Below are 81,156 nucleotides of genomic sequence, written 5' to 3'. Positions count from 1 at the left end.
ACCCCCGGGATATTTGTGGCAAGATAAAGGCAGGACGTTAAGGAATTGCTAACCATGTTCTGGCAGACTTGTCTCACGGTACAGGGAGGGATCCCGATGACCGTGCAAGGTAAAAGCGCCGCGTCTTCCCCGTGCAAACGGCCCAAGGCGCGGCGCCCCTGCACTTCTGATCTGGCATTTATCTTGCCGATAAATATCCCCGCCGGAGGCTCCCGCAGTTTCAGCCCGCGCGCCGGGAGGGCATCATGACAGCGTTGATGATCCAGGGCGCGGGCTCGAATGTCGGCAAGTCGATGCTGGTCGCCGGGCTGTGCCGGGCGGCGCGGCGGCGGGGGCTGTCTGTGGCGCCGTTCAAGCCGCAGAACATGTCGAACAATGCCGCCGTCACCGCGGATGGCGGCGAGATCGGCCGGGCGCAGGCGCTGCAGGCGCTGGCTTGCGGGCTGGATCCGGTGACCGACATGAACCCGATCCTTTTGAAGCCCGAAAGCGACGTGGGCGCGCAGGTCGTGGTGCAGGGGCGTCGGCTCACCACCACCCGGGCGCGCGATTACGCGGCGCTGAAGCCGCAGCTGATGGGCGCGGTTCTGGAAAGCTTCCGGCGCCTGAAAGCCGCGCATGATCTGGTGATCGTCGAAGGCGCGGGCAGCCCGGCCGAGGTCAATCTGCGCGCGGGCGACATTGCCAACATGGGCTTTGCGCGCGCCGCCGATGTGCCGGTGGTGCTGGTGGGCGACATCGACCGCGGCGGCGTCATCGCGCAGATCGTCGGCACCCAGGCGGTTTTGGACCCCGCCGATGCCGAAATGATTTCCGGTTTTCTGATCAACAAGTTCCGCGGCGATGTCACGCTTTTCGACGACGGCTACCGGCTGATCGAGGCCCGCACCGGCTGGCGCGGCTTCGGCACGCTGCCGTGGTTTCCCCTGGCCCACAGGCTGCCCGCCGAAGATGCGCTCGACATCGCCTCGGGTCCTGCGACTTCGGGAACGGTCATTGCCTGTCTGACCCTCTCGCGCATCGCGAATTTCGACGATCTCGATCCGCTTGCGGCCGAGCCCGGGGTGCGGATGGTGATGGTGCAGCCCGGCCAGCCGATCCCGGCCGAGGCGCGGCTGGTGATCCTGCCCGGCTCGAAATCCACCCGCGGCGATCTGGCCTTCCTGCGCGATCAGGGCTGGGACATCGACCTGATGGCCCATGTCCGGCGCGGCGGCCATGTGCTGGGCATCTGCGGCGGCTATCAGATGCTGGGCCGGACCGTGGCCGATCCCGAGGGGATCGAGGGGCCCGCGGGCACCACCCCCGGGCTTGGGCTGCTGGACGTCGCGACCGTGATGACCCCCGACAAGCGGCTGACCCGGACCCGGGCCACCCATGCGGGGACCGGGCTGGCGGTCGAGGGCTATGAAATCCACATCGGCCGCACCGATGGGCCCGATCGCGCCCGGCCCTTTGCGCTGATCGACGGCCAGCCCGAGGGGGCGATCTCGGCTTCGGGCCGGGTCACCGGCAGCTATCTGCACGGGCTTTTCGGCGCCGATGATTTCCGCGCGGCATTTCTGCAGGGCCTTGGCGTTCAGGCCTCGGGGCGAAGCCATGCGGGCGGCGTCGAGGCGACGCTTGAGACGCTCGCCGATCACGTCGAGGCGCATCTCGACGTGACCGGGCTTTTGCGGCTCGCGCGTTAGCGCAGTTCCCATTCGGTCGGCAGGTTTTCCTGCCAGCCGGCGCGGTGCAGAAGCGGCGTGTCATCGGTGAATTCGGGCGTGCCGATGCACAGCCAGGCGACGAAGTCCCAGTCGGGTGGCGCGTCCAGAAGCCGTTCGACCGCTTTCGGATCGAGCACCGAAACCATTCCCAGCCCCAGGTTTTCCGCCCGCGCCGCCAGCCACAGCGTATGGATCGCCATCGCCGTCGATTGCTGCAGCGTCACCGGCATCGAGGCGCGGCCAAGCCCATGCCCCGCGGCCGGATCGCGATGGGTGAAGACAGCGAGCTGCAACGGCGCCTGATCGATGCCTTGCAGTTTCAGCTTCGCATAGGCCTCGGCCTGTTCGCCATCATAGCCCTGCCCCGCGGCATCGCGCGCGGCGTTGAAATTCGCCAGCACCTCGGCCCGCAGCGCCGGGCTGTCGACCCGGATCACCCGCCAGGGCCGCGCATTGCCAACCGAGGGCGCCATGTCCATCACCGCGCGCAGCCGCGCGATCACCGTCTCGTCGATCGGGTCGGGGCGGAAGTGACGCACGTCGCGGCGCCAGCGCAAAACCTCGGTCAGCGCGTCGCGGTGGGGTTGCTCAAAGTTCATCCGTCAGTGCCTTTTCCAGTCGGGTCCATTCGATCTCGCCGCCCGGCAGGCCCAGGCGCAGCCACTGCGGCGCATAGGGGAACACACGGCTCCAGATCCGGGCGCGGGCAAGGTGGTCTTGCGCCGCAGCCGCGTCGGGCGTGGCATAGGTGCGAAACAGCGCCGTGCCGCCCACAAGGTTCCAGCCCCGCCGCGCCGCCAGCGCATCCAGCCGCATCGTTTCCGCCCCCAGCCGCAGCGCCGTCGCCATCGCCCAGTTCCGGTCGAGAAGCGCGCGGCGGCCGATCTCCAGCGCCGGACCCGAGACCGGCCAGGGCCCCGCCATCTCGGACAGCGCCGCCACCGTCGCCGCATCGGCGAAGACGAAGCCCAGCCGCAGCCCGGCCAGCCCGTAGAACTTGCCAAACGAGCGCAGCACCAGCATGCGGCGGCTGGCCTTGGCGGTGACCGAGGCCTCGGGCGAGGCATCGGCGAAGCTTTCATCCACCACAAGCCGCCCGACCTGCAGCGAGAGCGCGCGCAGCGCCGCCGCCGGATGGCGCTGACCATCGGGGTTGTTCGGGTTCACCACCACCGCCAGATCGGCGCCCGCCAGCCCGCCCAGCGTGGACACTTCCTCGACCTGCCAGCCTGCCGCCAGAAGCGCCGCCGCATGTTCGTTGTAGGTCGGGCCCAGCACCCGCGCCCGGCCCGGCGCCCAAAGCCGCGGAATGAGCTGGATCGCCTGCTGCGCCCCGGCCAGCGCCACCCCGGGCGCCGGGGTGCCGAAAGCCGCCGCCGCCGCCGCAAGCAGCGCGGCCTTGGCCGTGGCGGTCGGCAGATCGGTCCAGACCTGCGCGGGCAGATCGGGCACGGGCCAGGGCTGGCGGTTGATGCCGGTGGACAGATCGATCCAGTCCTCGCCGCCATATTGCGCCTTGGCCGCGTCGCTGTTTCCACCATGATCGCGCATCACGAGACACTCCACAAAACGGCCCCAAGGCCGATGACCAGCGTCATCCCTGCCATCGCGCGGCGGTAAAGCGCAAGCCCGCGGGCCAGGTCTTCGGGCCGCGGATCGGGGGCGGTGCCGTTCAGCCACGGTTCCCTCGCCACCCGGTCGGCATAGATGCGCGGCCCGGACAAGCGGATGTTCAGCGCGCCCGCCATGGCCGCTTCGGGCCAGCCCGCATTGGGCGAGCGGTGCGACCGGGCATCGCGCGCCATCACCGCCAGCGCCCGGCCCCGGCAGGAGGAGGCGAGCCCGAAGAAGAGCCCCGTCAGCCGCGCCGGGATCAGGTTCACCAGATCATCGATGCGCGCCGAGGCCCAGCCGAATTCCTCATAGCGTTCCGTGCGGTGGCCGATCATCGAATCGAGCGTGTTGATCGCCTTGTAGCCGGCAATCCCGGGCAGGCCCGCGACGCAGCCCCAGAACAGGGGCGCGACGATGCCGTCCGAGCTGTTCTCGGCCAGGCTTTCAAGCGCGGCACGGGCGACGCCCGGTTGATCAAGCTGGCTCGGATCGCGCCCGACGATCATCGACACGGCCTGCCGCGCGCCGGGCAGATCGCCCGCAAGCAGCGGTTTCGCCACCGCCGCGACGTGATCATGCATCGAGCGAAGCGCCACGAAGGGCCAGGCCAGCACGCCGCCGATCAGCACCCCCGGCCAGCCCGAAGGCAGCCAAAGCTGGACCGCCAGTGCGATGACCACCGTGGTGCCGATCACCGCCAAAGCGACCAGAACGCCGCGCAGACGGCGCAACCGGCCCTTGAAATTCCAGCCCTTTTCCAGCCGCGCAATCAGCGCGCCGATCCAGGTCACCGGATGGCCGATGCGCCTGTAAAGCCAATCCGGCCAGCCAAGCGCCAGATCGATGGCAATCGCCACCGCCATCATCGCGGCAAAATTCATCGCCCGCCCCCCCTGATCCGCACCAAACCGCGCCAGCCCGCCGCGCGCAAAGCCGCCCCTGCCCCCGCGGGCACCGTGCCGGGCGCAAAGATCAGCCCGCGCGCCGCCCCGGTATGCGCCCGCAGCCAGCCAAGCGCGCCCAGATCCGCCGCAAGCTGCGGCGCAGTCTCCTCAAACGGGCCGCGCAGCGCGCTGCAGCGGGCGGCGCTTTCGGTGGCGATTGCGGCAAAATCGGCCAGCGTCGCCGCCCCCCGCCAGCGCGCCACAAGGTCGGTGACATCGGGAAAGGCGCTGTCCGTGGCCTCGGTCCGGGCGGGATCGCCGCTGAAACCGCCCAGAATCTCATGGCGCGGCAGGGCGGGCAGCGCCGCAAGCGCCCGCCCCTGCCGCGAGGCCCAGAGCATCCGTTCGGGCGCGGCAAACATCAGCGGATCGGAGGCCCCCTCGGCCGCCACACAGGCCCGCGCCAGGATCTCGGGCGCACCGTTCCACCCGGCCAGCCGCGCCAGCGCCACCAGCGAGGCGGTGGAGACCCCGGTGCCAAGCCCCGGCGCCACCACCGGGCGCAGCACGATCCGCCCGCGCAGGGACAGCCCGAGCAGGTCCAGAAACCGCCGCGCCCGCGCAGGCGTCAGCCCCGCGCCCCGCAGCGACAGCCCCGGGCCGGGCCGGTAGCACAGATCCAGCCCAAGCGCGGGCGCGGGCAAGGTCACCAGAACCACCGGGCCATCGGCGCCCAGCCGCCCCTGCAACCACTCGCCGAAATGGCCGGGAATGTGCAGGGCGGCTCTCATCCGAAGACCCGGTTCACGCCCGCGATCGACCAAAGCCCGCCCGGCACCGCAACGAGCCGCGTCACCGACAGCGGCGCCACCTGAAAGGCCAGCCCCGCAGGGACCGATCCCAGCGCCAGCGACAGCGCCGCCCGCACGACCCCCGCATGGGCGACGACGGCGATCCGCCCGCCCTGCCCCGCCAGCTCGCGCAGCACCGGCGCGACGCGGGCGCATTGCTCGGCGTAACTCTCGCCGCCGGGCGGGCGATGCGTGGCCACCTCGGCCAAAGGCATCAGCCCGATGTCGGGAAGCTCTGCGAAGGGGCGGTTTTCCCAGGCGCCGAAATCCTGCTCCCAGAGCCGCGGATCCAGCCGCGGCTCGACCCCGGGCCAAAGCGCCGCCGCCGTCTGCTGACACCGCGCCGCGGGCGAGCAAACGACGCTCGCCATCCCCACCGCCGCCCGGAGCGCCGCAAGCGCCGCCTCGTCCGGCAGATCGCAAGGCACATCGCGCCGCCCCGCCAGCCGCCCTTCGTGGCGCGCGGGCGCATGGCGGATCAGCCAAAGCTCGGTCGTGACATCCGCCTGCCCAGTTGCCTGCATCCTTGCATTTCTCCTTTCGGTCCGCCGCCGTTTCTGCTTTTTTCCGCCGCAAGGAACAAGAGGCAACGCGGCATGGCTTTCACCCTTCTCGTCACCGGCGGCGCCCGTTCGGGCAAAAGCACCTATGCCGAGACCCGCACCCTCGCGCTGGGCCAGCCCGCGCATTACATCGCCACCTCGGAAATCTGGGATGACGAAATGGCCGAACGGATCGCGGCGCATCGGGCGCGGCGCGGCCCGGAATGGGTGACGCGGGCGGAACCTCTCGATCTTGTGACGGCGCTGCGGGAAACCGACGATGCGCCGCGGCTGGTCGATTGCCTGACGCTGTGGCTGACCAACCTGATGCTGGGCGAGCATGACTGGGAGGCTGCGGCAAAGCGGCTTCTTGCGGTTCTGCCCGAACTGACGGCACCCGTCGTCTTTGTCACCAACGAGGTGGGTCTGGGCATCGTGCCCGACAACCGTCTCGCCCGTGCGTTCCGCGACAATGCGGGCCATCTCAACCAATGGGTCGCTGCGGCGGCGGACGAAGTCGTCTTCACCGTCGCGGGCCTGCCAATGAAGGTGAAATAGGTATGCTGCAGCTCCACTCCTTTGCCGAGATTTCCACCCTGGCCGACCGGCTGCCCATGGCGGACGAAGCCGCCCGCGCCGCGGCGCTTGAGCGGCAGAACAGCCTGACGAAGCCGGTGGGCTCGCTTGGCCGTCTGGAGGAGCTGGCGCTGCATTGGGCGGCCTGGCGGGCGACGGCGCGGCCCACGATCGCCAAGGCACAGGCGCTTTGCTTTGCGGGCAACCATGGCGTCTGCGCGCAGGGCGTGAACGTCTTCCCGCAGGAAGTCACGCATCTGATGGTGAAGAATTTCGAGATGGGCGGGGCGGCGATCAACCAGCTGTGCCGCGCGGCGGGGGCGGATCTGCAGGTGATCTCGCTCGATCTCGACCGGCCGACGCAGGACTTCACGCAAGGCCCGGCGATGACCGAGGCGGAGACGGTGGCGGCGCTGAATGTGGGCGCGGGCGCGGTGGACCCGACGGCCGATGCGCTGATCATCGGCGAGATGGGGATCGGCAATTCGACCATCGCGGCGGCGCTGGCGGCGGCGATTTACGGCGGCACGGCCAAGGATTTCGTTGGCCCGGGCACCGGGTCCGATGCGGCCGGGATCGCGCGCAAGATCGCCGCGATCGACAAGGGTCTGGCGCTGCATGGCGGCCTTGGCGGCATGGAGACGCTGGCGGCCCTTGGCGGGCGCGAGATCGCCGCGATGTGCGGCGCGGTTCTGGGCGCGCGGGCGGCGCGGATCCCGGTGATCCTGGATGGGTTCATCTCGACCGCTGCGGTCTCGACGCTGTTCAAGGTCGATCCGCGGCTTCTGGATCACTGCGTCGTCGGCCATACCTCGGCCGAGCCCGGGCATCAGAAGGTGCTGACCACGATGGGCAAGCGCGCGCTTTTGCAGATGGAGATGCGGCTGGGCGAAGGCACCGGCGCGGCGCTGGCGCTGGGTGTCGTGCGCGCGGCGCTCGAATGCCACAACGGCATGGTGACCTATGCCGAAGCGGGCATCAGCGCCTGATGGAGCGGGGCTGGTTCAGGGCGCGGCTTTCCGAGGCGCATCTGGCGGTGCTGTTGCTCACCCGCCTGCCGATGCCGCGTCTGGCCGATCCGGTGCCGACGCTGGCGCAATCGGTCTGGGCCTATCCCTTGGCCGGGCTGGTGGTAGGGGCGATCTCCGCCCTTGCCCTGGCCGGCACGCTGGCGCTTGGCCTGCCGCCCGTCTTGGCGGCGGGGCTGGCGGTGACGCTGCAGGTGGTGATCACCGGCGCCTTGCATGAAGACGGGCTTGCCGATGTCGCCGACGGGTTCTGGGGCGGGCGCGAGGTGACGCGGCGGCTGGAGATCATGCGCGACAGCCGCATCGGGTCCTATGGCGTCGCGGCGCTGGTGCTGTCGCTGGGCCTGCGCTGGCAGGGGGTGGCGGCGCTGGCCGCCGCTTCGCCCGCGCTGGCGATGGCGGGGCTGATCGGGCTGGCGATCCTGTCGCGGGCGGCTTGCGGGGTGCTGATGGCGGCGCTGCCCGCGGCCCGGCCCGATGGCATGGGCCGCTATGCCTCGGGCGCGGCATGGAAACGGGTGATCGCGGGCGGGGCGGTGGCGATGGGTGCCGCCTTCGGGCTTGGCCTGCCCGTCGTGCCGCTGCTGATCGTGCAGGGCGCGCTGGTGCTGGGTCTGGCGCAGGTGGCGCGGGCCAAGATCGGCGGGCAGACCGGCGATGTTCTGGGCACGGCGCAGCAACTGGCCGAGATCGGCGGCTGGCTGGTGCTGGCGGCGGCCTTCGCCTGAGGCTCAGGCGACGCGCCGTCCGGACAGCGCCGCCGGGTCGAGCAGATGCAGGCCCCGCCGCAGCGCCAGCGGCCGCGCCGTCGGGCCATAGACCGTCAGCGGATCGGCCACCCCCAGAACCACCCCGGCCAGCCAGGGCAGCGCCTGCGCGATCGACAGCCGCGCCGCAGGCCCCAGCGCCGCCAGCGCCATCGGCCCGGGATAAAGCGTCTCGCAGGGCAGCCCGTTCGCGGTGACGATGCCGTGACGCTGCAGCAGGATGTGGTGATAGCTGACGCGGCGCTTGCCGCGCGCGATGCGAAAGCGCGGGTCGTTCAGCTCGGCCAGATGCCGCGCCCGCACCAGACGCTCGCCCTGATCGGTCAGCGCCAGCACCGCATGTTGCGGCGACACCAGCAGCGCCCCGTGCCGCCCAAGCGCGTTTTCGCGGATCAGCACCGGCAGCAACCGCGGCTCGGCCCGCAGATCGGCCGCCGTCAGCGACCGCCCCCCGGACCAGAGCACCGGCACCGCGCCGTGATCGCGGCTGAGCACCAGATCGCCCGGGCGCAGCGTCTCGACCGGAACCGCTCCGCGCGGCGTCTCGATCAGGGTTCCGGCGGTGAAACAGGGCACCCCCATCGCATGCAGCATCGGCCGGCTGATCTGGTTGAACAGGGTTCCGACAAGGGTGATCGTCGGCCCGCCGGTCACCGTCGGAAAGGTGATCACCGCATTGCCATTGGCATCGGTGCCGATCACCGCATCGTCCCAGTTCACCGGGTTGCCCTGATCGTCGATCAGCCCCGAGACGTCGATCTGGTCGCGGGTCTTGTCGCCCACCATCGTGAAGTCGAAATCGGTGATGGTGTCGGCGCCGCTTTGCCCGTCCAGCACGAACGTGTCGGCGCCCGCGCCGCCGGACAGCGTGTCCGCCCCGAGCCCGCCCAGCAGCGTATCGTTGCCCGCATCGCCGAAAAGCGTGTCGTCGCCGCTGCCGCCCAGCACGGAATCGTTGTCGTCGCCGCCGTAAAGGATGTCGTTGCCGCCGCGCCCGTCGAGCGTGTCGTTGCCGCCGCCACCGTAAAAGATGTTCGTGTAAACATCGGAACCGCTGTAGATGGCGTCGTCAAAGCCGACCAGACTGTCGCCATAGGCCGAGCCGATCAGCCCGTCGACGCCGGTCAGACTGTCGCCCGCCGCATCGCCGCCCGCCGTCGTCCAGCGCGACAGATCGATCGTCACCGCGCCGGAACTGGCGGAATAATCGGCATAATCCATGCCGCTGCCGCCGTTCAGACTGTCCGCCCCGGCGCCGCCCGCCAAAGTGTCGTTGCCCGCGCCGCCGTCCAGCGTGTCATTGCCGGTGCCGCCCAGGATCAGGTCGTTGCCGTCATTGCCCGACAGCACGTCATTGCCCGCGCCGCCATCGATCGTGTCGTTGCCCGCATTGGCGCTGACCGTGTCATTGCCCGCCCCGGCGCGGATCGAGTCGTTGCCCGCCCCCCCCACCAGAGAGGAGGCCGCCGAGGAGGCATAGCCCGTGCCGGCCAGGCCGCTGTAGCTTTGCCCCGTCGCAGTGGCCGAGGCGGTGCCGGTGACGGTCATCACCACGCCCGGCGTCAGCGCCGAAGTCGAGACATAGCCGACCAGCGTGTTGCCGACATAGACATCGTAGATCCGCGCCGTCGTGCCCGCGGTGGTGGTGAAGCTGGTGGCGGTGCCCAGCCGCACTGCGCCCGAGGCCAGCACCGCGCCGCTGGCCGTCGTCACCACCGCCGTCTGGTTCGCGTCAAGCTGCGCCGTCGCCGATCCGCTGAAAGAGCTGTCATTGTCGGTGACGGTGATCGTCACCGCCTGCGTCGCCGATTCGTAGCCGGGATCCAGCGAGAAGGAACTGGTGCCGCTCGTGGTGATGGAGGCGGCGCTGTAGCCGCTGATCGTGTAAGTCGCCATTGCTCTGCCCGTGTGCAGGTCTGCGCCTGCCTTGCCTGTTGCGGGGCTTCTCCCCCTCGCTGCCGCCCACGGCCCGCAGGCCGCGCGTCTTTGAGGTTAACAGGAACGCAAGAAATATGGCGAAAGTGGGGCAAAGGCGGACAACGCCTTAGACAGGCGGGAAAATTCGCACAAGCCCTGGCCAGGCGGGATCAGAGCGGCAGCGGACGGCTCATCACGACGGCGGTGATCGGGCAGACCGAACTGGCCTGTTTCGTCGCCAGAACCGGCGGCGGCACCTCGTAGCGGGCGCGGGCGCGGAAGCCGCGATGCGAAAAGAACGGCGCGGCATGTTTGGTGAACAGCCAGGCCTCGCGCGCGCCGGCGGCCGTGACCTTGTCGAGCAGCGCCGCCAGAATCGCCGAGCCGATGCCGCGCCCGCGCGCCGTCTCGGGCACGACCATCGAGCGGATCAGCGCCTGACCGCCCGGCAGCTCATAGCCGCCAAAGCCGCAGATCGCCCCGGAAGCATCTGAAAAGACAAAGAACTCTCGACCGGGGTCGGCCAGATCTTCGGTCGGAAGATGGGCTGCGGCCAGCGCCTCGGCCAAGCCCGGATCGGACCCGGCAATCGGTGTGGCAGTCAGTTCGGGCAGGACCATGACCTCGGGCATCGGGCGGCTCCTGTGGCAAGGGAACGGAAAGACATCCTGCGCAGGTCGCGACGGCGGGCGATCACAGGCATCACGCGGTCGCGGTCCGGCAAGACACCGGGCAGAGTATGACGATTGTGCGACCGCGGCGCGAAAGGGTCAAGCGGGCAAAATATCAACCCTCGGTTGCCGTCAATGCAAGACCGTCGACGACCGCGGTAAAGGCGTCGCCCTGCGCCTGTCGGGCCTGCGGACAGATCGCGGCGACGGCCTGCCCGACCAGCCCCATCAGGCTGGAGCCGCCGACAAGGATCGCGGTTTCGACCGCCGCGGGGGCGATGCCCGCCAGACGGCAGGTCTCGCTCAGCGCGGCCTCCAGCTCGGTGCGCGCCCGCGAAAGCGCGGCCGCCATCGAGACGGCGTCGATCTCGGCGTAAAGGCCGCGCTCGATCTTGCCCAGACGGATCATCGCACCGGGCTTGCCCGCATTCGCCTCGATCTTGCCGCGCTCGACCGCAAAGGCGAGATCATGGCCGAGCTCGTCCTCGATCACCCGTGCCAGACGCGCGATCGGCTGCGGCGCGACGGCGAATTTCGCCAGATGCGCCACGGATTTGCGGGTGTCTTGCGTGTAAAGGAAGGGGATCTTCGCCCAGGTCGCCAGATCGACGAAGATCTCGTTCGGCATCGGCAGCAGACCGGGGCCGAATTCGCGCTTCAGCTGCCCGCCCTGCCCCAGCAGCGGCATGACGTGATCCAGCGCGATGGCGCGGTCGAAATCGGTGCCGCCCAGCCGGATGCCATGGCTGGCGATGATCTCGACCCGGGCCCCGCTGACCCGAAACAGCGAGAAATCCGAGGTGCCGCCGCCGATATCGACGATCAGACCCAATGTCGTGCCGGTCAGATCGGCCGAGGCGCGGGCGGCGGCCTCGGGCTCGGGGCAAAAGCCGATCTCGGCAAAGCCCGCCGCCGAGAGGCAGCCGGTCAGATCGGCCAGCGCCCGGGCATCGCGGCCGGGATCGGCGTGGAAATGCACCGGACGGCCGGACAGGACGCGGGAAAAGCGCAGGCCGGTCTGCGCCTCGGCCCGGGTCTTCGTTTCCGCAAGGAAGGCGGTGACGACCTCGGCCAGGGTGCGGCGGCGCCCGCCGATCGGGCGGGGTTCATGAAACAGCGGCGTGCCCAGAACGCTTTTGAGCGCCCGCATGAACCGCCCCTCCTCGCCCGCGACCAGCGCCGAGACGGCGGCAGCGCCGATCCGCATCGGTCCCGGCTCGGCCGGGAAGAAGACCGCGGTGGGCAGGGTGTCGGCGGTGCCATCGAGCGTCAGGCGGCGCACCCGGCCGTCCAGCACAAGGGCGGCGGCGGAATTCGACGTGCCGAAGTCGATCGCAAGCGCAAGGTCGGTCATCGCGGGCCCCTCAAGCAAAGAGAGGCCCGCTACAGGGTTTCGGCGGCTCTGGCAAGGGGGCGCGCGCGGCCCGGATCAGATCAGGAAATCCCCCGCCGACAGCGCGCCCAGCGTGACATTGTCGAGGGTGATGACAAGCCCGTCGATCTGGATCACCACGGCGCGGCCCGATTGCGTCATGTGCCCCGCAAGATCGGCGAAACTGTCGAGCCCCGCCACCCCGCGCAGGTCGATGTCGTCGGCGCCGATGCGGAAATCGGTGATCCGGTCGGCGCCATCACCGGTCGCGAAGATGAAGACATCGTTGCCCAGCCCCCCGGTCAGCAGGTCGTTGCCCGCTCCCGCCGTCAGCCGGTCGTTGCCGGTGCCCGCGCTCAGGCTGTCATTGCCCGCCTCCCCCAGCAGCAGGTCGTTCCCGGCCCCGGCGGTGATCCGGTCATTGCCCGCCCCGGCCGAGATCGTGTCGGCATTCGTGCTGCTGTCGCCGCTGCCGGTGAAGCTGTCGTCGCCCGCGCCAAGGTTGACCAGATCATTGCCGCCGGTGTCGGTCACGGCGTCGATCCCGGCGCCGCCCTGCAGCGTGTCATTGCCAAGCCCGCCCGCCAGACGCGATCCCGCATCCGAGGCGGTCAGCCTGTCGTTGCCCGCGCCGCCGTCCAGCGTGTCAAGGCCGCCAAGACTGGTCAGCACCTCGTTGCCCAGCCCGCCGATGACCGCATCTGCCCCCGCATCGGCCGTGTCGGTGAAGATGTCGTCGCCCGCGCCCAGATCGATGCGGTCGGAATCGGCGCCGCCGGTCACGTTGTCATTGCCGTCGCCCGCCGTGATCGTGTCCATCCCGGCGCCGCCAAGGATCGTGTCCGCGCCACCATTGCCCGCCAGCCGGTCGTTGCCCGCGCCGCCGTCCAGACTGTCATTGCCCGCCCCGGCGTCGATCATGTCATTGCCCTCGCCGCCCTGCACGGTATCGGCATTGCCGGCGCCGTCGCCGCTGGCGGTGTAGCTGTCATTGCCCGCGCCAAGATTGACCAGATCATCGCCGCCGCTGTCGGCGGTGCTGTCGGCCCCCGCGCCCCCCGAGAGCGTGTCATCGCCCAGTCCGCCCTGCAGCGCGCTGCCCGCCGCCGAGGCGGTCAGGCTGTCGTTGCCCGCGCCGCCGTCCAGACTGTCGCGCCCGCCCAGGCTGGTCAGCACCTCGTTGCCAAACCCGCCCAGAACCGTGTCGGCCCCCGCGTCGGTGGTGTCGGTGAAAAGATCGTCGCCCGCCCCCAGATCGATGCGGTCTGCATCCGCCCCGCCGGTCACGTTGTCATTGCCCGCCCCCGCGGTGATCGTGTCCCGCCCGGCCCCGCCCAGGATCGTGTCGGCGCCCGCGCCGGTCTCGATCCGGTCGTTGCCGTCCCCGCCCGAGACGCTGTCGCCCCCGGTCGCGCTGTCGTCGATGCCGATGTAGCTGTCGTTGCCCGCGCCCAGCGTCACGACATCGGCGCCGCCGCTGTCGCTGACCCGGTCGGCGCCGATCCCGCCTTGCAGCGTGTCATCGCCAAGCCCGCCCGAAAGCAGGCAGGCCGCGGGCCCCGCCTGCAGAAAGTCGTCACCCGCCTCGCCGTAAAGCGAGTCGCCGCCGCCCTGGCTGGTCAGCACATCCGCGCCCGCGCCGCCCCAGACCAGATCGGAGCCGCCATCGGCTCCATCGACGAAAACATCGTCGCCGTCCTGCATCAGGATCGTGTCATTGCCCGCGCCGCCGGTGATGCTGTCGTTGCCTGCCCCGCCGGTGAGGCTGTCATTGTTCGCGCCGCCGTCGATCGTGTCGGCGCCCTGCCCGCCCGCCAGCGTGTCGCGGCCGGTCGTGCCCAGAAGCACCAGCCCGCCGCCGCCACCACCGCCACCGCCGCCACCCGAGCCGCTGCCGCCCGCAAACAGGAAATGCGTCGGATCAAGCATCGAGATCACGAGCCCCGAAAGCAGGATCGTGCCCTCGGCGGTGGCGATCCGCACGCCCGCCGCGGTGTCGGTCATCAGCGCCAGAAGCGCGCTCCAGTCGGCGATCGCGGCGATGGCGGTCAGATCGACGTAATCGATGCTGGCGACCAGATCGCCGATCGTATCGGTGCCAAAGCCGGTGCCGAAGGCGAAGATGTCCGCCCCCGCACCGCCGGTCAGCAGATCGTTGCCGCCCTCGCCCGAAAGCCGGTCGTCGCCCGCCTCGCCCGCCAGCGTGTCATCGCCCAGCCCGCCCGCCACCGTGTCATTGCCCGCCCCCGCGGCAAGCCGGTTGGCGGCGGTGTTGCCGGTGATCCGGTCCGCCCCGGCGCCGCTGCGGACATGTTCGATCACCGTGCCGGAATAGATCACCATGTTGCCGCGCTGCCCGAACAGATCCGAGATCGCCCCGGGCGTCAGATCGATCCGCGCCGCCTCGGCTCGGGCGGAAAAATCAAGCGTGTCGATGCCGTCGCTGTCGATCAGGGTGAAGGCGACATCGGCGCGGTGGTTGGTCGTGCCCAGATAATCCAGCCCGTCGCCCGCGGTCGAGCCGCTGCCATAGGTGGTGTTGCCGCCATGCACCGCGGCGGCGGTGCCGTAAAGCGCCCGCATCGCCGCGATGTCAAAGGCCATCGGGGTCAGCAGATAGGCGTGGCTTGCGCCGGTGTTCGGGTTCTCGGTCTGGGCGAAATAGGACATCACCGAGGTCTGCCAGCTGTCATTGGCATAAAGCGCATCGCTGGCGAAGCGGGCGGAGCCGTTGTAATTGCCGGTATGGCCCAGCCCGAGCGCGTGGCCGATCTCGTGGACATAGGTCTGATAGCTGTAGCTGCCCAGCGTGCCGCCGTAAGTGCTGAACCAGGATGACGCCACATTGACCGTCGCCGAGACCATGTTGGTGCCGGTGCCGCTCATCGAGCAATAGGCGCCGGCGGCGCTGTTCTGAAAGCCGATCTGGCCGCCGCTGGCAACCCGGACAAAGGTGATCCCCGCCGCCGAGGACCAGCTGTCCAGCGCGGTCTCGATCAGCGCGCGCTCGGCGGTGCTGACCGAGGCGGTGAAGGAATAGGTCAGCGTGCGGGACGCATCAAGCGCCCAGCCATAGGTGTAGCCGCCGAAATAGCCGCGGATGAGCTGCTGGACCGCCTGGTCCTCGGTGAAGATCGGTAGGGGCATCCGGGCACTCCTGATCGGGCGCGTGCGGCACGCGGCACAGCCGGACCGGCGGAGCGGTCGGCGAAACGACGACGGGAAAGGGGCAAACGCCTTCGGCGCACGGGGGAAGAAAGGGCCTTCATGGCCGCCGGAGGATCCGCTTCCCAAACCCGAACCTACCCGGTCGCGGGGCGATGCGACAACCCGCCCCCCCCTCGATTGCAGGTCAAGTTCTGCTGCGTGGTGAACAATCCCTTACCGCGGCCGCGCGCGGACCCGGCTTTGTTCATCGCTGCGGCGATGCGGTGGCAGGCGCGCGGCGAGGCCGCGGCGGGGCGGCGGCGGAACCGTGCCCGGTGCGCAAGCGGCGGTTTTGCGGCGGCGCGGCGCGGGAGGCCGAATCGCCGCAGGCTGCCGCGATCAGCCCCTGCCCTTGCGGATCGGATCGGCGAGCAGGCGCAGGCCGTTGAGCACCACCAGCACGGTGCCGCCCTCGTGGCCGATCACCGCGATCGGCAAGGGCAGGTTCCAAAACAGCCCCGAAACCACCAGAACCGCCATCGCCCCCATCGCGAAGACAAGGTTCTGCCGGATGATCCGCGCCGTGCGCCGCGCCAGACGATGCGCCTCGGAGAGCCGCGCGATGTCGTCGGCCAGAAGCGCCACATCGGCCGCCTGCAGCGCCACCTCGGAGCCCGCAACCCCCATCGCGATCCCCACATCCGCCCGCGCCAGCGCCGCCGCGTCGTTCACCCCGTCGCCGACGAAAGCGACCCGGCCCCGCGCCGCCAGTTCGGCGACGATCGTCACCTTGTCCTCGGGGCGCAGATCGGCGTGGATTTCATCCGCGCCGATGCCAAGCTCGGCGCCGATCCGCTCCGCCACCGCGCGCCGGTCGCCGGTCAGCATCGCGATCTGCCCGACCCCGCCCGCCCGCAAGGCCGCAAGCCCCGCCGCAGTGCTGTCGCGCGGGCGGTCCTCGCAGGTCACCCCGCCGAGGATCCTCGCGCCCCGCCCCAAAAGCACCAGCGTCCGCGGCGCGGTTTCCAAAACCGCAGGCAGCGCCAGCGTCTCGGCCGCCCGCGCCCCCATCCGGGCCGCCAGCCGCGCATTGCCCGCCCAGATCACCCCCTCGTCATCGACCGCCACCATGCCCTCGCCCGGCACGGCCTTGGCCTCGCGCACCGGCAGCGGAACGATGCCGCGGGCGGCGACGTGCTGGCGGATCGCCGTGGCAATCGGATGTTCGGAATGCGCCTCGATCCCGGCCAGACGGGCCAGGAACGTCGCCGCGTCGCCCTCGCAGTGGATATCGACGATCTCCTGCTTGCCGGTGGTCAGCGTGCCGGTCTTGTCAAAGGCGAAGGTCTCGACCTTGGCGAGCGTCTCCAAGGCCGCGCCGCCCTTGAACAGGACCCCGCCCCGCGCCGCCACCGACAGCGCCGAGAGGATCGCGGCGGGCACGGAAATCACGATGGCGCAGGGACTTGCCGCCACCAGCAGCGTCGCCGCCTTGTAAAGCGCCGCGTTCCAGCCATGCCCGATCGCCCAGAACGCCGCAAAGGCCGAGACCGCGGCCAGCAGCACCGCCACGGTGTAGCGCTGCCCGAACCAGGCCGAGAACCGCTCCGAGGGCGAGCGCGCCGCCTGCGCCTCGGTCACCAGCGCGATCATCCGCGCCACGGTGCTTTCGCCCAGCTCGCGGCGCACCTCGATCTCGAGGACGCCATGCAGGTTCACCGTGGCCTCAAAGACCTGCGCCCCCGGGGCCTTGTGGACGGGGACGGATTCGCCGGTGATCGTGCTTTCGTCGATCGCCCCCTCGCCCGCGACGATGACGCCATCGACCGGCACCCGCGCGCCGGGGCGCAAGATCACCACATCGCCCGGCACCAGGGTTTCGACCGCCACCTCGACCGTGTCCGCGCCCTGCCGTTTCAGCGCGCGGTCGGGGCGCAGCTCCATCAGCGCCTCGATGGTGCGGCGGGCGCGGCCCATCGCCCGGTGTTCGAGCGTGGTCGAAAGGCTGAACAAGCTCAGCAGCACCGCCCCTTCCAGCGCCGCCCCCACCGCCGCGGCGGCCAGCGCCGCGACCACCATCAGAAGATCGATGTCGAGCTGGCGCTCCTCGATCAGCGCGCCAAGGGCCCGATGCGCCGCAGGCACGCCGCCAAAGCCGAAGACGGAAACAAGCGCGGCCGTTTCCAACCAGCCGCCGCCAAAACCGGGCGCAAGCCAATGCGCAAGCGCCGCCACGGTCATGCCCAGAAGGGTCAACCCGGTCAGGACCAGCCGTTGCGTCTCTTCGTTCATCCCGTTCATCCCGATCATCCCGTCCTGCCGATGTCCCTTGGCCGCAACGGGCCGGGGCTGCTCCCTCTTAGCGCGATCGGCCCGGCCGCGGCCAGAGCCGAGACAAGCGCAAAGCGCCGCAATCGTGCCGCGCCCACGCCCCCGAAATCGCGGCGAAATCTCTGTCGCGGAAAGAAGCTGTTAATCAAGCTGGCGTAGCTTGCCCGCATGACCCACGCGCTTTCGCCCCGCCAACAGGAAGACATCGCCCTCGGCTCGCCGCAGATGACGGCGTTGCGGGGCCTGTTCCTGATCTGTCTGCACCACGGCGTCACCCTGCCGGTGACCGAGATCCCCAGCCTCGAAGAGGGCAGCATCGCCCCGAAGATCGAGACGACCTTTCAGCGCGCGGGCTTCCGCACCCGCCAGATCACCGGCGGCAGCTGGCGCAGCGCCAAGGGGCTCGGCTCGGCCTATCCGGCGCTGTGCGAGGGCAAGGACGGCCGCTGGTTCATCCTCGCCCATACCGTCGATCTGCCCGCGGGGCCGCATGCCGCGATCCTTGACCCCGCGCGCGAGGGCGAAGGGATCCTGTTCCTGCCGCAGGCCGAGTTCGAGGCGCGCTGGTCGGGGCGGCTGATCCTGGCGCGGCTGCGCAAGACCGAAACATCGGCGCGGCGGCCGTTCGGCCTGGGCTGGTTCATGCCGGCGCTGCTGGAACAGCGCGCGCTGTTTGGCGGCGTCGCGGTGGCGGTGCTGGCGGGCAACCTGATCGCCTTCTCCCTGCCCTTCCTGATGCAGGTGATGATCGACAGCGTGATTTCCTCGCACAGCTGGAACACGCTGGCCGCGGTGCTGTCGGTCTATGTGTTTCTGGTGCTGTTCGACGCGGCCTTCAGCTATGTGCGCCAACGCCTGATGCAGATCTGCGGCGGGCGGCTCGATGCGCGGATCGGCGCGGCGGTGCATGCCCATCTTTTGTCGCTGCCTTTGTCGGTGTTTGAGACGACGGCCGCGGGGGTTCTGGCCCGCAACATGCAACTGACCGAAAAGATACGGCATTTTCTGGTGGGGCGGCTGTTTCAGACGATGCTGGATGCGGCGCTTTTGCCGGTGCTGCTGACGCTTCTGGCGCTTTTGTCGGGGCTGATGACGCTGGTCGTGCTGGGCTTTGCGCTGACCATCGCCGGGCTTCTGGCGCTGTTCCTGCCCGCGCTGCAACGACGTCTTTCGGCGCTTTACGACGCCGAGGCGGGGCGGCAGGCGCATCTGGTCGAGACGCTGCACAACATGCGGACGGTGAAGGCGCTGGTGCTGGAGGGCACGCGGCGCGGGCTTTGGGAAACCGCGCTCGCACGCACCATCCGCAGCCAGTGGCAGGTGGGGGAACTTTCCGCCACCGTCAGCGCGCTGACCTCGCTGATGGAGCGGCTGATGCAGGTCGCGGTTCTGGGCCTTGGCGCCGAACAGGTGCTCTCGGGGCAGATCAGCGTCGGCACTTTGGTCGCCTTCATGATGCTGTCCGGACGGGTCACCGGCCCGCTGGTGCAGATCGTCGGGCTGATCAACGAATGGCAGGAAGCGGCGCTGGCCGTGCGCACCCTGCGCGGCGTGATGGACCACCCGCCCGAGCGCGGCCCCGAGGTGCGACCGATCCGCCCGCCCTTGCGCGGGGCGATCCGGATCGAGGATCTGTGCTTCACCTATCCCGGCACCGCGACGCCTGCGCTCGATCATCTGACCCTCGACATCGCCGCCGGGCAGGTGATCGGCATCGTCGGCCGTTCGGGCTCGGGCAAGACGACGCTGACGCGGCTGTTGCAGGGCATCGGATCGGCGCAATCGGGCCGCATCCTTTACGACGGCAACGACGCGCGCCACATCGATCTTGACCATCTGCGCCGCTCGGTCGGCATCGTGCTGCAGGAAAACGTGCTGTTTCGCGGCACCTTGCGCGAAAACATCGCGCTCGCCCGCCCCGATGCCAGCCACGAGGCGGTGCTGCGTGCCGCGACGCTTGCGGGCGCGGCGGAATTCATCGACCGGCTGCCGCAGGGGCTGGACACCCCGGTCGAGGAAGGCGGGGCGAACCTGTCGGGCGGGCAGCGGCAACGCATCGCGCTGGCGCGGGCGCTGCTGGCCGATCCGCCGATCCTGATCCTCGACGAGGCGACCAGCGCGCTTGACCCGGAATCCGAGGCGGTGGTGAACCGCAATCTCGCCGCCATCGCGCAGGGCCGCACGGTGATCGTGGTCTCGCACCGGATGAGTTCGCTGGCGCGATCGGATGCGATCCTGGTGCTGGATCGCGGCCGGATCGAGGATTTCGCGCCCCATGCGGTGTTGCTGGCGCGTTCGACGACCTATCGCCATCTTTGGCTGCAACAGGCGGGGCAGACGGAATGATCCGGCTTGGAAGCATCGACCGCGCGGCAATCGCGTTTCAGGACGATCTCGACCGGGTGCAGGTCGAGCCGGTGCCGATCCTGTTGCGGCTCTGGCCGTTTCTGGCGGCGGCGCTGCTCGCGGGTCTCGTCGGGCTGGCTGCGCTTCTGCGCGTCGATGTGGTGGTCAGCGCCCCGGGCCAGCTTGCCGCGGCCGAGCCGCCGCTGATGCTGCGCCCCGCCGCCAGCACCCGGCTGGATGCGCTGCTGGTGCGTCCGGGCGATGTCGTCGTGGCGGGGCAGCTGCTGGCGCGGCTCGATCCGACCCAGCCCGAGGCCGACCTTGCCGCGCTGGAAGCCGAGCGCGATGCGCTCTCGGCCCGGATCGCGCGGCTGACTGCGGAACTGGATGGCGGCACGCTTCTTGAAACCGGCCCGGCGCTGGCCGCGGAAGCCGATGTGCTGGCCGAGCGGCGGCTGGAAAGCCGCACCAAGGCCGAGGCGCTGCAGGCCGAAATCGCCTCGGCCGAGGCCTTGATTGCCGCGGAGACCCGCGATGGCACGGGGCTGCGCGAACAGCTGTCGATCCTGCGCGAGGTCGAGACGATGCGCAACACCCTGGCCGAACGCCAGAGCGGCTCGCAACTGGCGGTGCTGGATGCGCGGTTGATGCGGCTGCGCGCCGAGGCCGACCAGCGCGCCCATGAAAGCCGCCTGGCCGAATTGCGCGACCGCCGCGAGCGCGCCATCGCCGAACATCGGATGTTCCTGACCAGTCTGAAACGCACCGCCAGCGAGCAGCTGGCCGAAGCGCAGCCGCGGCTGCAGGTCGTCGAGGAGCAGATCGCCAAGGCCCGCGCGCTGCGGGAAATGGCCGATCTGGTCGCCCCCCGTCCGGGCGTGGTGCTGCGCGTCGCCGAGGGCGGTGTCGGCAGCCTGATCCCGGCGGGCAATCCGGTGGTGGTTCTGGTGCCGACCGATGTGCCGATTCTGGCCGAGATCGGGCTGCGCTCGACCGATGCCGGACGGGTCGTCGCGGGCGATCCCGTCTCGATCAAGATCGACGCCTTCCCCTGGCGCGAACACGGCCAGCTGACCGGCACCCTGACCGAAGTCGGCCATGCCAGCTACCGCAGCCAGGGCGCCTCGGAGGCGCAGCATCCCGCCCATGTGGCGCTCGATCCCGGCGCCGTGCTGAACAACCTGCCGCCCTCTGCCACGCTTCTGCCCGGCATGACGCTTTCGGCCGAGATCCACACCGGCACCCGTTCCGTCCTGTCCACATTTTTCGAGCCGATCCTGCGCGGATTGGCCGAAGCGCTGCGCGATCCGTGATCGCCATGCCCGTTCCCCCCGTTTCAGATCGCCCCATGAAGGAGAATCCCATGACCGATGCGACCCCGATCGAAACCGCCGATGCGGTGCCGATGACCAAGACCAGGACCGTGCTGCATGTCGGCTGCGGTCTCGCGCATCCGGCGAAACTGCCCGAGGCCTATTTCCCGCTGTCCGACTGGCGCGAGCTGCGGCTCGACATCGATCCCGACGTCGCCCCCGATATCGTCGCCAGCCTGACCGACATGTCGGCCGTCGGCGATGCCAGCGTCGATGCCGTCTGGTCGTCGCACAACCTCGAACATCTGGCGCCGCATGAGGTTCCGGTGGCGCTGGCCGAGTTCATCCGGGTGCTGAAACCGGGCGGCTTCGCGCTGGTGACCATGCCCGATCTGCAGCAGGTGGCGACGCTTGTGGCCGAAGGTCAGCTCGAAGAGCCCGCCTACATGTCGAGCCTCGGCCCGATTTCGCCGCTCGACATCCTTTACGGCTATCGCCCCGCGCTGGCCGAAGGCAACATCTTCATGGGCCATCGCACCGGCTTCACCGCCAAGTCGCTGAAGGAGCACCTGACCCGCGCCGGTTTCGCGGGCGTGACCGTCGAACGCGACGGCCGCTTCGCGCTGTGGGGGGTTGGCACCCGGCTCGCCGCGGCCTGACCGGCCCGGCGCCGACAAGACGAAGCACAGGACCGCGAAAGGCCCGGATCATCCGATCCGGGCCTTTTTCTGCATCTTGATGCGCCTGCCCGCTCCCGCCGCCCCGAAGGGCATCGAGGCGCCGTCGGTCGGGGCCGTCAGTCGGGGCCGGACATGAAAACGGGGCTTCCAGACGGAAGCCCCGGATCGGGAAGACCGCCTCCGCCGAAGCGGAAGCGGCCGTTGTCGGATCGGATCAGAGCAGCAGCGCCGAGCGCTGTTCGTCGCTCAGATAGCCGAGCTGCGTCGTGCTGAACGCCGCCGTCTGGGTCGAGGTCAGCGCGGCGAGATCCGCCGTTTCCATCGCCCCGAGCATGCCCGCGTCAAGGCCCGAAAGCTGGGCGGTGGTCAGCGCCGTGACCTGCTTGGTGTCCAGCGCCGCAACGGCGCCCGCGGTCAGCTCGTTCAGCGCCGCGACGGACATCGCCCCGATCTGCGCGCTCGTCAGGCTGGCGATCTGCGCCGTCGTGAAGCCCGCCCCCTGTTCCGAGGTCAGCGCCGCCAGCTGAACCGTGGTCAGCGCCTTCACCGCCGCGGAAGTCAGCGCCCCGAAGTCCTGGCTTTCGAGCGCACCGATCTGGGCGGTCGACAGCGTCGCAACCTGGGTCGCCGTCAGAGCCTTCGCCTGATCGGTGGTCAGGGCGTCGATCTGCGACGTGCTCAGAGCCGCGAGCTGGGTCGAGCTCAGGCCTTTGATCGCAGCCGTCGCCAGCTTGGCGAAATCCGCAAGCTCAAGCGCGGCGATCTGCCCGGTGCTGAGCGCCGCCACCTGCGCCGAGGTCAGCGCGGCCGCATGATCCGTCGTCAGCGCCACGATGTCATCCGTGCCAAGACCCGCCAGAGCGGCCGCACCAAGCGCCTTGACCTGCGCCGTGGTCAGCACGCCGTTGATCTGCGCGGTGGTCAGACCGGCCAGCTGCGCCGAGCTGAGGGCGCCCATCTGTGCCGTCGTCAGCTTCGCCAGCGTGGCATTGGAGAGCGCGGCGATATCGGCGCTCTCGAGCCCCTTGATCGCCGCCGTGGTGATCTGCGCGATCTGATCGGTGCCGATCGCCGCCGCCTGCGCCGTGGTCAGCGCGGTGACCTGCGCCGCGGTGAAGCCCTTGAAGGCCGCGGCCGAAAGCTTGGCGAGATCGGCCGTTTCCATCGCCGCGACCAGCGCCGTGCTCAGGGCGGCGACCTGGGCCGAGCTCAGCGCCGCGGCCTGGGCAGTGGTCAGCGCCACGATGTCGGCGGTTTCGAAGCCAACAATGTTGCCGGCGGTGAAGCCCTTGATCTGCGCCGTGCCAAGCGCGGCGATCTGCGCCGTGGTCATCGCCCGGACCTGCGCCGAGCTGAGCACGCCGATCTGTGCCGAGGTCAGCGCCTGCGCTTCGGCCGTGGTCAGCGCCGCCATGTCGGCCGTGCTGAGCCCCTTGACCGCCGCGGTCGAGAGCAAGCCGATCTGAAGCGAGGTCAGCGCCGCCGCCTGGGCATCGGAAAGCGCCGCGATCTGCGCCGAGGTCAGGCCCTTGACCGCCGCGGTGGTCAGGCTGGCGATATCGGCGCTTTCGATGCCGCCGACCTGGGCGGTCGTCATCGTCGCGATCTGCGTCGAGGTCAGACCGCCGATCTGCGTCGAGCTGAGCGCGGTCAGATCCGCCGCGGCGAGCCCCTTGATCCCGGCCGTCGAAAGCTGGCCGATCTGCGTCGAGGTCAGCTGGCCAAGCTGGGTCGTGGTCATCGCACCGACCTGCACCGAGCCGAGGCCCTTGATCGCCGCCGTGCTCAGATCGTCGATGGCCGCCGTGCCGATCGCCGCGATCTGGCCCGTGGTCATGACCGCCAGCTGCTTGTCGGTCAGCCCCTTGACCTGCGCCGAGGTCAGCGCCCCGACGGTGGCCGTGGTGACGCCGACGATGCCGGTGGCGCTGAGCGCGCCGATCTGCGTCGAGGTCAGCCCGGCGACGGTCGCCGTGCTGACGCCCGCCAGCTGCGCCGAGGACAGCGCGGCCAGTTGCGCCGTGGTCATCGCCGCGACCTGGGTCGAGCTCATGTTGGTGTTCAGATCCGCCGAGGACAGGCCCTTGACGGCGGTGGCGCTCAGATTGGCGATCTGGGCGGTGCTCAGCTGACCCACCTGCGCGTTGGTCAGCGCGCTCACCTGGGCCGAGCCGAGCCCCTTCACCGCCGTGGTGGTCAGGCTGGTGAGCGCGGTGGTGGTGATGTCGTCGATCTGCGTCGACGTCAGCGCCGCGACCTGTTTCGACGACAGCGCGCCGATCCGGGCGCCGTCAAGCGCGCCGATGAAGCCCGAGCTGAGCCCGGCAATCGCCGTGGCGTTCAGCGCGGCGACCTGCGCGGTGCTCAGGAGCGGCGCCTGGGTGGTGGTCAGATCGTCAAGCTGGGTCGAGCCGAGCGCGGCGATCTGCGCGGTGGTGAAGCCCGCCAGCTGCGCCGAGGTGAAGGCGGCAAGTTCGCTCGATTCCAGACCCTTGACGGCGGACGTGGTGAGGCCGGCAATCTGCTCGGCGGTCAGCGCGGCCGCGGCGGCGCTGCTCAGGGCGGTGATCTGCGCCGAGGAAAGGCCGCCGACGCCGGTCGCCGTCAGCCCCGCAAGGGTGGTCGTGGTGAGGTTGGGAAGCTGCGTCGTGGTCAGCGCGGCGATCTGGCTCGAGGACAGCACGGCGGCCTGATCGGAGGTCAGCGCGCCGATCGCCGCCGCGCTCAGCCCCTTGATGCCCGCGGTGGTCAGCACCACGACCTGGGTGTCAAGCAGCGTCGGAACCTGGGTCGCCGTCAGCCCGGCGAGTTGCGTCGAGGTCAGCACGCGCAGGTTGGCGGTGCCGAGCACCGGCAGCTGGTCGCTGGTCAGCGCCCCGAGCTGGGCGGAAGACATCGAGGCGACATCCGCCGTCGTGAGAGCCGCGATTGCCGCCGTCTCCAGCGCGGCAATCTGGGTCGTCGTCATATTGGAAATGGCCGTCATGGTACGTTCCCGGGTTGAAGGATCAACAATCTGCTCCGTCGGGGCGTTCCCCCGACAGGCATCGGCCGGTTCTCGGCCACACATGACATCGGACGATGCGCACAAGCCGTTACGGAGCCGTTAAATCCGCCCCTTCCGGGCCATCGGACCCGAAGAAAATTAGGTCGAATTCAATTCAACCCCGGCTTTGAGGCGCGAAACCGGCCGTTGTTTACCGCGGATTTACCTTGCGATGCGAGGCTTGCGCCGAGGCCTCTGCGAAGGTCGGCATCCAGAAGGAGTTTGCCCTTGCCATCCGTCGTTCCGTTCCTGCCCCTGCCCGGCGACACCCAGACGATCGCCGCGGCGCTGCACCAGCCCGGCGGCTTCACCGCCCAGGGCGATCTGGCGCCGCATCTGGCGCGGGCGGTGGCGGCGCTCGGGATCGAGGGGCTGGTCAGCATCGGCGAGGCCGTGGCCCCGGCGCAGGGGGTGGCGCTTTATCGCGCCTGGCTTCTGCAGCACGGGCAAAAGGGCGACTCGGCGGCGGCCTGGTACAATCTCGGTGTCGCGCTGCAACGGACGGGGCAACATGGCGAGGCGACGGCGGCGCTCGAAACGGCACAGCGGCTGCGGCCCGGCCTCTGGCAGGCGGGTCTGGGCCGCGGGCTGGCCTTCGAGGCGGCGGGCGCCCCCGATGCCGCGCTGAGCGTCTGGCGCGAGCTGTTGCCCCCCGCCGAGGCGCGCCGACAGATCCACATCCAGTTGGCGCGGCTGCTGGAAGACCGCGGCCGTCTGGGCGAGGCGATCGAGGAGGCGAGGGCGGCGCTGCTCATCGAGCCCGACCAGCCCGACGTGATCCAGCATCTGGTGCACAACCGCCAGCGCACCACCGCCTGGCCGGCGACCGAGGTGGCGGTGCCCGGCGTTTCCGAGACGATGGCGGCGCAGCATGCGGGCCCTCTCGCCGCGCTGGCGCTGGTCGATGATCCGGCGCGTCAGGCCGAGATCTGCGCCAGCTGGATCGGCCGCAAGGTGCCCGCCGCGCCGCAGCTGCTCGCCCCTGCGGGCGGCTATGCCCACGACCGGCTGCGGATCGGCTATCTGTCTTCGGATTTCTGCCGCCATGCGATGAGCTATCTGATCGCCGAGCTTCTGGAACGCCATGACCGCGCGCGTTTCGAGATCTGGGGCTACGATGCCACCCGCGACGATGGCAGCGACGTGCGCGCCCGGGTGCTGGCGGCGCTCGACCATCACGTGCCGATCCAGGAGATGACCGACGAGGCCGCCGCCGCGCGCATCCGCGCCGATGAAATCGACATCCTGATCGATCTGAACGGCCTGACCAAGGGCGCGCGTCCGGCGATCTTGCGGGCGAAACCGGCGCCGATGCAGGTGACCTATCTGGGCTATATCGGTCCGGTGCCGCTGCCCGAGCTGGATTACCTGCTGTGCGACGCGGTCACCGTGCCGCCCGGGACCGAGGCCGAATACAGCCCGCGCCCGCTGCGGATCGCGGGCTGCTATCAGGCCAATGACGGCGTCGTGCCGCAGCTGCCCGCCGTCACCCGCGCCGAGGAAGGCCTGCCCGAGGACGCGATCGTCTTCACCTGCGTCTCGCATCATTACAAGCTGACCGAGGCGGTCTGGGGCGCCTGGGGCCGCATCGTCGCCCGGGTTCCCGGTTCGGTGCTCTGGATCATCGACGACAATCCGCAATCGCGCGCGGCGCTGACGGCGCGCTGGGCCGCGGCGGGGCTGGCGCCCGAGCGGCTGATCTTTGCCGCCCGCACCGATCCCGCGCGCTACCGCGCCCGGCTGGCTTTGGCCGATCTCTTCCTCGACACCACGCCTTACAACGCGGGCACCATCGCCTCGGATGCGTTGCGCATGGGGCTGCCGCTGATCACCACGCGCGGCCGGGCCTTTGCCGCCCGGATGGGGGCAAGCCTTCTGACCGCGATCGGCCTGCCCGACTGCATCGCCGAGGATCTGGCGGGCTACGAGGATCTGGCGGTGGCGATCGGCACGGATCCGGCGCGGCTCGGGGCGCTCAAGGCGCATCTGGCGACCGGCGCCTGGGAGCGCACGCTGGGCGATGCCGAGGATTTCACCCGCCGCTTCGAAGCCGCGCTGCTGGCGGGCCGGGCCGCGCTTTGACGCGGTCCGAGGCGCTGGTCTGCGGGCCCGCGGAACCGCCTTGCGCCCCGCAACGGGCGCATTGCGAACCGTCCGATGACGACCTGTCGGCCGATCGTCCTGCAAGCTTCCCTGGACCGGGAATATACTTCCCGCATTCAGGAAATACATAAACCATCCGCCCCGACCCCGAGGCCGCCGCGGCTTTCGCCTGCCTTGGCCGCCCCGGACCTCTGGCCGGGTTCCGGCGGCTCATGCGCTTTGCGCCGAGGGCGTGCGGGGCGGTTGCGGTTTGATGCCGCCGACTTTCCCAAGACCGAAACCCTGATCGGCGATCTTGTGCGCGATCTGGGCCGGGCCTGGCCCGACCTGTTGCCCGAAGCCCTCAGCAAAAAGGCACCTCCCATCGGCCCTCATGCTTCCCGATGGCGCGTTGCGGATGCTGGTGCTTTTGCCGGCTTATAGCTTCGGCCCGGGGACGCTTGCTTGGCTCTTCCTGCTTTACGAGGTCGCGGGCAACGGCACCGACCAGCGCGACAAATACGAAGAAGGGGCTTGGCTTCTTTACCCGGCGCCGCCTTCCCGGCCCGTGTCGGCTTCAAACCGGCGATCTGCGGCATGGCGGGGCTGCTGGCCCTGATCCTGATCGCCGTCGTGGCGGTCTTGTCGGCGGTCTTGCCCGGGCCGAGGACATCCGAAGACAGCCGGGGCGGATCGGGACGCAGCGGCAATCGCCGGGGGACCGCCGCGCAAAGCGGTGCAGCGGCGGGCCGACCGGTGTGCCTTCGCGACACCGCGTGAAGCCGAAGCGACTGATCTTCTTTGTGAATTTAGGGGTATTGGAGCGGGTGAAGGGAATCGAACCCTCGTCATCAGCTTGGGAAGCTGCGGCTCTACCATTGAGCTAACGATACCATTTTCCTTTCAGTTCAATGGCATCTTTCGTCCCCGCCCAACGAGTTGGCCGTGGCCGACACCCGCAAGGAAACTGCCGACAAGGTAGCAAATCCCACAATGTGGGACAAGATGTGGGACAGGGTCAGTTTCCCGTCACCCGATGCGAACAGCCGTCCCCGATGCGAACAGCCGTCCCCGAGGCCACAAGCAGGATCATGTTCCCGCTGCTACTGATCTCGGTGTAGTCCAGATCGACGCCAATAGCCTCGTTTGACCCGACCTATGATAAGGAAGCCCCCTAAGGGGCCTCCTAGTGTCATCACCAGAGCTAACCGTCCGTCTGCCCAAAGGCATCAAAGTCACAGCGTGTTGTGCATCCACCGCACTTTGGTTGGTAAGGGCAAAGGGTGCGAGCCTCTGGAGGGGTATTTAATGTGCAGACCCAATATTGCCTATCTCCTGCTACTTTGAATCGGCCCTCCCACCTCGACGCACGGACGATTCGTTTCGTATAATGCGGGCAGCGCATCTTTTCAGCGCCAAATGTTCCACTCATTTTCTTCCTCTATACTCTCTGTTCTCTCTCTTCCTTCTTAATTAATTAATCTTCTTCTATAAGTGATATATCTTCATCTACCCCCCAATCCACTGATACTGTTCTGTTGCACTGATAAGTTATGTTGCCTAATGGCGGGACAATTTCCACATCTTGACCTAAAATGCTCGCATCCACATAGAAGGTTGCTCCTAGATAGTGCATCATCATTGCGTGAATGGCTTCGATGGTTCTATTTTTATCTGATACTTTGCAGATCAAGGAGTCATGTACGGGATAGGTTGCTATGCCTTCCTGTGCCAACTTGTGAACTGCGCCAAGAATGATTTGGCTTTCCAGATGCATTAATTCCGCCCATTTTCCCTCGGCCTCTGTTAGGAATGGATATGCCCGGAAAATATCTGCGTAGTAGTCTTTTGCTTTCGCACCCTTAGGCAGGTTAAATTCTTTTCTTATCGGGGTGGCTTTCATCCTTTTTGCGTCTCTGTCCCAATACTCTCTTCCTTTTGGAAAGGTGGTGCGGTTTAGTGCTCCGGTTTCGCTTTCATTTCCAACAGCAGTGCTTAAGAGTTTTTTCGCTAATGCTCGCATGCTATGCTTTCTGTCAGGATCAATTTCTCTCTCTACAAACCAGATTCTTTGATAAGGGTCTTGTGGCAAAGGTGCCCCATTTCCGTAGTGGATGTTCGCAAGGTTCAGGTATGAAGCCTTTAGGTCAATTTCGCAGACGGGTTCTTCGTCTATTGTCATTTCCAACCGCTCTACTTCTCTGTATTGCTGCCAAGGACCGTACATCCTTCCGCCTTGTGTCAAACTTCCATTATTAAAAATGCGCTTGCCATGCCGAAACGCTCGCCCGTCAAGGGTGGTGAGGGGGTTTGCAGCCATTGCTGAGTTAATTTCCCTGACGAAATCCAGTTCTTTTTCATATTGATCGCCGAATTTTTTCGCGCTTATACGTTTGCCTCCCGTAATTTTCCCATCGGGCGCTCGTTTCTTTCTCGATCTGACAATGACGGGTTGGGTTTTTCCATGTGGCTTAAATCGAAGCTGCTCTGTCTCAAATGGTATTGACGTTTCGTAGATGCTCGCTAACTTGTCTTTTTTGCTGGATTTCTGCACCTTTCGCATCCATCCGGCATTGATGAACCTCTCGCGCATTTCCCTTGCAATTACCCCGCCATACATCGCCCCCACATATTCATCATTTCCGCCTAACCAGATAATTAAACCATTGCGCGCATATCTCGCGGCCACGAAAAAGTCGCAGGTTGCACAAATCTTTTTATAATGGTGCTTGTTCTTTGGGCTGAGTTCCAAGCCTAGTTCGAGAAGTTTCCCCAAAATGAAATTGGTAGTGAAATCATTGGCGGGTTCGAAGTCTGTGTAAACTTGGCTGCTGGCTTCAAGGAGAATCCCAAATTGATCGGACTCTCGTTGAAATGATCTCGCATCTTTAGGCATAATTTCCTCGGTGTTGCTGAAATGAAAAATCCCGCGATCCTTGCGGGGCGGGGCAGGCAGTTTTAAGTTCTAGAGTGCAGACACAAAAAAGCCCGCGATCCTCTCGGTGCGGGGTAGCTGTGCTGAGCCAGTGCTTGACTGGCGATGAAGCCATAGCACGGATTCTGGAGATCACCAAGAAAAATCGTCAAAAGTCAAGTAAATCAAAGCGTTAGATTATACGCCGCTGTTGCGACGTGATTCGCCTTTCGATTCAGCGGCTTGACCGCGATTCTTGCCTCGCGCTCATAATATAAAAGCAATATCAAGCACTTGTGGAAATCCGCCTCGTTTTGCGCCTCTCTGTCGTCTCTGGAAATGCAGAGTTCGCTAATCCCCTCGGCAGGGGCACGTTGAGGCAATGAGGGGGCAGGAAATCCCAGGGTCAGTTCTTCGACGGTCTGGAGGTGGTTGCAAAGCGGCAATGGCGATCTAGCGCATATCTCCCCCCTGAAATCGGCCAAGGGTAACAGTGATGGTGCAAGCGGGAAAGGTAGTCACTCAAGGGCATACCCCAGCGTTGCCATTCTTCTGTTACTGCGCAGGCAAGCCGAGATGGTAACAATAGGATCGAATCGTTGAAATGTTACCGTCGCGATGGTAACTCTAGAGTCATAAGTTACCACCTTGGAGGTGTCGCTATGGCTACTGTCGGTTATCGTCGCGTCTCTACCCTCGATCAGTCTCTTGATCGTCAAGACATAGGGGAAGTGGACAAGCTGTTTGAGGAAAAGGTCTCAGGGGCCACCGCCAAGGATCGCCCCGCGCTGCAAGACCTGATCGGTTGGGTGAGAGAGGGGGATAGCGTAGTGGTGTGGTCGATTGATCGCCTTGCCCGCAATCTGCAAGACCTTCTGGCGATTGTGCAGGAACTCAACGCGAAAGGCGTCTCGATCCGGTTCGTTAAAGATAACCTGACCTTCCCGCCAGAGGGCAGCGATGGGGCGTCTAAGCTGTATCTTTCGATCCTTGGGGCAGTTGCCGAGTTCGAGCGGTCCATTCTCAAGCAGCGGCAGGCAGAGGGGATCGCCAAGGCGAAGGCGAAAGGGGTGTATAAGGGGCGCAAGGCAACGATTGACAGGGATCGAATCAAGCAACTGAGCGAAGAGGGGTTGTCCACCTACAAGATCGCCGAGGTGATGGGGATCAGCCGCATGACCGTGCATCGGACGTTGAACGGGTAAGGGGGGCTTGGGACCCCCCAGATTTCTGACAAGGGAAATCGGCTTGGCGGGTTTTCGGGTCTGAGTCCGCAGGAAAGAATTACGTTTAAGCCTTGCAGGTGAACGCCGGAGCGAAATATTTGAAATTATTTATCTCACGGACTCCATTTGCAAGCGGCGGCCAAGTTGTCAATTCTATCCCTCAACCCAGAGACATCAAAGGAAAACTCTATATTCCTGCTGCTGTAAGAGTTGAACGATATGACCAATTTCGATTTTCCGAAAATCGACTTGATGAATGGAATTGATTTGCCGCCAGACCATAAGCCAAGCCCCTCGCCACCCGCAGCGGTCACCATTCCGATCTTTTGAACGCTTCCCTCGTCAAAGCGATAGGGGACCGATTGATTGTCCGAGATGTAGCTATTGAAACTCAAGATAACCGAGGTTGTGTTTCCCTGACATCTCAACCAAAGGGTCGCATGTTCCGGGGTGCCGATTTGATTGGAATGAGTGTTGATGCTTTCGTTGCTAAGCCAAACGTCTTTGCGCCCGTCAAGTTCGCTCCTTTTTTCCGAGTAATGCCACTGAGCACCCGGGCTAACCTCGGTTCGCAGATCGATGATTTCCTCTCCCTCAGTCCCTTGAGCTTGAGGTTCCGGCGTGGCCTCAGGCGCAGGAACGGGGAGGAGCGCTTTTCCGTTGCCTTTGAATATTGAGTCGTAGCAGGTCATGCGGAAACCTGCACCATCTAGCGCGCTGCATTTTTTTGCCTCAGAAATTAATTCTGCATCATCGGCGTAACTTGCGCTACAGGCAAAAGAGTAAGCGGTCAAAACGGAAAAAATTCTGGATGTGACCTTATATTTCATCTCAATCTCTCTCCGAATTCTTTACACGGTTTTCCATATGAAGCGGTCCGGCGCTAAAGGCACAAGTAGAAGGCTGTATATTTGAAATCCGATACCTTTCGTACCTCCTGCGCCTCGGGAATTTTCCCGACAGATTTGCACACTTTCTCCGCCTTGATCGTTGCTTCGGATGGAATGGACGCCAAGTTTATCGGAGAGGTGGACGCTATGGATAACTCCAAGGAATAGCCATTGAATTGCGTTGCTACTGGCTCCTGTGCAATTGCGGGGAATGCCAGAGTGCAAATGATAGTCACATATCGCTTCATTCTGCGACCCCTTTAAAGTTTCGATTAATCCGCATCAGCCATTCCCGCTTCTGGTCTATGCTGTAGCCGCTTCTCAGAGGCCCTACATGCACTTGAAGAGTGCAAGATTTGCCGCAGGAACATAGTAAATTCCGTTTTGCGGCTTTTCTTCCATCCGACGCGAGAGGAAACGGGCGGGGCCGCCGCATACACCCTCAGCCTGCGCCTTGGCTACATCAAGTTGCGCCTTCTGTTGTTCCTCGGTGCCAAAGGCGAAGGTGTCGCCATAGAGTTCAATTTCTACCGAATTTCCGTTGTAGGAGTGAACATTGGTCGCAGTTGATACGTCACACGACGCAACAACAAGAACGGCAATGGCGGCGACGGTTCTTTTCATGTGTCTTCCCCAATTCATATTCGAGCCAAAGAAATCCGAAGCAGCCATTCCCGCTTCTGCTCAAGACTGTAGCCGCTTCCATAGCGCCGCCCAGCGCCTTGCACGCTACTCCATCCTCCCAACGCGTCAAGAAGTTCCAACGGGCACTCCACCGCCCGCAACCGATCCCTGAAGGTATGCCTCAGGCAATGGGCCGTCTTGCCGCCAGACTGCCGCTTGAGCCATTTGTTCAGCGTGTTTCCCGCATGGGTAGCCAGTATCTCGCCCTCCCGCAGGTATTCGGGAAACAGAAACTCGCCCTCGCAGGTTGCCAGCAACAAGCGCATTGCCTCTCGGGCAGGTCCGACAAGGGGCAGGTCACGGGCAGAGCCGGAGGTTTTCAGCCGTCTCGCCGTATGGGGACAGATCGCCATGTGTGAGGCATCTTTCGCCACGTCAGCACGGCGCAACCCGATCACTTCCGCAATCCTGCATCCCGTCTCGCCAAGCACTGGAACCGCCCAGCGCAACCGCTTCTCAGAGACCATACAGGCGTCATAGAGGGCAGGAAGTTCACTTGGCAGGAAGGGGAGCCTGCGCACCTTGTCGGCCCCCTCACGGGCGATCAGAACGCGCGCAAAAGGGTTTCTGCCCGCCACCTCATATTCGGCATAGGCATAGTTGAAGATCGCCGAAAGGCAGTTGAGCCGCCGCCTGACCGAGGTTGACCGCATCCCCCGCTCAAGAAGCGTTTGGGTGAAGTTCCTTGCGTCCTGCCTGCTGTAATTCTGGATCGCGATATCTCCCGACAATTCCGCCAGCATCAGGGCCGAACTGATCGTGGGGTTTTCCTGTATCCCCCGGACCTCGACATATTCCGCCGCAATCGTGGTGAGCGTTGTCGGCTTGGGGGCTGTGGCCGCCAGAAGGGCTTGCAGGTCAATCGGCAGGGTGACGTGTTCCTCGGCCCAAAGGTCGTTGAGCCTGCGGGTCAGCCGTTCCGCTTCCGCCTGATCCTTGATTCTGATCCGAAGCTGAGGGCCGAAAGCGCGCTGGGCATGAGAGGGAACGCGGCGGTTGTAGTAGAGGTGGCCGCTGCGCAAAGTGGTGTGACGCGTGGGCAGATTTGTGGACATGCATAGACCTCAAAATAGCGTAAGCCATTGAGTTTCTTTGCAAATGTCGGATTTGTTGGAGCGGGTGAAGGGAATCGAACCCTCGTCATCAGCTTGGGAAGCTGCGGCTCTACCATTGAGCTACACCCGCGTTGAGCGTCAGATAAGCGATGCCACCCCCGCCGTCAAGCGCCGATCTGAGCACGGCGACGACGGCGGCCGCCACCATCGCCCGAGCCGCCCGCGTTGAAGTTGACCTCGGGCAGCGTGACCACCGTGGCCAGCTCCGGGAAGGGGTCGGTCGCGTGCGGGATCGCATTGGCCGCCACGAAATGTTCCTGAAAGCGCGGCTCGATCGCGGTCTCGATCTTCACGATCCGCCGCACCTGCGCCTCGATCCCCCGCCGCGCCGCCACCGAACACAGCGCCATCCGCGCGCCCGTCCCCGCGGCATTGCCCGCCGAAGTGACCGCCGCCAGCGGCACGTCGGGGATCATCCCCAGCACCATCGCATGTTTCGGGCTGATATGGGCGCCAAAGGCCCCGGCCAGAACGACGCGGTCGACCCGGTCCACCCCCATCTCGTCCATGAGCAGCCGCGCGCCCGCGTAAAGCGCGGATTTCGCAAGCTGAATCGCCCGGATGTCGCCCTGCGTCACGGTGATCCGCGGCCCGCCCGCGGCGCTGGCGTCATGGATCACGTATTCCTGCGTCCGCCCCATCGGCACACAGCGCGCCGTGCCCACCTGCTCGGCCGAGCCGATCAGCCCCGAGGCATCGAGGATCCCCGCGATCCGCATCTCCGCCACCGCCTCGATGATGCCCGAGCCGCAGATCCCGGTGATCCCCGGCGTGCCGAAGGCCGGATCGTCCGACCAGTGGTCATTGCCGATGATGCGGAACCGCGGCTCCTTCGTCAGCGGATCGATCTCGATGCGCTCGATCGCGCCCGGCGCCGCGCGCTGCCCGGACGAAATCTGCGCCCCTTCAAAGGCCGGACCGGTGGGCGAGGAACAGGCCAGAACCCGCGTGCTGTTGCCCAGAAGGATCTCGGCATTGGTGCCGACATCGACGATCAGCGACAGATCCTCGCGGGTTTCGGGCGCCTCCGACAGCGCCACGGCCGCGCAATCGGCGCCGACATGGCCCGCGATCAAGGGCAGGATATAGGCCCGGGCGCCCGCTGCGATGGGCGTCAGCCCGATCTCGGCGGCAGAAAGGGTCAGCCCCTGCCCCGTCGCCAGCGCGAAGGGTGCCTGACCCAGCTCGACCGGATCGAGGCCGAGCAAAAGATGGTGCATGACCGGATTGCAGACGATCACCGCCTCGACCACGGCGGCAGCGTCGATCCCGGCCTCCAGCGCCAACGCCTCGGCCAGCGTGGCGAGCGCGCCGCGCACCGCCGCCGTCATCTCGGCCGCGCCGCCCGGGTTCATCATCGCGTAGCTGACGCGGCTCATCAGATCCTCGCCAAAGCGGATCTGCGGGTTCATCAGCCCCGAGGAGGCCAGCACCCGGCCATCATCGAGCGCCACCAGATGCCCCGCGATCGTGGTCGAGCCAAGGTCGATCGCCAGGCCGTAAAGCGGCGCCTCGCGCAGGCCCGGGAACAGCGCCACCAGCCGCGGCGCGGAACCGTCGCCCGCCTCCTGCACCGCCGCCGTGACCTGCCAATTGCCCTTGCGCAAGACCGGCTGCAGCCCCGACAGAACTGCAAGATCGACCTGCAAGCCCCTGATCTGCCATTGGCTTTCCAAAGCCGCCGCAAGGCGTTCGAAATCGCTTGAGGGCTCGTGCATCGAGGGCTCGGCAACTTCGACGTAAAGCGGCCGGGTGGCCGGGTCCATCTCCATCACCCGCTCGGAGGCGGATTTGCGGATCACCTGCTTGTGCACCTGGCTCTCGGCGGGCACGTCGATCACCACATCGCCCATCACGCAGGCCTGACAGCCCAGCCGCCGCCCCTCCTTCAGGCCGCGGATGCGATCGTAGCGCTCCTCGACCGCGTTGAGCGGGCTGAGCGCCTCGGCGCCGACGCTGACGCCATGTTTGGGAAAGTCGCCATAGCCCGGAGAGATCTGGCATTTCGAACAGATGCCGCGGCCACCGCAGACGGAGTCAAGATCGACGCCCAGCGCGCGGGCCGCCGCCAGAACCGAGGTGCCCCGGGCGACCCGACCGCGTTTGCCCGAGGGCGTGAAAATCACCAATGCGTCGTCACTCATCGCGCTCTCCCTGTTTCAAATCCCGTTCTAGGGCAGCGCAGGCGCAAGGCAAAGCCCGACTGCGACAGCAAGTCGCGGCTTTGCGGCATGAAGACGGCGAAAGGCGGATCGCCACGCCGCGCGGCCGCGGGTCAGCGCTTGGCGGCGGCGCCGAATTCGGTGTTGGAAAACCGGCTCATCGCAGTGCCGATTTCCTCGGACAGGCGCAGGATGGTTTCCAGCCGGGTCTTGATTTCGGCGTGAAACAGATCGAGCTGATCGATCGTCGCGGCCAGCCCGCCGCCATTGGCGCGCAACCGGCCGCATTCCACCCGCCCCATCACCCGGATCGTGTCGAGACCCAGCATCAGGCGGCGGATTTCCGAACTGGACCGGGTCAGTTCCTCGGCATGCTCGACCGCGCTTTTCAGCGCGGCGCGGCTGTCCTCCCGCCCGGCGGCCCGCAGCCGGGCCAGCCCCGCCCCCTCGGCCACCCAGTCGATCCCCGCCACCGCCTCGGCGTGACGGAAGCTGCCGATCATCTCGGACAGGACGCGATCCGCCCCGAGCAGGAACAGCGCCCGCGCCGCCTGCCGCGAGACCCGGTCGCACAGGTTGTCGCGGCCGGTGACGAAGCTGCGCAGCCGTTCCGAGATCACCAGCGAGGAGGCGCGGTAGTTTTCGGAAATCGCCGAGACCGGCCCGCCCGAAGGTTCCAGCCGTGACGCCACAAGGCGCATGTTGTTCGGGATCGATTGCAGCGATTCGAAGCTGCGCAGCAATTTGCGCTGCTCCTGCGTGACCTGTTCGAGCGACACGTTCAGATCGATCAGCCGCTGCGTGCGCGGATCCACGGGGCGGCGCATGCGCAGGTCGCGCGAGGCCAGTTCCTGGCCCAGCGCACTGGCCATGAAGGTGGTGTAGCTGGTGAACCCCGCCTCGGTCACGGCTTGCCACAGCATCCGGGCGCTGGCCTCGGGGTCGAGCCCTTCGACCCGTTCGCGGGCGCAAAGATCGGCGTAAAGCGCCTGAACCTTGTCGAAAAGCGGCGTCGAGGGTTTGAGCCGCACCGACAGATAGCCGCCCTCCATCGGCAGGATCACCGCGAAGACCCAGTAGTGATCGCCGTTGCGGGCGCGGTTCTTGACATATCCGCCCATCGGATAGCCGTTGCCCAGCGCGTCCCAGAGGATGCGGAACAAAGCGCGCGGCGTGTCGGGATGGCGGATGATCTTGTGCGGCGCCCCCAGAAGATCCCCCCAGCCATGGCCCGAAATGCGCTGGAACACGTCATTGCCCGCCAGAATGACGCCGCGCTTGTCGGTGCGCGAAAAGAACACCTCGTCGAAGCCGAAATCGACCGCCCCTTCGGCATGGCGCGGCGGATCATTCTGCAGGGTCACGGGGCTTCTCCGGTTCAAGGACAGGACATTCTACCCGGGGCCGAGTTACCGGGAGCTTTATTTTCAGGCACAGGTGGCCGATATTCCGGAAAAACGCGGCTTTTGCACCGGCCGCGGCGGCGGGGCGTCAGGCCCGGTCCGGCCGTCCCGCGGCGCCGGGCCGGATCCAGGCCGAGACCGGCGCCGGGCGGCCGAAATGATAGCCTTGCAGGAAGTCGGCACCGATGCGGCGCAAGAGCACCGCCTCGGCTTCGCTTTCGACCCCCTCGGCGACGATCGACAGCTCCATCGCCCGCGCCAGACCGACGATCGAGCGCACCATCCGCATCCCCTGCTGGCCGTCCTCGATCGAGCGCACGAAGGAGCGGTCGATCTTCAGCACGTCGAAGGGCATCTGCGTCAGATAACCGATCGAGGCGAAGCCGGTGCCGAAATCATCAAGCGCCAGGGTGAAGCCGTTGTGGCTGAGCGCGATCAGCTCGTGTTCGATCGTGGCATCGTCGCGCACCACGATCTGCTCGGTCACCTCGACCTCGATCCGCCAGGGCGCGATGCCCTGCGCCAGCACGACGGCGGTGAATTTCTCGGCAAAGCCGCGGCTCATCAGCTGCGCGGGCGAGACGTTGATGCTGACCCGCGCCTGATCCATCCGGCGCATGTCGGCGCAGACCAGATCCAGCAGCCGCCAGCCCAGCGGCATGATCAGCCCGGTCGCCTCGGCCACCTTGATGAAGCGGTCGGGCGCCACCGCGCCCAGCTCGGGCGAGGTCCAGCGCGCCAGCGCCTCGTAGCGGATCGGCGCCGCGCCAAGGCTGGCCGGAACGATCGGCTGGTAATGGATCTCCAGCCCCTCGCCCTCGTTCAGCGCGCGGCGCAGTTCCTTTTCGATCCGCTTGTGATCGATGTCCTCGCTTTCCATGCGCTTGTCATAGCGCACGACCTCCAGCGTCTCGCGCAGCTTGGCGGAATACATCGCCCGGTCGGCGCGGCGCAAAAGCTCATCCTGAGCCATGCCGCGCCGATCCTCGAAGGCAAGCCCCTTGGAGGACAGAACTTCGAAGCTGACCCCGTTGCACAGGATGGGCCGTTCCGACAAAAGACTGATCTGACGGCATTTTTCCGCCACGATCCGGTCAAGGTCGGTGGCGGCGGAAAACACCACGAAGAATTCGTCGCCGCCGTAGCGGGCGAGAAAGGCGGTTTCGTCGGCGATGGTGCGCAGCCGCGCGGCGAATTCGACCAGAAAGGCGTCGCCGCCCAGATGCCCGACAGTGTCGTTGATCAGCTTGAAACGCACCAGATCGATGGCCAGAACGGCGCAATCGACCCCGCTTTGATCGCGCAGGCTGTCAAGATGCTCGCGCATCGCGAAACGGTTGGGCAGGCTGGTCAGCGCATCGATCCGGGCGCGGTCAAAGGAAATCGCCTCGCGCTCGATCAGCCCCGCCGCCTTCGAGCGCAACAAAAGCGCCGCGGAATAGGAGATCACCACGAACAGGAAGCTGATCCCCGCCATGATCGGAAACATCTTCCAGAACAACAGCGTGCCCGGTTGTGGCGGGGTCCAGCGCAGCCAGGCCACGGGCTTGCCGTCCACCCCCGGCAGCGCGACCGAGACGATCTGTGCGGCCTCGGGCGGGGTCATCGTCACCGCAAGCCCGACGATCGAGAATTCGCTTTCCATGTCGCGCAGCCGCTGCGGCGCCAGCACCTTGCCGATCGTGGCGATGGCGGCGCTGCGCGGCACCACCCGCGCCAGAAGCTCGGGGTTTTCGGGCAGCAGATAGGAGCTTGAAAACATCACCGGCTGGCTGTCGCGCATCTCGAAATAATCATGGGTCTCGCGGTGCGACGGGTCGAGCCCGGGCGCGATCCCGCGCAGGATCTGCCGCGTGTGTTCGGTCAGGAACCCCGGTTGCGGCGCCAGCCCCGCCCCCTCGCGCCAGGACAGCGGCCGCGCGAAAGGACCGTCGAACACTTCGGCAAACTGGAACACCTCGCCGCGATGCGCCGTGATCCCGTAATTCGAGGCCAGCCGGTCGATCGCCAGCTCTTGCGCATCGATGTAAAGGTCTGTCCAGTTGTGGTAGTCGCTTGCCAGAAGCGACACTTGTTCCAGCAGGTTCTGCACCCGCCCGGCGACGCGTTTGGTCGATTCCTCGGCCGCGCTGTCGTCCATCGTGCCGCGCACCGACACAAGCGACATCCACAACACGGCCAGCACCGCGAGCAGAACCGCGGTCACCAGGACCACGATCTGCCGCGGCAGGGTGTTGCCACTCATCAGGCCGCCGCCTCCAGCCGCGGCGGCAGGGCGTTTTCAAAGCCCAGAACGCAGACCTGCGCATAGTCGCAGGTCAGTTCGGTGCCCGCGGCCAGATCGCGGGCCGCGACCATCTCCTCGCCGCGGTCGATCAGGCTGGGGTCGTCGCTGTGGTTCATGAACATGTCCCCATCATTTCCAAGGCGGAAAATCCCGAGATGCGGAAGATATTCCGCGTGGTGCAGAACCGTCTGCGCCAGGTCCTCGGGAAATTGTGCCAGCGTGGCGGCGGGTATGTCCACATCAAACATCGGATCATGGCGCCAGACCGTGGCGCCGGCGCGGATCGGCACGCGGGTAAAGACGCCAAGGCCGTGGATTTTGCTGCGGGTGACATAGTGGCTTACAAGAAGCATGGGGTGTCTCGTCTATGCATTGAGGAAGGGTCGTTCAGGCTTCTGCCTGCATCAGCACGACGGAAAACAGCGCAGCGCCAATGCCTGCGATCTGCCGCGTCGAGAGGGTTTCTCCGAAAAAGACGACACCGACACCGGTGAGCAGCAGGATGGTGGCCGAACTGTACAGCACGGCGATCTGCGCCAGGCTCTGGCTTTGCATGAGCCACATCCAGCCCAGCGCGGTCAGCGCATAAAGCGCGGCCCCGGCGAAGAACCAGACCGAGGCATGCGGCACGGCACGCAGGCTGGCAGATTTGAGCGCGTAATCGCCGACAATCGTCAGAACGACGATTCCCGCCAAAATGAGATAGGATCGCATCGCGCGGCACTCCTGATATCGTTGCCTATCGAAGACTGGCCCACGTTAAGGTTAAGATGATTTTCGAAGTCTAAACGCGGGCGCTGGAAACCCGTAAAATTAACCAAATTCCGCACAGGTCTGCAAAACAACTCTGCCCGCAACGGTGGCGCGACCATTGTTCAGGCACAAAGGCCCGTTTTCCGGCGGTTCAGCGCCCGGCCGACCCCGAGGCGCGCCACATGCTTAACGCGACCACTTCTGACTCGAATCGCCTTTCGCGCGCATCCGGAGCCGGTTTCAGGCCAGATCCCGGCCCGTTCCCGGGGCCTGCCGCGCGCCGCGGATCACACGTCCAGCTCTTCCACGAACCGCGCGTTCTCGGTGATATACTGGAACCGCATCTCGGGTTTCTTGCCCATCAGCCGCTCCACCAGATCGGCGGTTTCCCCCGCGAATTCGTCGTCGATCGTCACCCGGATCAGCTTGCGCGTCGCCGGGTTCATCGTCGTGTCCTTCAGGTCCTTGGCGTCCATCTCGCCCAGACCCTTGAAGCGCTGCACGTCGATCTTGCCGCGCCCGCCCAGCCCCTTCGCCATCCAGACCTCCTTCTCGGCGTCATCGGCGACATAGATCCGCTTCGCCCCCTGGGTCAGCCGGTAAAGCGGCGGGCAGGCCAGGTAGAGATGCCCCTTGTCGATCAGCCCCCGCATCTGGGTGAAGAAAAAGGTCATCAGAAGCGAGGCGATATGCGCGCCGTCGACATCGGCGTCGGTCATGATGATGATCTTGTCATAGCGCAGGTCATCGACGCGGAACTTGGTGCCCAGCCCCACGCCCAAAGCCTGCGCCAGATCGTTGATCTCCTGGTTCTGGCCGAGCTTGGAACTGGCCGCGCCGAGCACGTTCAGGATCTTGCCGCGCAGGGGCAACAGCGCCTGCATCGTCCGGTCGCGCGCCATCTTGGCCGAGCCCCCGGCCGAGTCGCCTTCGACGATGAACAGCTCGGTGCCCTCGCGGTTCGTCGCCGAGCAATCGACCAGCTTGCCGGGCAGACGCAGCTTCTTCGTCGCCGACTTGCGCGAGGTCTCCTTTTCCGCCTTGCGCCGCAGCCGTTCCTCGGCCCGCAGCACCAGAAAATCCAGGATCGCACCCGCCGCCTTGGTATCGGTGGTCAGCCAGGTGTCGAAGTAATCCCGCACCGCGTTTTCGACCCAGCGCGCGGCCTCTTCGGTCGACAGCCGGTCCTTGGTCTGGCCGACAAAGGAGGGCTCGCGGATGAAGATCGAGATCAGCGCGCAGCCGCCCGTCAACATGTCCTCGCGGGTGATCTGCGCCGCCTTCTTGTTGTTGATCCGCTCGCCATAGGCGCGGATGCCCTTGAGGATCGCGGCCCAGAACCCGGCCTCATGCGTACCGCCCTCGGGCGTCGGCACGGTGTTGCAATAGCTGTGCAGGAAGCCGTCGCGCACCGGCGTCCAGTTGATCGCCCATTCGACCGAGCCGGGGATGTTGTATTTCTCCTCGAAACTGACCCGGCCCGCGAAGGGCTTGTCGGAATAGGTCGAGGCGCCGGTCAGGCTTTCGGCCAGAAAATCGGCGAGCCCGTTCGGGAAATGGAAGGTCGCTTCCGTCGGCGTGTCGCCATCGGCAAGCGCCGTCTTCCAGCGGATTTCCACGCCCGAGAACAGATAGGCCTTCGAGCGCGTCATCTTGAAGAGCCGCGCGGGCTTCAGGCTCAGCGAGCCGAAGATCTCCGGATCGGGGTGAAAGGTGACGGTGGTGCCACGCCGATTGGGCGCTGCACCGAGCTTCGCCACCGGCCCCTGCGGCACCCCGCGCGAAAAGCGTTGCTCGTAAAGTTCCTTGTTGCGCGCGACCTGCACCACCATCAGATCGGAAAGCGCGTTCACCACCGACGAGCCCACGCCGTTCAGACCGCCCGAAGTCGAATAGGCCTTGTTGGAGAACTTGCCCCCCGCGTGCAGCGTGCACAGGATCACTTCCAGCGCCGATTTGCCGGGAAATTTCGGATGCGGATCAACGGGGATGCCCCGGCCGTTGTCGCGCACGGTGACCGAGCCATCGCCATTCACCTCGACCTCGATCCGGGTCGCATGGCCCGCCACCGCCTCGTCCATGGCGTTGTCGAGAATCTCGGCCACCATGTGATGCAGCGCCCGTTCATCGGTGCCGCCGATATACATGCCCGGCCGCTTGCGCACCGGCTCCAGCCCTTCGAGCACCTCGATCGAGGACGCGTCATAGGTCTCGCTCGGGGTCGAGGACAAAAGATCGCCGGACATGGTGCTCGCTTTCATTGGTGTTCTTGAGATGCACAGATACCGCAGCTTGGGCCCCCGGGGCAAGGAGGGGGCGCTGCCCCCGTCCCGTGCCGGGACTCCCCCGGGATATTTGAGGCAAGATAAAGGGGCATGATTTTATCTTGCCCGAAATATCCCGGGGGGTGAATGGCGTAGCCAGAGGGGGGCAGCGCCCCCCTTCCCCGGGCGGGGCGCAGGCGCACCGCAACAGCTCGTGCCCCTTTGTCATTCTGTCGCACCCATGTCATAAGTTGGCCGCATCGATGTCCGAACCGTTCCGAAAGGCCGCCCCATGACCCGCATCCTCCAGTCGCTCGCCGAAATCTCCGCCCGTTACGACGTGCTTCTGTGCGATCTCTGGGGCTGCGTGCACAATGGCGTCGCGCCCTTCCCCGCCGCCGTCGCCGCGCTGGAAGGCTTCCGCGGTCAGGGCGGCCGGGTGATCCTGATCACCAACGCGCCGCGCCCGGCCCGGTTCGTCGCCGAGGGGCTCGACCGCATGGGCGTCCCGCGCGAGGCCTGGGATGCCATCGTCACCTCGGGCGATGCGGCGCAGGATGCGATGTTCGCGGGCGCGGTCGGGCGCAGGCTCTGGCATCTCGGGCCGCAAAAGGACGACGGCTTCTTCACCGAAATCCCGCCGGAATGGGAGGGCCGCACCCATGTTCAGCTGGTCCCCTTCGACCAGGCCGAGGGCATCGTCTGCACCGGCCCCTTCGACGAGCTGAACGAAGTGCCCGAAGACTACCGCCCCCGCTTCCTTGAGGCCAAGACCCGCGGCCTGCCGATGCTCTGCGCCAATCCCGATGTGGTCGTCGACATGGGCGCAACCCGGATCTATTGCGCCGGCGCGCTGGCCGCGCTTTACGAGGAAATGGGCGGGCGCACGATGTATTTCGGCAAGCCGCATCCGCCGATCTACGACATGGCGCGGCGCCGCATGGCGGACTTCGGTCTGGCCGATGACAGCCGGGTGCTGGCGGTGGGCGATGGCATCAACACCGATGTGGCGGGGGCGATCGGCGAAAACCTGGACGTGCTTTTCGTCTCGGGCGGGCTGGCCGCCGAGCAGTTCGGCGCCGATGTCGAAAATCCGAACCCGGATCTGCTCCGGGCCTGGCTCGATGCGCGCCAGCAGGATCCGCAATACACGATCGGTCGGCTGCGCTGAACGGCCTCGCAACTATCTTGCGCCCGCGGCGCCCCTTGGGTTCATAAGTTTCGCTGCGCTTGCATGGCGGCAGCCGCCATGCTATGGCGCGCCGCAACATGACCCAGCCGGAGCGCCCCCATGACCGACGACATTCCCCGCGGCACGATCTGCATCGATCAGCTTGAACTCGGCATGATGCGCAGCCTGACCAAGGAAGTCACCGACCGCGACATCGAACTGTTCGCCGAGGTCTCGACCGACCGCAACCCCGTGCATCTGGACGAGGATTTCGCCAAGGGCACGATGTTCAAGGGCAAGGTCGCGCATGGGATGCTGTCGGCCGGGCTGATCTCGGCGGTGATCGGCGAGCAGCTGCCGGGGCATGGCACGATCTATCTTGGCCAGTCGCTGAAATTCCGCGCCCCGGTGCGGCCGGGCGACGTGGTCACTGCCGAAGTCACGGTGGCGGCGATCGACCCGGTGAAGCGTCGCGTGACCCTTGAAACCCGCTGCCGCGTGGGCGATACGGTGGTGATCGAGGGCGAAGCGCAGGTTCTGGCGCCCGCCTGCAAGAACTGACACGACCGGCGGCCTCGCCGGAGGCGGGACAAGACCGGGCATGCAGACCTATACCCACTGGACGGGGCTTTCGCCCGAGGCGCGCGGCGCCTCGGTGGCGATGGGCAATTTCGACGGGGTGCATCTGGGGCATCAATCGGTGATCGACCTGGCCCGCGGCCGCGAGCCTTTGGGCATCATCACCTTCGAGCCCCATCCGCGCGAGGTCTTTGCCCCCGACGCCGCGCCGTTCCGGCTGATGAACGCCGAAGCGCGCGAACACCGGCTGGCGAAACTGGGCGTGACGCGGCTTTACGAGCTGCCCTTTGGCCCCGAGCTGGCGGGGATGGACCCCGAGACCTTCGCAGGCAAGGTGCTGGCCGAGGGGCTGGGCGTTGCCCATGTCACGGTGGGCGGCGATTTCCGCTTCGGCAAGGGCCGCGCGGCGGGCACGGCCGAGCTGATCGCGCTGGGCCGCCGCTTCGGCTTTGACGTCACGGTGGCGCCGCTTTTGCACATCGACGGGATCGAGGTCTCCTCGACCAATATCCGCAAGGCGCTGGCCGAGGGGCGGGTGCGCGACGCGGCAAAGATGCTTGGCCACCTGCACCGGATCGAGGGCGAGGTGATGCACGGCGACAAGCGCGGCCGCGGCCTTGGCTTTCCGACCGCGAACATGTCGGTGGCGCGGCTGCATCTGCCGAAGCTCGGCGTCTATGCGGTCAAGGTCGATGTGCTGACCGGGCCGCAGGCGGGCGCCTATCTGGGCGCGGCCAGCCTTGGGGTGCGGCCGATGTTTGGCGAAAACGCCCCCAATCTGGAGACTTTCCTGTTTGATTTCGAGGGCGATCTTTACGGCCAGCACCTTTCCGTCGCGCTGGTCGACTATCTGCGGCCGGAAATGAAATTCGACGGCCTGCCCGCCTTGATGCGCCAGATGGCGCAAGATTGCGACACCGCGCGCGAGATCCTGCGCACAGCCTGAAGTGACTTCCCAAATGCCCAAATCCGAGTCACCTTTCGCGCGATGAGTAGTGATCTGCGCCCCCTGTTCTGGACCCTGCCGCTGGCCAAGCTGACCCCCGCCGAATGGGAGGCGCTTTGCGATGGCTGCGGCAAATGCTGTCTGAACAAGCTCGAATATGAAGACACCGGCGAGCTGGAATTCACCCGCGTTGCCTGTCGGCTGCTTGATGGCGAAAGCTGCCGCTGCCGCAATTATGAAATCCGGCATCAATTCGTGCCCGAATGCGTGCGGCTGACGCCGAAATCGCTGAAGAAAAGCGCTTACTGGATGCCCGAGACCTGCGCCTATCGGCTGCGTTCCGAGGGCAGGCCGCTGGAACCCTGGCACTATCTGATTTCGGGCGATCCCGAGACGGTGCATGAAGCGGGCCAATCGGTGCGCGGCTGGACCGTCTCCGAAGCCGAGGTGCCCGAGGAAGACTGGCAAGACTACATCATCGAGGATCTTTGAATGCACTTTGCGTCGGACAATACCGCGGGCGTCGCGCCCGAGATCATGGCGGCGCTGGCGGCGGCGAATGCGGGCAATGTGGCCTCCTATGGCGCCGATCCGCTGACCGGCGCGGTGGTCGAGCATCTGCGCGAGATCTTCGAGGCGCCCCAGGCCGCGGTCTATCTGGTGGCGACGGGGACGGCGGCGAATGCGCTTGCCTGTGCCGTTCTCACCCAGCCCTGGGGGGCGATTTTCTGTCACAGGAACGCCCATATCGAGGAAGACGAATGCGGCGCGCCCGAATTCTACACCGGCGGCTCCAAGCTGGTGCTGGTCGACGGGCCCCATGCGAAGATGGACGCGGCGGGTCTGCGCGCGACGATCGCCCATACTGCGCGGGCGGGCGTGCACAACGTGCAACGCGGCATGGTCTCGCTGACCAATGCGACCGAAGCGGGCACGATCTACACCCCCGCCGAAGTCGCCGCGCTGACCGCCGTGGCGCGCGATTACAAGCTGCCCGTTCACATGGACGGGGCGCGGTTTGCCAATGCGCTGGTCAGCCTTGGCTGCACCCCCGCCGAGATCACCTGGAAGGCCGGGGTTGACGTGCTGAGCTTTGGCGGCACCAAGAACGGCTGCATGGGCGTCGAGGCGGTGGTGATCTTCGACCCCGCCCGCGCCTGGGAGTTCGAGCTGCGCCGCAAGCGCGGCGGGCATCTGTTTTCGAAGCACCGTTTCCTTGCGGCGCAGATGGCGGCTTACCTCGAGGGCGATCTGTGGTTGCGCCTTGCCCGGCAGGCGAATGCGATGGCGGCGCGGCTCTCGGGCGGCATTGCCGCGGTGCCGGGGGCTTCGCTCACCCATCCGACGCAAGCGAACGAGGTCTTCGCCGCCTTCCCCCGCGCCGCCCATCGCGCGGCGCATGCGGCCGGGGCATCCTATTATCTCTGGCCCTTCGATCAGTCGCTTGACGGCCCCGATGCGGAACCGCTGGCCGCGCGGATGGTGACCACCTGGGCCACGACCGAAGCCGAGATCGACGCCTTTCTGGCGCATCTGCGCTGAGGGGCGAGGGGCGGCCCAAGCCAGCCCCCTGCCCCATTCCGGCGCTTGACCGCCCCGCCCATCTTGCCTAGAGCTTTGCGCACTCTGGGGGCCTGTAGCTCAATGGTCAGAGCCGGGCGCTCATAACGCCTTGGTTGGGGGTTCGAGTCCCTCCGGGCCTACCAGATACCAAAAACGGCATTGCCAATGAAGCATAAACGTGCTCACTTTGGCACTTTTCGTGCTCACCCCTGTCAAGAGGATTTAGCCAAAGCCCTCTCCGTCTCTGAGGATTGATGCACAAGTTATTATAAAAGAATGACTTTTCGGGGCGGAGAACGAGGTTCCAGACGCCTGAGAGTACCGCCCCGATGCCGCGCACCGCGTTTTACGGTTTGCGCGTCCTCTCGCGGCGCAGCGCCGCCTCTGCCGCGTCGCGCAGGAACAGGCGCCCGAAATCTTGGCCCTCGGGCGCGAAAACCGCCACGCCTGCCCGCTTCAACTCTGCGCGCAGCTCCGGAATCGGCGCCCCGTTTGGGCCACGAGAGTCGGAATGGTGACGAAACGGCGATGAAACGCCGCGATATCAGCCTCGGTCATGTAGATATTTTCGATGCCGGTCTTGGGATGCCGCAACCGGGTGGCCGGGGTCTGGCCCGCTTCGATCAGCGCCCGGAACCGGCCCTTGTCCTTGATGCCGACGGAAATGCCGAAGGCCGTGGCGGGGATCAGCGGCTCTTGCGCGGCGGAGGCCGCAGGGACGAGAGCGTCAATCTCGGCCCGACGCAAACGCAGATCGTTGAACCCGGGGCCGAGCGTGCCGATCGGCAGCTCCCCCGCCCTGACCGCCGCAAGAAGCGCCGAGAGGCTCTGGCGCCTGCGATGGCTGGCCGAGAGGAGCGTTTCCCAAGCTGGATCTTCGGCCGGAACCGACGTGGCCCGGGACTGCAGGCCGGACAGGAGGTCTTTGGCTTGCGTCAGACTCCAGCGCAGCCGCACGGTCTCGCACCGGTAGCGCGGGGTCAGGCAGCCCTCGGCCACCAGCCGTTCCAATTCGGTCCGGCTGGCACCGATCTCGCGCCGTATCGTCCGCAGGCTGACCAGCATCGGGATTTCGGCAAGAAGCCCGGCATGATCGGCGGCGCTGAACACGCGGCGATTTGAGAACCGGGGATCGGCCGCCACGAGCGCACCGGCCTCGATCAGGAACGGCTCCAGTAGCTCCTCGGTCACGCCGATCTCGCGGGCGGCGCTGTAAAGCGAATGCAGGCGGCGTTCGGGGATCACCTCGCCCAGCCAGGATTGGTTTGTGTCCCGGCCGACACGGATATGCTGGAGCGGCTTTCTCGGTTGGGACATGACATTCGTTGGTCCGAAATTCGGCGCCATGGACAGGTCCGCCCCTTGCAATCCACAAGGTCCGGAGACGGCACCGTTCCTCGATCTGGTTTGCCGCGTGCCGCCGTGCAGGACGACGCCAAAGCACGCGGCGTTTCAGGAAAGGCTCAGCGGCCAAGCTTGCGGCTGACGGCGAACAGCTCGATCCCCGTTCGGGCCTTCAGCGCCCCCCAAAGGCCGCGCTTGTCGATCACCATCACGCCGATCGCCACCGCCCCCATCGCGATCAGATACCAGGCCCCCCAATCCGCCCCGATCTCGCGCAGCGCAAAGAACAGGATCGTGCCAAGGATCGGTCCCTCGATCGTGCCGATGCCGCCGATCACCACGATGAAGATGACGAAGGCGGTCCAGTCATTGACCGAAAACGCCGCCTCGGGGGTGATGCGCAGCTTTTGCAGCGCCAGAAAGGCCCCCGCAAATCCGGTCACCCCGGCGGTGAGGACATAGATGAAGAACTTGACCTGCCGGGTGGCGATGCCCACCGTCTCGGCGGCCAGTTCGCTGTCGCGGATCGCGGTCAGCGCCAGCCCCCAGCGCGAGCGCAAAAGGCCCCAGATCAGCGCCACCGAGCCAAGCCCGAGCGCCAGCGCGATCAGATACATCACCGTCTCGCGGCCCTCGCGGGTGGCACCAAGCGTCTTGACCAGCGCCGCAGGCAGCGAGATGCCCGAGCCGCCCCCAAGCGCGCCGACCTGTGCCGCCCCCAGCCGGAACACCTCGGCGATGACCCAGGTGCCGATGGCGAAATAGGCGCCGTTCAGGCGAAAGGCGATCCAGCCGGTGGGCAGGGCAATCAGCGCTGCGAGCACCGCCGCAAGACCAAGCGCCAGCGGCAGCGGCACCCCGGCAAACAGCGCAAGCCCGAAGAACAGATAGCCGCCAAGGCCGACAAAGGCCTGCTGACCGACCGAGACAAGCCCGGTATAGCCCGCCAGCAGGTTCCACATCTGCGCCAGCGCCAGATAGCTCAGCCCCTCCATCAAGAGCCGCAGACCGGACCGGCTGGCCCAGAGCGGCGCCGAGCCGAGGCCTGCCACAAGCGCGACAAGAGCAAGGGTGACAAGGACCGGACGCAACCGGGCGTTCGGATCGGAGGCAAGCGGCAGGGTCATCATGTGTGGCTCACTTTCGGCATCAGCCCGGTGGGGCGCAAGATCAGCACGGCAAGAAAGGCGAGGTGACCGGCAAGGATCTGGAACCCTGCGTCAACTTGCGCGCCGAAGGTCTGGGCGACGCCCAGCACGATCCCGCCCAGAAGCGTCCCCCACAGATTGCCAAGGCCGCCGATGATCACCGCCTCGAAGGCGAACAAAAGCCGCGCCGGGCCCGCTGCGGGGTCGAAATTCGTCTTCATCGCCAGCCAGATCCCGGCGACGCCGACGACCAGCGAAGCAAGCCCCGTGGCCAGTGCAAAGACATGGTTGCGGTTCGCCCCCATCAACGGCACCATCTCGGCGTCGTCCGAGGTGGCGCGCAGCATCCGCCCGAGCGCAGTGTGATAGAACAGCCATTGCAGCGCCCAGATCACGCCCACGGCGGTCAGAAACATCAAGAACGGCAGCAGCCCGACGGCAATCCCTTGCGGCAGCAACACCGAGGCCGTCTCCCAGCCGCCCGTCGCAAGCTTGCGGCTGTCGGCGGAAAAGATTTCGAGCAGACCGTTTTGCAAGATGATCGACATGCCGAAGGTGACAAGGATCGGCGGCAGGATGTCCTTGCCCAGAACCCGGTCCAGAAGCAGCCGCTGCGTCAGATAGCCCGAGACCCCGAGGATCAGCACCACCCCCGCTACGCCAACCGCGGGCGGCAGCCCCCAGGTGACGACGAAGGTCAGCATCAGATAGGCCGCGACGACGATGAAATCGCCATGCGCGATATTGACGAAGCGCATCACCCCGAACATCAGGCTCAGCCCCGCCGCGAAAAGGGCGTAAAGCCCACCCAGCAGAACCCCTTGAACAAGTGCATTCACCCAGACCATCAGGCCACCTCCAGTCCGAAATAGGCCTTGGCGATCTGCGCGCGATCAAGGCTGGCGGGGGGGCCGGTCAGGGTGACCCGCCCCTCCATGAAACAGCAGATCCGGTCGGCGACGGCCAGCGCCTGCCCCACGTCCTGCTCGACCACGATCAGCGTCGTGCCCATGGCGCGGATGCGCGGCACGGCGGCATAGATGTCGCGGATCACCTTGGGCGACAGGCCCAGACTGATCTCGTCGCACAACAGAAGCTTCGGGTTCGACATCAACGCCCGGCCGATTGCGACCATCTGCTGCTGCCCGCCCGAAAGCGCCGTGCCGGGGGTCTTGCGCTTGGCCACAAGGTCGGGAAACAGGTCATAGACGGCGCGCAGATCCCACGGCCCCTTGCGCCCGCCCTGCGCGCCGATGCGCAGGTTTTCCTCGACCGAGAGCGAGCGGAACAACCGCCGCCCCTCGGGCACCATCGCAAGGCCAAGCCGGTGGATGCGCTCTGCCGCCATGCCGCCGATGTCGGTGCCGTCGAAGCGGATTACCTGACCCGTCGTCGGACGCAGCCCGACAAGCGCGCGCAGAAAGGTGGATTTGCCCGCCCCGTTCGCGCCGATGATGGCCGCCGTCTCGCCCTCGGCTACGGCGAAATCCACCCCGAACAGCGCCTGAAAATCGCCATAGGAGGCCCGCAACCCCTCGGTTTCAAGCAGCATCGTCATCGACCGAAATCCCCATGTAAATTTCACGCACCAAGGGCTGCGCCATCACCGCGCGGGGGGCGCCATCGGCGACGATGCGCCCGAAATCGATCACGATCAGCCGCTCGACCACGGCCAGAAGCGCATGCACCACATGTTCGATCCAGATGATCGCCGTACCCGCCGCGTGGATCTCGCGGATCGTGGCGACCAGCGCGTGGCATTCCGCCTCGGTCAGCCCGCCCGCGATCTCGTCCAGCAACAGAAGCTTCGGCCCCGTCGCCAGCGCCCGCGCCATTTCAAGCCGCTTGCGTTCGAGCAGTGTCAGGCTGCCCGCAGGTCGATTGGCGCGGGGCAAAAGCCCGGTGCGATGCAGGATGTCGCGGCAGAAGGCCTCGGGGTCTTGCGCGCCCGAACCGCCGAATTGCGCGGCGACAAGCAGGTTTTCATAGACCGACATCGCCACGAAAGGATGCGGGATCTGGAAGCTGCGGCCGATGCCAAGCTGACAACGGGCCGCCGCGCCAAGGGCGGTCACCGCGCGTCCCGCGAAAGTCACCGTGCCCGCCGAGGGCGCGACGGCACCGCCGATAAGATTGAACAGCGTCGATTTCCCCGCCCCGTTCGGCCCGATGATGCCAAGCGCCTGCCCCTCGGGCAGATCGAAGCTGATGGCGTCCGCAACCTTGAGCGCGCCATAGGATTTATCGACGCCCTTCAGCGAAAGAAGGGGGGTCATGATCTTGTCCTTGAAAGGAAAAGGCGGGGCCGAGAGATTGGCCCCGCGTCACGCGCAGGTCACGCGATCGGCCGTGGCGCAGCGGTCAGGGCAATCTCGGGGCGACCCGGATTGGTGACGATGTCCAGCACGGGCTGCCCCGCCTCAAGCCGCCATTGCCCGCCCGCCAGCGGCGTTTTCGAGACATTGGGGACCGGCCCGTTGGACCAGTCCACCGGACCGAAGACGGTGCCAAGCTTCGTCGCCTTGATCGCGGCGGCGATGCTGTCGGCGTCATCCAGATCCTCGGCGCGTTTCAGTGCGTCGATCACCACCTCGAACAGCGCATGTTTCGCGCCCAGCGGCATCGTCCAGGGCTTGCCGGTGGCGGCACTGTAGGCATCGGCCAGCGCGGCACAGCTTTGCCCGGTCAGGCTGGAGGCATAGGGGAAATTGCGATGCCACCAGACCTCGACCGAAAGCGCTTCGGCACGGGGCCCAAGCGCCGCCATCGCCTGCGGAAATTCGCTCGCCTTGGCGACATTGACAACCTTGGGCGCAAAGCCCTGCTGCGCCGCCTGGGTCCAGAAGGTGGTGAAATCGGGCGGGATCATCACGCCCGAAACGATCTCGACGCCGGCCTGTTTGAAGGCCTGGATCTGCGCCGAGAAATCATCCGATCCGTTCTGGTAGCGGCCCGGATCGACAAGCGTGAAACCCGCCTTTTGCATCACCGGCGGAAAGCCGCGTTCGGGATGCGACCAGCCGTTGCCATCGGGGTCGTTGGGCCACATCGCGCCGACCACCTTGTTCGTCGCCACCCCCTCCCATTGCGACATGAAGACGGCGATGATGTCCTCGAGCCCCCAGAAGAAGTGATAGGTATAGTCGAAGCCCTTGGCCGGATCGCCGCCACGGCCAAAGAAATGCGGCTGCCAGGGCGTGTCGTTGGTGATGCAGGGCACACCGTTGATTTCCGCCTGATCGGCGACCGGGTTCGTGGTGTCGGGGGTCGCGGAGGCGCACAGGATGTCCACCTCATGCTCGAGGATCAGTTCCTGCGCCACCGACGAGGCCCGGTTCGAACTCGACTGACTGTCCTTGACGATGATCTCGACCGGGTAACGGGTGCCGCCGATGTCGAGCCCCTCGGCCAGCGCCGCGCGGACCTGATCGAGCACGAAGCCATCGGGTTCGGCAAAGATCGCCAGCGGCCCGGTCGTGGGCGTGACGAAGCCGATCTTGAGCGTGCGGCCCGCGGCAAAGGCGGGCAACGGCAGATGCGTGGCTACGGCGGCGAGACCGGTCATGGCCGCGCCTTTCAACAGACGACGTCTGGTGAGCATGGTGTCCTCCCTGATCGCATCCTTGGCTGCGCTGCGACGACCGCGGGCTTACCTCCCTGCCACGTCCGCCTCCGCCGGCCTCCCGGCTTGCGCCACCGGATGCCTTTGTGTATGTATCGCTAAACGATACACCATACCATTAACGATGCATTTCGGACTCATGTCAAGTCCAATCTGCGTCACCCTGTCGCGGCGGCGGTGGACAGGATGCGCCGGGATCGTTAGAGCCAGAGAAACGGAGGGCACATGGACGCGGAAAAAGGCGCCGAAAAGCTTCGGGCAAGCGACGGGCAGTCGATTTCGCGCGCCGTTGCGGTGCTGCGCGCCGTGGCCGAGCGGCCGGGCGCCAGTCTGGGCGAGATCGCCAAGGCCACCGGGCTGGCCCGCTCGACGGTGCAGCGTCTGGTCAATGCGCTGTCCTCCGAAGGCCTTCTGGCGCGGAGTTTTGGCCAGCAGGGGTGCCATCTTGGCATGGAACTGGCCCGGCTGGGCGCGCAGGTGAACCTGGATGCCCGCAGCCTGCTTGCCCCCTTCATGGCCGAGTTGCACGACCAGATCGGCGACAACATCGACCTGACCACCTATGACCACGGCCGGGTGATCGTCATCGAGCAGATCGCCTCCAACGAAGGGATTCGGGTGATTTCCTATGTGGGGCGGGCGCATCCGCTCCATGCGACCGCAAACGGCAAGGCGCATCTGGGCCAATTGCCGCGCAGCGAGGCGCTGGCGATTCTCGGTCAGGGGATGGAGCGTTTCACCGAACGCACGATCACCGATCCGAAGGAGCTGATGGCCCAGGTCGAGGCCTTCCGCGAACTTGGCCTTTACATCGACCGCGAAGAATTCGGCATCGACGCCTGCGCCATCGCCACCACCCTGCCCGAGATCGGCGGGCGCAAGCTGGCGATATCCATCGCCATGCCGTCATCGCGCTTCCTGCGCCGCGAAGAAGACATCAAGGCCGCGTTGCTGGCCTTTCGCCGCAAGTTGCAAGACGCGTTCGGCCGCGCGCTCTGACCCGTTTCCCCGCCTGACCCCTTGCGCCGCCGTCGCCGCCTTGCGACGGCGCGGCTCAAAGCTGGCATCAAGCCGCTTGACAGATTGTCGCATGCCGCCCATTAATTAATACACTGTATCGCAAAACGATACACGCGGGCGATTGGGAGACCGCCCGTTGCAGCCAAGGGAGGAACATATGCTGCTTGTTGCGAAAATTCTGCTTACCCTCGCCAGCCTCGGCTATTCGGCGATCCCGTTCCTGTTCGATTCGAACAAGACCCACTGGTTCAACGCGTCCTGGACCGGCCATGCGCGGTTTCACTGCGTCTGGCAGGTGATGTCCTACGTCTATATCGGGGCGCTTGCGCTTTACCTGATCTGGACCGCCGACACGACCGGCCCGCTCTGGATCGCGGCGATTATGGCGGGCTGTGCCTATGGCGGGTTCTGGACCTCGGTCGTGATGCGCCCGATCTATGACGGCTGGCTGGTCGATCACGTCAACCCCGTGCCGCCCTTTCACTGGAATCTCGCCGGGCTGAAGTTTGAGACCGATGCCAACGTCACCTTGTTCACCGCTGCGGTGGTGATCCTTGCCGCCGGGATGGCGGTGCTGAGCACGATCTGAGGACAGGATGCTGAGCGAAATCGAACGGCAGGCCGCTGCCGAGGCGCTGATGCGCGCCGAAGAGACCCGGCAGGTGATGCCGCAACTGACGAAGACCTGGCCCGCGATCACGCTTGAGGATGCTTATGACATCCAGCGCCGCTGGGCCGGGCTGAAGACGGCCAAGGGCGCCAAGGTGATCGGGCGCAAGATCGGCCTGACCTCGCGGGCGATGCAGATGGCCTCGAAGATGACCGAGCCGGATTACGGCGTGATGTTCGACGATGCGACCTTCCTGGATGGCGCCCGCATCCCGGCGGGGCGGTTCCTCAAGCCGCGGCTCGAAACCGAGCTGGCGTTCGTAATGGGCGAAGATCTGAAGGGCGCGGGCTGCCAGATGCATGACGTGCTGCGGGCGACCGAATATGTCACCCCCGCGCTTGAAATCATCGACTATCGCACCGAGGTGCCGCGACTGATTGCCGACACCATCGCCGACAACGCCGCCTTTGGCGCGATCGTTCTGGGCGGGCGGATCTTGCGACCCTTCGATCTGGATCTGCGCTGGATCCCGGCGACACTGTCGAAAAACGGCGTGATCGAGGAATCGGGGGTTTCGGCGGCGATCATGGGCCATCCGGCGGCGGGCGTGGCGTGGCTGGTGAACAAGCTTGCCGCGCAGGGCGACGGGCTGAAAAAGGGCGACATCGTTCTGGGCGGATCGTTCACCCGGCCGGTCGATGTCGGTTCGGGCGATGTGATCTTTGCCGATTACGGCGCGCTTGGCGCCATTGGCGTGTCCTTCGCATGAGCGCCGCGATGATCGAGAACCGCTTCAAGCGCGGCCTTGCCACGGGGCGCTGCCAATTCGGGCTTTGGACGACGCTGTCCACCGCCTTCGCCACCGAGGTGGTGGCGGGGGCGGGGTTTGACTGGCTCTGCCTTGACACCGAACACAGCCCCGCTGACCCGCTGACGATCCTGCCGCAATTGCAATGCCTTGCGGGCTACCCCACGGTTTCGGCCTGGGTCCGCCCGGCGGCGAATGATGCGGTGCTGATCAAGCGGATGCTGGATGCCGGGGCGCAGACATTGCTCATTCCGATGGTCAACACCGCCGAGGAGGCCCGGGCCGCCGTGGCCGCGACCCGCTATCCGCCCGAAGGCATTCGCGGCGTCTCGGGCCTGACGCGCGCCACCCGCTTCGGCCGGATCGAGGGCTATATGGCGGGCGCGGCCGAGGAGATCTGCGTCATCGCCCAGATCGAAACCGGGGCGGCGGTTGACGCGCTGGAAAGCATCGCCGCCGTGCCCGGGATCGACGCGCTTTTCGTCGGTCCGGCCGATTTGGCGGCCTCGCTGGGCTATGGGGCCGATCAGGCCCATCCCGATCTGCGCGCGACGGTGATCGACACGCTGGGCCGGATCCGTGCGGCGGGCAAACCAGCAGGGCTGCTGACGGGCGACAAGGTGCTGCAAGCGATGGCGCTTGAGGCCGGGGTGGATTTCCTTGGCCTTGGCGTCGATGTCGGCCTTCTGGCGCGGGCGGCCGAGGCCCTGCGGCGCGGGGCGGAGGGGCTTTGATCCCCCCCCCGCTTCAGAGCGATCAGGCGCTGATCGTCTTGATCCAGTCGATGAAGGCCTCGGCGTCCTCGTTCGCGCCGTGGCCCGCGTCCCAATAATAGCGCAGATCGACACCATCCCCCGCCCGCGCCGCAGCCGCGCCAAGGTTGGCAAGGATCGTCAGCGAAGTGTCGGTGTCTGACGTGCCGGTGCGCAACCACCAATGCCGCGACCGCCCCGGATGAGCCGACAGCAGAAACCCCATCGGGTTCATCAGCCGAAGCGTTTCGGCAATGTCGGCGGCAAGTGTCGTCCCGGCCCGGGCTGCGGCAAAGGCGGTGAAATGGCGGGCCTTTTCGGTGCCCAGACCAAAGAGGTTATTCTCGCCGGTTTGCAGATCGAAGCCGTCGAAGGCAGGCAGGGACTTCTTGCGCGTGCCGACATGGGCGATGAAGCCCGCCCAATCCAGAACCGCCTGACCGTCCCGCCAGCCGATATGCGGATGCGCGGCCAGATAGGCCTGCCGGTCGGTCTCGGAGAGCGCCGCCAGATGTGCCGTGGCTTGCGGCACAAGATGTGCGCGCAAGAGATAGTCGGGGAAAGCCGCCGCGGTGAGTGGCCCCGACCCATCCGGCGCGGCAAGCCCAAGACTGTTCTGATAGGGGGCAAAGGCTGCGGCAAGCGTGGCCGACAGCGCCCGATCCACAGCCCCGGCCCCGGTCACCGGGTTTGGCCCCCAGCACCATTCATAGGCCGCATCGGCGTGTTCGAGATCGGTGATCGGGCACCAGGCCCCCGCGGCAAAGATCGCATCGCTCGCATTGGCCGCGCCCAGCTCGGCCAGCATCGGCGCATAAAGCGGACTGTCGCCCGAGGCCCCCAGCAGCGCAGAGACGGCACCGCCCGCGCTGGTGCCCGAGGACACGATCCGCTCCACATTGCCCGGAAGGCGGCCCGCATTGGCGCGGATGAACCGCACCGCCGCCTTCAGATCGACGATCACGGCCGGGGCCGTGCCGATGTAATGCCCCGCGGCATCGGTGAGCGTGCGGCCCCGCGCCCCCGGCTCGACCACCACCAGCCCTGCCGCCAGCGCCAGTTTCGCGTTCGAGACCCGCTTGCCCGCCGCCAGCATCAGCGCCGACCCGCTGGGCGCGGCCATCCCCGAAGGCGGCCCTGCGGGCGGCGCCATGTCCGGCGGCGGCCCCATCATGCCGCCCTCGCCGACCCCCTTGGCCGCACTGACATCCGAGGGCATGTAGCCCCCCACCGCATTGGCCAAAAGGATCGGCGCGGCGCTCGCATCGACCGTCACCCCGTCGATCTCGATCGGCACCGAGACGTTGAGCACCTGATACTGCGGCGCCACCGGGCGGGCGACATAGGGAATGGCGCGCCAGAACCGATACCGCACCGCGACTGTCCCACGCGAGGTCTCGACCGTTGTCGACAGCGTCTCATACGCTTCGGGGTCGAAGGCCAGACCTTGCCCCTCGGCCCGCGCGGGACCCGCCCGCAACACCCCGCCCGCGGCACCAAGCGCCAGCGCCGCCACGCCTTGCAACATCATCCGCCGTCCGATCATCTTCCGTCTCCGTCTTTCGGGCCCGCGCCCCTTTGCCGGATCATACGCGTCCGGCGGACAGTTCCGGCGCTAACATCATTGCGAAGACGGTCGCTCACCGGTCAGGGCGAAGGCCGTCCAGAAAGACCGAGGTCGCGGCATGCGCGATCCCGGCGAGTTCCTCCCGATCCGGGGGGGTGCGCAGCCCCAGAACCAGATCGAAGTAGAGATTGCCCCGGATCAACCCGAAAAACTGATCCGTCAAAGCCGTCGGGTCCGCGTGGCGGATCTCGCCTTGCAGCTGCGCACGCGCAAGCACATCGGCCAGCCACAGCCGCGCCGGACCCGGTCCGAGGGCGTTGAACGATTGCGCAAGATCGGGAAATCGCTGCGCCTCGCTGACGGCGATGCGAAAGACCGCAACGGTCCGCGGGCGCATCAGAAGGTCAAGAAGCTGCTCGGCAAATCTGCGCAACACGGTTTCGAGCGGCGCGGTCTCGGTCATGCCCGGAGCAAGTCCGGCAAAGAGCCGCTGCGAATTTTCCCGCACGAGCGCTTCGAACAGACCCTTCTTGTTGCCGAAAAGGGCATAGATCGTCCGCTTCGAGCCCCCCGTCCGGGCAATGATCGCGTCGATGCTCGTTGCCGCATAGCCCTCGCGGAAAAAGAGTTCTGCCGCCGCCTCCAGGATGACCTGTCGGCGCGGATCTTCGAGGTCGGACGTCGCGCTGGACTCCATGGGCGGCCATCTCCTTTTTCCCTTGCGCCGGTAATGGCTATTACCATATCACCCGACCAACAAGCGGTAATGCTCGTTACCACTCGAATCGCCCCTGATCTCCCACCGACCGGACCGATTGCCGATGCAGGCGCCCGCCATGACCCCGCAGCAGCACCCCCGCTCCGGCCCACCTCCGGGCCCGCCCCCGGGACCCCCCGCGGCGCTGACGCCGCGCATTGCGGCGGCCCTGACCGGGGTTCTGATCTCGGCCATGATGTCGGGGCTGAACAGCCGTCTGGGCGGGTTGGCGCTGGCCGATGTGCGCGGCGGTCTGGGTCTGGGCATCGACGAGGCCTCGTGGCTCAACGTCTGCTATGCGGCAGGCGAGCTGATGGTGATGCCCTTTGCCACCTGGTTTTCAATCACGCTGACCGTGCGACGGTTCTACCTGATCGCGCTTTGGACGACGGCCGGGATCGGGTTGGTGACCCCCTTCGTGATCAACCTGCCGGTGCTTTTGGTGCTGCGCACCGTGCAGGGGGTTTCGGCGGGGGCCTTGATCCCGATCCTGATGATGATGGCGCTGCGCTTCCTGCCGATGGCGATCCGGCTGCACGGGCTCGCGCTTTACGCGCTGACGGCGACCTTTGCGCCCAACATCGCAATCTGGATCGCCGGGTTTTGGACCGATAGTGTCGCGCTGCCGAATGGCCTTTGGTGGCAGTTTCTGCCCGCTGCGGTGATCTGCACCGGGCTTGTCGGTTGGGGGTTGCCGAAGGAGCCCGTCCACTGGCCACGCTTTGCGACGCTGAACTGGCCCGCGCTGATCACGGGGGCGCCGGGACTGTTCATGATCGCCCTCGGGATCGGACAGGGCAATCGGCTGGACTGGTTCAACGCGCCGCTGGTGTCGTTCTGCCTGCTGGCGGGGGGGCTGTGCCTGCTGGCCTATGGGGCCTTCGAATGGTCCCATCCCGCCCCCTTCATCCGGTTGCAACTGCTGGCGCGGCGCAATCTCCAGATCGGCTTTTCGGCCTTCGTTGTCATCCTGACGATCTTCTATTCCGGCGCCGGTCTGCCCGCCGGACTGCTGGCGCAGACGCAGGGCTATCGGCCGCTGCAAAGCGCCCCGCTCGGGCTGATCATCGGCCTGCCGCAACTGCTGTTCGGCTCGCTTGTGGCGCTGCTGCTGTATCGCAAATGGATCGATGCGCGCAAAGTCTTCGCCTCGGGCCTTCTTTGCGTGGGCACGGCCTGTTTCCTTGCCGCCGGGCTTGATGCGACCTGGACCTGGCAGCAGTTCATCCCGATGCAGATCCTCCAGGCGATCGGTCAGCCGATGACGGTGGTCTCGATGCTGTTTTTGTCGACAAGCGTCGTGCAGCCGATGGAGGGGCCCTTTGTCGCCGGTCTGGTGAATACCCTGCGCGCCTTTGCGACGCTGCTTGGCGTCGCGCTGATCGGTCATTTCGAGGAGCTGCGCGCCGAGGGGCATTCGATGCATCTGGTCGAGCGCTGGGGGATGGTGCGCAACCTGCTGCCACACCCGCCCGGCGCAGCCGAAGCCGCCAGCCTGATCAACGAACAGGCGGCCGTGCTGGCTGTGGCGGATGCCTATCGGCTGCTTGGGGCGCTGGCCTTCCTGCTTGTTCCCTATGCCGCGCTGTTTCGTTTCATTCCCGCGCCAACACTTCCTTCCCCGCCCTCCGCCGAACCGGTAAAATCATGACAAAACAAAAGTATATCATTCTTGCGGCGCTGGGTGCGGCCCTTCTTGGGGCCGCATGGATGCTCAACCGGCCGCCGTCGGAGGCGCGCTATCAGCACACCGACGACGCCTATTTGCTGGCTGATTACACCAATGTCGCGCCACAGATCGGGGGCCTTGTGGCCGAGGTGGGGGTGACAGAGAACCAGCCGGTCGCAAAAGGCGATCTGCTGGCGGTGCTCGATGACCGCGATCTCAGGATCGGGGTTGAAACGGCTGAAGCCGCGACAGCGGCGGCACGCGCCGCACAGACGACGCTTCAGGCGCAGCAAGCCGTCCAGACGGCCGAGATCGCCCGGGCGACGGCGACGATCAAGGCCGCCGACGCGGCGCTTGATCTGGCGCGCACCGCGGAAAGACGCGCCCGCCATCTGGTGAAGCAAAGCTCGACGGCGCAAAAGACCCTGGACGAGGCGGTTTCGGCGCTGCTTGCGGCCGAGGCGAACAGCGCCGCCAGCCGCGCGGCGCTGGATGCGGCCGAGGCGCAGGCCCAGGTGATTGCCGCACAGATCGCTGGCGCCGATGCCGCGCTGACCCAGGCGGAGGCCGGTCTGGCCAATGCGAAGCTCCAGCTCTCGCATGCCCGCATCCTTGCGCCCGAAAGCGGCATCGTCGCCGGCGCCGCCCTGCGGGTCGGGGCCTATGCGGCGATCGGTCAGACGCTTCTGACGATTGTTCCGCTCGACCAGCTCTATATCGAAGCGAACTTCCGCGAAACGCAACTGGCCCATGTCGCCGCCGGTCAGCCGGTCACGGTGCGCGTCGACGCGCTTCCGGGGCAGAGCTTCACCGGTCGCGTCGCCAGCCTCGGCCCGGCCAGCGGAGCGGTGTTCAGCACGGTCGCGGCGCAGAATGCGACCGGCAACTTCACCAAGATCACCCAAAGGTTGCCGGTGCGGATCACCCTCGACCCCGATCAGCCCGGGCTTGAGGCGCTGCGCGTGGGCATGTCCGCAACGCCCGAAATCGACACCCGCCGCTGAACCCGGACAGGAGAACCCGATGCCGCTGCAAGCCCGCCCCCCGGTCGCCCCCCATGCCGCCGAACAGGTGACCTTCTTCACCCAGCAAAGCCGCCTGCACGGTGAAATTCCGCTGACGCAATGGTTGTTTGCCGAAATCGCCCGTCTTGGCCTGCGCGGCGCGACGATGGTGGCGGGGATGAAAGGACAGGGGCATGACGGGGTCATCCACGCGGTCACGCTTTTCGACGATGCCGAGGTGCCCGTGCAGATTACCGCCATCGCCTCGAGCGACCAGATCGACCGTCTGCTGGACGCATTGGCCGCGCAATCCGCCGGGGTCTTCTACACCCGGCTTCCGGTCACGGTCGGCGTGGTCTAGGCCCGGCGCGAACGGGGCAGCCCGGCCCGGGCCGCCCCCTGCGGTCACGCCTTGGCCGCGCGGGCGGCCGCAACGAGGCCGTTGAGCCAATCCTGATGGCCGTTGATCATCGGATTGGGCACGGCCTTGGCCAGTTCCCGCGCCGGGGCACCGTTTTGCGTCTCCTGCGTCAGGATCCGCACGCGGCCTTCGGACAGATCCTCGATCAGCCAGGCGTGATGCACGTCAAGCCGATCCGCCGCGCCAATCTCGCCCGCCCAGCCATGCCAGGCCAGCCGCGCCGGTTGCCCCTTGACCGGCGGCACGCATTCCACCACCCGCGACGGCACCGGAAAGCCGAAGGTGCGGAAGAAGAAACTGTCGCCCAGGCGCAGTTCGGGGCCCTTGCCATCGTGGATCTCGACATCGGCGGCATTGGCGTAATAGTCGGGCCAGCGGCTCGGGATGGCGAGGAACGGCCAGACCTCGGCCGTGGTCAGCCCGGTGACGATGACCTCGTTCGAGCAGAAATTGTCGGTGAAACCGGGAACATAGCCTTGCGGCCAGAGAATGTCGGACATGGATCTCTCCTGTGATCTTCGATGCTGGAGATATCGCCGCCCCCGCTTTATAACTCCAATCGCATATTCCGCTATGAGGTATCGCCATGGCTGATATCAGAACCTTCGATCTGAACCTCTTGCGTGCGCTTGAGGCGCTGCTCGAGACCCGGTCAGTCTCGCGTGCGGCGCAGCGGCTTGGCCTGTCGCAACCCGCCGTCAGCGGCATGTTGACCCGGCTGCGCGAACGTCTGGACGACCCGCTTTTCGTGCGGACCCAACGCGGCATGCTGCCCACGCCCCGCGCCGAGGAACTTGCGCCGACACTCAAGGCCGTTCTGGCCGAGATCGAGGCGATCTTGCAGGGCGTCAGCTTCGATCCGCAGCGCGCGGACCTGACCTTGCGGGTTGCGGCCACGGATTACGCGCAGCGGGCGGTCCTGTTGCCGTTCCTCCAGCGGCTGCGGCAGGAGGCGCCCGGGGTGCGGCTGTCGGTGCGGCCCGTTGCGGCGGATTTTCCCCGGCAGATGGCGGAAGGCGCGCTCGACATGGCGCTGGTGACGCCGGAGATGGCGCCCGAGACCCTGCGGACGCGGCGGCTTTTCGAGGAGACCTATGTGGTGATCCTGCGCGCGGATCATCCGCAGCGGCAGGCGGTGGCGGATCTGGCGGCGTTCTGCGCGCTTGACCACGCAATCATGTCACATGACGGCACGGCCTTTTCCGGGGCGACGGATCGGGCGCTGGACGCGATCGGACAGCGCCGCCGCGTCGTGGCCAGCGTGCCGAGCTTCACCATCCTGATCGACCTGATCCGCCGCTCCGACATGCTCGCGCTTGTGCCGCGCCGGCTGATCGAGGGCGAAGCGGGGATCATCGCCGTCCCGCCGCCCGTGCCTGTGGAGGGCTTTCGCAAGATCCTCGTCTGGCACGAAAGGCTGCAACAAGACCCCGCGCAACGCTGGCTGCGCGACCGGTTGGCCGCCAGCGTGGGGGCATGAGCGCCCGGCAGAGGACCGCGTTCGCGCAGGTCGAACACGATCACGTCATTTCGAAACGGAATGGCGCGCGGCAGGCGTAAAGTTGTCGATCCAACACAGGAGACGACGATGATTGATCCTTCCCAAACCGTCCCTGCCGCGTATTCCCGGCTGCAAAAACGCCTGCATTGGGCGGTGCTGCTGCTCGTGGCGGCGCAATTCACCGTCTTTCACGAAATTGGCCGCGCCTTCGGCCATGCGATGCATGGCGGTCGTGGCACCGATGGCGGCACCGTCGCCTTGCACGCTTTGACCGGCCTGACGATCCTTGGCCTGATGCTGTGGCGCTTGGCGATTGCCCGCCGCGACGGCGTTCCGGCGCTGCCCGAAGCCGAACCCGACTGGGCGGCCCGGCTTGCACGCGTGACCCATGCGGCCTTCTATGCCGTGCTGATCGCCATGCCGGTTCTGGGTGGGCTGGCGCTTTTTGCCCATATCGGACCGGCGGCCGGGCTGCACAAGCTGTTGGCCGGGGGGCTTTTGGGCCTGATCGCGCTGCATGTGACGGCGGTGGCCGTGCATCAATTGGCGTGGAAGACGAACATCCTGGGCCGTATGGCCTGAACGGCGGGGCTGACATTGCCGTGATCGGGCGATGCAGCCCTTGCCGTCGCCTTCTCCACGAAAGAACATGGGTCCGATCCATCGTAAGCGTTAACGTGATTCAACGCACCGACACTGGCCCCCTTTGGGCCCGTGCTGCGGTGCGTTTGGATCACCGCATCCGAGGCCGGGCCGGACAGAAAGACCGACGATGACCGAGACACCCGCCCCGCAATTGCAGCGTTTCCGGCAAGAGCCGAAGCGGCGCACCCTGACCGTACTGCGCGTCACCCAGCTCACTCCGGCGATGATCCGCGTGGTGCTGGGCGGCGACGATCTGGCGGACTTCGAAAGCCTTGCGCCCGATGATCACGTCAAGCTGTTCCTTGGCGCCGAGAGCGAAGGCACGCGGCCACAGATGCGCGATTACACGCCCCGCCGCTTCGATGCCCTGCGCCGCGAACTCACGCTTGATTTCGTCGATCACCCCGGCGGACCGGCTGCCGACTGGGCCCGCGCGGCGCGCCCGGGCGACAGGGTCGGCATCGGCGGGCCGCGTGGCTCGGCGGTCATCACCGGCCCGATCGCGCATTGGCTCTTGATCGGCGACGAGACCGCTCTGCCCGCCATCGGGCGCCGGATCGAGGAAATGGCGGCGGGAACGCCTGTCACCAGCCTTGTCGCCGTGCCCTCGGAGGCGGACCGGCAAGGTTTCGAAACTGCCGCGAAGCACGAAGCGCGCTGGGTCATCCGCCCACTGAGCGAGGCCGCGGACGCGGCACCGCTGCTGACGGCGCTTGCCGCGCTTGAGCTGCCGCCCGGCACCTTCGCCTGGATCGCCGCCGAGGCGGGGGTCGCCAAGGCCCTGCGCGCGGCGCTGATCGAGCGCGGCATGGCGCCGAACTGGATCAAGGCATCCGGCTATTGGGTCCATGGTCAGGCAGACGCCTCGGTGAAATCGCTCGAGGATTAAGTCAGGGGGCCGTCTTGCGATCCGGCCGGGGCTGCCGCCGTCGGGAACAGGCCGCACAAATGATCCCAGACGGCCCGCACCCTGACACTGCTGCGCAGCGTGCGGTGCATGGCCAGCCAGATATCCTGATCCAATTCGGGGATGTGCGGCAGAACCGCGATCAGGTCGTCACGCCCCTCGGCGATGAAATTGGCCAAGACCCCAAGGCCGCAGTCGAAGCTGACACCGTCGAAGATGCCAAGCGCGTAGCTGCACCGCAATCCCGTTGCCGGCACCCCCGGCAGCGCGGCCAGCCACCGCTCGGCAGCCAGGCCGGATCGCGCCTCGTCAAAGCCCACGAAAGACAGCGCGGACCAATCCTGCGCGGCAATCGCGGGGCCATGGCGGTCGTGATAGCTGCGACTGCAATACAGGCCGAATGTCATCCGGCCCAGCCGGCGCGACACCAGATCGCCGTTTTCCGGTCGAAAGGCGCGCAAACCGATATCCGTCTCGCGCCGCCCCAGGCTGTAGGGGCGATGCGAGGTCACGATTTCGACAGCCACATTCGGATGCAACGCGCGGAACCGGGCCATCCGCATGGTCAGGAAATACGACATCCATTCGTCGGCATTGATCCGCACCAACCCCTGTGCGCCCTGCACATCGCGGCCGCGCTCGATCTCGGCGGCGATCTCTTCCATCTGCGTCACCGAGGCGATGACCCGCAGCCCGGCCGCCGTTGCGACACAGCCGGACCGCTGGCGGTCGATCAGCTTCTCGCCATAGGCCGCCTCCAGCGCATCCAGTCTGCGCGACAGCGTGGCCGGGCTCAGGCGCAGCCTTTCGGCAGCCTGCCGCAGCGTTTTGGCCCGCGAGACGGCGGCCAGAATCCACAGGTCCGTCCAATCCATCTGTTTCATTTTCGCAACGCGATCCTTCGCATTCGGTGCTTTACAGCCAGAACCATAACACCGATGTCTTGCCCGTTCCAAATCAGGAGGACCGATGGCCCGTTGCATCCCTGTCGGCGTTTGGCCGAAAACCCGGCGCCAATGGCCCGAGCCCCTGTGCCGCCGGGCCTGCCCCTGCGCAACCGGTGCGGCGTGCGGCAGCGTGGCCATCCTTGCCCGCAGCCCGCAGGAGCCGTCCCATGCCTAAGGTGATTTTCGACACCGATCCCGGCGTTGACGACGCGATGGCGCTGCTGTTCTTGCACCTGCATCCCGAGGTCGAGCTTTTGGGCATCACCACGGTCTTTGGCAATGCCGCGATCGAGACAACGACCCGCAACGCCTTGTTTTTATGCGCCGCCTTCGGCATTGACGCGCCCGTTGCGCAAGGCGCGGGCGTGACGTTCGACCCCGCCCGCGCGCCGGGACAATGGCCCGAGGCCATTCACGGCCGCAACGGGCTGGGCGACATCGCCTTGCCCGAGCCGCTGACCCTGCCTGCGCTCGACCCCCGGGATGGGGCGCAATTCATCATCGACACGGTGCGGGCCCATCCCGGCGACGTGTCCATCGTTGCGGTGGGGCGGATGACCAATCTGGCGCTGGCCTTGCAGCGCGATCCGCAGTTGCCGGAGCTGGTCAAGGATGTCACGATCATGGGCGGCGCCTTCTGTGTGCAGGGCAATGTCACCCCGGCGGCGGAGGCGAATATCCACGGCGATCCCGAAGCGGCCGATCTGGTGCTGGGGGCCGCGTGGCCGGTGACGGTGATCGGGCTCGATGTCACGACGCAAACGCAGATGTCGCGGGCCGAGCTTGCGCAATTGGCACAGGGCGGCGGGTCGCTTGCGCTTTTGCACGACATCTCGCAGAAATACATCGATTTTTATGACCGCATCATCCCCGATGCCATGCTGGTCCATGATACCTGCGCCTGTGTTCATCTGCTGCGGCCCGATCTGTTCCGCACGGTGGAGGGGCAGATGCGGGTCGTCTGTGGCGGTATCGCCGAGGGGCAGACGATCCTGAAACCCGCAGGCCGCCCCTTTCCGCCCAGCCCCTGGGACGGGGTGCCAGTGCAAAGGGCGGCCATCGGCGTTGCGCCGGAGGCGGTGATGCATCTGATCGGGCAGGTGCTCTCGGGCCGGGGGTGATGCGCAGAACCGGGGCCAGCGCCAAAGCATGGCCGCCGTTTTCCGCAATGGGGGATGGCGCGAAACCATCCCCCAAAGGCACGGGCGCCGGGGGACGGGCCCGCCACCACGGCCGCGACATGGGCCGAGGCGGTCAGGCCAAAGAGATAGGCAAGCAACAGCGGCAGTTCCGCAGGCCGAGGCGTTTCGAGAACGGACCCGCCGCAGCCTTGCGCAAAGCGATGCCTTGCTGGCGCCGCTCGATCCGATGCGCCGGGTCATGGCCTTTCACGGGGGCGCCGAGATCGGGGCGGAGCATCCGATCGGGCAGAGCCTGTGCCGCGATGCGATCGAGGTGGCCCGGCTGAGCGACGATCTTCGCGTGCCGATGCGCGAGGCGCTGACCGCCTGGTCCGAACGGATCGCAGCCGCCTGTGAGGCGGCGCGGAGGCAGGGGCAATTGCCCCCCGGCACGGATACGCAGGCACTGGCGACGGCGCTGGTTCTGGTCGCGGCGGGAAGCGATCTGCTGGGTCAGATCGGGGCTGTCGCCGCGCCCCGGCAAAGCCTGACCGATGCGGTGCAGGCGCAGATCGCGCTGCATGTCGCGGCGGCCTTGTCCGGGGCCATATCGGCACCTGACAAGGCGTAAACGGCGGCCACGACGGGCGCGATGCGGCCCGTCCTGCGGCCGCATCGAAGCTGTGAAAGCTCAGACGACCCGCGCGGCGGATGTCTTGCCCCGGACAAGGCGCAAAAACCCCCCGGGGCGCCACTGCCGCTGCTGACGAAGCTGGTCCTTGCCGCCTTCGATGACCGAAAACAACGCGGGCACGAACCGCAGCGACAGCCCAGCGGACAGGATCAACCCGCCGATCACGGCCACGGCCATCGGCGCGCGAAACGCGCCGCCGGTGGCATGGGCAAGGGCAAGAATTGCATCGGCGCGGGTCGCCCCCCGGCGGATGGTTTCCTGCGCGAATTCCACCAGCATGATCGCGTTTTGGCCGCGATCCCCATCAGCATCAACAAGCCGATGACGACCGAAAGCCCGATCCCGGCGCCGTAAAGAGAGAGCGCAAAGATCGCTCCGCCGATCGCCAGAGGCAGCGACAGCATGATCGTCACACCGGGGCGCGCGGATCGGATGCGAACAGCCTTGACGAGCCCGGTCAGGAGAGGAAGTAAGATCGGTCAAGCCGTCCGGGCAAAGGCCATGGCGCCTGTTGCAACCTGATCGGGAGAGGCCCCATGTCCACCGATGATTTCGCCGAAAACCTGCGCGTCCTGGCGGGCTATGCCAAATCCGTCAGCGACATCTGCCGCTCCTGCGGGGTCAACCGCACGCAATTTCACCGCTATCTGGCCGGAGAGACCCTGCCCAGCCTGCGCAACCTGCGCCGCCTGTGCGATTACTTCGGGGTGGAAGAACACGAGATCTTGCTGGATCGCAAAAGCTTCCGCGACGTGATCCGGCTGCGGCCACCGCAACTGACGCAGGTGGCCGATCCGTTTCGCGATATCCAGACCCGCCTGTTCACCGGCGAGCCGCCCGGGCGGATCGCGATGGGCTATTACCATCTGATCTTCTGCCCGGAACCTGCTTCGCCGATTTTCTACCGCGCCGTCATGCGCCTGTCCGAAGCCAGCGGCGGCATCGTGATCAAGCTGATGGAACGCTACAAGCGCCCTGCCCTGACCCTGCCCGAAGTGCTGAAATACGAGGGCACCGGATTTTTGCGCGCGGGGCGGTTGTTCAGCCTGATGCAGGAGGTGCGGCACCGCCGCTCGACCTGGTTCACCGTGCTCAGCGTCGGCGACTTTGCCAACCCGCGGGTATTGCACGGCACCGCCGTCGGCTCCGACCCCGAGGGGAATGCAGGGATCCTCAGCTTTCCGGTGGTCTGGCTGTGGCTGGGCGAAAAGCCCGACCTGCGCAAGGCCATCGGCGACTGCGGGTATTACCTTGCCGCCGAAATCGCCCTGCCGCCCGAAATCGAGAATGCGCTGATCCGGCACTGAACCGGGACGCGGACTGGCCGCAAATCCGCCCCCCGGCCGGGATCACGCCATTCGGATGACCGATGCCGCCCCGTGCTTGCACGCCACGGCCGCATCGACATCGGCTGCGGTGCCCATGGCGATCGTCGCGATCTGGGCTTCGGTCGCGGGGTTTTCGACGGCCGGCCGGTCCGAGCCCCGTGGCTCGACCCATTCGCCATTGATGAAGAACTGACAAGTCTTGAGGGGGATCATGAACGTCCTCACAGTTTGTCGCGCAGGGAATACCACGTCATCGCCGCCACAAGGAGCGGCGTTCGCAGGCGGGGTCCGCCCGGAAAGGCAGGCGTTGGAAGGGCCGAGAGCACGTCGAAGCGTCCGGCCTGCCCCGCCACCGCTTCGGCCGCCATCTTGCCCGCGAGCGTCGCAAGCGCCACGCCCTGACCGGAAAAGCCGCCCACCGACAGGGTCGCAGGCCCGAACCGCTCGAAGAACGGCAGGCGTGACATCGTGATGCCCAGCGTGCCGCCCCAGGCATGGTCGATCCGCGTGCCGCGCAGCTGCGGAAACACCTGCAGCATCGGGCGCAGCACCTTGGCGCGCAGATCGGCCGGAAAGCGGTAGCCATAGCTTTCACCCCCGCCAAAGATCATCCGGTTATCCTGTGAAAGACGGAAGTAGTTGATCACGAAGCGGCTGTCGGCAACGGCATAACGGTTCGGAATCAGCTGATTGGCGCGTTCGGGGGAAAGTGGCTCCGTCACCGCGATAAAGTTGTTGATCGGCATCACATGCGCTCCCAATCCGGGCAGGATGTTGTTGTGATAGCCGTTCAGCGCCAGGATCAGATGATCCGCCTCGATCGTGGCGTGATCGGTGTGGACCCGTGGCCGTGCCCCGGTCTCGATCCGGATCGCGCGGGAACATTCGTGCAACTGCGCCCCCGCCTCCTGCGCCAGGCGCGCCAGACCAAAGACATAGCGCAGCGGGTGCAGATGCCCGCTGCCCATGTCGAGCGATCCGCAATGATAGTCCCGACTGCCGATTTCGGCCCGGATCTCGTCGCGGTCCAGAAACCGGATCTGCTCGTAGCCGTAGTGGCGATGCATGTGTTCGACATGCTGGCGCGTCTCGGCCTCGAACCGGGCGCGATGCATCGCGTGGATGACGCCATCCGTCCAGCCACAGTCAATATCGCCCGCGGCGATCAACGCGCGCACCAGCGCCACCGCCTCGGCCGCCCAATTCCAGAGCAGCTGCGCCCTGGGGACACCAAGCATCTGCTCGAGCGTCTCCTGATCAAGCCGCTGCCCCATGCCGACCTGACCGCCATTGCGCCCCGAAGCGCCCGAACCCAGTCGCGACGCCTCGAGCAGCACCACCGAAAAGCCCTGCCGCGCCAGATGCAGCGCCGCGGACAGGCCGGCATAGCCGCCGCCCACGATGCAGACATCCGCGCTCATCGCACCATGCGCCCGGGCAAACGCCGCGGGAGGCGTCGCCGTCGCAGCATACCAGCTGCCCGGATGAACGCCGGGCCTGTCATTGATCGTCAGAATGTCCATGCCGTCCCCGGTTCCGTCACACGTTCAGCAAGAGATGCTTGCGTTCCCACGGAGAAATCTCGCGTTGAAACTCGTTCAACTCGGCCAGCTTGATCGCCGAAAACAGCTTGCAGAACTCGCTGCCCAGCAGGTCGTGCATTTCCTGCGCCTCGTTGAAGGCGGCAAGCATGTCGAACGGCCCTTCGGGCAGCAGCGCGCCGTTGCGGAAGATTTCGCCGCGCGCGGCGGGGCTGGGCTCGATCCGTTCCACCATGCCGCGATAGCCCGCGACCAGGGTCGCTGCGAGCGCGAGATAAGGGTTGGCATCGATGCCGATGACGCGATTTTCGACCCGGAGGGCCTCGGGTTTCGAATTGGGGATGCGCAACCCGGTGGTGCGGTTGTCATAGCCCCATTCGAGATTGGTCGGCGCGCTCATCCCCCCGGTCAGGCGCCGGTGGCTGTTCACATAGGGCGCCATCAAGGGCATCAACTCGATGATATGCTGCTGTGAGCCGCCGATGAAATGGAAGAAGGCTTCCGAGGGCTTGCCGTCCTCGCCTGCAAAGATGTTGCGACCCGTGGCGATGTCCACGACGCTTTGATGCACATGCATCGCAGAGCCGGGCTGATCGCGCATCGGCTTGGCCATGAAGGTGGCGAAAACCCCGTGTTTCAGCGCCGCCTCGCGGATCGCCCGTTTGAAGTAGAACACCTGATCGGCAAGGTTCAGCGGGTCACCATGTTGCAGGTTGATCTCCAGCTGGCCCGCCCCGCCTTCCTGAATCAGCGTGTCGATCTGTAACCCCTGCGCTTCGGTGTAATCGTAGATCGTGTCGATCACCGCGCCATATTCATCGACCGCCACCATCGAAAACGCTTGCCGCCCCGCGCCGGGCCGCCCGGTGCGCCCCACCGGCGGCTCGATCGGCTCGTTCGGGTCAAGATTGGGACGGGTCAGGTAAAACTCGATTTCCGGCGCGACGATCGGTGCCCAGCCCTTGTCGGCGTAGAGTTTCAGCACCCGTTTGAGCACGTTGCGCGGGGCAATCGGGATCGGCGCCCCCTCGCGCGTTTCCAGATCGCAGATCACCTGCAGCGTCAGGTCATTCGCCCAGGGCGCAGCCGAGGCCGTGCTCATGTCGGGGCGCAACACCATGTCCATTTCGGTCCATTGGTCCGCCAGCCCCTCGACATCGACATATTCGCCGGTGACGGTTTCGTAAAACAGCGAATTGGGCAGATAGAACGACTGATCCGGGGTGAATTTGTAAAACGGCATCGCCTTGCCGCGCGACATGCCCACGAGGTCCGGAATGATGCATTCCACTTCCTCGATCTTGCGCGTGCCGCGATGCAGGCGGAACGCCTCGGGCAGAGCGTCCTGCCAATACGGGTGCAAGGGATCGCTCACGGCTTCCCCCCCGCCGATCGGCCTTGCGCCGCCCGGGGGCGGGTCAGTGTCGTTGCGCTGCGCGCTTGCGCAGGTCCATGGCTTTTCACGCGGTCTCCGGTCATGCGCCGTACGTCCCTCCCAAGGGATATTTTCTTGTGTTTTTGACTGTCGCGGTGGCGGGGTGTCGCATCGTTGCCGATCCGTGTTCCCCACCGGAGCCCCGGATCAGCCCGATCCCAGGCGGCCCTTTTGGCCCCGCAGCCTCAGGTTGCCATGCGATTTAGGGAATGTCTTGCGAAGAATCGCCCAACAACTGTCGCCAATTGTTCGGTCAAGCGGTCATACAGAGACCCTCGGTGGGCCGATCCTGTGTTGCCCGAGTCGCCAGCGGGTGCCAGTATCCCCTTATAAACGACACCAACAGGGTCATCCGAGCGACGTCACATTTCGGACCAACCGGGAGGGCATCGCAAACAAGGCGCCAGCCGGAACGGGCTGCGTTTTTCGAACCGACGCCAGAACCTGCCCCGATCCGGCCTGCCGGACCGGCCTTGGTCTTGCGTCCGGAGCCTCGGCGTGACCCGCCACGAGGACGACAATGAACAGCTTCGCCGATATCGTGATCCACAATGCACGGGTTATGACCCAGCAACCGGGGGCCCCCGAAGCCGACTGGATCGCCGTCTCGGGCCGGACCGTCAGCGCCCTTGGTCTTGGCTCGGCCGCAAGGCATATCGGACCGCAAACGCGTGTCGTCGATGCCGGCGGGGCGACGGTGCTGCCCGGCTTGAACGACGCGCATCTGCATCTCTTTGCGGGCGGGCTGTCGCTGTCGCAACTGTCGCTGGTCGGCGTGTCGGGGCAGACGGACTTCCGCGCCGCCGTCGCAGCCTATCGTGCCAGCCGCCCCGGCCTGAGCTTTCTCGCGGCAAGCGGCTGCGATTATCGCATCCTGGGCCAGACACCGCTCGACCGACACGCGCTTGACGCGATTTGCCCCGATATTCCGATGCTGGTGATGGCGGCTGATTACCACACCGCCTGGGCCAATACGGCGGCGCTGCAGCTGGCCGGCATCGCGCAGGGCGCAGATGTCGGCGAGGGCTCCGAGATCGTTCTGGACGCCGGCGGGCGCGCCAGCGGGGAATTGCGCGAATTTGCCGCCATCGACAGCGTGCGCGCCTGCAACCCGGCGGCGAAAACCCATTCCCGCGCCGCGCAGGCGCCGCTTGAGCTGCCCGAGGTGACCGAGGCCGAACGCGCCGCCGACAAGGAGGTGCTCTGGCAGGCGCTGCTCCATTGCGCCACGCAGGGGCTGACGGCGGTGCAGAACATGGATGGCAGCCTTTATCAACTGGACCTTCTGGCCGAACTCGACCGCGACCGCGGCCTGCCGGTGCGGGTCAGGATGCCGTTTCAGATCACCGAAGGCATGTCGCCCGAGGCGCTGGCACAGGCCGCGCGGTGGCGGCGCAGCTATGCGACGCCGATGCTGCGCTGTGATTTCGTCAAGATCTTTGCCGACGGGGTGATCGAGTCGGGCACAGCGAACCTCGTGGCGGATTACGCCCATCTGCCCGGTCACAGCGGCGCGCCGTTGCTGTGCGACGATCATCTGCGCGCCCTTGTCGTCGAGGCGGATCGGCTGGGGTTTCAGATCGCGGTGCATTGCGTCGGCGACGGCGCGGTGCGGCAGGTGCTGGATGCTTTCGAAGTGGCGCGTCGGCAGAATGGCTGGCGCGAGGCACGCCACCGGATCGAGCATATCGAACTGGTCGATGCCGGGGATCTGGGCCGGTTCGCCCGGTGGGGGGTCGTCGCCTCGACGCAGCCCACCCATGTTCCCGAGGCAGGCGAGGGCTATCTGGACCTGATCGGCACGCAGCGTTCAAGTGCCGCTTTCGCGGTTGCCGATCTGCGCGATGCCGGCGCCGAGATCGTCTTTTCGACCGATTGGCCGATCGCGCCGCTTTCTCCCTTTCTCACGCTGGAGGCGGCCTTGGCGCGTCCCGACTGGCCGGGGGCGCGCGATCACCGCGTCGGTCTGGCCGCGGCGCTTGGCGCGATCACCCGGGCCGCCGCCTGGATTGCCTTCGACGAAGCCGAGCGCGGAAGGTTGACGCCCGGGATGCTGGCCGATCTGACCTTGCTCGACCGCGATCTGTCCGTCTGTCCGCTGTCCGAGATCGCCACGACGACCGCCCGCCTGACGATCTGCGACGGACAGGTGACCCACGATACGATCTCCCCCCTTTCCCGCGCCTGAGTGATCTGCTCGCCCCGGCCGGGGCGGGCGGCACGCGATGGCTTCCTTCCCCAGCGAGCAGACCTGAAGCACCCATGGCCCCATCGACCTCCAGTTCCCCGACCTTCGCCCCTTGGGATGATCCTGCGGCATCCCCCCTGATCCGCTTCGAGAACGTGACGAAGAGGTTCGGCACCTATACCGCCATCGAAAACCTGAACCTGTCGATCTACCCGCGCGAGTTCTTCGCCCTGCTGGGCCCGTCGGGCTGCGGCAAGACGACGATGATGCGGATGCTGGCCGGGTTCGAGGCGCCAAGTGCCGGGACGATCTTTCTGGACGGCAACGACATCGGTCCGGTGCCGCCCTACGAACGCCCGGTCAACATGATGTTTCAGAGCTACGCGCTGTTTCCGCATCTCAATGTCTGGGACAACATCGCCTTCGGGCTGCGTCGCGCGGGGATGAAACGCGATCTGATCGCCGCACGGGTCGAGGAAATGCTGCGCCTGACGCGGCTGGAAAAATTCGCCCGCCGCAAGCCGGAACAGATTTCCGGCGGGCAACGTCAGCGCGTCGCCCTGGCGCGCGCGCTCGCCCGCGCGCCGAAACTGCTTTTGCTCGATGAGCCGCTGGCGGCACTCGACAAGAAGCTGCGGCAGGAAACCCAGTTCGAACTGATGGACATTCAGGAACGCACCGGCACGACCTTCGTCATCGTCACCCATGATCAGGAAGAGGCGATGACCGTCGCCAGCCGGATCGCGGTGATGGATCATGGCCAGCTGATTCAGGTGGCAACACCCGCGGGCATCTACGAGACGCCGAATTCGGTCTATGTCGCTGATTTCGTCGGCGAGGTGAACGTGATCGAGGGCACGCCCGACCGGGCCGGAACCGGCGCCTTCGCCATCACCTTCGCGCAAGGACAACCACCGATCCGCGCCGTGACGGACAAGACCCTGCGCAAGACCCAAAAGGTCTTTTACGCCCTGCGCCCGGAAAAGATCTATGTCTCGGCCGAGCCTTCGACCGAACGGGCGAACTGCTTTGGCGGCAAGATCATCGACATCGCCTATGTCGGCAATGTCTCGACCTATCATGTCGAGCTGGCGGGCGGGCAGCGCGTCAAGGCGCAGATGACCAATGCCCAGCGTCTTTCGCGCCGCGCCTTCACCTGGGGCGATACGGTCTGGCTGTCGTGGACCGACACCGCCGGCCTGATCCTGACACGGTGATGCGATGACCCTGCGCCGCACCGCCCTTATCGCGATCCCGTTCTTCTGGCTGTTGCTGCTGTTTGCAGTTCCCGTGCTGATCGCTGTCAAGATCTCGCTCTCGCAAGCCGCAACCGCAATCCCGCCCTATGCGCCGACCTTCGATCTGTCCGGCGACCTCGCGGCGCTGCGCGAGAGCCTGTCGCAGCTCAACTTCGACAATTATGTCTTCCTGACCGAAGACGATCTTTACTGGAAGGCCTATGTCTCCAGCGTCAAGACGGCGCTGATCGCCACCCTGTTCACCCTGATCGTGGCCTATCCGATCGCCTATGCGCTGGCGCGGCTGCCCGATCGCTGGCGCAGCGTGATGCTGCTGCTGGTCGTGCTGCCGTTCTGGACCTCGTTTCTGATCCGGATCTATTCTTGGATCGGCATCCTGTCGAACGAGGGGCTGGTGAACCAGGTCCTGCAAAGGATCGGCGCGATCACCGCGCCGCTGCATATCCTCAACACGCCCTTCGCGGTCTATGTGGGCATCGTTTACGCCTATCTGCCCTTCATGGTGCTGCCGCTCTTTGCGACGCTGGAAAAGCTCGATGAATCGCTGCTGGAAGCGGCGCAGGATCTGGGCTGTTCGCGGCTCAAGGCGTTCTGGCTGGTGACGGTTCCGCTGTCGCGACCGGGGGTGATTGCAGCCTGTTTCCTCGTCTTCATCCCGGCGATCGGCGAATTCGTCATCCCCACGCTCCTGGGCGGATCGAACACGCTGATGATCGGCAAGGTGCTTTACGAAGAGTTCTTTTCGAACCGCGACTGGCCCGTCGCTTCGGCTGTGGCGGTGGTGTTGCTGCTGATCCTCGTGGTGCCGATCATGCTGTTTCAGCGCGCCCAGGACCGTTTGCAAGCGGAGGAGGTCCGGAAATGAGACGCGCACCAAGCTGGTTCAATATCACCTCGTTGATGCTGGGGCTGGCCTTCCTCTATCTGCCGATGGTGGTTCTGGTCCTCTACAGCTTCAACGCCTCGCGGCTGGTCACGGTCTGGGGCGGGTTCTCGACCAGGTGGTATGCGGCGCTGTTTCACGATGACCAGTTCATCACCGCGGCGATGATTTCGCTGCGGGTGGCGCTGGCGGCGGCGACGCTGTCGGTCGTGCTGGGGACAATGGCCGCCTATGTGCTTGTGCGGGCCGGCAAGTTTCTGGGGCGCACGGTGTTTCAGGGGATGATCTTTGCGCCCCTCGTGATGCCCGAGGTGATCACCGCGCTGTCGATGCTGCTCTTGTTCATCGCGACCGGGGTGAACCGGGGGCAGGCGACGCTCGTGGTGGCGCAGACCACCTTGCTGATGTGCTTTGTCTGCGTCGTCGTTTCGGCCCGCCTTGCCAGCCACGACCGCGCGATGGAGGAAGCCGCCCTCGATCTGGGCTGCACGCCCTTTGCGGCCTTCCGGCTGGTGACGCTGCCGATCATCGCCCCGGCGGTGATCTCGGCCTGGCTGCTGGCGTTCTCGATGTCACTGGACGATCTGGTGATGGCTGCCTTCATCGCGGGGCCGGAGGCGACCACCTTGCCGGTGCGGTTGTTTTCGGCAGTGCGGACCGGCGTCTCGCCGCAGATCAACGCGCTTTCCACCCTGATCATCGGCATCGTGACGCTGGGGGTCATCGTTTCCTCGCTGATCACCCGTCATGCGGCGGTACGGGCCAGCCGACTGGCCCGGCAAGACGAAACCTGACCGCCCGACACCCCACCCGCTTTTCCCGGCAAGGAGGCCCGATACCCCGCAGTCCGATCCCCCACGGCACCAGAACAAGACGACACCATAAAAAACGACAGGGACCACATGAAACACCTCCAGACGTTTGCCTGTGCGGCAGCGACCGCCTTTCTATCTGCCGGTGCAGGCTTTGCACAGGATGCCGCCGAACCGTTTCCCGCCACCGGGATGACCTTTGTCGGCGTTTCGCTGAATTCGGATTACGTCCTTTATTCGGTCAGTCAGAACCATGAACAACCGGCCTTTCAGGCCTATGTCGAGCATAATTGGGCGAATGGGCTTTATGCGGGGCTGTGGACCTCGCAGATGGATTATTCCGAATTCGGTCTGGACGACAATTTCGAATTCGACGCCTATATCGGCTATCGTGGCGGCTTTCAGAAAGTCTCCTATGACCTCAGCTATTACCGGTATTATTACGATCACACCGGCTTCGATTATGACGAATTCATCGGCATTGTCGATTATCACCTTACCGACGCCTTCCTTGTCGGGGGCAAACTGCGGCTGGCCCAAGGCGGGACCTATGATGACGAGCAGGTCTACGGCGTCCATGCGAGCTACGACCTGACCCCGAAAACAACGCTGAGCTATGAGTGGATGACCAATTCCGCCGATGCCAACAATGATTGGAACTTCGGTGTGAAACAGCAGTTGACCGACAGCCTGTCGGTCAAGGCAACATATTACGATTCCAACTTTTCCAAGGATATCCTTGGTGTCTCCCTGTCCTGGGATACCGATTTCGCCAGCCTCTTCGGACCGAAGAGCTGAACCACCAAAGAAAGGATGATCCGATGCAAAAAGCTCTCCTCCTGGCTGGCGCTTTCGCCTGCCTGAGCTTGCCCGCGATGGCGCAGCAGGACAGGCTGCATATCTACGCCTGGCAGGATCTGTTCGCGCCGCAGATCCTTGACGATTTCACCGCTGCAACCGGCCTGAAGACGGTCTATGACAGCTATGATTCCGATGAAACGCTGGAAACCCGGCTGCTGTCGGGGGACACCGGCTATGATTTCATCGTGCCCTCGGCCTCGCCGTTCCTGATGCGCGAAATTCAGGCCGGCGCGCTGGAGAAACTCGACAAGAGCCTGATCCCGAATTACGACAAACAGATCCCCGCGCTTCTGGAGTTGCTGAAGAAAAGCGATCCGACGCTGGAATATGCCGCGATCGGCGGTTGGGGGACGACCGGGCTTGGCTACAATCTCGACAAGGTCAAGGCGCTGCTGCCCGATGCCCCGCTTGACAGTTATGACTTGATCTTCAAACCGGAAAATGCCGCGAAGCTGAAGGACTGCGGCATCGCGATGGTCGACAGCCCGACCGACATCGTGCCGATCACGCTGAATTATCTGGGGCTGAACCCCGAAACGACCGACCCCGACGAGATCAGGCAGGCGATGGAGGTGCTGGCGCAGATCCGCCCCTATGTCACGCTCGACAAGGGCCGGATGATGACCGACATGGCCAATGGCGACATCTGTCTGGCCATCGGCTTTTCGGGCGATCTGATCGGTGCAAGGATGCGCGCGACCGAGGCGGGCAATGGCCAGCACATCACCTATGTGATCCCGAAAGAGGGGACGCTGGCCTGGATTTCCGCCCTCGCCATCCCGAAGAACGCCCCCAATCCGGCGGCCGGAAACGCCTTCATCAACCATCTGCTTGATCCCAAGCAGGCCTCGGTGATGTCGCTGACGCTGGGCTATGCCAATGGCGTCGAGGGCTCGCGCGCCTTGCTGCCGCCCGAGATGGCGAATGATCCGGTGATGTTCCCCGATGACGCGACGATGCAGCGGCTGTTCACCGGCAGCGCCGAAAACCCCAAGGTGACGCGGCTTTTGAACCGCGAATGGACCCGGTTCCGCACCGCCAACTGAAGGCGGGTTCTGCCCCGGACGCCCAAGATCATCTGCCGGAGGGGCTTTCCCTCCGGCCTCATCCCCTCTGCGGAGCCCGACATGTCCTCCCCTTTCGTGCAGACCCGAAGCGGGCCGCTTTGCGGCACGCAGGCTGAAAACGGCTGCCTTGCTTTCCTTGGCATTCCCTATGCCGAACCGCCCGTCGGTGATCTGCGGTTTCGTCCGCCCCGTCCGGTCCGGCCCTGGACCGCGCCGCGCGAGGCCACGCGTTTCGGTGCGGCGGCGGTTCAGGTCTACATGCCCGAGATGGGCCCGCCCGTCGATTTTTACGACGTGCCGCCCGAGGGACCGGTGACTGTCGTCGGCGACGAGGATTGTCTGACGCTGAACGTCTGGACCCCCGCGCTCGATGGGGGCCTGCGCCCGGTCTATGTCTGGATTCATGGCGGCGCGAACCATCTGGAAAGCAGCCGCCTGCCGATCTATCACGGCGACGCGCTGTGCAGGCTGGGCGATATCGTCGTCGTGTCGCTGAATTACCGGCTGGGGGCCTTCGGTTTCATGGATGTGGAACCGATCCTTGGACCGGAGTATCGCGGCGCGTTCAACAACGGGCTGCGCGATCAGTTTCTGGCACTGCACTGGATCCGCGACAACATCGCCGCTTTCGGGGGCGATCCCGAGAACATCACGCTGGGCGGGGAATCCGCGGGCGGCATGGATGTCAGCTGGCATCTGGTGTCAGGACGGTTGCGCGGGATGATCCGCCGCGCCGTGGTGATGAGCGATGTCATCGGCCCTGCCGGGATCGGTGGCGACGGCCCGGCCTATCGCCATGATCCGCAAACGGTCCGGGCGATCAGCCTTGACGTGATGACCCGCGCCGGGATCGATACGGCTGCGGCTTTGACCGGTCTTTCCGGGCATGACCTGTGCGCCCGCATCGGCGCCATTCCCTGTGGCGAGGAGCTCTTCGGCCTCGACGGGCAGTTCTACCCCGGGCTTGACGGGGAGACCTGGGCACAAGAGCCGCTGGCGGCAGTCTCGGCGGGCGCGCTCGACGGGATCGACCTGATGATCGGCTATACCAATTACGAGGCCGGGCTGTGGCTGAGTTGGAACCCCGAATTGCTGGAGCGCAACCCGGCCTGGATTGCCGAACGCTTCGGCTTCCTGTCGGACAAGACGCAGGCCGCCGCGGTCGCGGCCTATGCGCAATTCTTCCCGACCGAGCCGCCCGGCGTGCAGGCGATGCATCTGATATCGGACTGCGGCTTCACCCTGCCGGTGACGTGGTTTGCCGAACGCGCCGCCGCACGTGGCGCAAAGGTCTGGATGTATCGCTTCGATCTGGAGGTGGACGAGACCCGCAAGGCGATGCATGCGGCCGACCTGCCGTTCTTCTTCGCCCGCCCGCATGAAGCTTGCAGCGAGGAGTTGATCGGCCCTGCGAGCGGCCCCGATGCCGTCGCCCTGCGCGACCGGCTTTGCGCCGAGATGGCCGGCGCGCTGCTCGCCTTTATCCGCGACGGCAGTCCCGCCGCGCCCTGCCTGCCGGACTGGCCGCGCTTTGATCCGGCCGACCGCGCGACGATGATCTTCGATCCGGTAGAAAGCCATGTCACCTGCAAGCCATTGGGCGCGCGACAGGATTTCTGGAACGAGACGCTTGGCACGACGTTCGTCGGCCGCAATGCCGCCCCCTGTGCCGGCGCCCAAAAGGAGAGCAACGCATGATGTTTCCCACCCTTGACGACGACAGCGCCCGCTTTGGGCTGCGCCTCGCGCTGCGACTGGCGGTGACGCTTGGCCCCGACGAAGAGATGGGCGCCTGCGCAGGCGGGCTGCGGCGGAACTATCCGATCACTGGCGGGTGCTTTGTCGGCCGCAACATCCGCGGCGCGGTGATCGGCTCTGGTGCCGATATCTCGGTGCTGCGCCCCGATGGCATTTGCGAAGTCGATGCGCTGTATCGCATCCGCGCCGAGGATGGCACGATCATCGTCGTGCATAACCACGGGCTTTACGATGCCCCGGAGTTCGGTCCCCGTGGCCGGGATTACCTGGTCACCCGCCCGGCCTTCATCGCCCCGACCGGCCAGCATGACTGGCTCAACCGGTCGCTGTTCATCGGCACCGTTGACGATATCGAGGGCGGCGTGCTGGTGTCCTGCTACGAGGTTCACAGATCGCAGGCGGCATGATGCGGCAGGACAGCCCTGCGCAGGCCAAGGATGGGAAAACAGCCATGAGGGCACCGAAGAACGGCGATGTTTCCTTCTGGTTCGCCGATATGGGCGGTGTTCCGCCCTGCCGCGCGCCCCTGCCCGGGGATATCGACGTTGACGTTTGCATCGTCGGTGCGGGCTTCACCGGGCTTTGGACCGCCTATTACCTGAAGCAGGCGCAGCCCGGGCTGTCGATTGCGGTGGTGGAAAAGGACTTTGC

At 66.1% G+C, this 81,156-nt stretch carries 72 protein-coding genes, 2 tRNA genes and 1 pseudogene; 38 read left to right on the top strand and 37 right to left on the bottom strand.

Annotated features, from left to right (window positions below; all coding sequences use genetic code 11):
* The first annotated feature begins 245 nt into the window (after positions 1-245).
* Complete coding sequence (locus tag FBT96_RS07470; protein WP_136905680.1) at positions 246-1,691, top strand: cobyric acid synthase; 1,446 nt, start codon at positions 246-248, stop codon at positions 1,689-1,691.
* Here the strand turns inward: FBT96_RS07470 and bluB are convergent.
* Genes bluB through FBT96_RS07445 form a run of 5 tightly spaced genes read right to left on the bottom strand, consistent with a single transcriptional unit; the run spans position 1,688 to position 5,585 of the window.
* Positions 1,688-2,311, bottom strand: coding sequence for a 5,6-dimethylbenzimidazole synthase (bluB, locus tag FBT96_RS07465; RefSeq protein ID WP_136905679.1), 624 nt, complete (start codon positions 2,309-2,311; stop codon positions 1,688-1,690). The genes FBT96_RS07470 and bluB overlap by 4 nt on opposite strands.
* Positions 2,301-3,263 carry a threonine-phosphate decarboxylase CobD gene (gene cobD, locus FBT96_RS07460; protein WP_136905678.1) on the bottom strand — a complete coding sequence of 321 codons (963 nt, stop codon included), beginning with the start codon at positions 3,261-3,263 and terminating at the stop codon, positions 2,301-2,303. Before cobD ends, bluB begins: the two co-directional genes overlap by 11 nt.
* Positions 3,263-4,207 (bottom strand): adenosylcobinamide-phosphate synthase CbiB, encoded by a 945-nt coding sequence (gene cbiB / locus FBT96_RS07455; protein ID WP_136905677.1) that lies wholly within the window; start codon positions 4,205-4,207, stop codon positions 3,263-3,265. The genes cobD and cbiB overlap by 1 nt, the downstream gene beginning before the upstream one ends.
* Positions 4,204-5,001 carry a propanediol utilization protein gene (locus FBT96_RS07450; RefSeq protein ID WP_136905676.1) on the bottom strand — a complete coding sequence of 266 codons (798 nt, stop codon included), beginning with the start codon at positions 4,999-5,001 and terminating at the stop codon, positions 4,204-4,206. The genes cbiB and FBT96_RS07450 overlap by 4 nt, the downstream gene beginning before the upstream one ends.
* The gene (locus FBT96_RS07445) at positions 4,998-5,585 is read right to left on the bottom strand and encodes a histidine phosphatase family protein (RefSeq protein ID WP_136905675.1); all 588 of its coding nucleotides are present in this window, start codon (positions 5,583-5,585) and stop codon (positions 4,998-5,000) included. The genes FBT96_RS07450 and FBT96_RS07445 overlap by 4 nt, the downstream gene beginning before the upstream one ends.
* 72 nt (positions 5,586-5,657) lie before the next feature.
* On the opposite strand from FBT96_RS07445, the gene cobU reads away from it, so the two are divergent.
* Genes cobU through cobS form a run of 3 tightly spaced genes read left to right on the top strand, consistent with a single transcriptional unit; the run spans position 5,658 to position 7,935 of the window.
* A complete protein-coding gene (gene cobU / locus FBT96_RS07440) occupies positions 5,658-6,161 on the top strand; it encodes a bifunctional adenosylcobinamide kinase/adenosylcobinamide-phosphate guanylyltransferase (protein ID WP_136905674.1) in 504 nt (167 codons plus the stop codon).
* Positions 6,162-6,163: 2 nt separating this feature from the next.
* Positions 6,164-7,168 (top strand): nicotinate-nucleotide--dimethylbenzimidazole phosphoribosyltransferase, encoded by a 1,005-nt coding sequence (cobT, locus tag FBT96_RS07435; protein WP_136905673.1) that lies wholly within the window; start codon positions 6,164-6,166, stop codon positions 7,166-7,168.
* Positions 7,168-7,935, top strand: coding sequence for an adenosylcobinamide-GDP ribazoletransferase (cobS, locus tag FBT96_RS07430; RefSeq protein ID WP_136905672.1), 768 nt, complete (start codon positions 7,168-7,170; stop codon positions 7,933-7,935). Before cobT ends, cobS begins: the two co-directional genes overlap by 1 nt.
* 3 nt (positions 7,936-7,938) lie before the next feature.
* On the opposite strand, the gene FBT96_RS21430 is transcribed toward cobS, so the two are convergent.
* From FBT96_RS21430 to FBT96_RS07405, 5 genes are all read right to left on the bottom strand, one after another.
* Positions 7,939-9,870 carry a Hint domain-containing protein gene (locus tag FBT96_RS21430; protein ID WP_136905671.1) on the bottom strand — a complete coding sequence of 644 codons (1,932 nt, stop codon included), beginning with the start codon at positions 9,868-9,870 and terminating at the stop codon, positions 7,939-7,941.
* Positions 9,871-10,061: 191 nt separating this feature from the next.
* Positions 10,062-10,523: an arsenic resistance N-acetyltransferase ArsN2 gene (arsN2, locus tag FBT96_RS07420; protein ID WP_136905670.1), complete on the bottom strand. Its 462-nt coding sequence runs from the start codon at positions 10,521-10,523 to the stop codon at positions 10,062-10,064.
* 154 nt (positions 10,524-10,677) lie between these two features.
* The gene (locus FBT96_RS07415; RefSeq protein WP_136905669.1) at positions 10,678-11,916 is read right to left on the bottom strand and encodes an Hsp70 family protein; all 1,239 of its coding nucleotides are present in this window, start codon (positions 11,914-11,916) and stop codon (positions 10,678-10,680) included.
* 75 nt (positions 11,917-11,991) lie between these two features.
* Positions 11,992-15,081: a M10 family metallopeptidase gene (locus FBT96_RS07410; RefSeq protein WP_136905668.1), complete on the bottom strand. Its 3,090-nt coding sequence runs from the start codon at positions 15,079-15,081 to the stop codon at positions 11,992-11,994.
* Positions 15,082-15,480: 399 nt separating this feature from the next.
* Positions 15,481-17,391 carry a cation-translocating P-type ATPase gene (locus tag FBT96_RS07405; RefSeq protein ID WP_394347661.1) on the bottom strand — a complete coding sequence of 637 codons (1,911 nt, stop codon included), beginning with the start codon at positions 17,389-17,391 and terminating at the stop codon, positions 15,481-15,483.
* 189 nt (positions 17,392-17,580) lie between these two features.
* Here FBT96_RS07405 and FBT96_RS07400 point away from each other — a divergent pair, with 189 nt between their 5' ends.
* From FBT96_RS07400 to FBT96_RS07390, 3 genes are read left to right on the top strand one after another with little or no spacing between them, the layout of a single operon-like run.
* The gene (locus tag FBT96_RS07400; protein ID WP_136905667.1) at positions 17,581-19,758 is read left to right on the top strand and encodes a peptidase domain-containing ABC transporter; all 2,178 of its coding nucleotides are present in this window, start codon (positions 17,581-17,583) and stop codon (positions 19,756-19,758) included.
* Complete coding sequence (locus FBT96_RS07395; RefSeq protein ID WP_136905666.1) at positions 19,755-21,071, top strand: HlyD family type I secretion periplasmic adaptor subunit; 1,317 nt, start codon at positions 19,755-19,757, stop codon at positions 21,069-21,071. Before FBT96_RS07400 ends, FBT96_RS07395 begins: the two co-directional genes overlap by 4 nt.
* Positions 21,072-21,121: 50 nt before the next feature.
* Positions 21,122-21,730 (top strand): class I SAM-dependent methyltransferase, encoded by a 609-nt coding sequence (locus FBT96_RS07390; RefSeq protein WP_136905665.1) that lies wholly within the window; start codon positions 21,122-21,124, stop codon positions 21,728-21,730.
* Positions 21,731-21,965: 235 nt separating this feature from the next.
* Here the strand turns inward: FBT96_RS07390 and FBT96_RS07385 are convergent, their stop codons facing one another.
* On the bottom strand, positions 21,966-24,737 hold the full coding sequence (locus tag FBT96_RS07385) for a beta strand repeat-containing protein (RefSeq protein WP_136905664.1): 2,772 nt from the start codon (positions 24,735-24,737) through the stop codon (positions 21,966-21,968).
* A gap of 288 nt (positions 24,738-25,025) precedes the next feature.
* On the opposite strand from FBT96_RS07385, the gene FBT96_RS07380 reads away from it, so the two are divergent.
* Together FBT96_RS07380 and FBT96_RS20630 are read left to right on the top strand one after the other, a co-directional pair.
* A complete protein-coding gene (locus tag FBT96_RS07380; protein WP_136905663.1) occupies positions 25,026-26,879 on the top strand; it encodes an O-linked N-acetylglucosamine transferase, SPINDLY family protein in 1,854 nt (617 codons plus the stop codon).
* 534 nt (positions 26,880-27,413) lie between these two features.
* Positions 27,414-27,659 (top strand): hypothetical protein, encoded by a 246-nt coding sequence (locus FBT96_RS20630; RefSeq protein WP_169583291.1) that lies wholly within the window; start codon positions 27,414-27,416, stop codon positions 27,657-27,659.
* Between the two features lie 238 nt (positions 27,660-27,897).
* On the opposite strand, the pseudogene FBT96_RS07370 reads toward FBT96_RS20630, so the two are convergent.
* Together FBT96_RS07370 and FBT96_RS07365 are read right to left on the bottom strand one after the other, a co-directional pair.
* Positions 27,898-28,020: pseudogene (locus tag FBT96_RS07370) on the bottom strand (hypothetical protein); the annotation flags it as partial.
* Positions 28,021-28,356: 336 nt separating this feature from the next.
* The gene (locus FBT96_RS07365) at positions 28,357-29,775 is read right to left on the bottom strand and encodes a hypothetical protein (RefSeq protein WP_136905661.1); all 1,419 of its coding nucleotides are present in this window, start codon (positions 29,773-29,775) and stop codon (positions 28,357-28,359) included.
* Between the two features lie 680 nt (positions 29,776-30,455).
* Here FBT96_RS07365 and FBT96_RS07360 point away from each other — a divergent pair.
* Positions 30,456-30,998, top strand: a complete 543-nt coding sequence (locus FBT96_RS07360) for a recombinase family protein (RefSeq protein ID WP_136905660.1) — start codon at positions 30,456-30,458, stop codon at positions 30,996-30,998.
* Between the two features lie 134 nt (positions 30,999-31,132).
* Here FBT96_RS07360 and FBT96_RS07355 read toward each other — a convergent pair whose 3' ends face one another.
* From FBT96_RS07355 to parE, 10 genes are all read right to left on the bottom strand, one after another.
* Positions 31,133-31,849: a type VI secretion system-associated protein TagO gene (locus FBT96_RS07355; RefSeq protein WP_136905659.1), complete on the bottom strand. Its 717-nt coding sequence runs from the start codon at positions 31,847-31,849 to the stop codon at positions 31,133-31,135.
* 390 nt (positions 31,850-32,239) lie between these two features.
* Positions 32,240-32,581, bottom strand: a complete 342-nt coding sequence (locus FBT96_RS07350; protein ID WP_169583289.1) for a hypothetical protein — start codon at positions 32,579-32,581, stop codon at positions 32,240-32,242.
* Positions 32,548-33,648 carry a site-specific integrase gene (locus tag FBT96_RS07345; protein ID WP_136905657.1) on the bottom strand — a complete coding sequence of 367 codons (1,101 nt, stop codon included), beginning with the start codon at positions 33,646-33,648 and terminating at the stop codon, positions 32,548-32,550. Before FBT96_RS07345 ends, FBT96_RS07350 begins: the two co-directional genes overlap by 34 nt.
* Positions 33,649-33,704: 56 nt before the next feature.
* Positions 33,705-33,778 (bottom strand) — tRNA-Gly (locus FBT96_RS07340).
* 34 nt (positions 33,779-33,812) lie between these two features.
* Positions 33,813-35,852: an ASKHA domain-containing protein gene (locus tag FBT96_RS07335; RefSeq protein ID WP_136905656.1), complete on the bottom strand. Its 2,040-nt coding sequence runs from the start codon at positions 35,850-35,852 to the stop codon at positions 33,813-33,815.
* Positions 35,853-35,983: 131 nt separating this feature from the next.
* A complete protein-coding gene (locus FBT96_RS07330; RefSeq protein WP_136905655.1) occupies positions 35,984-37,234 on the bottom strand; it encodes a PAS domain-containing protein in 1,251 nt (416 codons plus the stop codon).
* A gap of 127 nt (positions 37,235-37,361) precedes the next feature.
* Positions 37,362-39,518, bottom strand: a complete 2,157-nt coding sequence (locus FBT96_RS07325) for a putative bifunctional diguanylate cyclase/phosphodiesterase (RefSeq protein WP_136905654.1) — start codon at positions 39,516-39,518, stop codon at positions 37,362-37,364.
* Positions 39,518-39,913, bottom strand: a complete 396-nt coding sequence (locus FBT96_RS07320) for an SET domain-containing protein (RefSeq protein WP_136905653.1) — start codon at positions 39,911-39,913, stop codon at positions 39,518-39,520. Before FBT96_RS07320 ends, FBT96_RS07325 begins: the two co-directional genes overlap by 1 nt.
* A gap of 34 nt (positions 39,914-39,947) precedes the next feature.
* Positions 39,948-40,274, bottom strand: a complete 327-nt coding sequence (locus tag FBT96_RS07315; protein ID WP_136905652.1) for a transporter — start codon at positions 40,272-40,274, stop codon at positions 39,948-39,950.
* 326 nt (positions 40,275-40,600) lie between these two features.
* Positions 40,601-42,559: a DNA topoisomerase IV subunit B gene (gene parE / locus FBT96_RS07310; protein ID WP_136905685.1), complete on the bottom strand. Its 1,959-nt coding sequence runs from the start codon at positions 42,557-42,559 to the stop codon at positions 40,601-40,603.
* Positions 42,560-42,869: 310 nt separating this feature from the next.
* Between parE and FBT96_RS07305 the strand changes: the two genes are divergently transcribed.
* The 6 genes from FBT96_RS07305 to FBT96_RS07280 all read left to right on the top strand — a co-directional run bounded on the left by FBT96_RS07305 (position 42,870) and on the right by FBT96_RS07280 (position 46,979).
* Complete coding sequence (locus tag FBT96_RS07305) at positions 42,870-43,748, top strand: TIGR01459 family HAD-type hydrolase (protein WP_136905651.1); 879 nt, start codon at positions 42,870-42,872, stop codon at positions 43,746-43,748.
* 120 nt (positions 43,749-43,868) lie between these two features.
* Positions 43,869-44,309, top strand: coding sequence for a MaoC family dehydratase (locus tag FBT96_RS07300; RefSeq protein WP_136905650.1), 441 nt, complete (start codon positions 43,869-43,871; stop codon positions 44,307-44,309).
* Between the two features lie 40 nt (positions 44,310-44,349).
* Positions 44,350-45,273, top strand: a complete 924-nt coding sequence (locus tag FBT96_RS07295; protein WP_136905649.1) for a bifunctional riboflavin kinase/FAD synthetase — start codon at positions 44,350-44,352, stop codon at positions 45,271-45,273.
* A gap of 42 nt (positions 45,274-45,315) precedes the next feature.
* The gene (locus FBT96_RS07290; RefSeq protein ID WP_055211487.1) at positions 45,316-45,765 is read left to right on the top strand and encodes a YcgN family cysteine cluster protein; all 450 of its coding nucleotides are present in this window, start codon (positions 45,316-45,318) and stop codon (positions 45,763-45,765) included.
* On the top strand, positions 45,766-46,815 hold the full coding sequence (locus FBT96_RS07285; protein WP_136905648.1) for a threonine aldolase family protein: 1,050 nt from the start codon (positions 45,766-45,768) through the stop codon (positions 46,813-46,815).
* Between the two features lie 88 nt (positions 46,816-46,903).
* Positions 46,904-46,979, top strand: a tRNA-Ile gene (locus FBT96_RS07280).
* Between the two features lie 313 nt (positions 46,980-47,292).
* Here the strand turns inward: FBT96_RS07280 and FBT96_RS07275 are convergent.
* The 6 genes from FBT96_RS07275 to FBT96_RS07250 all read right to left on the bottom strand — a co-directional run bounded on the left by FBT96_RS07275 (position 47,293) and on the right by FBT96_RS07250 (position 52,929).
* Positions 47,293-48,183 carry a hypothetical protein gene (locus FBT96_RS07275; protein WP_136905647.1) on the bottom strand — a complete coding sequence of 297 codons (891 nt, stop codon included), beginning with the start codon at positions 48,181-48,183 and terminating at the stop codon, positions 47,293-47,295.
* A gap of 116 nt (positions 48,184-48,299) precedes the next feature.
* Positions 48,300-49,307: a branched-chain amino acid ABC transporter permease gene (locus FBT96_RS07270; RefSeq protein WP_136905684.1), complete on the bottom strand. Its 1,008-nt coding sequence runs from the start codon at positions 49,305-49,307 to the stop codon at positions 48,300-48,302.
* Positions 49,307-50,176, bottom strand: coding sequence for a branched-chain amino acid ABC transporter permease (locus FBT96_RS07265; RefSeq protein WP_136905646.1), 870 nt, complete (start codon positions 50,174-50,176; stop codon positions 49,307-49,309). The genes FBT96_RS07270 and FBT96_RS07265 overlap by 1 nt, the downstream gene beginning before the upstream one ends.
* Entirely contained in the window at positions 50,176-50,886 is a 711-nt protein-coding gene (locus FBT96_RS07260) for an ABC transporter ATP-binding protein (RefSeq protein ID WP_136905645.1), read from the bottom strand. The genes FBT96_RS07265 and FBT96_RS07260 overlap by 1 nt, the downstream gene beginning before the upstream one ends.
* The gene (locus FBT96_RS07255; RefSeq protein WP_136905644.1) at positions 50,870-51,604 is read right to left on the bottom strand and encodes an ABC transporter ATP-binding protein; all 735 of its coding nucleotides are present in this window, start codon (positions 51,602-51,604) and stop codon (positions 50,870-50,872) included. Before FBT96_RS07255 ends, FBT96_RS07260 begins: the two co-directional genes overlap by 17 nt.
* A 59-nt stretch (positions 51,605-51,663) precedes the next feature.
* Positions 51,664-52,929 carry an ABC transporter substrate-binding protein gene (locus tag FBT96_RS07250; protein WP_136905643.1) on the bottom strand — a complete coding sequence of 422 codons (1,266 nt, stop codon included), beginning with the start codon at positions 52,927-52,929 and terminating at the stop codon, positions 51,664-51,666.
* A 246-nt stretch (positions 52,930-53,175) separates the two neighbouring features.
* Between FBT96_RS07250 and FBT96_RS07245 the strand changes: the two genes are divergently transcribed.
* The 4 genes from FBT96_RS07245 to FBT96_RS07230 all read left to right on the top strand — a co-directional run bounded on the left by FBT96_RS07245 (position 53,176) and on the right by FBT96_RS07230 (position 56,122).
* Entirely contained in the window at positions 53,176-53,949 is a 774-nt protein-coding gene (locus tag FBT96_RS07245; RefSeq protein ID WP_136905642.1) for an IclR family transcriptional regulator, read from the top strand.
* Positions 53,950-54,127: 178 nt separating this feature from the next.
* Positions 54,128-54,559 carry a hypothetical protein gene (locus tag FBT96_RS07240; RefSeq protein ID WP_136905641.1) on the top strand — a complete coding sequence of 144 codons (432 nt, stop codon included), beginning with the start codon at positions 54,128-54,130 and terminating at the stop codon, positions 54,557-54,559.
* Positions 54,560-54,566: 7 nt separating this feature from the next.
* Entirely contained in the window at positions 54,567-55,349 is a 783-nt protein-coding gene (locus FBT96_RS07235) for a fumarylacetoacetate hydrolase family protein (protein WP_136905640.1), read from the top strand.
* Positions 55,346-56,122 (top strand): HpcH/HpaI aldolase family protein, encoded by a 777-nt coding sequence (locus FBT96_RS07230; RefSeq protein WP_249306363.1) that lies wholly within the window; start codon positions 55,346-55,348, stop codon positions 56,120-56,122. Before FBT96_RS07235 ends, FBT96_RS07230 begins: the two co-directional genes overlap by 4 nt.
* Before the next feature lie 22 nt (positions 56,123-56,144).
* Here the strand turns inward: FBT96_RS07230 and FBT96_RS07225 are convergent, their stop codons facing one another.
* Positions 56,145-57,686, bottom strand: a complete 1,542-nt coding sequence (locus tag FBT96_RS07225) for a subtype B tannase (protein ID WP_136905638.1) — start codon at positions 57,684-57,686, stop codon at positions 56,145-56,147.
* 94 nt (positions 57,687-57,780) lie between these two features.
* Complete coding sequence (locus tag FBT96_RS07220; RefSeq protein WP_136905637.1) at positions 57,781-58,404, bottom strand: TetR/AcrR family transcriptional regulator; 624 nt, start codon at positions 58,402-58,404, stop codon at positions 57,781-57,783.
* A gap of 139 nt (positions 58,405-58,543) precedes the next feature.
* On the opposite strand from FBT96_RS07220, the gene FBT96_RS07215 reads away from it, so the two are divergent.
* Genes FBT96_RS07215 through FBT96_RS07205 form a run of 3 tightly spaced genes read left to right on the top strand, consistent with a single transcriptional unit; the run spans position 58,544 to position 61,498 of the window.
* Complete coding sequence (locus tag FBT96_RS07215; RefSeq protein ID WP_136905636.1) at positions 58,544-60,115, top strand: MFS transporter; 1,572 nt, start codon at positions 58,544-58,546, stop codon at positions 60,113-60,115.
* Positions 60,112-61,137, top strand: coding sequence for an HlyD family secretion protein (locus FBT96_RS07210; RefSeq protein ID WP_136905635.1), 1,026 nt, complete (start codon positions 60,112-60,114; stop codon positions 61,135-61,137). Before FBT96_RS07215 ends, FBT96_RS07210 begins: the two co-directional genes overlap by 4 nt.
* A gap of 19 nt (positions 61,138-61,156) precedes the next feature.
* The gene (locus tag FBT96_RS07205) at positions 61,157-61,498 is read left to right on the top strand and encodes a DUF190 domain-containing protein (RefSeq protein WP_169583285.1); all 342 of its coding nucleotides are present in this window, start codon (positions 61,157-61,159) and stop codon (positions 61,496-61,498) included.
* A gap of 44 nt (positions 61,499-61,542) precedes the next feature.
* Here the strand turns inward: FBT96_RS07205 and FBT96_RS07200 are convergent, their stop codons facing one another.
* Positions 61,543-62,058, bottom strand: coding sequence for an SRPBCC family protein (locus tag FBT96_RS07200; RefSeq protein ID WP_136905633.1), 516 nt, complete (start codon positions 62,056-62,058; stop codon positions 61,543-61,545).
* Between the two features lie 86 nt (positions 62,059-62,144).
* Between FBT96_RS07200 and FBT96_RS07195 the strand changes: the two genes are divergently transcribed.
* The 3 genes from FBT96_RS07195 (at position 62,145) to FBT96_RS07185 (ending at position 64,593) form a co-directional block, all read left to right on the top strand.
* A complete protein-coding gene (locus FBT96_RS07195) occupies positions 62,145-63,038 on the top strand; it encodes a LysR family transcriptional regulator (protein WP_136905632.1) in 894 nt (297 codons plus the stop codon).
* A gap of 108 nt (positions 63,039-63,146) precedes the next feature.
* Positions 63,147-63,641, top strand: a complete 495-nt coding sequence (locus FBT96_RS07190; RefSeq protein WP_169583284.1) for a cytochrome b — start codon at positions 63,147-63,149, stop codon at positions 63,639-63,641.
* A gap of 190 nt (positions 63,642-63,831) precedes the next feature.
* The gene (locus FBT96_RS07185; protein ID WP_136905630.1) at positions 63,832-64,593 is read left to right on the top strand and encodes a siderophore-interacting protein; all 762 of its coding nucleotides are present in this window, start codon (positions 63,832-63,834) and stop codon (positions 64,591-64,593) included.
* Here the strand turns inward: FBT96_RS07185 and FBT96_RS07180 are convergent.
* Entirely contained in the window at positions 64,590-65,696 is a 1,107-nt protein-coding gene (locus tag FBT96_RS07180; RefSeq protein WP_212635364.1) for a LysR family transcriptional regulator, read from the bottom strand. The genes FBT96_RS07185 and FBT96_RS07180 overlap by 4 nt on opposite strands.
* A 29-nt stretch (positions 65,697-65,725) precedes the next feature.
* Between FBT96_RS07180 and FBT96_RS07175 the strand changes: the two genes are divergently transcribed.
* A complete protein-coding gene (locus tag FBT96_RS07175) occupies positions 65,726-66,679 on the top strand; it encodes a nucleoside hydrolase (protein WP_136905629.1) in 954 nt (317 codons plus the stop codon).
* 226 nt (positions 66,680-66,905) lie between these two features.
* On the top strand, positions 66,906-67,310 hold the full coding sequence (locus FBT96_RS07170; RefSeq protein WP_136905628.1) for a TetR family transcriptional regulator C-terminal domain-containing protein: 405 nt from the start codon (positions 66,906-66,908) through the stop codon (positions 67,308-67,310).
* 60 nt (positions 67,311-67,370) lie between these two features.
* On the opposite strand, the gene FBT96_RS21710 is transcribed toward FBT96_RS07170, so the two are convergent.
* Positions 67,371-67,856 (bottom strand): hypothetical protein, encoded by a 486-nt coding sequence (locus FBT96_RS21710; protein ID WP_455769540.1) that lies wholly within the window; start codon positions 67,854-67,856, stop codon positions 67,371-67,373.
* A gap of 53 nt (positions 67,857-67,909) precedes the next feature.
* Here FBT96_RS21710 and FBT96_RS07160 point away from each other — a divergent pair, with 53 nt between their 5' ends.
* Positions 67,910-68,680: a helix-turn-helix domain-containing protein gene (locus tag FBT96_RS07160; protein WP_136905627.1), complete on the top strand. Its 771-nt coding sequence runs from the start codon at positions 67,910-67,912 to the stop codon at positions 68,678-68,680.
* A gap of 42 nt (positions 68,681-68,722) precedes the next feature.
* Here FBT96_RS07160 and FBT96_RS07155 read toward each other — a convergent pair whose 3' ends face one another.
* Genes FBT96_RS07155 through FBT96_RS07145 form a run of 3 tightly spaced genes read right to left on the bottom strand, consistent with a single transcriptional unit; the run spans position 68,723 to position 71,617 of the window.
* Entirely contained in the window at positions 68,723-68,914 is a 192-nt protein-coding gene (locus FBT96_RS07155; RefSeq protein ID WP_136905626.1) for a hypothetical protein, read from the bottom strand.
* Between the two features lie 8 nt (positions 68,915-68,922).
* Positions 68,923-70,224: an NAD(P)/FAD-dependent oxidoreductase gene (locus tag FBT96_RS07150; RefSeq protein ID WP_136905625.1), complete on the bottom strand. Its 1,302-nt coding sequence runs from the start codon at positions 70,222-70,224 to the stop codon at positions 68,923-68,925.
* A gap of 16 nt (positions 70,225-70,240) precedes the next feature.
* A complete protein-coding gene (locus tag FBT96_RS07145) occupies positions 70,241-71,617 on the bottom strand; it encodes a glutamine synthetase family protein (protein ID WP_249306358.1) in 1,377 nt (458 codons plus the stop codon).
* A 580-nt stretch (positions 71,618-72,197) separates the two neighbouring features.
* Here FBT96_RS07145 and FBT96_RS07140 point away from each other — a divergent pair.
* The 9 genes from FBT96_RS07140 to FBT96_RS07100 all read left to right on the top strand — a co-directional run.
* Positions 72,198-73,865: an amidohydrolase gene (locus FBT96_RS07140; protein WP_136905624.1), complete on the top strand. Its 1,668-nt coding sequence runs from the start codon at positions 72,198-72,200 to the stop codon at positions 73,863-73,865.
* 74 nt (positions 73,866-73,939) lie between these two features.
* Positions 73,940-75,082 (top strand): ABC transporter ATP-binding protein, encoded by a 1,143-nt coding sequence (locus FBT96_RS07135; protein WP_136905623.1) that lies wholly within the window; start codon positions 73,940-73,942, stop codon positions 75,080-75,082.
* Positions 75,083-75,092: 10 nt separating this feature from the next.
* Positions 75,093-75,989, top strand: a complete 897-nt coding sequence (locus tag FBT96_RS07130) for an ABC transporter permease (protein WP_136905681.1) — start codon at positions 75,093-75,095, stop codon at positions 75,987-75,989.
* The gene (locus tag FBT96_RS07125) at positions 75,986-76,801 is read left to right on the top strand and encodes an ABC transporter permease (RefSeq protein ID WP_136905622.1); all 816 of its coding nucleotides are present in this window, start codon (positions 75,986-75,988) and stop codon (positions 76,799-76,801) included. The genes FBT96_RS07130 and FBT96_RS07125 overlap by 4 nt, the downstream gene beginning before the upstream one ends.
* A gap of 108 nt (positions 76,802-76,909) precedes the next feature.
* Positions 76,910-77,617, top strand: a complete 708-nt coding sequence (locus FBT96_RS07120; RefSeq protein WP_136905621.1) for a TorF family putative porin — start codon at positions 76,910-76,912, stop codon at positions 77,615-77,617.
* Positions 77,618-77,640: 23 nt separating this feature from the next.
* Positions 77,641-78,726, top strand: coding sequence for an extracellular solute-binding protein (locus tag FBT96_RS07115; RefSeq protein WP_136905620.1), 1,086 nt, complete (start codon positions 77,641-77,643; stop codon positions 78,724-78,726).
* Positions 78,727-78,807: 81 nt separating this feature from the next.
* Positions 78,808-80,445, top strand: a complete 1,638-nt coding sequence (locus FBT96_RS07110; RefSeq protein ID WP_136905619.1) for a carboxylesterase/lipase family protein — start codon at positions 78,808-78,810, stop codon at positions 80,443-80,445.
* The gene (locus FBT96_RS07105; protein ID WP_136905618.1) at positions 80,442-80,912 is read left to right on the top strand and encodes a DUF3237 family protein; all 471 of its coding nucleotides are present in this window, start codon (positions 80,442-80,444) and stop codon (positions 80,910-80,912) included. Before FBT96_RS07110 ends, FBT96_RS07105 begins: the two co-directional genes overlap by 4 nt.
* Before the next feature lie 44 nt (positions 80,913-80,956).
* A partial coding sequence (locus FBT96_RS07100) for an FAD-dependent oxidoreductase (RefSeq protein ID WP_136905617.1) occupies positions 80,957-81,156 on the top strand: 200 nt, incomplete at its 3' end.

It is taken from the genome of Rhodobacter capsulatus, from assembly GCF_005144475.1.
GTDB classification, from domain to species: domain Bacteria; phylum Pseudomonadota; class Alphaproteobacteria; order Rhodobacterales; family Rhodobacteraceae; genus Rhodobacter; species Rhodobacter capsulatus_C.
Note: the sequence above shows the minus strand (reverse complement) of the source record. Positions and strands in the feature narration are given on the sequence as shown.

Excerpts from the sequence above, each read along its gene's own strand:
- FBT96_RS07180 (WP_212635364.1), bottom strand. The coding sequence starts at position 65,696 with ATGGCCACGCTGCCGCACGCCGCACCGGTTGCGCAGGGGCAGGCCCGG.
- FBT96_RS07230 (WP_249306363.1), top strand. The coding sequence starts at position 55,346 with ATGAGCGCCGCGATGATCGAGAACCGCTTCAAGCGCGGCCTTGCCACG.
- FBT96_RS07320 (WP_136905653.1), bottom strand. The coding sequence starts at position 39,913 with ATGCTTCTTGTAAGCCACTATGTCACCCGCAGCAAAATCCACGGCCTT.
- cobD (WP_136905678.1), bottom strand. The coding sequence starts at position 3,263 with ATGCGCGATCATGGTGGAAACAGCGACGCGGCCAAGGCGCAATATGGC.
- cobS (WP_136905672.1), top strand. The coding sequence starts at position 7,168 with ATGGAGCGGGGCTGGTTCAGGGCGCGGCTTTCCGAGGCGCATCTGGCG.
- FBT96_RS07255 (WP_136905644.1), bottom strand. The coding sequence starts at position 51,604 with ATGACCCCCCTTCTTTCGCTGAAGGGCGTCGATAAATCCTATGGCGCG.
- FBT96_RS07125 (WP_136905622.1), top strand. The coding sequence starts at position 75,986 with ATGAGACGCGCACCAAGCTGGTTCAATATCACCTCGTTGATGCTGGGG.
- FBT96_RS07270 (WP_136905684.1), bottom strand. The coding sequence starts at position 49,307 with ATGACCCTGCCGCTTGCCTCCGATCCGAACGCCCGGTTGCGTCCGGTC.
- FBT96_RS07245 (WP_136905642.1), top strand. The coding sequence starts at position 53,176 with ATGGACGCGGAAAAAGGCGCCGAAAAGCTTCGGGCAAGCGACGGGCAG.
- FBT96_RS07250 (WP_136905643.1), bottom strand. The coding sequence starts at position 52,929 with ATGCTCACCAGACGTCGTCTGTTGAAAGGCGCGGCCATGACCGGTCTC.
- bluB (WP_136905679.1), bottom strand. The coding sequence starts at position 2,311 with ATGAACTTTGAGCAACCCCACCGCGACGCGCTGACCGAGGTTTTGCGC.
- FBT96_RS07105 (WP_136905618.1), top strand. The coding sequence starts at position 80,442 with ATGATGTTTCCCACCCTTGACGACGACAGCGCCCGCTTTGGGCTGCGC.
- FBT96_RS07290 (WP_055211487.1), top strand. The coding sequence starts at position 45,316 with ATGAGTAGTGATCTGCGCCCCCTGTTCTGGACCCTGCCGCTGGCCAAG.
- FBT96_RS07315 (WP_136905652.1), bottom strand. The coding sequence starts at position 40,274 with ATGCGATCCTATCTCATTTTGGCGGGAATCGTCGTTCTGACGATTGTC.
- FBT96_RS07215 (WP_136905636.1), top strand. The coding sequence starts at position 58,544 with ATGACCCCGCAGCAGCACCCCCGCTCCGGCCCACCTCCGGGCCCGCCC.
- FBT96_RS07150 (WP_136905625.1), bottom strand. The coding sequence starts at position 70,224 with ATGGACATTCTGACGATCAATGACAGGCCCGGCGTTCATCCGGGCAGC.
- FBT96_RS07305 (WP_136905651.1), top strand. The coding sequence starts at position 42,870 with ATGACCCGCATCCTCCAGTCGCTCGCCGAAATCTCCGCCCGTTACGAC.
- FBT96_RS07335 (WP_136905656.1), bottom strand. The coding sequence starts at position 35,852 with ATGAGTGACGACGCATTGGTGATTTTCACGCCCTCGGGCAAACGCGGT.
- FBT96_RS07365 (WP_136905661.1), bottom strand. The coding sequence starts at position 29,775 with ATGCCTAAAGATGCGAGATCATTTCAACGAGAGTCCGATCAATTTGGG.
- FBT96_RS07275 (WP_136905647.1), bottom strand. The coding sequence starts at position 48,183 with ATGGCGCCGAATTTCGGACCAACGAATGTCATGTCCCAACCGAGAAAG.
- cbiB (WP_136905677.1), bottom strand. The coding sequence starts at position 4,207 with ATGAATTTTGCCGCGATGATGGCGGTGGCGATTGCCATCGATCTGGCG.
- FBT96_RS07395 (WP_136905666.1), top strand. The coding sequence starts at position 19,755 with ATGATCCGGCTTGGAAGCATCGACCGCGCGGCAATCGCGTTTCAGGAC.
- FBT96_RS07265 (WP_136905646.1), bottom strand. The coding sequence starts at position 50,176 with ATGGTCTGGGTGAATGCACTTGTTCAAGGGGTTCTGCTGGGTGGGCTT.
- FBT96_RS07470 (WP_136905680.1), top strand. The coding sequence starts at position 246 with ATGACAGCGTTGATGATCCAGGGCGCGGGCTCGAATGTCGGCAAGTCG.
- cobU (WP_136905674.1), top strand. The coding sequence starts at position 5,658 with ATGGCTTTCACCCTTCTCGTCACCGGCGGCGCCCGTTCGGGCAAAAGC.
- FBT96_RS07450 (WP_136905676.1), bottom strand. The coding sequence starts at position 5,001 with ATGAGAGCCGCCCTGCACATTCCCGGCCATTTCGGCGAGTGGTTGCAG.
- FBT96_RS07195 (WP_136905632.1), top strand. The coding sequence starts at position 62,145 with ATGGCTGATATCAGAACCTTCGATCTGAACCTCTTGCGTGCGCTTGAG.
- FBT96_RS07300 (WP_136905650.1), top strand. The coding sequence starts at position 43,869 with ATGACCGACGACATTCCCCGCGGCACGATCTGCATCGATCAGCTTGAA.
- FBT96_RS07400 (WP_136905667.1), top strand. The coding sequence starts at position 17,581 with ATGACCCACGCGCTTTCGCCCCGCCAACAGGAAGACATCGCCCTCGGC.
- FBT96_RS07220 (WP_136905637.1), bottom strand. The coding sequence starts at position 58,404 with ATGGAGTCCAGCGCGACGTCCGACCTCGAAGATCCGCGCCGACAGGTC.
- FBT96_RS07155 (WP_136905626.1), bottom strand. The coding sequence starts at position 68,914 with ATGATCCCCCTCAAGACTTGTCAGTTCTTCATCAATGGCGAATGGGTC.
- FBT96_RS07295 (WP_136905649.1), top strand. The coding sequence starts at position 44,350 with ATGCAGACCTATACCCACTGGACGGGGCTTTCGCCCGAGGCGCGCGGC.
- FBT96_RS07210 (WP_136905635.1), top strand. The coding sequence starts at position 60,112 with ATGACAAAACAAAAGTATATCATTCTTGCGGCGCTGGGTGCGGCCCTT.
- parE (WP_136905685.1), bottom strand. The coding sequence starts at position 42,559 with ATGTCCGGCGATCTTTTGTCCTCGACCCCGAGCGAGACCTATGACGCG.
- FBT96_RS07115 (WP_136905620.1), top strand. The coding sequence starts at position 77,641 with ATGCAAAAAGCTCTCCTCCTGGCTGGCGCTTTCGCCTGCCTGAGCTTG.
- FBT96_RS07415 (WP_136905669.1), bottom strand. The coding sequence starts at position 11,916 with ATGACCGACCTTGCGCTTGCGATCGACTTCGGCACGTCGAATTCCGCC.
- FBT96_RS07240 (WP_136905641.1), top strand. The coding sequence starts at position 54,128 with ATGCTGCTTGTTGCGAAAATTCTGCTTACCCTCGCCAGCCTCGGCTAT.
- FBT96_RS07175 (WP_136905629.1), top strand. The coding sequence starts at position 65,726 with ATGCCTAAGGTGATTTTCGACACCGATCCCGGCGTTGACGACGCGATG.
- FBT96_RS07120 (WP_136905621.1), top strand. The coding sequence starts at position 76,910 with ATGAAACACCTCCAGACGTTTGCCTGTGCGGCAGCGACCGCCTTTCTA.
- cobT (WP_136905673.1), top strand. The coding sequence starts at position 6,164 with ATGCTGCAGCTCCACTCCTTTGCCGAGATTTCCACCCTGGCCGACCGG.
- FBT96_RS07285 (WP_136905648.1), top strand. The coding sequence starts at position 45,766 with ATGCACTTTGCGTCGGACAATACCGCGGGCGTCGCGCCCGAGATCATG.
- FBT96_RS07235 (WP_136905640.1), top strand. The coding sequence starts at position 54,567 with ATGCTGAGCGAAATCGAACGGCAGGCCGCTGCCGAGGCGCTGATGCGC.
- FBT96_RS07350 (WP_169583289.1), bottom strand. The coding sequence starts at position 32,581 with ATGGCTGCTTCGGATTTCTTTGGCTCGAATATGAATTGGGGAAGACAC.
- FBT96_RS07390 (WP_136905665.1), top strand. The coding sequence starts at position 21,122 with ATGACCGATGCGACCCCGATCGAAACCGCCGATGCGGTGCCGATGACC.
- FBT96_RS07140 (WP_136905624.1), top strand. The coding sequence starts at position 72,198 with ATGAACAGCTTCGCCGATATCGTGATCCACAATGCACGGGTTATGACC.
- FBT96_RS07190 (WP_169583284.1), top strand. The coding sequence starts at position 63,147 with ATGATTGATCCTTCCCAAACCGTCCCTGCCGCGTATTCCCGGCTGCAA.
- FBT96_RS07110 (WP_136905619.1), top strand. The coding sequence starts at position 78,808 with ATGTCCTCCCCTTTCGTGCAGACCCGAAGCGGGCCGCTTTGCGGCACG.
- FBT96_RS07260 (WP_136905645.1), bottom strand. The coding sequence starts at position 50,886 with ATGACGATGCTGCTTGAAACCGAGGGGTTGCGGGCCTCCTATGGCGAT.
- FBT96_RS07185 (WP_136905630.1), top strand. The coding sequence starts at position 63,832 with ATGACCGAGACACCCGCCCCGCAATTGCAGCGTTTCCGGCAAGAGCCG.
- FBT96_RS07200 (WP_136905633.1), bottom strand. The coding sequence starts at position 62,058 with ATGTCCGACATTCTCTGGCCGCAAGGCTATGTTCCCGGTTTCACCGAC.
- FBT96_RS07405 (WP_394347661.1), bottom strand. The coding sequence starts at position 17,391 with ATGATCGGGATGAACGGGATGAACGAAGAGACGCAACGGCTGGTCCTG.
- FBT96_RS07135 (WP_136905623.1), top strand. The coding sequence starts at position 73,940 with ATGGCCCCATCGACCTCCAGTTCCCCGACCTTCGCCCCTTGGGATGAT.
- arsN2 (WP_136905670.1), bottom strand. The coding sequence starts at position 10,523 with ATGCCCGAGGTCATGGTCCTGCCCGAACTGACTGCCACACCGATTGCC.
- FBT96_RS21430 (WP_136905671.1), bottom strand. The coding sequence starts at position 9,870 with ATGGCGACTTACACGATCAGCGGCTACAGCGCCGCCTCCATCACCACG.
- FBT96_RS07160 (WP_136905627.1), top strand. The coding sequence starts at position 67,910 with ATGTCCACCGATGATTTCGCCGAAAACCTGCGCGTCCTGGCGGGCTAT.
- FBT96_RS07360 (WP_136905660.1), top strand. The coding sequence starts at position 30,456 with ATGGCTACTGTCGGTTATCGTCGCGTCTCTACCCTCGATCAGTCTCTT.
- FBT96_RS07225 (WP_136905638.1), bottom strand. The coding sequence starts at position 57,686 with ATGATCGGACGGCGGATGATGTTGCAAGGCGTGGCGGCGCTGGCGCTT.
- FBT96_RS07325 (WP_136905654.1), bottom strand. The coding sequence starts at position 39,518 with ATGAGTGGCAACACCCTGCCGCGGCAGATCGTGGTCCTGGTGACCGCG.
- FBT96_RS07410 (WP_136905668.1), bottom strand. The coding sequence starts at position 15,081 with ATGCCCCTACCGATCTTCACCGAGGACCAGGCGGTCCAGCAGCTCATC.
- FBT96_RS07445 (WP_136905675.1), bottom strand. The coding sequence starts at position 5,585 with ATGCAGGCAACTGGGCAGGCGGATGTCACGACCGAGCTTTGGCTGATC.
- FBT96_RS07385 (WP_136905664.1), bottom strand. The coding sequence starts at position 24,737 with ATGACGGCCATTTCCAATATGACGACGACCCAGATTGCCGCGCTGGAG.
- FBT96_RS07355 (WP_136905659.1), bottom strand. The coding sequence starts at position 31,849 with ATGAAATATAAGGTCACATCCAGAATTTTTTCCGTTTTGACCGCTTAC.
- FBT96_RS07205 (WP_169583285.1), top strand. The coding sequence starts at position 61,157 with ATGCCGCTGCAAGCCCGCCCCCCGGTCGCCCCCCATGCCGCCGAACAG.
- FBT96_RS07345 (WP_136905657.1), bottom strand. The coding sequence starts at position 33,648 with ATGTCCACAAATCTGCCCACGCGTCACACCACTTTGCGCAGCGGCCAC.